The sequence below is a fragment of the Candidatus Tisiphia endosymbiont of Parasteatoda lunata genome, from assembly GCF_964030955.1.
Taxonomy (GTDB): Bacteria; Pseudomonadota; Alphaproteobacteria; order Rickettsiales; family Rickettsiaceae; genus Tisiphia.
Genome location: NZ_OZ035003.1, coordinates 2,057,142 through 2,172,043 on the forward strand (window position 1 = coordinate 2,057,142; position 114,902 = coordinate 2,172,043).

Consider the following 114,902-nt stretch of genomic DNA (forward strand, 5'->3'; position numbering starts at 1 on the left):
GCACTGCAAGTGCAGAGCTTAATATTACGGCATGAATGCCTCATGTATGTACTAACTTAAAAGTTAGAAACTATTTGTGTATGGCTCATTTAGAAAGTGTCACAACACAAAAAGAATATATCTCAGGAGTTTCGCACTTAGCAAAAAATATGTTAATCTAGCAAGAAAGAGTTTTAGTTAAGCATGGCAAGATCAAAATGTAGCAAAGACTTATATAAATCATTTTTACAAGCAAGTAGCGTAAGATATAGTGGTAAAGCATTATCTGAAGTAAGTCCAATAAACCTATCTCATGATAGTGCAAGTCGATGGTTAAATAGTAAGGATTTCCGCCCTAGCGGGATCTACAGAGAAGTGTCAAAATATATTGATAGGGAAGCTTCTTGTTTATTAGTGGGAGATGACACGTTATTGTCAAAGCAATACAGTAAGAAAATTGAGCTTGTACATTATCAATATTCTGGAGCTGTACATGATGTTATACCTGGTATAGGGATGGTCAACTTACTGCATTACAATGCTAAAACTGATCAATCTACCCCTGTAGATTATAGAATATATGATAAAGAAACTGATGGAAAAACAAAGAATGAGCATTTTTGTGATATGCTTACTTTAGCTAAGGAAAGAGGGATCAATCCTGATGCAGTAGTAATGGATGCGTGGTATAGCGGTTTGGAGAATTTGAAACATATACGTAATTTAGGTTGGACATGGGTTAGTAACCTAAGAAAAAATAGAAAAGTTAATCATAATGTTAGCTTAGAAAGTTTAGAGATTCCTGATGAGGGACTAAAAATTCACCTACGTGGATACGGTTGGGTTACGGTATTTAAGTTTGTGGCAAAAAATGGTCGCATTGATTACATAACAACTAACTTAGAAAATCCAACACGTGAACAAATAGAGAAAATTGTTAAGGCACGGTGGTCTATAGAAGTTTATCATCGAGAATTAAAACAAACTTGTGGTATTGAACGCTGTCAGGCACGCACGGGTCGAGCTCAGAGAAATCATATTTGCCTTGCCGTATTTGCTTGGCTCGATATGAACAAAAGGAGGATAAATGAAAAAATTACTTTATATCAACAAACTTGGGAAGTTATAAAAACATCAATTCAGAACAACATTAGATGCCTTTTAGCTGATTCGCAATTTTGCTAACTGCGAAACTCCTGTATCTGTGAAGTGTAAGATTTTGTTAAAAAATATCTGTATGATTCATTCTTATCTTTTCTTGATAAGATATTTAAAATTTATGTTGAAACGACGCACTGCAAGTGCGGGGTTTTTCTCCCAAAGTGGGACAATAAAGAAATCCATAAGAAAATGTTAAAATATGCTAATAAACCTTATGGATTTCAGTCAATATGCCAATAGAAAATATTATCAAATCACAAAAACAAGGAAAACTTTTTGGTTATAAATTAAAAGAAGAATTAAACTCAAATAATAAGCTATATAAATTAAGAGAATTAATAAATTGGTCTGGTCTAGAAGAATGGTTATCAAAAAATGTTTCTATTAAGAGATTTGGTAGAAATAGAAAATGTCATAGAGTGATGCTTGGTGTAATGATGCTACAAGCAATGTATAATTTTTTAGATTCATTAGCAGAGGAAGAACTAAAAGAAAACATGTATTGGCAATATTTCTGTGGGTGGGAATATATAGAAACAGATATAGCGATGTCGGAAACTAGCATAAGAAGATTTCGTAATTTATTAGGTGAATCTGGATATAACGAGATATTAGCAGAGTTGATAAGAGTTGGAATAAGAACTAACACAATTAAAAAAAAGATTTGGAATTGATAATTGCTGATACAACGGTACAAATTAAGAATATCAAGCACCCACATGATGTTTATTTAATGGATAAAGCTAGGCTTAGTATTGTGAAGCTTTGCCAAAGTTTGGGTATAAGTTTAAACGAAACCTACGCTAGAACCTATAAGCGAGATATAATAAAGCTCTGGAAGTATAAAGAGCATAGCAAAGCCAAGAAGCGTTGGAAAATAATGAAGCATTTAAAAACGTTACTTGGTCGTTTGGTTAGAATATGTGAGCGTGAGATAAAAAATCAGAAATTAAACTTATCTATCAGAGATCAAGAAGTATTGAAAAAAGTAAAACAAATACATAGCCAATCTGTTTTAAAAAGAGAAGAGAAAAAGCAATACAAAGAACAGAATAAAATATTGTATAGTTTTCATGCCCCTGAGGTAGAGTGTATAGGGAAGGGAAAACGAAACAAGCCATATGAGTTTGGCAATAAAGTTGCGGTAGTAGTCAGTGGTCGTAGAAATTTTGTACTGTCAGCAAAATCGTTTCATAATAATCCTTATGATGGTCATACATTGCAGCAGAGTTTTGAAGCGGTAGAAAATGTAACTGGAATAAAGATAAAAAAATCGTTTGTTGATCTTGGTTATACTGGCAGCAATGTTAAAGAGAAGAGTAAGGTATATACCCCAAAAACTCGGAAAAAGTTATTGAAAGAAGACAAGTGTATGATCAGGAGACGCAGTGCTATAGAACCAATAATAGGGCATTTGAAACAATATGGCAGGATGGGCAGAAACTTCTTGAAGGGTGTGATAGGAGATGTGATCAATCCAATAATCTCTGCTATAGGTTTGAATTTACGATGTATTGCCAATCATTTACACATCATGCCTAACTCTACATAAAAAAATTATCATTAAAAAACTTGCTAAACGATTAAAAAAAATCGTTAACAATAAGCTCATGTAAAAATTTTACTAAAACAGAAATTTTTCAATAAAATTGAAAACAATTTTTAATTTTAGTGCAAATATTAGAATTTTTTTTGTAAAAATTTTATTCAATCATAGATTATGGGGGGCTTTAAATATTTTTGGCGGACAGACTATCTACTCTTGTTGCTTACTCATTAAAGAAAAATAAACCTTCAACAAAATTTGATTTTAATCTACATGTTCACAATATCCTTATCCCGAATTGACGTAATGCCCAAGTGGTTCTATCTATTGATAAAACCACTTTCCCTTGAGGAATATAATTTTTCATAAACTTATAATAATCATCAATATTGATATTGTCTTCTTGAAGAAATCTATATACCGCTTTTATTTTTGAATCTAATAATTTATCTCCTTCTATTTCTTGCCATATTTTTATATTTGCTTCCTCGACACAACATTAATGATTTTATTATGCCCTTGAACGTATTTAGTCTTATACCAATTGCAATAATTAACACGGTGTATTTATCCAGTCTCTATACATAATTGATTTTACTAAATCTACATTATGAGCAAGTTGATTCCAAGCGTAACAAGCCATAGTGACGATATCTTCATATACACCATAACATTGGTTAGACAAGTAATGATTCTTGATCCATTCCCAAACTTGTTCCATTGCATTAAGTTCCGGTGCATAGGGCGGAAGCGGTATCAAAGTGATATTGCTTGGCACAGTTAGTTTTTTGGCTGTGTGCCAACCTGCATTATCCGTTAGTAAAGCTATATGTCGGTTGCCTTGAATACTGCGAGAAAGGTCTTCTAAGAATTTATTCATTGCCTGTGTGTTTGCATATGGTAAAATTAATGCAAAAGCTTCTCCTGTATCATGGCAAGCAGCTCCATAAATATATGTTGAAATGAATTGCTGTTGCCGAACTTTACGGGGTCTAGTGCCACGCTTAGCCCATATACGAGTTAAGCTACCTTGTTGCCCAACTCGAGTTTCATCCTGAGACCATATATCAACTTTACATCTATCGATATTTTTTGGTAATAATTCTGTTAACATATCTGGAAAGTTTTTTTATATGTATTTTGAGTCTCTTGATTTGACTTTGGATGCATTGAACGAGAAGTAATCCAGCTAAAACCAAGGCGGTGCATAGTATTGTAGACTGTTTTTAACGCACATTTAGCACCATATTCCTCAAGTAACATGATATGTAACTCCTTTCCAGTTATATACCCACCAGTTTTACTTTCACTGAGCGTATTGATTTTATCAAAAAGAGCAGACTCTTGTATAGTGTTAATCTTCCTAGGGGCACCGCTTCTTTGTGATTCAAATAATCCTTCAAAACCATGATTCCTAAATCTTCTGAGCCATGATTGCACAGTTTTCCAGTGTGACTTCACTATTGCAGATATGGCTTTAAAAGATTTGCCTAATTGAAGGTGATACATCGCCAATAAACGTATACGATTTCGACCATGCGGCTCATGTTTCATCATTTTTATAAAATCATGACCTTCAAAACCTTGCGGTAATATTAACCTAGCTATTTGATTACCTTTTATCAGTTAAAAACCCATTTTATAACACTGCGTTAATTATTGCAATTGGTATTATATCTTTCATCTCAAAATGATTATATAGTAATTCGGCTAGTAACATAGAGTACTACAGATTTTTTTGTGTTCAATCTAAAATACTCTATTTACTAGCTCTTGCAACCATACCATCTCTTTTGTCCAGTAGTGTGACTAAATGTACGCCTAGCACCTCGACCCTACAACTCCTTTTACTATCATGATTTTGATTCTATCGTCTATCAACTCTTCATTTACAAGCAGTATACCATTACTTACGTTGGCGTTTTTGGTCTACTTTTTCTGTACTCGTCTGTGCTATAACTTTATTTACAAACAGATAGCAAGGTAAAAATAAGAGTGCTAACCCTAAGTTAAACGTTGCTATCTTTAAGAATCCTTTTTTATATATCTCTAAGGACTCTAGACAATCTACTTCCCCATTTATGGAAGGGATTGACATGAACTTCGATATTAAAATTCCTGCTAAATTAGCAAATGCTGCAAATAACATTATTATACCCATTACCAAGCCTTTTAAGTGTTTAGGTGCAAGTAACGTTGCTTGTTCTTGTCAGGAGTTTCGCAGTTAGCAAAATTGCGAATCAGCTAAAAGGCATCTAATGTTGTTCTGAATTGATGTTTTTATAACTTCCCAAGTTTGTTGATATAAAGTAATTTTTTCATTTATCCTCCTTTTGTTCATATCGAGCCAAGCAAATACAGCAAGGCAAATATGATTTCTCTGAGCTCGACCCGTGCGTGCCTGACAGCGTTCAATACCACAAGTTTGTTTTAATTCTCGATGATAAACTTCTATAGACCACCGTGCCTTAACAATTTTCTCTATTTGTTCACGTGTTGGATTTTCTAAGTTAGTTGTTATGTAATCAATGCGACCATTTTTTGCCACAAACTTAAATACCGTAACCCAACCGTATCCACGTAGGTGAATTTTTAGTCCCTCATCAGGAATCTCTAAACTTTCTAAGCTAACATTATGATTAACTTTTCTATTTTTTCTTAGGTTACTAACCCATGTCCAACCTAAATTACGTATATGTTTCAAATTCTCCAAACCGCTATACCACGCATCCATTACTACTGCATCAGGATTGATCCCTCTTTCCTTAGCTAAAGTAAGCATATCACAAAAATGCTCATTCTTTGTTTTTCCATCAGTTTCTTTATCATATATTCTATAATCTACAGGGGTAGATTGATCAGTTTTAGCATTGTAATGCAGTAAGTTGACCATCCCTATACCAGGTATAACATCATGTACAGCTCCAGAATATTGATAATGTACAAGCTCAATTTTCTTACTGTATTGCTTTGACAATAACGTGTCATCTCCCACTAATAAACAAGAAGCTTCCCTATCAATATATTTTGACACTTCTCTGTAGATCCCGCTAGGGCGGAAATCCTTACTATTTAACCATCGACTTGCACTATCATGAGATAGGTTTATTGGACTTACTTCAGATAATGCTTTACCACTATATCTTACGCTACTTGCTTGTAAAAATGATTTATATAAGTCTTTGCTACATTTTGATCTTGCCATGCTTAACTAAAACTCTTTCTTGCTAGATTAACATATTTTTTGCTAAGTGCGAAACTCCTGCTTGTATTAATGGTCCTATACATAGTTCTCCAAGCTCTATAAATGCTATACCACTTACTAAGTATAATAATCCTATCTTTCCTTCTATATTTGCATTTAAACATCCTATATATAATATAAAAAAGCATATAGCCATGGTAGAAATACCAAAAGCAAATATAGGAGTGGCATATTTTTTATCAAATTTCATATATGCCCCTAATAGAAAACCAAATATTATAATTGAAAAAGGGTTTATTGCTTGAAAAGCAGCAGGTGGAATTGTTAAACCCAATATTTCATTTACAACATTTCTTTGAGTAAATAAGTTGACTAGTGAGCCAAGTTGCATTTCTAATGCAAAAAAACACATAAACAATGTAATTAGTATTAATAATACTGTTACAGGAGTTTCGCACTTAGCAAAAAATATGTTAATCTAGCAAGAAAGAGTTTTAGTTAAGCATGGCAAGATCAAAATGTAGCAAAGACTTATATAAATCATTTTTACAAGCAAGTAGCGTAAGATATAGTGGTAAAGCATTATCTGAAGTAAGTCCAATAAACCTATCTCATGATAGTGCAAGTCGATGGTTAAATAGTAAGGATTTCCGCCCTAGCGGGATCTACAGAGAAGTGTCAAAATATATTGATAGGGAAGCTTCTTGTTTATTAGTGGGAGATGACACGTTATTGTCAAAGCAATACAGTAAGAAAATTGAGCTTGTACATTATCAATATTCTGGAGCTGTACATGATGTTATACCTGGTATAGGGATGGTCAACTTACTGCATTACAATGCTAAAACTGATCAATCTACCCCTGTAGATTATAGAATATATGATAAAGAAACTGATGGAAAAACAAAGAATGAGCATTTTTGTGATATGCTTACTTTAGCTAAGGAAAGAGGGATCAATCCTGATGCAGTAGTAATGGATGCGTGGTATAGCGGTTTGGAGAATTTGAAACATATACGTAATTTAGGTTGGACATGGGTTAGTAACCTAAGAAAAAATAGAAAAGTTAATCATAATGTTAGCTTAGAAAGTTTAGAGATTCCTGATGAGGGACTAAAAATTCACCTACGTGGATACGGTTGGGTTACGGTATTTAAGTTTGTGGCAAAAAATGGTCGCATTGATTACATAACAACTAACTTAGAAAATCCAACACGTGAACAAATAGAAAAAATTGTTAAGGCACGGTGGTCTATAGAAGTTTATCATCGAGAATTAAAACAAACTTGTGGTATTGAACGCTGTCAGGCACGCACGGGTCGAGCTCAGAGAAATCATATTTGCCTTGCTGTATTTGCTTGGCTCGATATGAACAAAAGGAGGATAAATGAAAAAATTACTTTATATCAACAAACTTGGGAAGTTATAAAAACATCAATTCAGAACAACATTAGATGCCTTTTAGCTGATTCGCAATTTTGCTAACTGCGAAACTCCTGTGTTAATCTTTTTCTTTGTAGTGGCGATGATTTTACTATTATGTAAATAAATATACCTAAAATTAGAATACCACACAAAGCAAGTATATTAGCAAAGAACTCACTTGATATAAGCATTCTAGCAACTACAAGAGCAAAAAGAAGGCTAGCTATCATTAATATAGTAAAAATATTTAACCCTAGTATTTTCTTATTCATCAGTTTTGGTCGTGGGGAAATACCATTATCTCCTAACAAATGTTGAAATTTGATAAAAATAGTAAGTCCTAAGATCATACCACCCCCAGCTATACCAAAACCATAGTGCCAACCATATATATAACTACATGATATGGATGCCATGAATGATCCTAGATTTACACCTACATAAAATAAAGTAAATCCTCTACTTCGTTCTGGGTCGTCTTCCTTGTAACATGAACCTAACAAATTAGTTATATTCCCTTTAAACATACCAGTACCTACAGCAATTAACGCCAGGCCTATATATATTAGCTCAGACTCCAATTCAACTAAAGTTAAGGACAGGTGACCAATAGTGATCATGATACCGCCAAGTAGTACCATACTACGAAATCCTGTTAATTTGTCAGCGAGGAAGCCGCCAAGCACAGGACCTGCATAACCAACCGCTGCAAATAATGAATAGATGGCATAAGCTTTTGCATCTTCATACCCTAGACGGGAAGTCAAGAAAAGCACTAAAAGAGACCTCATCCCATAATAACTAAACCGCTCCTACATTTCAACAAAGAATAGTATTATTAAAAATTTGGGAACCCTCGTTGAATTTGGTACATTTAAAATTGTACTCATAAAACACCTACAATATAATGTTAGAATTTGAATGTTATATGAAAGTAGGTCATTCTAAGGTCAAGCCAAAGAACTTACTAAAACTTAATAAGATTCTTTAGCACACACGTCAAACGACAGCACTTTTCAATAACATTTTTTAAAAATTCACATAAATTAAGCGAGAAAACAAAAAATCGCGGTTAAATTATGTGTTATTAAATTAAGAATTAAAGCTTTTTGGAAAAATAGAAATAAGGTGATTAGCACCAATACATGTGAAAATGATGAGGATATGCGGCAAAAGGAAAGAAGATAGAATTTTCGTTAGTATTTTTAACGATTATTGATAATCGAGGGTTTTTTAAATCATCTGATTCTTTTAACATAAAAATAACCTATAATAGATAGAAAATGTTATGCCATATATTTAATATGACATATTTAGTATAATATAGTAGGAAAAAGAGTCAAGTAATTTAAAATACGGTAGCATTTCACCAGCTTCTATAGTAGAATGAGCAAGTTTACTCTGTATAAAAAGGTTATTAGTATGTTAAAAAATTATTCGTGTTTAAAGGGAATCGTATCACAGGATTTAGAAGATCATATAATACCAATTGCAATAATTAACGCAGTGTTATAAAATGGTTTTTTAACTGATAAAAGGTAATCAAATAGCTAGGTTAATATTACCGCAAGGTTTTGAAGGTCATGATTTTATAAAAATGATGAAACATGAGCCGCATGGTCGAAATCGTATACGTTTATTGGCGATGTATCACCTTCAATTAGGCAAATCTTTTAAAGCCATATCTGCAATAGTGAAGTCACACTGGAAAACTGTGCAATCATGGCTCAGAAGATTTAGGAATCATGGTTTTGAAGGATTATTTGAATCACAAAGAAGCGGTGCCCCTAGGAAGATTAACACTATACAAGAGTCTGCTCTTTTTGATAAAATCAATACGCTCAGTGAAAGTAAAACTGGTGGGTATATAACTGGAAAGGAGTTACATATCATGTTACTTGAGGAATATGGTGCTAAATGTGCTTTAAAAACAGTCTACAATACTATGCACCGCCTTGGTTTTAGCTGGATTACTTCTCGTTCAATGCATCCAAAGTCAAATCAAGAGACTCAAAATACATATAAAAAAACTTTCCAGATATGTTAACAGAATTATTACCAAAAAATATCGATAGATGTAAAGTTGATATATGGTCTCAGGATGAAACTCGAGTTGGGCAACAAGGTAGCTTAACTCGTATATGGGCTAAGCGTGGCACTAGACCCCGTAAAGTTCGGCAACAGCAATTCATTTCAACATATATTTATGGAGCTGCTTGCCATGATACAGGAGAAGCTTTTGCATTAATTTTACCATATGCAAACACACAGGCAATGAATAAATTCTTAGAAGACCTTTCTCGCAGTATTCAAGGCAACCGACATATAGCTTTACTAACGGATAATGCAGGTTGGCACACAGCCAAAAAACTAACTGTGCCAAGCAATATCACTTTGATACCGCTTCCGCCCTATGCACCGGAACTTAATGCAATGGAACAAGTTTGGGAATGGATCAAGAATCATTACTTGTCTAACCAATGTTATGGTGTATATGAAGATATCGTCACTATGGCTTGTTACGCTTGGAATCAACTTGCTCATAATGTAGATTTAGTAAAATCAATTATGTATAGAGACTGGATAAATACACCGTGTTAATTATTGCAATTGGTATAAAACATACAATGACTCATCATAATCTTATAGTACAAGCTAATGGATTAGACTATCAAGTAAATATAGACACTCAGTCCGATTCGATACCTAATGTTAAGGTGTACTATACCGATCAGTTTAGTAATGAGCTATTAACTAATTTAGATAAACTAGGAAATGAAGGATTATTTAGTTTGGATAAGTTACCTTACAGTTCTAGGCTTGATTATCTTCGTAGTGAAATTTTAAAAGTAGCTGATTTAAAGAATATGCTACCAAAATCATGGCAAGAAATATCAGCTTTGTTAGACCAATATCTTATATGTGGTACAAAAGTGTGTATTTTAGGTGCATCGTATTATGATAGTGAAACAAGGCAAAAGATGCCTTATGGCTTACATCTAAGACAAACATATAATCATCTACCTCCTAGAGGTATACATGATATACATATGAACCAAGGTGCTTCTTTAATGATGCCGCAAAGTGCAAGTAATGGTATTTATCAAGATGGAGCTATATTTGTAGAAACGCCTAATAATGCAAATAAAGCTTTCTTCTTTAAATTCATGGAGCAATCTTTGGTTACTGATGATGACGGTAACCCTCTTGATGAACAAGGTAAGTCAAAAGCTTGGGCAGATGAATAGGCTCTTAATACAGATAGGTAGGAAAAGGAAAAGATTGTTATGAAAAATTATAGAATTGAAACTGATTCATTTGGAGAAATTAAAGTAGATGATCAATTTTACTGGGGTGCGGGAACTCAAAGGTCTCTTGAAAATTTTAAGATAGGTAATCAAAAAATGCCTATCCAATTGATTAAGGCATTGGCAATTTTAAAAAAATGTGCAGCAAAGGTCAATAGGGAATTAGGTGATCTTAAGCCTGAAATAGCAGAATCAATAGATCAAGCTACCACTAGAATATTAGATGGGGAATTTGATGATCAATTTCCTTTAGTAGTATGGCAGACTGGTTCTGGTACTCAAACTAATATGAATATGAATGAAGTAATCGCCTCTATTGGTAATGAACAGCTAGTAGGTAAAAAGGGTGGTAAATCACCAATTCACCCTAATGATCATGTGAATATGGCACAATCATCCAACGACTCCTTCCCAACTGCTATGCATATAGCAACTGTACTGGCTAGTAAACAACAATTAATCCCAGCATTAACCAGTCTGCATTCAGCGTTAAATACTAAAGCTACAGTTTGGAATAACATAGTTAAGATAGGACGCACTCATTTGCAGGATGCCACGCCAATAACGCTTGGGCAAGAATTCTTTGGTTATGTAACACAAGTGGCATATGCTATAGAACGAGTTGAAGAATCACTCAAAAGAGTATATTTTTTGGCACAAGGTGGCACTGCAGTAGGTACTGGTATTAATTGCCGTAAGGAATTTGCGGTAAAATTCTCTGATCAAGTTGCTGCATATACTAATCATCCTTTCAAAAGTGCTACTAATAAATTTGAGGCATTAGCTACTCATGATGCATTAGTAGAATTTTCTGGTACCCTAAATACTATAGCAGGGAGTTTAATGAAAATTGCCAATGACATTAGACTGTTAGGATCAGGACCAAGATGTGGTTTTGGTGAATTACATCTACCGGAAAACGAACCCGGTTCTTCAATTATGCCAGGTAAGGTCAACCCAACACAAATTGAAGCATTAACTATGGTTTGTGTTCAGGTCATGGGAAATAATCTTACAGTAACTATAGCCGGATCAAATGGTCATCTTGAACTCAATACCTTTAAGCCAGTGATAATCTATAATATTTTGCAGTCAATAGAGTTAATTTCTTCTAGCATCAATAGTTTTGTTACGCATTGTATAGAAGGGTTAGAACCAAATATAGAACGTATTAATAAGCTGAGAGAGCAATCGTTGATGTTAGTAACAGCATTAAATCCACATATAGGTTATGATAATGCGGCAAAAGTTGCAAAAAAAGCCTATCAAGAGGGAATAACTTTAAGAGAAGCGGCTATAAAATTAAATTTTTTATCAGGTGAAGAGTTTGATAGCTTAGTGCTAGCAGAAAATATGGTATGATATAATGGGCAGATGAAGTCTTGCAAGAAGTCTATTGACATATATCACGATATATGTCAATGTTACGTACATTATATGTATAATAAGGGGGATTTATGGATAATGTTGACATTAGGCTACGTATTTCTTCAGAAATTAAGGATGAAGCAGAATTAGTATTTCATGAGATGGGTATGACATTGTCTGAAGCTATCAGGATATTTATAAAGCAATCCATCAATTCTAGAGGACTACCCTTTAGACCGCATGTAAAAAAGCCAAACCTTGAAACTTTACAAGCATTTAAAGAAAGTGAAGAAGGTGATTACACTAAGTCTTCCTTGGCTGAATTTAAACAATCTTTAAATATTGACTAAAGTTGAAACAAATTATACAGGTTACAGTTTTTAAGCGTGACTTAAAGCGTATTGTTAAAAGAAATAAAGATTTAAAAAAACTATATAAGGTGGTAGAAATATTGGTACAAGGTATTCCTTTACCAAGTAAATATCGTTCACACAAATTAATTGGAAATTATGGTTCGAAATATGAATGTCATATTGAACCTGACTGGCTTCTTATTTATGAAATAACTGATGACTTAGTTATATTACACCGCAGTGGTACTCATGTTGATTTATTCGAGTAATTTAAAACAACTCTTAACTATAAGGAAGGTTATTTTATGGTAGAAATTTTTGGATTCTTTACTATACTAACAACAATTTAACTTAACAGGTAGAGTATTATTATGGCTTTACATTTCAAAGCACCAGAGAATATAGTTCTTAAACCAGTTATTACAGTATTTGGTGTTGGGGGAGCTGGTGGTAATGCGGTAAATAATATGGTACTTGCAAAATTACAAGGAGCAAATTTTGTTGTTGCTAATACTGATGCACAATCACTGGAACATTCTTTATGTGATAATAAAATACAGTTAGGAGTTGCTATTACTAAGGGTCTTGGAGCTGGTGCATCTCCAGAGATTGGTGCTTTAGCCGCTGAAGAATCAGCTAACGAGATTAAGGGATACTTAGAGGGTAGCAATATGGTGTTTATCACTGCCGGGATGGGTGGAGGCACTGGTACAGGTGCTTCTCCGGTTGTTGCAAAGATAGCCAAGGAACTAGGAATTCTTACTGTCGGAGTGGTAACTAAGCCTTTTCATTTTGAAGGAAAACATAGAATTAGAACTGCCGAGCAAGGTTTACTAGATTTACAGAAATTTGTTGATACTTTGATAGTAATACCGAATCAAAATTTATTTCGTATAGCAAATGAGAGTACTACATTTGCAGATGCCTTTAAAATGGCAGATGATGTATTACATGCTGGAGTTAGAGGGGTTACTGATTTGATGATCATGCCAGGGCTTATCAATCTAGATTTTGCCGACATTAGAACGGTGATGAGCGAAATGGGTAAAGCTATGATGGGTACAGGGGAATCCTCTGGCGAGGATAGGGCAGTTAAAGCTGCTGAAGCAGCTATCTCTAACCCATTATTAGATCATAACTCAATGCGTGGTGCTAGGGGGGTTTTAATTAACATTACTGGTGGTACGGATATGACATTATTTGAAGTTGATAGTGCTGCTAATAGAATTAGAGAAGAAGTAGGTGATAGCGATGCTAATATTATTTTCGGCTCTACGTTTAATCCAGAATTAAATGGTCTTATTAGAGTATCGGTAGTTGCTACTGGTATTGATGCTGATCACTCAATAAGTAGCAAATCCCAACCTATTGAATTAATAGCAAGTACTACTACGAGTTATGAACAGATGGATAGTCAGTCCAATTCGATAGAAACAACAATATTAGAAGAAATTCCAGATTTTGCTCAATATACTGGTGAAAAGCCTAGTTTAGTGGATTCTGAAACACAACATTTAAATTTAAGTGTTCAAGCAACATCAATTGATATGCTAAATCAGCAAACTATAAGCAGTAATGATGCAAAATCATCTTTACTAAGTAGAATGTGGAATTCACTCATATCTAATACTACTCAAACTCAGGAGCAAATAAAAAAGCCTACACCACCTATTCTTCAGAAGGATAATGTAGAAGTTGATATCCATGATATTCCAACCTTTCTAAGGAAACCAAAATAATTTGTTAACATAATTTATTTTTTTATGAGAGATTTTTTAGGGTAGGCTTTTAAATTACCCTACAATTTTCAACAAATATATTTTACTAAAAATATTTATTGTCTATTATCATCAGATTATCCTATAAGTATAGTGTGCAAAATGACAAAACTAGATTTTAGACATATTTCATCTGTAATAGATGATTATGATGTTTTTTTATTTGATCTTTGGGGAGTGGTAGTAGAAGGTAACCAAATTTATCCCGGAGTAGTTGACAATATTAACAAGATACTTAAACAACAAAAGAAAGTTTTTTTTGTTACTAATGCCCCATGCAACACATTTTCCTTATTTACTAAAATTAACAGCTGGGGCATTAACGCAACGAAAGAAATGATTATTAGTTCTGGTGAAGTAGCAATTGATATGATACTAGAAAGTGATAAAAGATTTGGTATAAAAAATCCTATAGTTTATCATCTTGGTCAAGAAAGTAACGATCTTATGGACGGATTACAGACACCTACTACCACAAACATAAATGAAGCTAATATTTTGCTGTTAACGCTTTATCGTGATGAAGAAAAAAATTTAAATTTGGATGAGTTTGATGATTTATTAAAAACTGCAGTTAAAAGAAACATGGTTAGCATATGTGCGAACCCAGACCTTGGAATTAGACAACAAGGAATACAGAGATATTGTGCTGGATACTTTGCTGGAAAAATAAAACAATTTGGTGGTGAAGTAATTTTTACCGGCAAACCCTATATAGAAATATATCATAAAGTATTAACCCAATTACCAAATATTGCATTGGAACGTATTCTTATGATAGGCGATACTTTCTATACTGATATTTTAGGAGCGAATAAAGTAGGAATTAATTCAGCTTTAGTATTAACAGGTAATGCTACAAAGTTTGATAACCAGTATCATACTATTGAAGAAAAAATGTACCATTTGGAGATTGCAGCAACTGAGCAGGGAGTAATGCCAAATTTTGTTATTCAATTGACTGCAGATTGACTCAGATACTTGAATACTTTGAAGAATTGGCTCTTGCAAATACTTGCGGGGTATTCGCCACAACTGTTGAAAGTTAAAAAAACATCTATTAGCGAGAAGACCGTAGGTCGGACATGTGAGTAGACCTAACCAATTGCTTGGTTAAGCTCCTACTCAGAACCGGACATGCAGAGCTACCGCATCCGGCTTCCGAAAGGTAAGATAGGCTACAAGCCTATCTTGTTGGTTTTAGAACATTGAAATGGTCTTCCACTTGATTTGGAAAGTCAACCCTTTTGAGTATTTCACCTAATCTTTGCCAAATGACCCAACAGGACAATATACCGCCGCTGCGAAAGTACGCGAATCTTTACAACAAGGTAAATGGCAACTAACATCTGACAAAGAGTGTCTATTATACTTTCCCTACCAAAGATGGTCGGTATTTGCCGGTTGTGGCAAAGGATGGTAAAATATTAAAATTTGATTTGCTAGGTTCTGTTGACAAAAATTTTAACGTAACCATATTAAAGTTCCAACGAAATTTAGAAAAGCTAAGAAAGTGGCTGGAGTCTTATCAAATCTAGAAAATATACGCCTAAAATGTTTGATTTTGCCAAATAAGCACTCAATTAAATATCGTTCCTTATAAGTATGTTTATCATATTCACGTTGTACTTTACGGTTAGATTTTGGTGGTATAACAATCTCACACCCCTTATTTTCTAAACTTTCTACAAATGCACTACTATCGTATCCTTTATCGGCTATCACAGTCGTATTCTGAACATCTTGAGTAAGATTTTCCGCTTGAGTTATATCATTTCTTTGCCCAGCAGTTAGTATAAACTTTAATGGATTACCAAGGGCATGAATTTTAGTACTAAAACCACCTCTACTTCTACCTAAAGCCGCTTCTTCTTGATTACCTTTGGGGATATATCCAGATGAGCAAGCATGTGCTCTCACAATAGTTGCATCAATCATAATTGATTCCATATCTGCATCTACTTTAACATAATCACGTCAATTCGGGATAAGGATATTGTGAACATGTAGATTAAAATCAAATTTTGTTGAAGGTTTATTTTTCTTTAATGAGTAAGCAACAAGAGTAGATAATATATGGACAAAGGAATTTATTGGTGATCTATGTCTAGTATGTTCAAGGTTCATTTTATTTTTTAGATAATCAAAAACTGTTTCAATTAAGTTACGCTTTCGAAGTAAAATTTTTTCTTTCAAATCCATTAATTTATTTTCCATATTCTTCTTAATTCCATGAATCATTTTTAAGCCTCTTTCATATAAATTTAAGAACAAATTTTGCTTAATATAACCTTTATCAGCTGCTATAATTCCAGTTAATCTTTTTGTTAACTCCGGTACTGGAACCCTATCATCTACATTGCCTTTGGTCACTTTTAATGCCATAAACTCCCCTTTATTATTGATTATTACATGTAATTTAAAACCATAAAAATACCCCATAGAGGATTTACTATGTTTGGCTAATCCTTTAAAAACTTTATTGCTATAACGCCTTTTATTGTGACAAGCTTTAATCGTTGTAGAGTCAATAAAATAAATACCTGTTTCCTCACCAAACAACAAATGAATCAACATATTTAGCGGTATGAATAATCGTGCCATTAATTCAACAAATCTATTATAACTCAAGGCTTTGGGAAAATCATCCTTATGCATGCACTCTATATAACTTTTATAGAAAAATTTAAAATTCTTAGCATAGGATGTATGAAACATAATTATTATTGTTAACATTTCACTTAGACTCATACTACAACAGCGATTTCTTTGCTTATTTGATGGTAATAACTTTCTCTGTTCATACTCCAAATAAATTTTACAAAAATCATCTATAAAACTATATAATTCTGTGATATCTTTTTTCATGCCTGTAGTTTGTTTTTTTGTTTAAAAATATAAATACTGCAGGCACTCCTTTTTGACAATCCTTTTATCTATTACTATTTCATCTATATCTTATCCCGAATTGACGTAATTCAAAACTTTTGCCTATACTTACATTACTAGACCCTTAAAATCAGTAACCATAGATCAGATACCACTTCATCAACAAATAGGTAGTGGCAATTTGTTAGATTTAGCAACATGGAAGGATATTGCTAAAGCAATGAGAAACCCAACTACTATTTGTAAAGTTGATGGAAGGAAAAACGCAGAAGAAATTTTGATTAGGAATTATATTTAGCTAGTTACTAATTTGTACTAATTGAGCTTTATAGTTTCAATTTAACAGATATTGATTAAAAACTCCAACGAACTTGACAAGACAAGACAAGACAAGACAAGACAAGTAGGATAACCAAACTGAAATATACGCCGAAATAGTCATCAAATTTTTATATTTATTCAATAATTCTAATAAATTTAATTTAGCTTGACAATGAGTTTTAAATGTATACGGCGGAGTGTTAGGGAACGTGCGATGAAGTGCCACTTTGGCAAAATATGCTAAAAAATGTTGCAATTTACAAAGTGCCGAATATAATTCGGTGATAGAATAGCACTAAAAAGCAAATAAATTATTTTTATAATAGAACGCATTTATAAGCTTGCAAAATTATTGCTATAGTCTATTTTGATTATTAAGTACCGACATTGACCATTCTAAGAACTTTCTAAAAATTTATGGAACAACTAAATATGATAGCAAAAATCTCAAATATTTATCAGTTTAAAATTACCTTAAAATATAGTAAACCCAAAATTTGGCGTCGCATCCAAGTACCGGAAAAATACAGTTTTAAAGATTTGCATTTAGCCATTCAAGATGTTATGGGATGGGAAAATTTCATATGCATCAATTTGAAATGATCAATCCTAAGACTGGGCAAAAAGATATTATTAGTATGCCAGATGATGAAGGTTTTTGTGATCTGATTTCTGAGGATAAAGCAAAAATAGCTAAGTATTTTCTGACCCCTAAAGATAAAGCCATTTATGAATATGATTTTGGTGATGGATGGCAACATGAAGTTATGTTGGAAAAGATTTTACCGTCAGTTGTAGGTACTGATTATCCTCAATGTATAGCTGGTGAACGGGCTTGCCCACCGGAGGATTGTGGTGGGGTTGGGGGTTATGAGCATCTTCTGGGAATTATTTCCAACCCCAATCATGAAGAATACGAAGAACGTATGAAATGGCTAAGGGATGATTTTAATTCAGAAGAGTTTGATCCCATATTAGTTGAATTTGGTGATCATAAATAAATTTACGTATGGATTGAAAATATATAAATGCAAAATAATTTATCCGAAAATAATATTCTTGGTAGCGATGTTTTTTTTACGTTAGATAGTGAGGAAATTATTTTAGCTAGTAGTAAGAATACTAAAGAAAATAGATTAGCATTTGCTGTAATGCTCAAGTTTTTTCAAGTAGAAGGACGATATCTAACTCCTAGCGATGTTATCCAGCAAACGATGATTAATAGCCTGGCTATGCAACTAGATTGCTGTGATATGAATCTTGATAATTATGATTGGCATAACAGAAGTTCAAAACGATTTCGTCAAGAAATTCGGTTATTATTAGACTATCGAAAAGCTAATATAGAGGATAGTAAAAAGTTAATTGATTGGCTAATAGAACACAGCTTACCACAAGTTCCAACATTACCGCAAATATTAGAGCAAGCCTATCAATTTTGTGGCAATCAGAGATTAGAACCATTTAAACCAAGGCAGTTAGATCGTTATATTGCTACGGCATGTTCTAGATTTGAGCGAAAGTTTTTCTTGGACATTTCTAAGCAGTTATCTATTGCCACAATAAAGTTAATAAATGAGTTAACCACTCTGCACTGCAAGTGCAGAGCTTAATATTACGGCATGAATGCCTAATGTATGTACTAACTTAAAAGTTAGAAACTATTTGTGTATGGCTCATTTAGAAAGTGTCACAACACAAAAAGAATATATCTGTGAAGTGTAAGATTTTGTTAAAAAATATCTTATCTTATCTTTTCTTTTCTTGATAAGATATTTAAAATTTATGTTGAAACGACGCACTGCAAGTGCGGGGTTTTTCTCCCAAAGTGGGACAATAAAGATATATTATACCAATTGCAATAATTAACGCAGTGTTATAAAATGGTTTTTTAACTGATAAAAGGTAATCAAATAGCTAGGTTAATATTACCGCAAGGTTTTGAAGGTCATGATTTTATAAAAATGATGAAACATGAGCCGCATGGTCGAAATCGTATACGTTTATTGGCGATGTATCACCTTCAATTAGGCAAATCTTTTAAAGCCATATCTGAAATAGTGAAGTCACACTGGAAAACTGTGCAATCATGGCTCAGAAGATTTAGGAATCATGGTTTTGAAGGATTATTTGAATCACAAAGAAGCGGTGCCCCTAGGAAGATTAACACTATACAAGAGTCTGCTCTTTTTGATAAAATCAATACGCTCAGTGAAAGTAAAACTGGTGGGTATATAACTGGAAAGGAGTTACATATCATGTTACTTGAGGAATATGGTGCTAAATGTGCTTTAAAAACAGTCTACAATACTATGCACCGCCTTGGTTTTAGCTGGATTACTTCTCGTTCAATGCATCCAAAGTCAAATCAAGAGACTCAAAATACATATAAAAAAACTTTCCAGATATGTTAACAGAATTATTACCAAAAAATATCGATAGATGTAAAGTTGATATATGGTCTCAGGATGAAACTCGAGTTGGGCAACAAGGTAGCTTAACTCGTATATGGGCTAAGCGTGGCACTAGACCCCGTAAAGTTCGGCAACAGCAATTCATTTCAACATATATTTATGGAGCTGCTTGCCATGATACAGGAGAAGCTTTTGCATTAATTTTACCATATGCAAACACACAGGCAATGAATAAATTCTTAGAAGACCTTTCTCGCAGTATTCAAGGCAACCGACATATAGCTTTACTAACGGATAATGCAGGTTGGCACACAGCCAAAAAACTAACTGTGCCAAGCAATATCACTTTGATACCGCTTCCGCCCTATGCACCGGAACTTAATGCAATGGAACAAGTTTGGGAATGGATCAAGAATCATTACTTGTCTAACCAATGTTATGGTGTATATGAAGATATCGTCACTATGGCTTGTTACGCTTGGAATCAACTTGCTCATAATGTAGATTTAGTAAAATCAATTATGTATAGAGACTGGATAAATACACCGTGTTAATTATTGCAATTGGTATTATCTGAAGTTAGATGTGTTAATGGAAAATTTGACATTTTATATACCCTTGCAGACACAGCTCTAGAGAATCCAAATGGTGTAATTCAGGAGACCATTTATCCAAAAGTTAGCCAAGAAACGCTTGGTGATTTAACCAAAGAGCTTATATCTAACAAAAATACATGGTATCAGCATCAAGTGCAGAAGAAGATGCGATCTTGTTACTCGCATGCTCATCGTCGTATATTATTAATGCTATTAGAAATATTTACTTTTCAGACGAATAATCAAGATGGTAAAGAGATATTACAGGCTATTGAATTTATTGTCCCACTTTGGGAGAAAAACCCCGCACTTGCAGTGCGTCGTTTCAACATAAATTTTAAATATCTTATCAAGAAAAGATAAGATAAGATAAGATATTTTTTAACAAAATCTTACACTTCACAGATATATTCTTTTTGTGTTGTGACACTTTCTAAATGAGCCATACACAAATAGTTTCTAACTTTTAAGTTAGTACATACATGAGGCATTCATGCCGTAATATTAAGCTCTGCACTTGCAGTGCAGAGTGGTTAACTTATATAGAGCACTAGATAGTCTTGGTAATACTGTAGACTTTCTGCTACGTAAGCATAGAGACAAGCCTGCAGCACTTGCATTTTTTCGTAAAGCCTTTAGAGAGAATAATTTTCCTGAGAAAGTAGTAATTGATAAAAGCGGTAGTAATACGGCTGCTCTTAATGATTTGAATACAGAAGTTCCTAAAGATTATAAAATTAAGGTTATTCAGACCAAATACCTGAATAATCTTGTAGAACAATATCATAGGTTTATCAAAAAACGTACAAAGCCAATGCTTGGTTTTAAGAGTTTTCATTCTGCAGAAATGACTATTACCGGTATAGAAAATATTCGTATGATGCAAAAAAGACAAATAATTGGAGCTAATGATAATCTTTCTACTTTTGAAAATTTTGCTATGTTAATGGCATCATAATGTCCAAAACCTTAGTTTTAACAATCTTGATGTAGTATGATTTATAGATGCGACAAAACCTCTTTAAAAGGCTATAGCGTAGTATTTAAATCTAGAAAAGCTGTCTATCATATAGTAACCATGCTTTTTATTATACAGGGTTATTGGGTTTTTATTGCTATCGCTCCCATCTTGTACATGAGAGATTTAGGAGTGTCTATTCAGCAGTTTGGTTTTTATCAGGGAGCAATGGCTGCAGTATTCTCGGCTGTAAGTTTTAGCAGTGGTTATTTATTGAAGAATTTTGGACAAAAAAATGTTTTTTCTTTAGTATTTTAGCACTTGTAGCTTTTATAATTGCCGCTATAGTTTTGGTGATATGCAAGACTAATGACCCATTAACCATAACAATAGTAACACAATTAGTGGCTATTGGCATGATATTCCCTTGTAATATTTTATGGCCTTTGGCGTTAGAGAGTATACCAAATGCTAAAGGCAGAATTACTGCTATATTGGTATCAGGAAGATTGATTGTTACCGCATTATGTTTGCAGTTGGTTAGTTATTTTTATCAGGGTACTTTTAAGCCATTAGCAATTGTTATGTGCATCACTATAGTTATAGCATTGATTGGTTGTTATAAATTATTGCAAGTAGATAGAATATTTGATGAACCTAAATAAATGATAAATGATAAAAGATAATTTTATTCTAAAAGTAGCAGTTCGATATTTTAGAGCTAAGAAGAATGAGCGATTTGTTTCTATTATTGCTGGTGTTTCTTTGATGGGTGTAACTATCGGTGTTGCTGCATTAATAGTGGTTATGTCCGTTATGAACGGTTTTCATTATGAGCTGACTAAAAACATTATTGGTCTTAATGGTGACATTAGCATAACACCAGTATCACGTTCTATCGCAAATTATGATGAAATTAACAAAAAATTAATTAGTCAGAATTATATAAAACATATTTCTCCAAGCATTGTCGGTCAAGCTCTTGCACTAGGTAAAAGAATGAATAGTGGTGCTATAATTAAAGGTATAGATTTAACTGAACTCAAATATAAAAATCAAATTTTACAGAATGTTAATACTGGAGATTTTACCGATTTTTTTGGCACAGATGTGGTAGCAGTTGGTAATGAACTTGCTAGTAACCTAGGAGTTCAAGCGGGTATAAAAATAAAATTAATTTCTCCCAATTCAATTTCTACTGCTTTTGGTAGTATGCCTAGATCTAAAGAATTCAGGGTTGTGGCTACTTTCACTAGCGGTATGTATGATTATGATTCAGCAACTATTTTAATGCCACTTATTGCTGCCCAAAATTTTCTGTCTTTCAAGGAAGTTATTAATCTAATCGAAGTAATAACGATAGAACCGAGTAACGCGGGAATTTATGCTTGGGAGATACAAAATCTTTTAGGATCAAAATTACGAGTGACAAGTTGGCAGAAATCACATTTACAGTTTCTAAATGCTTTAGCTGTTGAAAGGATAGCAATGTTTACTATTCTCTCTTTGATTATTATGGTAGCAGCCTTTAACATCGTGTCTAGCTTATTTATGTTAGTTAAAGACAAGACTTCGGATATTGCAGTGCTTCGTACTATTGGTGCAAGTACTAGGCAGATTATGCTTATTTTTATTTGTAATGGTATGTTTATAGGTTTGCTCGGTACGATTTTAGGTATCATATTGGGTACAAGCTTTGCTTATAATATCCAGTCTATTAGAAATATCTTGGAGAAAGTAACCGGTACTAAAATTTTTGAAGCAGCGATTTATTTTTTATACACTCTACCGTCAGAGGTAAGATTAGAAGATGTTATATTAGTATCAACTATCTCTATAGTTTTATGTTTTTGTGCAACAATTTATCCTTCATATAAAGCTGCTAAGTTAAATCCTGTGGATGCCTTGCGTTATGAATAAAGCTGTATTAATGTTAAAAAATATTTCTAAAAAATATAAGCAGGGAAAATCTATTATTGAAGTATTAAGTAATGTTAACTTAATTGTAATGCAAGGGGAACTAGTTGCCATAATAGGCTCTTCTGGTAGCGGTAAATCAACTTTACTGCATATAGCTGGTCTACTTGATACCCCAAATAATGGAGAGGTGCAGATAGAGTCAACAAACTATTGCCAAAATCATGCTCATATAATAAGACTGCGTAATATAGGTTTTGTCTATCAACAACATCATTTACTCAAAGATTTTACTGCCTTAGAAAATGTAGCAATGCCAAAATTAATTGCTGGCGATAGTTATAAATTAACTCTTAAGAAGGCAGAAGAGCTATTATCAGAGTTAGGACTAGCCAATAAAATACATAATATGCCGGGTGAGCTATCTGGTGGAGAGCAACAAAGAGTAGCTATCGCTCGTAGCTTAATTAATAATCCTAAAATTATTTTAGCTGATGAACCTACTGGTAATCTAGATCCTAATACTGCTAATGAGGTTTTTAACTTATTACTTAAAACCGCCAAACAACAACATACCTCTATTATTGTGGTAACTCATAATCATGAAATGGCACATAAGATGCATAGAGTGTATGAATTGCAGTATGGAGAGCTGAAATAGGCGGTAAATAAATTCATGAATCAACTAGTAGATTTTTATAGGTATAAAATTACCATTGAATATTTAGGAACTGCTTTTGTTGGTTGGCAAAGGCAGTGTAATGCTATATCTATTCAACAAATACTGGAAGATGGTATATACAAATTTACTGGTGAAAAAGTAGTGGTTCATGGAGCTGGCAGGACTGATGCAGAGGTTCATGCTTTAGGGCAAGTAGCACATTTCGATTTAGTGAAATATATGCAGCCCTATAAAGTTATACAGGCTATTAACTATTTTGTAAGATCTTATCATATAGGGGTAGTTGATTGTATTCTAGTCGACGGAGATTTTCATGCAAGATTTTCTGCTGTAGAACGTCATTATGTATATAGAATTATTAATAGACCTAGTCAAGTGATAATAGATTTAAATCGTGCTTGGTGGATAAAACAACCTCTTGATGTTGAAGCAATGAAATATGGAGCTTTCTATCTCATAGGAAATCATGATTTTAGCTCATTTAGAGGTAAATATTGCCAAGCAAAGTCACCTATAAAAACCTTATCTAAGTTAGTTATTACACAAGAAAACAACGATATAAAAATATATGTTTCTGCTCGATCTTTTTTACATCATATGGTTCGAAATATTGTTGGTAGTTTAGTATTAGTTGGACGCAATATATGGCAGGAAGGTGATATACAAAAAGCTTTGGATGCTAAAAAAAGAGAGGCAGCAGGTATAAAAGCTCCAGCATGTGGGTTGTATTTTCTTAGAGTTGACTATTAACTCATGTATGGAGCTTCTGCGTACTAAACTCGCAATCAGGCTCTTTCGGCACTATTGCCTCGACGGTCTCTAGGTTGCTAACACTTTTTACACCATTTGTCATTTTTTTTGTACCTAAAAATTTATAGTCACCTTTTTGGTTAAAACCCCCAGCTTCAGCTGGGAAAGACTTCAGTCCTTGTTCTAATATTTCAATTCACTATAACTTGAATATATGATATTTTAATATACATGAAGAGCTTGCTCTTATGTATATTAAAATATCATATATGACAGATTATAACAAGACGGTTTTGTCGCATCTATAAATCATACTACATCAAGATTGTTAAAACTAAGGTTTTGGACATTATGATGCCATTAACATAGCAAAATTCTCAAAAGTAGAAAGATTATCATTAGCTCCAATTATTTGTCTTTTTTGCATCATACGAATATTTTCTATACCGGTAATAGTCATTTCTGCAGAATGAAAACTCTTAAAACCAAGCATTGGCTTTGTACGTTTTTTGATAAACCTATGATCTTGTTCTACAAGATTATTCAGGTATTTGGTCTGAATAACCTTAATTTTATAATCTTTAGGAACTTCTGTATTCAAATCATTAAGAGCAGCCGTATTACTACCGCTTTTATCAATTACTACTTTCTCAGGAAAATTATTCTCTCTAAAGGCTTTACGAAAAAATGCAAGTGCTGCAGGCTTGTCTCTATGCTTACGTAGCAGAAAGTCTACAGTATTACCAAGACTATCTAGTGCTCTATATAAATAAACCCATTTACCGTTTAATTTAATATAAGTCTCATCCATTCTCCAACTACTACCAACTGGCTTCTTTCTTTTTCTAACCACCTGATCTATCAATGGTACAAATTTTATAACCCATCTTTGTAATGTAGAGTGATCAATTTTTGCTCCCCTTATACTCATCATTTCTTCCAAATCTCGATAACTTAAAGAAAATCGGCATTTCATATAGACAAATAACATTATTATTTCTGGTGAAGAACAAAATCCTTTGAAATATGATAATAATCTTGCAGTAATACGAAACATCTTAACATCTTTTTTAGATCATTATATCAATCTTTTTTCTATTGTCCAACATATGCGACAGAACCCCATCAAATAAGCAAAGAAATCGCTGTTGTAGCATGAGTCTAAGTGAAATGTTAACAATAATAATTATGTTTCATACATCCTATGCTAAGAATTTTAAATTTTTCTATAAAAGTTATATAGAGTGCATGCATAAGGATGATTTTCCCAAAGCCTTGAGTTATAATAGATTTGTTGAATTAATGGCACGATTATTCATACCGCTAAATATGTTGATTCATTTGTTGTTTGGTGAGGAAACAGGTATTTATTTTATTGACTCTACAACGATTAAAGCTTGTCACAATAAAAGGCGTTATAGCAATAAAGTTTTTAAAGGATTAGCCAAACATAGTAAATCCTCTAGGTTCTGTCGCATATGTTGGACAATAGAAAAAAGATTGATATAATGATCTAAAAAAGATGTTAAGATGTTTCGTATTACTGCAAGATTATTATCATATTTCAAAGGATTTTGTTCTTCACCAGAAATAATAATGTTATTTGTCTATATGAAATGCCGATTTTCTTTAAGTTATCGAGATTTGGAAGAAATGATGAGTATAAGGGGAGCAAAAATTGATCACTCTACATTACAAAGATGGGTTATAAAATTTGTACCATTGATAGATCAGGTGGTTAGAAAAAGAAAGAAGCCAGTTGGTAGTAGTTGGAGAATGGATGAGACTTATATTAAATTAAACGGTAAATGGGTTTATTTATATAGAGCACTAGATAGTCTTGGTAATACTGTAGACTTTCTGCTACGTAAGCATAGAGACAAGCCTGCAGCACTTGCATTTTTTCGTAAAGCCTTTAGAGAGAATAATTTTCCTGAGAAAGTAGTAATTGATAAAAGCGGTAGTAATACGGCTGCTCTTAATGATTTGAATACAGAAGTTCCTAAAGATTATAAAATTAAGGTTATTCAGACCAAATACCTGAATAATCTTGTAGAACAAGATCATAGGTTTATCAAAAAACGTACAAAGCCAATGCTTGGTTTTAAGAGTTTTCATTCTGCAGAAATGACTATTACCGGTATAGAAAATATTCGTATGATGCAAAAAAGACAAATAATTGGAGCTAATGATAATCTTTCTACTTTTGAGAATTTTGCTATGTTAATGGCATCATAATGTCCAAAACCTTAGTTTTAACAATCTTGATGTAGTATGATTTATAGATGCGACAAAACCTAATAAGCTATATAAATTAAGAGAATTAATAAATTGGTCTGGTCTAGAAGAATGGTTATCAAAAAATGTTTCTATTAAGAGATTTGGTAGAAATAGAAAATGTCATAGAGTGATGCTTGGTGTAACGATGCTACAAGCAATGTATAATTTTTCAGATTCATTAGCAGAGGAAGAACTAAAAGAAAACATGTATTGGCAATATTTCTGTGGGTGGGAATATATAGAAACAGATATAGCGATGTCGGAAACTAGCATAAGAAGATTTCGTAATTTATTAGGTGAATCTGGATATAACGAGATATTAGCAGAGTTGATAAGAGTTGGAATAAGAACTAACACAATTAAAAAAAAAGATTTGGAATTGATAATTGCTGATACAACGGTACAAATTAAGAATATCAAGCACCCACATGATGTTTATTGTCCCACTTTGGGAGAAAAACCCCGCACTTGCAGTGCGTCGTTTCAACATAAATTTTAAATATCTTATCAAGAAAAGATAGGATATTTTTTAACAAAATCTTACACTTCACAGATATATTTTTTTGTGTTGTGACACTTTCTAAATGAGCCATACACAAATAGTTTCTAACTTTTAAGTTAGTACATACATGAGGCATTCATGCCGTAATATTAAGCTCTGCACTTGCAGTGCAGAGTGGTTAACTTAATGGATAAAGCTAGGCTTAGTATTGTGAAGCTTTGCCAAAGTTTGGGTATAAGTTTAAACGAAACCTACGCTAGAACCTATAAGCGAGATATAATAAAGCTCTGGAAGTATAAAGAGCATAGCAAAGCCAAGAAGCGTTGGAAAATAATGAAGCATTTAAAAACGTTACTTGGTCGTTTGGTTAGAATATGTGAGCGTGAGATAAAAAATCAGAAATTAAACTTATCTATCAGAGATCAAGAAGTATTGAAAAAAGTAAAACAAATACATAGCCAATCTGTTTTAAAAAGAGAAGAGAAAAAGCAATACAAAGAACAGAATAAAATATTGTATAGTTTTCATGCCCCTGAGGTAGAGTGTATAGGGAAGGGAAAACGAAACAAGCCATATGAGTTTGGCAATAAAGTTGCGGTAGTAGTCAGTGGTCGTAGAAATTTTGTACTGTCAGCAAAATCGTTTCATAATAATCCTTATGATGGTCATACATTGCAGCAGAGTTTTGAAGCGGTAGAAAATGTAACTGGAATAAAGATAAAAAAATCGTTTGTTGATCTTGGTTATACTGGCAGCAATGTTAAAGAGAAGAGTAAGGTATATACCCCAAAAACTCGGAAAAAGTTATTGAAAGAAGACAAGTGTATGATCAGGAGACGCAGTGCTATAGAACCAATAATAGGGCATTTGAAACAATATGGCAGGATGGGCAGAAACTGCTTGAAGGGTGTGATAGGAGATGTGATCAATCCAATAATCTCTGCTATAGGTTTGAATTTACGATGTATTGCCAATCATTTACACATCATGCCTAACTCTACATAAAAAAATTATCATTAAAAAACTTGCTAAACGATTAAAAAAAATCGTTAACAATAAGCTCATGTAAAAATTTGAGTCAATCATTTAATTTGTGTAAGTTCATTTTTTATTTTCCAATAAATCATATTTAAAATCTCCACAAAGTATTTCAAATTGATTTAAAGCTAAAGACCAATCTTTAATAGGCATGGTCCATTTTTTGGCTGCATTTTGTAGGGATAAAAATATTATTTTTTGAATTGACTTATCATCTGGAAACACCCCCTTATTTTTGATAATTTTTCTAATTTGACGATTTACAGATTCTATAGTGTTAGTAGTATAAATTACCTTTCTGATCTCTTCAGGAAAGGCAAAAAACGGTATTATCCCAGACCAATTACGTTGCCAAATATCAGAAATTACCGGATATTTTTTATCCCATTTTACACCAAATTGCTGAAGTTTTAAACGTGCCATTTCGTCATTATTAGCTGTATAAATTTGTTTTAGATCTGATGTGACCTCTTTTAAATCTTTATATGACACATACTTTACTGAATTGCGAACCATATGTACAATACATAATTGTACTATAGTACTCGGGAATACACTGCTTATAGCTTCTGGAAAGCCCTTTAAACCATCCACACAAGCAACATAAATTTGTTCAATTCCTCGATTCTTTAACTCAGTAACTACTTGCATCCAAAATTTAGCACCTTCATTTTTGCCTATCCAAATGCCAAGTAACTCCTTTTTCCCTTCTATATTTACAGCAAGTGCTAAATATACTGCTTTATTTATTTGATCTGTCAACAGTTTTCCGGACAGTTTGTTTAGGCACATTTTTGCATTTTCTCGTATTGTACAGGTGATAGATAGTCATTAGTTGAATGCATCCTTATACGATTATAAAATACTTCTATATATTCAAATATGGCATATTTTGCTTCCTCCCTAGTTTTAAATTTATATTGATAAATTAGTTCTGTTTTTATAGTGTGAAAAAAGCTTTCAGCAACAGCATTATCCCAACAATTTCCTTTACCGCTCATACTCTGTATAATACCATGTTGTTTTGTAAGTTTTGAATGGCTATCAGAACAATATTGACTACCTCTATCAGTATGCCAAATAAGTCCTTTAGGTGGTTTACGTTGCCATATTGCCATTAGCAGAGCATTATTAACTAAATCAGCTTTCATGTTACTATTCATTGACCACCCTATAATTTTCCTAGAAAATAGATCAATAACGGTTGCTAAGTACAGCCAACCTTCTTCAGTTGGAACATATGTGATGTCCCCAACCCAATAACAATTAGCAGCATAGACCTTGAACTTTCTATCCAATAAATTAGGAGCAACTTGCTTATTATGACTAGAATCAGTAGTTGCTTTAAATTTATGTTTGCTTTTACATACTAAACCAGCTTCATTCATTAGCCTTGCAATCCGCTTCCGACTAACAATTATACCGTGTCTAGATAGTTCCTTTTTAATGGGTCTAGATCCATAATTCCTTCTACCTTCTTGAAAAATTGTTTTAATCTTACAGGTTAAAGCATTATCTTCTTTGTCCCTATTGCATTCAGGGGTAGTTAACCATTCATAATAGCCACTACGTGATACTTTCATAAATTTGCACATAATCGCAGTTGAAAAATCACCTTTATGCTTCTTTATCCATGCGTACTTTATTGGGACTCTTTCGCAAAGTACGCGGCAGCCTTTTTTAATAGATCACGCTCCTGCGTTACCCTAGCTAAATCTTTCTTTAATCTTTTTAATTCATCATAGAGATGTTCATCTGTTCGCATTATTGATTCTTTAGGTTTGGAATATTTATCTACCCAAGTATATAGAGTATTTCTAGTAATACCTAACTCTTTAGCTGTTTGTGACACAGGTCGCTTGGACTCAATTGCTAATTTAACTGCTGACTCTTTAAATTCAGCCGGATAAACCTTTGGTTTGCTATTAGTCATTTTTGTACTTCCTTTCTGTTAATATTGTCTCCTATTAACTGTCCGGAAAACTATAACCACATCAATTACTATGTGATTGTCTCTAGATTTTACATAGATACAGTCCAAGTATAATATTGGATACACCCTATCTAAACAACGATTTTGCCACCTAGTTACTTCTTCTATCACCCCATCTGTTATGGTGGATATCAAGTCACCAGATACATCAGTTTGATATATTTCTTCTAAATGCCCTCGGATCTCGCTGACTGTCATACCGCGACCATAAAGGGATATCACTTTCTCATCAAATCCATTAAATCTCCTCAGCCCTTTTGGTATTAATTGAGGATTATACTCTCCTTCCCGATCTCTTGGTACTTCTACTGTCAGCTTACGACCATCCCCATCAATTACTGTCTTCTCATAGCTACCATTACGACGATTATTATCTACTTTTGGCATCTTGCTATGTTTTGAATATCCTAATTCATGATCCAACTCACTTGCTAATATTTTCTCAACTATTTGCTTCTTTAGCTGTTGAAATAAACCATCTCGACCAAATAACTCCGATGGATCTGCTTTTGATAATAATTCTTCTACTAGCTGATTACTGATGTCTAATGTATCTTTATCTGTATCTAATTTTTTAGCCATAATTCCTCCTTGCTTGCTTAAGTTACTTTTTTTACAGTAATCTCTTACTGCTTTCTTTGCAACTTACACAAACTATAGGACAGACTCAAACCTATAGCAGAGATTATTGGATTGATCACATCTCCTATCACACCCTTCAAGAAGTTTCTGCCCATCCTGCCATATTGTTTCAAATGCCCTATTATTGGTTCTATAGCACTGCGTCTCCTGATCATACACTTGTCTTCTTTCAATAACTTTTTCTGAGTTTTTGGGGTATATACCTTACTCTTCTCTTTAACATTGCTGCCAGTATAACCAAGATCAACAAACGATTTTTTTATCTTTATTCCAGTTACATTTTCTACCGCTTCAAAACTCTGCTGCAATGTATGACCATCATAAGGATTATTATGAAACGATTTTGCTGACAGTACAAAATTTCTACGACCACTGACTACTACCGTAACTTTATTGCCAAACTCATATGGCTTGTTTCGTTTTCCCTTCCCTATACACTCTACCTCAGGGGCATGAAAACTATACAATATTTTATTCTGTTCTTTGTATTGCTTTTTCTCTTCTCTTTTTAAAACAGATTGGCTATGTATTTGTTTTACTTTTTTCAATACTTCTTGATCTCTGATAGATAAGTTTAATTTCTGATTTTTTATCTCACGCTCACATATTCTAACCAAACGACCAAGTAACGTTTTTAAATGCTTCATTATTTTCCAACGCTTCTTGGCTTTGCTATGCTCTTTATACTTCCAGAGCTTTATTATATCTCGCTTATAGGTTCTAGCGTAGGTTTCGTTTAAACTTATACCCAAACTTTGGCAAAGCTTCACAATACTAAGCCTAGCTTTATCCATTAAGTTAACCACTCTGCACTGCAAGTGCAGAGCTTAATATTACGGCATGAATGCCTAATGTATGTACTAACTTAAAAGTTAGAAACTATTTGTGTATGGCTCATTTAGAAAGTGTCACAACACAAAAAGAATATATCTGTGAAGTGTATACTTGCAGCAAAACTGCGTAACACTATCTAATTTTTTTGCTAGTATGAATTTATTGTATAAATTTGGGTTTCTACTATGCAAATATCACCGATTAATCAAAACTTACGCTATGTTTTATGATAAGTGGCTTTGTACTGAGATATTATTAAAATTCTTTACTATGAAAAAATGGCTTTCAGCCAAGGTTTTTAGTCATACTTGAGATAACATAGCGTAAGTTTTGTAATAAAAACTAGTTGAAAAAGTACCAATTATATTATAACATTTGAAATATTAATAATAATGATAATTAATCAAATGAAAAAACCAAAAGTAGCGACCTTAAGTGCTGAAGAACGAGAAGAACTAATACAACATGTCAAGGAAAGTTCATTAACGGGAGATGAACAGCAAACGATAGTAGAACTTGTGAAATTTTGTAATGAGCTAATAGACAAGCTAGCATCATCAAATATCAGTATAAATAAGCTTAAGGAAATGCTGATTGGTTTTAAGGCAGATAACAAAAAAAAGATAGTTCAGATTCATTAAAAGAACCGCCAAGTGAATCTGATAACGGGAATGGTGGTAATGAAGAAGAGTGCGATAAGCCCAAAAAGATAGATCGTAGTAATTGGCAAGGTAAATATGGGTTTGATGATTATAAGGATGCGAATACCAGCTATTTAACTCCTGAGAATTTTTGTAGTGGTGATAGCTGTCCTCACTGTTGTAATGGCAAACTATATAATAGTGAAGCTAGAAAATTGCTACAATTTACAGGTAATGCTCCAATTACAGTCAACAGATATGTAAAGAAAACGCTACGTTGTAATGCTTGTGATTATATAGTTATGAACAATAAAAATATCAACAAATGGACAAATAGTAGCAGAAGTGCAATAGTGTTACAAAAGACCTATGGTACTCCTTTCTACCGTTTATCTAGGCTGCAAAGTTTAAGTGGTGTTCCTGTGGCATATAGCTCGCTCTGGCAACAATATTTAGATGTTTGGCAAGAAGGTGGTGGAGCTGAAATTTACGGGGTATTATTGGAAATGGCTGCCGAATGTAGTTCACTGAACCTTGATGATACTAGAGCTAGGATTTTAGAAATTACTATAGCCAATAAGAAATTACGTACTCAAAATAAGAAAGGACGCAGCTGTTATACTACTACAATATGTGCTAAGACTGCAAATAATGAGGTGATAGTTTTATATTTTACCGGTAATAGGCATGGTGGAGAAAATATAGGTAACGTACTAAAGAATCGTAAGAATAGAACAGATTCTATCCAATTAATGACTGACGCAAGTAACAATAATAACCCGGTATTATCAGAAGCAGATCAAGAATTACTGGCAATAATAGTGATGATCAATTGTTTGTCACATGGTCAGAGAAAATTTACAGAGAATGAACTATATTACCCTGAAGAATGCGGATATTTTCTCAAACAAACACGAGGGATTTACCACAATGAACATCAATGTAAAGAGATGAGTCCTGAAGAAAAACTTGGGTATCATCAGGAACATAGCAGTAAATATATAGAAAACATATATAACAAAATAGACGAATTATTTAACGACAAGAAAGTTGAGCCTAATAGTAGGCTTGGACAAGCTATGAAATATTGGATAAATAGTTAACCACTCTGCACTGCAAGTGCAGAGCTTAATATTACGGCATGAATGCCTCATGTATGTACTAACTTAAAAGTTAGAAACTATTTGTGTATGGCTCATTTAGAAAGTGTCACAACACAAAAAGAATATATCTGTGAAGTGTAAGATTTTGTTAAAAAATATCTGTATGATTCATTCTTATCTTTTCTTGATAAGATATTTAAAATTTATGTTGAAACGACGCACTGCAAGTGCGGGGTTTTTCTCCCAAAGTGGGACAATAAAGAAGGTTTGACCCAATTTTTAAAAATCCCAGTTAGCAATCTTGATAATAATTGGGCTGAGAGATCACTGCGTACCATTATTTTACAAAGGAAGAATTCATTATTCTTTAAAACAATCAATAGTGCTGAGATACATAGTGGTCTGTATAGTATAGTAAAGACTTGTAGTGAGAACGAGATCAATGCCTTTAAATATTTAAATTGGCTACAAGAGCAGAGTAGCAAAGCAAAGAAGCGTCCTGCGAATTATACGCCTTTTGCCTATGCAAGATATATGAATAATACGGAATTAATCGAGACAGCAGCTTAAACGACAGGAAGCCAATCATTAGAGAATTTGGCAGAACTAGGATCACCATTATGAATAAGAATGTGTAAGGTTCTATAACAAATTTGATAAGATGAATTATCAGATGGGAAAAGTTTTGATCTGTCAACAGTTTTCCGGACAGTTTGTTTAGGCACATTTTTGCATTTTCTCGTATTGTACAGGTGATAGATAGTCATTAGTTGAATGCATCCTTATACGATTATAAAATACTTCTATATATTCAAATATGGCATATTTTGCTTCCTCCCTAGTTTTAAATTTATATTGATAAATTAGTTCTGTTTTTATAGTGTGAAAAAAGCTTTCAGCAACAGCATTATCCCAACAATTTCCTTTACCGCTCATACTCTGTATAATACCATGTTGTTTTGTAAGTTTTGAATGGCTATCAGAACAATATTGACTACCTCTATCAGTATGCCAAATAAGTCCTTTAGGTGGTTTACGTTGCCATATTGCCATTAGCAGAGCATTATTAACTAAATCAGCTTTCATGTTACTATTCATTGACCACCCTATAATTTTCCTAGAAAATAGATCAATAACGGTTGCTAAGTACAGCCAACCTTCTTCAGTTGGAACATATGTGATGTCCCCAACCCAATAACAATTAGCAGCATAGACCTTGAACTTTCTATCCAATAAATTAGGAGCAACTTGCTTATTATGACTAGAATCAGTAGTTGCTTTAAATTTATGTTTGCTTTTACATACTAAACCAGCTTCATTCATTAGCCTTGCAATCCGCTTCCGACTAACAATTATACCGTGTCTAGATAGTTCCTTTTTAATGGGTCTAGATCCATAATTCCTTCTACCTTCTTGAAAAATTGTTTTAATCTTACAGGTTAAAGCATTATCTTCTTTGTCCCTATTGCATTCAGGGGTAGTTAACCATTCATAATAGCCACTACGTGATACTTTCATAAATTTGCACATAATCGCAGTTGAAAAATCACCTTTATGCTTCTTTATCCATGCGTACTTTATTGGGACTCTTTCGCAAAGTACGCGGCAGCCTTTTTTAATAGATCACGCTCCTGCGTTACCCTAGCTAAATCTTTCTTTAATCTTTTTAATTCATCATAGAGATGTTCATCTGTTCGCATTATTGATTCTTTAGGTTTGGAATATTTATCTACCCAAGTATATAGAGTATTTCTAGTAATACCTAACTCTTTAGCTGTTTGTGACACAGGTCGCTTGGACTCAATTGCTAATTTAACTGCTGACTCTTTAAATTCAGCCGGATAAACCTTTGGTTTGCTATTAGTCATTTTTGTACTTCCTTTCTGTTAATATTGTCTCCTATTAACTGTCCGGAAAACTATAACCACATCATTTTGCGGTAAATTTACCTTTGGATAGGCGTTTAGAGCATAGCCAAAAGCCTTGACCGTCAAAGGACAAAATTTTAATGGCAGTTCTGTTTTTATTATAGAGTTAACCACTCTGCACTGCAAGTGCAGAGCTTAATATTACGGCATGAATGCCTCATGTATGTACTAACTTAAAAGTTAGAAACTATTTGTGTATGGCTCATTTAGAAAGTGTCACAACACAAAAAAATATATCTGTATACTTGCAGCAAAACTGCGTAACACTATCTAATTTTTTTGCTAGTATGAATTTATTGTATAAATTTGGGTTTCTACTATGCAAATATCACCGATTAATCAAAACTTACGCTATGTTTTATGATAAGTGGCTTTGTACTGAGATATTATTAAAATTCTTTACTATGAAAAAATGGCTTTCAGCCAAGGTTTTTAGTCATACTTGAGATAACATAGCGTAAGTTTTGTAATAAAAACTAGTTGAAAAAGTACCAGTTATATTATAACATTTGAAATATTAATAATAATGATAATTAATCAAATGAAAAAACCAAAAGTAGCGACCTTAAGTGCTGAAGAACGAGAAGAACTAATACAACATGTCAAGGAAAGTTCATTAACGGGAGATGAACAGCAAACGATAGTAGAACTTGTGAAATTTTGTAATGAGCTAATAGACAAGCTAGCATCATCAAATATCAGTATAAATAAGCTTAAGGAAATGCTGATTGGTTTTAAGGCAGATAACAAAAAAAAGATAGTTCAGATTCATTAAAAGAACCGCCAAGTGAATCTGATAACGGGAATGGTGGTAATGAAGAAGAGTGCGATAAGCCCAAAAAGATAGATCGTAGTAATTGGCAAGGTAAATATGGGTTTGATGATTATAAGGATGCGAATACCAGCTATTTAACTCCTGAGAATTTTTGTAGTGGTGATAGCTGTCCTCACTGTTGTAATGGCAAACTATATAATAGTGAAGCTAGAAAATTGCTACAATTTACAGGTAATGCTCCAATTACAGTCAACAGATATGTAAAGAAAACGCTACGTTGTAATGCTTGTGATTATATAGTTATGAACAATAAAAATATCAACAAATGGACAAATAGTAGCAGAAGTGCAATAGTGTTACAAAAGACCTATGGTACTCCTTTCTACCGTTTATCTAGGCTGCAAAGTTTAAGTGGTGTTCCTGTGGCATATAGCTCGCTCTGGCAACAATATTTAGATGTTTGGCAAGAAGGTGGTGGAGCTGAAATTTACGGGGTATTATTGGAAATGGCTGCCGAATGTAGTTCACTGAACCTTGATGATACTAGAGCTAGGATTTTAGAAATTACTATAGCCAATAAGAAATTACGTACTCAAAATAAGAAAGGACGCAGCTGTTATACTACTACAATATGTGCTAAGACTGCAAATAATGAGGTGATAGTTTTATATTTTACCGGTAATAGGCATGGTGGAGAAAATATAGGTAACGTACTAAAGAATCGTAAGAATAGAACAGATTCTATCCAATTAATGACTGACGCAAGTAACAATAATAACCCGGTATTATCAGAAGCAGATCAAGAATTACTGGCAATAATAGTGATGATCAATTGTTTGTCACATGGTCAGAGAAAATTTACAGAGAATGAACTATATTACCCTGAAGAATGCGGATATTTTCTCAAACAAACACGAGGGATTTACCACAATGAACATCAATGTAAAGAGATGAGTCCTGAAGAAAAACTTGGGTATCATCAGGAACATAGCAGTAAATATATAGAAAACATATATAACAAAATAGACGAATTATTTAACGACAAGAAAGTTGAGCCTAATAGTAGGCTTGGACAAGCTATGAAATATTGGATAAATAATAAAGAAGGTTTGACCCAATTTTTAAAAATCCCAGTTAGCAATCTTGATAATAATTGGGCTGAGAGATCACTGCGTACCATTATTTTACAAAGGAAGAATTCATTATTCTTTAAAACAATCAATAGTGCTGAGATACATAGTGGTCTGTATAGTATAGTAAAGACTTGTAGTGAGAACGAGATCAATGCCTTTAAATATTTAAATTGGCTACAAGAGCAGAGTAGCAAAGCAAAGAAGCGTCCTGCGAATTATACGCCTTTTGCCTATGCAAGATATATGAATAATACGGAATTAATCGAGACAGCAGCTTAAACGACAGGAAGCCAATCATTAGAGAATTTGGCAGAACTAGGATCACCATTATGAATAAGAATGTGTAAGGTTCTATAACAAATTTGATAAGATGAATTATCAGATGGGAAAAGTTTTGCGGTAAATTTACCTTTGGATAGGCGTTTAGAGCATAGCCAAAAGCCTTGACCGTCAAAGGACAAAATTTTAATGGCAGTTCTGTTTTTATTATAGAATAAAAACAAGGAACCATTAAGAGGGTCAGAAGAAAGTTTTTGTCTACAAACAGCGATTAAGCCATCGATACCCTTGCGAAAATCGATGGCAATAGTGGCAACAAAAATAACTGACGCCGGGGTTAGTTGCAGCATAAAAATGTCTGAATTATGGTTTTTGGTTCTAGTGTTTGGATAATAAGTTTGGTACCATTTGGTTTAATAATGTGACAAGTATAGTGATTTTGTTTGGGGGCAGCTACAGGATCGGTATCTATAGAATTTAATAGTTGAAATGGGAGAAAATTAATATTTTGTTGTAGAGCTTGATTTGAAGTTGAGACAGGAGAAGTTTTGAGGGTAGGCTCATGGGCTTTTTTAATTGAACTGATTGTTGCTTTATTAATATTAAGATGTTTAGCTATCTCTTGGTAAGAATAATGATGGAGTAATTGGTAAACTAATTCCTTTAGATGGTTTGGTATAGGATCAAACTTATTAGTTTTAGTTTGACGCCAGGCTTTAAATTGCTGAGCTACTTGCTCAATAGTAATTGATGGTATTTGCATAGTATGAAACCCAAATGTATAAAAAATTCATACTAGCAAAAACATTAGATAAAGTTATGCAGTTTTGCTGCAGGTATACAGTGCAGAGCTTAATATTACGGCATGAATGCCTCATGTATGTACTAACTTAAAAGTTAGAAACTATTTGTGTATGGCTCATTTAGAAAGTGTCACAACACAAAAAAATATATCTGTGAAGTGTAAGATTTTGTTAAAAAATATCGAGTCTGTCCTATAGTTTGTGTAAGTTGCAAAGAAAGCAGTAAGAGATTACTGTAAAAAAAGTAACTTAAGCAAGCAAGGAGGAATTATGGCTAAAAAATTAGATACAGATAAAGATACATTAGACATCAGTAATCAGCTAGTAGAAGAATTATTATCAAAAGCAGATCCATCGGAGTTATTTGGTCGAGATGGTTTATTTCAACAGCTAAAGAAGCAAATAGTTGAGAAAATATTAGCAAGTGAGTTGGATCATGAATTAGGATATTCAAAACATAGCAAGATGCCAAAAGTAGATAATAATCGTCGTAATGGTAGCTATGAGAAGACAGTAATTGATGGGGATGGTCGTAAGCTGACAGTAGAAGTACCAAGAGATCGGGAAGGAGAGTATAATCCTCAATTAATACCAAAAGGGCTGAGGAGATTTAATGGATTTGATGAGAAAGTGATATCCCTTTATGGTCGCGGTATGACAGTCAGCGAGATCCGAGGGCATTTAGAAGAAATATATCAAACTGATGTATCTGGTGACTTGATATCCACCATAACAGATGGGGTGATAGAAGAAGTAACTAGGTGGCAAAATCGTTGTTTAGATAGGGTGTATCCAATATTATACTTGGACTGTATCTATGTAAAATCTAGAGACAATCACATAGTAATAAATAAAGCAGTATATTTAGCACTTGCTGTAAATATAGAAGGGAAAAAGGAGTTACTTGGCATTTGGATAGGCAAAAATGAAGGTGCTAAATTTTGGATGCAAGTAGTTACTGAGTTAAAGAATCGAGGAATTGAACAAATTTATGTTGCTTGTGTGGATGGTTTAAAGGGCTTTCCAGAAGCTATAAGCAGTGTATTCCCGAGTACTATAGTACAATTATGTATTGTACATATGGTTCGCAATTCAGTAAAGTATGTGTCATATAAAGATTTAAAAGAGGTCACATCAGATCTAAAACAAATTTATACAGCTAATAATGACGAAATGGCACGTTTAAAACTTCAGCAATTTGGTGTAAAATGGGATAAAAAATATCCGGTAATTTCTGATATTTGGCAACGTAATTGGTCTGGGATAATACCGTTTTTTGCCTTTCCTGAAGAGATCAGAAAGGTAATTTATACTACTAACACTATAGAATCTGTAAATCGTCAAATTAGAAAAATTATCAAAAATAAGGGGGTGTTTCCAGATGATAAGTCAATTCAAAAAATAATATTTTTATCCCTACAAAATGCAGCCAAAAAATGGACCATGCCTATTAAAGATTGGTCTTTAGCTTTAAATCAATTTGAAATACTTTGTGGAGATTTTAAATATGATTTATTGGAAAATAAAAAATGAACTTACACAAATTAAATGATTGACTCAAAATATCCTATCTTTTCTTGATAAGATATTTAAAATTTATGTTGAAACGACGCACTGCAAGTGCGGGGTTTTTCTCCCAAAGTGGGACAATAAACATCATGTGAGTGCTTGATATTCTTAATTTGTACCGTTGTATCAGCAATTATCAATTCCAAATCTTTTTTTTTAATTGTGTTAGTTCTTATTCCAACTCTTATCAACTCTGCTAATATCTCGTTATATCCAGATTCACCTAATAAATTACAAAATCTTCTTATGCTAGTTTCCGACATCGCTATATCTGTTTCTATATATTCCCACCCACAGAAATATTGCCAATACATGTTTTCTTTTAGTTCTTCCTCTGCTAATGAATCTGAAAAATTATACATTGCTTGTAGCATCGTTACACCAAGCATCACTCTATGACATTTTCTATTTCTACCAAATCTCTTAATAGAAACATTTTTTGATAACCATTCTTCTAGACCAGACCAATTTATTAATTCTCTTAATTTATATAGCTTATTATTTGAGTTTAATTCTTCTTTTAATTTATAACCAAAAAGTTTTCCTTGTTTTTGTGATTTGATAATATTTTCTATTGGCATATTGACTGAAATCCATAAGGTTTATTAGCATATTTTAACATTTTCTTATGGATTTCTTTATTATTTTCTGCCATTAAACCCTATTATCTATAAGACTTATAGAGTTTTGCCGGACAGACTAGCTAATCTAACTCGCGAAAATTCTGATGGGTCTAAATTGATTCTACCAGTTATACATCCCTTCAAAATCTCTGTACAAAAATCCTTAGTTACTGCACCAGATGTTTTACTCTCCGCATAGAAATTCATTACAACTAACGTGAATTCGGGATAAGGATATTGTGAACATGTAGATTAAAATCAAATTTTGTTGCAGGTTTATTTTTCTTTAATGAGTAAGCAACAAGAGTAGATAATATATGGACAAAGGAATTTATTGGTGATCTATGTCTAGTATGTTCAAGGTTCATTTTATTTTTTAGATAATCAAAAACTGTTTCAATTAAGTTACGCTTTCGAAGTAAGATTTTTTCTTTCAAATCCATTAATTTATTTTCCATATTCTTCTTAATTCCATGAATCATTTTTAAGCCTCTTTCATATAAATTTAAGAACAAATTTTGCTTAATATAACCTTTATCAGCTGCTATAATTCCAGTTAATCTTTTTGTTAACTCCGGTACTGGAACCCTATCATCTACATTGCCTTTGGTCACTTTTAATGCCATAAACTCCCCTTTATAGTCACCTTTTTGGTTAAAACCCCCAGCTTCAGCTGGGAAAGACTTCAGTCCTTGTTCTAATATTTCAATTCACTATAACTTGAATATATGATATTTTAATATACATGAAGAGCTTGCTCTTATGTATATTAAAATATCATATATGACAGATTATAACAAGACTAGCCACACTGTATTTTACCATCGCTTTCATGTTGTTTGGATCACTAAATATCGCTACAAAGTATTGCAGGGTAACTTATAAGAATTAGGATCAGAGAGATAGCACAGGCATTAGTAATATCTCTTTAGAGTAATAGCGACTTCCAGTCTAGATATCAACCCACCAGCTTCAGCTGGTTGTTATTGAGTATTGATTATTACATGTAATTTAAAACCATAAAAATACCCCATAGAGGATTTACTATGTTTGGCTAATCCTTTAAAAACTTTATTGCTATAACGCCTTTTATTGTGACAAGCTTTAATCGTTGTAGAGTCAATAAAATAAATACCTGTTTCCTCACCAAACAACAAATGAATCAACATATTTAGCGGTATGAATAATCGTGCCATTAATTCAACAAATCTATTATAACTCAAGGCTTTGGGAAAATCATCCTTATGCATGCACTCTATATAACTTTTATAGAAAAATTTAAAATTCTTAGCATAGGATGTATGAAACATAATTATTATTGTTAACATTTCACTTAGACTCATGCTACAACAGCGATTTCTTTGCTTATTTGATGGTAATAACTTTCTCTGTTCATACTCCAAATAAATTTTACAAAAATCATCTATAAAACTATATAATTCTGTGATATCTTTTCTCATGCCTGTAGTTTGTTTTTTTGTTTAAAAATATAAATACTGCAGGCACTCCTTTTTGACAATCCTTTTATCTATTACTATTTCATCTATATCTTATCCCGAACTGACGTAACGCATAAGAAAGCAAAGCCAAAAACTGGTTTAAATAATATTCAAAAAATTGCTGAAGAATGACGGATAGATAAATTTATCAACCTAAAATTAGACGGCAACCAAATAGTGGTTGAAATTGATCAAGATAAGAAAAAAGAGTTATTTTCTCTTGATGGTTGTTATGCGTAAATTACTCGCTTTTATGCACTCTATTGTCAAAAATAATTCTTCTTGCAATGAAAATTTATGTTAAGTTACTATTTCTTATTGACTTCCATTACGGATGCTGGGGTAAGTTATATTGAACTCATGTTAACTTTCAGTGTTGTTCTCTTCTATAGCCTCATCTACTTTACTATCCTCTAGTTTAAACTCAAGCAAATTAATTGAACCTATATGTATACCATTATCAGAAAACTCAATATCAAATTTCACCTTTTCATAAGTTGCTAATTCATTATCATCTGTCTTAACTACTCCAGATAAAGAAGAATCAACAGCTTTCTCAATGAGAGTTTTGACCATTTTTTTAGGTAATAACAAATTGTTAGGAATCAATTTATCGATGATATCATGGTAATTAGTCAATTCAAAAGATAATTTACCTTTTGGTAACCTACTATCAAAAAATTGTAAAAACCCTACCAAATCTACTTGGGCATTATCATCACAAGAAAAAACTAAACGATCGATATTTAGATTTCTAATAGAATTTGTATCTTTACCCTGGCTAGTAGCAATATTGATCAGTGTGGCTAAATCAAGCTGTGCTGTTTTGAAATTAAAAAAATCTTCCCCCGCAGAGTACAACAAACGTAATTGTAGAGCTATATTTTCACCGTCCTGAGATTTTGCCTTATTGATTAAGAAAACTAAATCAGCAATATTAAAAATTTCCTTATCTTCCTGAATGAAGGATAATAATTTATTGTTAACTTGCAGAAACTTTACGATAGATTTTAAACTATCTCCATGGGATAATTTATATATAGGTTTATTAAATTTAACTAGTGCTGTAATATATTCCTTGGACTGAACACTATACTCTACTAATTTACCATCAAAATTCTCTTGTTGTTTTATTCCTTGTTTTCCTAAAATCAATCTAGCTTTTTTAAAACTAAAATCAAACAAAAATGTCATTTCCTCAGTAGATATTTCTTTGGAATTAACATGATCGATAAATTTCATTTTTGGCTCGACTAAATGAATTTGAAAGCGAATAGGAAAGCCAGAAACTTTGATTTGGTTATAAGATATTTTAGTATTATCTGTCTCTGAATTCTTTATAGTATTTACTATATTGCTTTTGATAGTATAAGCAATGCCAAACCATATTATGGTGTAAATTAAACAAATAAAAAACAAAATTTTACGTATCACTCTATATACTCAATTATAAGTTAATATTACGGGTAGCAGATGGCAAGCGAACCCTTATACCGTCAAGTTCTTCACTAACAATAATCTGACAACCAAGTCTTGAAGTATGGGTAAGACCAAACGCTAAGTCAAGCATATCTTCTTCTGCTTCAGAAGGATTTTTTAATTTGTGGTAAAATTCCTCATCTACAATAACATGGCAAGTGGCACATGCTAGTGATCCTTCGCATGCACCTTCAAGATCAATGTCGTTTTGATGAGCAATTTCCAAAATAGACAATCCGAGAGGGGCATCCACTATTTTTTCCGTACCATCTTTATCTATAATAAAAATTACTTTAGGCATTAATTATCATTACCTCTTATCTTATTTTATCAATATGCTTACCTTTCAGTAAGTCTAAAGTAGCATTATTTAATCTCTCAAAAAAGAAATGCTTTGTTATAGTCTCAAAAGTTTTGCTACATTCTATAATGTAATCACGATCATTTGAATCTATTGCTTCTTTCAGAGTGTTAATTACAGTATCAATTTTTTCCATTTCATTCTTTGCAAGAATATTCGGCGTTTCTCTAATAGCATTTTCTATATTATAAATCAAAGATTTTGTATCAATAATTGTTTCCTGCAACAATTTCTTATTATGATCACTGGCAGCATTTTGATAAGCATTTTCTAGAATTTCGGTAATTTCACTTTCATTTAAGCCATAACTTGGTTTTATTTCAATGTTATGTGATATATTACTATTTTTTTCTAGAGCTGATACTGACAAAATACCATCTGCATCAATAGAAAATGTTACTTCTATCCTCACTCCACCTGCTTTCATTAGTGGTAATTTTAGTTCAAATCTTGCAAGTGACCGACAATCTTCTACCATTTCTCTTTCTCCCTGTACCACATGCAACTTCATAGAAGTTTGGTTATCTACATAATTGGTAAACTCCTTAGTAACCGATATCGGTATGGGGCTATTACGAAGAATGATTTTCTCAGTAATACCACCATTTAATTCGATACCAAGTGACAAAGGAACTACATCAATTAATAAGGAATTAACATTTGCTGAAGTTAGATTCTCTGCCTGCAGGGCTGCTCCCCATACTACCGCCTTATCTGGGTTAATATCCGAGAAAATAACAGTATTAAACGTTTTTGCTAAACTTCTACTAATTAAGGGTATGCGAGTTGAACCACCAACAAGGATGATACCTGAAATATTAGGATTCCCTGCATACTCTAGCGTATCTTTGGTAATAGCTATTGTACGTTCTACCAATGGTGATATTAATCGTTCAAAATCCTCTATATTTAATTCTAATATCTTCTCTTCATATATAATACTACATTTATTTTGACCACTAAGTGTTTCTTTAGCTTTTTTTGCTAATTTTATTAATTTGCTAGATTCTAGTAATTTATATTTATCACAAAAATGCCTCATCACTAAGTGGTCAATATCATCACCACCTAAAATATTATCTCCACCAGTGGCAATAACCTGAAGCACACCGGTTTGCATATTGAGAATTGATACATCAAAAGTCCCGCCTCCTAGGTCATACACTAAATAACATCCACTACTTTCTTTATTTAAACCATATGCATAAGCTGCTGCTGTTGGCTCTGCAATTAACCTTAGTACTTCAAAGCCAGCAATTTTTGCTGCCAGCATTACTTCTCCTCTAGCAGCATCGTTAAAATGTGCTGGCACGGTTATTACAGCTTTTTTGACTTCCGAATTCAATTTTTGAGTAGCCTGTTTCTTTAAGTACAAAAAGATTTGTCCGGCAATTTCTGGAATCGTCAGTAATTTTCCAGCAAACCTTATTCGTAAAATTTCGCTATCTAAATCAATATAATCTTTCACTAAGGCAAAAAGTGCCGGATTATTTTGTATATCAGATAATTTTTTACCGAAAAGTCTTTTAATAGAACGAAAATTATCAATTATATTATCATTGCCAACAATAAAGTCTTTACCATGAAATGCTATAACTGATGGTATAAGTTCTTGACCATGATCATCTATGATAATTTGTATTATTTGTTTATTTGATAAAGCAATCAATGAGTTAGTTGTACCAAAATCAATACCAACTGCTATATCCTTATCATGTTCATGCTGGTTAGAAGAGCCAGCTTCGCTAATTTCTATTATTTGCATGACTTGATTTTTAGTTGAATATTATTAATTAAATTTTTAAGGTATTTAAATTTTATGGTAATATCAAGAGCGTTTTGCATATTTTGATCTTGAAATGCAGTAGTTAGAGATTCAATAAGTTTTTCTTTTTCAAGGATTTTGTTATTTAGCATATGCTCTAACTTAGTTAATTGTTGAGTAGTTTCAACAAGCTCTAATTCACTCCACACAATATTTAATTGTTCCTTTGAGATACCTTGCCTAACCGTTATTTCATCCAAGACTATATTGTTTAAAAGTAGAAGATACTCAGCTCGTGCTAAATCATCTTTAAGAATTGAATAAGCTTTATTTATATCAATAGAGAGAGCCAAATTTTCTTGCCTCGCATTGTTAGTTTTAACTCTATCTGGATGATATTTTGATTGCATAGCAAAATATTGACGATCCAATATATTTAAGTCAATATTATATTTTCTTTCTACACCTAATAACTCAAAATAACTGCTCATAATCACTTCTAGTAGATCAATTATCAAACCATGCCCCTGTGATTATATACTAGAAACCTCAGTTTTGGATTAAAATTTTTAATTTTAATCTAGAACTGGCTAGAATATCAGAAAAATGCATTCTTGAAGCGGCTGGCACGAATGCATTTTAAACCTTTCTAAAGCTAAAAACATGATTTTAAAAGATTAAAATCATGTTTTTAGCAAAATATTAATTTAACAATCAGATGCAGAGCCGTCTCAAATCTGATTGTTTCGATAATTTCACCGAATTTGGGATAAGAATTGACAAATTCTTATCCCAAATTCGCGTATATAGATAGCATAGTAAAGTATCAAATCTATTAAATCTTACGTATCACGTCAGTTCGGGATAAGATATAGATGAAATAGTAATAGATAAAAGGATTGTCAAAAAGGAGTGCCTGCAGTATTTATATTTTTAAACAAAAAAACAAACTACAGGCATGAAAAAAGCAGGAGTTTCGCAGTTAGCAAAATTGCGAATCAGCTAAAAGGCATCTAATGTTGTTCTGAATTGATGTTTTTATAACTTCCCAAGTTTGTTGATATAAAGTAATTTTTTCATTTATCCTCCTTTTGTTCATATCGAGCCAAGCAAATACGGCAAGGCAAATATGATTTCTCTGAGCTCGACCCGTGCGTGCCTGACAGCGTTCAATACCACAAGTTTGTTTTAATTCTCGATGATAAACTTCTATAGACCACCGTGCCTTAACAATTTTCTCTATTTGTTCACGTGTTGGATTTTCTAAGTTAGTTGTTATGTAATCAATGCGACCATTTTTTGCCACAAACTTAAATACCGTAACCCAACCGTATCCACGTAGGTGAATTTTTAGTCCCTCATCAGGAATCTCTAAACTTTCTAAGCTAACATTATGATTAACTTTTCTATTTTTTCTTAGGTTACTAACCCATGTCCAACCTAAATTACGTATATGTTTCAAATTCTCCAAACCGCTATACCACGCATCCATTACTACTGCATCAGGATTGATCCCTCTTTCCTTAGCTAAAGTAAGCATATCACAAAAATGCTCATTCTTTGTTTTTCCATCAGTTTCTTTATCATATATTCTATAATCTACAGGGGTAGATTGATCAGTTTTAGCATTGTAATGCAGTAAGTTGACCATCCCTATACCAGGTATAACATCATGTACAGCTCCAGAATATTGATAATGTACAAGCTCAATTTTCTTACTGTATTGCTTTGACAATAACGTGTCATCTCCCACTAATAAACAAGAAGCTTCCCTATCAATATATTTTGACACTTCTCTGTAGATCCCGCTAGGGCGGAAATCCTTACTATTTAACCATCGACTTGCACTATCATGAGATAGGTTTATTGGACTTACTTCAGATAATGCTTTACCACTATATCTTACGCTACTTGCTTGTAAAAATGATTTATATAAGTCTTTGCTACATTTTGATCTTGCCATGCTTAACTAAAACTCTTTCTTGCTAGATTAACATATTTTTTGCTAAGTGCGAAACTCCTGTTATTGTTAACATTTCACTTAGACTCATGCTACAACAGCGATTTCTTTGCTTATTTGATGGTAATAACTTTCTCTGTTCATACTCCAAATAAATTTTACAAAAATCATCTATAAAACTATATAATTCTGTGATATCTTTTCAGGAGTTTCGCAGTTAGCAAAATTGCGAATCAGCTAAAAGGCATCTAATGGAGTCAATCATTTAATTTGTGTAAGTTCATTTTTTATTTTCCAATAAATCATATTTAAAATCTCCACAAAGTATTTCAAATTGATTTAAAGCTAAAGACCAATCTTTAATAGGCATGGTCCATTTTTTGGCTGCATTTTGTAGGGATAAAAATATTATTTTTTGAATTGACTTATCATCTGGAAACACCCCCTTATTTTTGATAATTTTTCTAATTTGACGATTTACAGATTCTATAGTGTTAGTAGTATAAATTACCTTTCTGATCTCTTCAGGAAAGGCAAAAAACGGTATTATCCCAGACCAATTACGTTGCCAAATATCAGAAATTACCGGATATTTTTTATCCCATTTTACACCAAATTGCTGAAGTTTTAAACGTGCCATTTCGTCATTATTAGCTGTATAAATTTGTTTTAGATCTGATGTGACCTCTTTTAAATCTTTATATGACACATACTTTACTGAATTGCGAACCATATGTACAATACATAATTGTACTATAGTACTCGGGAATACACTGCTTATAGCTTCTGGAAAGCCCTTTAAACCATCCACACAAGCAACATAAATTTGTTCAATTCCTCGATTCTTTAACTCAGTAACTACTTGCATCCAAAATTTAGCACCTTCATTTTTGCCTATCCAAATGCCAAGTAACTCCTTTTTCCCTTCTATATTTACAGCAAGTGCTAAATATACTGCTTTATTTATTACTATGTGATTGTCTCTAGATTTTACATAGATACAGTCCAAGTATAATATTGGATACACCCTATCTAAACAACGATTTTGCCACCTAGTTACTTCTTCTATCACCCCATCTGTTATGGTGGATATCAAGTCACCAGATACATCAGTTTGATATATTTCTTCTAAATGCCCTCGGATCTCGCTGACTGTCATACCGCGACCATAAAGGGATATCACTTTCTCATCAAATCCATTAAATCTCCTCAGCCCTTTTGGTATTAATTGAGGATTATACTCTCCTTCCCGATCTCTTGGTACTTCTACTGTCAGCTTACGACCATCCCCATCAATTACTGTCTTCTCATAGCTACCATTACGACGATTATTATCTACTTTTGGCATCTTGCTATGTTTTGAATATCCTAATTCATGATCCAACTCACTTGCTAATATTTTCTCAACTATTTGCTTCTTTAGCTGTTGAAATAAACCATCTCGACCAAATAACTCCGATGGATCTGCTTTTGATAATAATTCTTCTACTAGCTGATTACTGATGTCTAATGTATCTTTATCTGTATCTAATTTTTTAGCCATAATTCCTCCTTGCTTGCTTAAGTTACTTTTTTTACAGTAATCTCTTACTGCTTTCTTTGCAACTTACACAAACTATAGGACAGACTCATCTAATGTTGTTCTGAATTGATGTTTTTATAACTTCCCAAGTTTGTTGATATAAAGTAATTTTTTCATTTATCCTCCTTTTGTTCATATCGAGCCAAGCAAATACAGCAAGGCAAATATGATTTCTCTGAGCTCGACCCGTGCGTGCCTGACAGCGTTCAATACCACAAGTTTGTTTTAATTCTCGATGATAAACTTCTATAGACCACCGTGCCTTAACAATTTTCTCTATTTGTTCACGTGTTGGATTTTCTAAGTTAGTTGTTATGTAATCAATGCGACCATTTTTTGCCACAAACTTAAATACCGTAACCCAACCGTATCCACGTAGGTGAATTTTTAGTCCCTCATCAGGAATCTCTAAACTTTCTAAGCTAACATTATGATTAACTTTTCTATTTTTTCTTAGGTTACTAACCCATGTCCAACCTAAATTACGTATATGTTTCAAATTCTCCAAACCGCTATACCACGCATCCATTACTACTGCATCAGGATTGATCCCTCTTTCCTTAGCTAAAGTAAGCATATCACAAAAATGCTCATTCTTTGTTTTTCCATCAGTTTCTTTATCATATATTCTATAATCTACAGGGGTAGATTGATCAGTTTTAGCATTGTAATGCAGTAAGTTGACCATCCCTATACCAGGTATAACATCATGTACAGCTCCAGAATATTGATAATGTACAAGCTCAATTTTCTTACTGTATTGCTTTGACAATAACGTGTCATCTCCCACTAGTTAACCACTCTGCACTGCAAGTGCAGAGCTTAATATTACGGCATGAATGCCTAATGTATGTACTAACTTAAAAGTTAGAAACTATTTGTATATGGCTCATTTAGAAAGTGTCACAACACAAAAAGAATATATCTGTGAAGTGTAAGATTTTGTTAAAAAATATCTGTATGATTCATTCTTATCTTTTCTTGATAAGATATTTAAAATTTATGTTGAAACGACGCACTGCAAGTGCGGGGTTTTTCTCCCAAAGTGGGACAACAAAAAGAATATATCTGTGAAGTGTAAGATTTTGTTAAAAAATATCTTATCTTATCCAGGAGTTTCGCAGTTAGCAAAATTGCGAATCAGCTAAAAGGCATCTAATGTTGTTCTGAATTGATGTTTTTATAACTTCCCAAGTTTGTTGATATAAAGTAATTTTTTCATTTATCCTCCTTTTGTTCATATCGAGCCAAGCAAATACAGCAAGGCAAATATGATTTCTCTGAGCTCGACCCGTGCGTGCCTGACAGCGTTCAATACCACAAGTTTGTTTTAATTCTCGATGATAAACTTCTATAGACCACCGTGCCTTAACAATTTTCTCTATTTGTTCACGTGTTGGATTTTCTAAGTTAGTTGTTATGTAATCAATGCGACCATTTTTTGCCACAAACTTAAATACCGTAACCCAACCGTATCCACGTAGGTGAATTTTTAGTCCCTCATCAGGAATCTCTAAACTTTCTAAGCTAACATTATGATTAACTTTTCTATTTTTTCTTAGGTTACTAACCCATGTCCAACCTAAATTACGTATATGTTTCAAATTCTCCAAACCGCTATACCACGCATCCATTACTACTGCATCAGGATTGATCCCTCTTTCCTTAGCTAAAGTAAGCATATCACAAAAATGCTCATTCTTTGTTTTTCCATCAGTTTCTTTATCATATATTCTATAATCTACAGGGGTAGATTGATCAGTTTTAGCATTGTAATGCAGTAAGTTGACCATCCCTATACCAGGTATAACATCATGTACAGCTCCAGAATATTGATAATGTACAAGCTCAATTTTCTTACTGTATTGCTTTGACAATAACGTGTCATCTCCCACTAGTTAACCACTCTGCACTGCAAGTGCAGAGCTTAATATTACGGCATGAATGCCTAATGTATGTACTAACTTAAAAGTTAGAAACTATTTGTATATGGCTCATTTAGAAAGTGTCACAACACAAAAAGAATATATCTGTGAAGTGTAAGATTTTGTTAAAAAATATCTTATCTTATCCAGGAGTTTCGCAGGGTTTTGTCGCATCTATAAATCATACTACATCAAGATTGTTAAAACTAAGGTTTTGGACATTATGATGCCATTAACATAGCAAAATTCTCAAAAGTAGAAAGATTATCATTAGCTCCAATTATTTGTCTTTTTTGCATCATACGAATATTTTCTATACCGGTAATAGTCATTTCTGCAGAATGAAAACTCTTAAAACCAAGCATTGGCTTTGTACGTTTTTTGATAAACCTATGATCTTGTTCTACAAGATTATTCAGGTATTTGGTCTGAATAACCTTAATTTTATAATCTTTAGGAACTTCTGTATTCAAATCATTAAGAGCAGCCGTATTACTACCGCTTTTATCAATTACTACTTTCTCAGGAAAATTATTCTCTCTAAAGGCTTTACGAAAAAATGCAAGTGCTGCAGGCTTGTCTCTATGCTTACGTAGCAGAAAGTCTACAGTATTACCAAGACTATCTAGTGCTCTATATAAATAAACCCATTTACCGTTTAATTTAATATAAGTCTCATCCATTCTCCAACTACTACCAACTGGCTTCTTTCTTTTTCTAACCACCTGATCTATCAATGGTACAAATTTTATAACCCATCTTTGTAATGTAGAGTGATCAATTTTTGCTCCCCTTATACTCATCATTTCTTCCAAATCTCGATAACTTAAAGAAAATCGGCATTTCATATAGACAAATAACATTATTATTTCTGGTGAAGAACAAAATCCTTTGAAATATGATAATAATCTTGCAGTAATACGAAACATCTTAACATCTTTTTTAGATCATTATATCAATCTTTTTTCTATTGTCCAACATATGCGACAGAACCAAAATAAGTTGCTTGGTATTAGTAAAAGAGGTGATATCTATTTACGTACTTTGTTAATTCAAGGGGCAAGATCCATTCTGAATAGCAAGATAAGATTTACCACGGAAGAACAAAAATCTAAAAAAGATTATAGCAAGTTTACTGAGTGGATGTTTAATTTATCTGAGAGAAACGGTCATAATAAAACAGTTGTCGCGGTAGCTAATAAGCTAGCAAGGGTGGTATTTGCATTACTTAGTTCAGGTGATGATTATACCGAGAGTAAAGTTTGTAGTTAAAAAACTACTCCAAATAATTGATGAAATGACATTATAGGTAATAGAAGTTTAACAAATTCCAATCCGGAATATGCGAAGAATGATAATATTGATGGTAAATAAGACGAACCTTAGCTTACAAAAAAACTGATTTAGCTAAGGGCTATTTATAAGTCGATAAAATAATAAGTATAAGTTTGTAAGCCAGCGAATTCCATCAGGGCTATAGGATAAATTGCTTGATTTATTGTCTATAAGCCGGATACATGACTGCATTCGATTTTTTTGCTGTTATATATTATTTTTTTCTTGCATTGTTGGGTAGGTCCATACATATGCTAATAAACCTTATGGATTTCAGTCAATATGCCAATAGAAAATATTATCAAATCACAAAAACAAGGAAAACTTTTTGGTTATAAATTAAAAGAAGAATTAAACTCAAATAATAAGCGGTTCTGTCGCATATGTTGGACAATAGAAAAAAGATTGATATAATGATCTAAAAAAGATGTTAAGATGTTTCGTATTACTGCAAGATTATTATCATATTTCAAAGGATTTTGTTCTTCACCAGAAATAATAATGTTATTTGTCTATATGAAATGCCGATTTTCTTTAAGTTATCGAGATTTGGAAGAAATGATGAGTATAAGGGGAGCAAAAATTGATCACTCTACATTACAAAGATGGGTTATAAAATTTGTACCATTGATAGATCAGGTGGTTAGAAAAAGAAAGAAGCCAGTTGGTAGTAGTTGGAGAATGGATGAGACTTATATTAAATTAAACGGTAAATGGGTTTATTTATATAGAGCACTAGATAGTCTTGGTAATACTGTAGACTTTCTGCTACGTAAGCATAGAGACAAGCCTGCAGCACTTGCATTTTTTCGTAAAGCCTTTAGAGAGAATAATTTTCCTGAGAAAGTAGTAATTGATAAAAGCGGTAGTAATACGGCTGCTCTTAATGATTTGAATACAGAAGTTCCTAAAGATTATAAAATTAAGGTTATTCAGACCAAATACCTGAATAATCTTGTAGAACAAGATCATAGGTTTATCAAAAAACGTACAAAGCCAATGCTTGGTTTTAAGAGTTTTCATTCTGCAGAAATGACTATTACCGGTATAGAAAATATTCGTATGATGCAAAAAAGACAAATAATTGGAGCTAATGATAATCTTTCTACTTTTGAGAATTTTGCTATGTTAATGGCATCATAATGTCCAAAACCTTAGTTTTAACAATCTTGATGTAGTATGATTTATAGATGCGACAAAACCCTTATTTTTGCCACCACTAGAGTGTTGCCTTGGCACTAATCCCAGCCATGCTGATAATTGCCTACCATTTTCAAAACAACTAGCATTACCTATTGAGGCTATTAAGGCTGTGGCAGTTATTAAACCTATACCTGGTATCATCATTAGTTGTTGGTGATTACTATACTGGCTAGCTATGATTTTTAATCGTTGTTCTAGCTCTTTTATTGTCCCACTTTGGGAGAAAAACCCCGCACTTGCAGTGCGTCGTTTCAACATAAATTTTAAATATCTTATCAAGAAAAGATAAGATAAGATATTTTTTAACAAAATCTTACACTTCACAGATATATTCTTTTTGTGTTGTGACACTTTCTAAATGAGCCATACACAAATAGTTTCTAACTTTTAAGTTAGTACATACATGAGGCATTCATGCCGTAATATTAAGCTCTGCACTTGCAGTGCAGAGTGGTTAACTAATTCTCTTGCCCAATAGCTAGCTCCACCGCAAGCTTCCATGCCTACTAGACATTTTGGTACGTTAGCCATAAAAGTTAAAACCTGTTCTCTCATTAATTTCTTCTTTAATATTGTCTTGCCATTTTTATCTACACCGTGAATTTGAAAAATTCTTTTTGCAATATCTATACCAATTGTGGTAACTTCCATATGGACCTCCTTATTGTTGTTTAGGATTCATTTCCTATCCTAGAAGATTAGCATACGCTTCTCATTCTGTATATAGGGTAGGTCCATACCATTATTTTAACATTTTCTTATGGATTTCTTTATTATTTTCTGCCATTAAACCCTATTATCTATAAGACTTATAGAGTTTTGCCGGACAGACTATAAAACTTGCCTAAATCAAGTCTTATTCTTTTCGATCGCTCAGCAGTGATTATAGAATATATTGTTTCAAGAGTGGTATCAAAATCATCGTTAATAACCACGTAATCATATTGTTTGGCATAATACACTTCTTTAGTAGCCAATTTCACACGCAACTTTATTGATTCTTTACTATCTTGCCCTCTATTTTTAATTCGTTGTTGCAAAATACTAAGACTCGGTGGCAAAATAAAAATTGTAATTACATTTGGCAAGGTTTTTTTTATTAGCTTTGTACCTTGCCAATCTATATCAAACAAAACATCTAACCCTTGACTTAGTAAGTCTTCTACAACTTTTTTAGGTGTTCCATAATAATTATTGTAAATATTTGCATATTCAAGAAATGCATCTTGCTCAATTAATTTATTAAATTCCTCTTTGGTCTTGAAATAGTAACTTACTCCATCCACTTCATCTGTTCTTGGTCTTCTAGTAGTTGCAGAAATGGATAATCTAAGATTACTGTCGATTTTTAAAACTGCTTTAGCTAAGCTAGATTTACCAGTAGCCGAGGGCGAAGACAAAATAATAGCTAATCCTTTACTTCTGAGAGATAGTAGCATTCTTGGTGAAACCTTTATATAGCAATAGAATTTTATCTTTTAATATTAATTTTTGTTTCTTTAACTGCCTGACTTTAGTATTATCTTGCAAATGCAAAAATCCGGTATTTATTAGTCTTTCTAAATCATTATGTTTTTTTTGTAAACTTTGTATGTGGCTCATGAGACTCATCTGCAAACTCCATAATCAGTTAAAAGCTTGGTTTTTTGTAAACCAAGCATCATTTTAATATAAGCAAATACACTTTGAAAGGAAAAAATATAGCTATGACTAGCGATAATAAAAAAAAATTGCTTGTGGCAATCTCTGGAGCTTCTGGAGCAATATATGGTATAAGGTTACTTGAGATTCTGAGGCAGATAAATATTGAGAGTCATCTAATTATTTCAAAATCTGCTCATCTTACCATATTACATGAGACGAATTATTCCATAGAACAAGTAAAAGATCTAGCAGATTACTGTTACAATCTTTCTGATATTGGTGCTAGGGTTTCTTGTGGTGCTTTTAGGACATTTGGCATGATAATAGCTCCATGTAGCATGAGAACTCTTGCATCAATTGCTGGCAGTATTGAGAATAATTTAATCAGTAGAGCAGCAGGGGTTACACTAAAAGAACGAAGAAAACTGGTGTTGATGATAAGAGAGACTCCTTTACATCTAGGTCATTTAGAAAATATGTTAAAAATAACGAATTATGGTGGGATAATTGCACCTCCAGTACCTGCTTTTTATAGTTTACCTAAAACCTTGGATGACATGATAAATTATTCAATTTCGCGGGTTCTTGATATTTTTGATATTAATACTGATTTAATAAAACGTTGGGATGGTATGCCTACAAAAATTTAAAATCTATTAGTGCTTGAAAAATATCTGCTATAATTGTAGTGACGTCTTGAGGGTCATATATGCAACAAAGTTTTGAAAAAATACTAAAAGGCTATCAGCTATTTAGAAAAAAATATGCTTATGGTAATAAATCTATTATGCAGAGTCTATCCCGTGATGGTCAACAACCAAAGATTATGGTGGTTGCTTGTTGTGATGCACGAGTAGATCCGGCATTAATACTACAATGTGATCCAGGGGATTTATTTGTTGTACGTAATGTAGCAAATATTGTTCCTCCTTACGAAAAAGATGGATCTCATCATGGCACAAGTGCTGCCTTAGAGTTTGGAATATGCTTTTTGAAAGTTGAACACTTAATTATATTAGGACATAGCCAATGTGGAGGAATTCAAGAATTATTAAATAGTGACAATAGAGTGCAGAATGATTTTATAACCAACTGGGTTGCTCTGATAAAAACACCTAATTTTAGACATCATAATGCTGATGATTATACAAAATTAGCACTTAAACAATCACATCAAAATTGTATGACGTTTCCATGGATTAATAAACTAGTGACCAAGAAAGAGCTAACTATTCATTTATGGTTTTTTGATATAAAAACTGGGCAAATTTTTACTTATTCTGATAAGCAACAAACACATCTACCCCTTGCTTAGGTTCTTTAGCATATTCAGGTAGAACTTCAAGAATTAAGATTCCCGCGACCTAAAAATCGAATGCAGTCATGTATCCGGCTTATAGCAAAGTAAATTTTATTAATAGATATCTTTGGCAAACTCGCTTATTAGAAATCTAAAATTAAAAAATTAGACTAAAAAGCAGGATTATTAGAATTAGTATTTATCTAGTATTTATTAAATTGACCATATTTTATAATTTTAGTTACTATGTATATAGTTGTATTTTTATATTAATCTTAACATTATCGGTATATATTATGACAGCATTAAAAAGTTATATAGATAGTAATGGGAGACTTGCTATCCCCGCTAAAATTAGAAAAAAACTGCATCTTAAAGCTGGTGATGAAGTGTCCATTAAATATAAAGATTCTGAATTAATAGTTTCGACTTATCATGCTAATATAGAAAAAGCTAGAAATATTTTAAGTAAATACAAGAATATTGATTTACAAAAAGAGCTAAAACTGATGAGGAACGAAGATGCAAACAAGTTCTAAATCTCTAATCAAGACTAAGAAATTTTTATTAGATACATCTGCAATCATTGCCTTATTAAAACAAGAATCAGGTTATAAAATAGATATCTTTCGAAACTCGCTTATGCTAGGGAATTTGTAGGAGACAGGGAACGCAGAACCGCAGCGTACTAAATGTACGTGAGGATTCGAGTACCGGATCGACGCACAAATTACCAGCAGAAGTAGAGTTTCGAAAGATATCTAATATTAGAGGATGTTATTGCAAGTAGTGCCTTATCATCAGTTAATTTAAGTGAATTAGTTTCTGTCTTAACTAGATCTAATATAAAGTCTCCCCGTCAAAAGTCTAGAAGGATAATATATAATATGCTTAGCAGATAAAAATATATAGAGAATCCATAAGAAAAAGCTATAATATTGGCAAAAAACTTAAGGATTATCTGATTAATGCCGATAGAAAATATAACAAAGTTGCAAAGACAAGGACAACTTTTTGGTTATAAACTGACCGAAGAATTAAACCACAATAATAAATTATATAAATTAAGATCATTAATAAATTGGTCTAGTTTAGAGGAATGGTTGTCAGCAAATGTTGATATTAAGAAATTTGGTAGGAATCGCAGATGTCACCGCCTGTTACTTGGGGTGACTATGCTGCAAGCGATGTATAACCTGTCAGATGCAGCGACTGAGGAAGAGTTAAGAGAGAACGTATATTGGCAGTATTTTTGTGGTTGGGAATATTTGCAGAAAGATGCTGAAATATCAGAAGCTAGTATCCGTCGGTTTCGTACTATATTAGGAGAAAATGGCTACAATGAGATATTAAAGGAGCTGATAAGAATCGGATGCAAAGCAGGTGTAGTAAAAAAAAAGACTTAGCATCGATAATAGTTGATACTACTGTACAAATTAAGAATATTAAGTATCCCCATGATGTGTACTTGATGGATAAGGCAAGAATAGAGCTAGTAAAGCTATGTCATGCCTTAGGCATCAAGTTAAATGAAACATATGCCAAGCAATATAAAAGAGATATATTAAAATTATGGAAATATAAGGATAATAGTAAAGCCAAGAAGCGTAAGAAAATAATGAGGCATTTAAAAGTATTACTGGGTCGTTTAGTTAGGATATGTCAGCGAGAAATAGCTAAAGCAAAGTTAAGTTTATCGGCAAGACAACAAGAAATACTGAATAAGATAAAAAAGATACAAGTACAATCTATATTGAGTAAAGCAGAAAAAGAACAATATAAAGAAGAGAATAAAATATTATATAGTTTTCATGCACCGGAGGTAGAGTGCATTGGTAAAGGGAAATTAAACAAGCCATACGAGTTTGGTAATAAGGTTTCGATAGCAGTAAGTGGTCGGGGTAACTTTGTATTAGGGACAAAATCTTTTCATGGCAATCCATATGATGGGCATACATTATCGGAGACTGTAGAGATTGTAAAAGAATTAACAGGAGTTGAAGTAGCAAGAACCTTTGTTGACTCAGGTTACAAGGGGAATAATTTTAAGGAGAAGGGCAAAGTGTATAGCCCATATTGCAAGAAGAAACTATCGTCAGATGATAAGGCAATGCTCAAGAGACGGAGTGCCATAGAACCGATAATAGGGCATCTTAAAAGTTATGGTAGAGTTGGCAGAAACTACCTGAAAGGGGTAATAGGAGATGTCATTAATCCGTTAATTTCCGCTGTAGGATTGAACTTACGGTGTATTGCGAATCATTTACTCAAAACAAATTTTTCTACATAGAAATTAGTCAGTAAAAAAATAATCAAATAATTACAAAATCGTTAGTTAACCACTCTGCACTGCAAGTGCAGAGCTTAATATTACGGCATGAATGCCTAATTTATGTACTAACTTAAAAGTTAGAAACTATTTGTGTATGGCTCATTTAGAAAGTGTCACAACACAAAAAGAATATATCTGTGAAGTGTAAGATTTTGTTAAAAAATATCTTATCTTTTCTTGATAAGATATTTAAAATTTATGTTAAAACGACGCACTGCAAGTGCGGGGTTTTTCTCCCAAAGTGGGACAGTTAACCACTCTGCACTGCAAGTGCAGAGCTTAATATTACGGCATGAATGCCTAATGTATGTACTAACTTAAAAGTTAGAAACTATTTGTATATGGCTCATTTAGAAAGTGTCACAACACAAAAAGAATATATCTGTGAAGTGTAAGAGAGCCTTTCTAATTAAGTGTGTAAATTTTTCATAGGGCTTAAATTCTACCTTCAAATTTTATCAAAAAGTGAGCCATAGCTGCGTTCCAGTTTGGAATCGGCATAACCCATTTCTTGGTCATATAATCAATTGCCAAATATAAGGTCTTAAAAACAGCATTATCATTTGGAAAAACCCGTTTATTCTTAGTAACCTTACGTAATTGGCTATTGACAGATTCTACACTATTAGTTGTGTATATTACTTTCCTTATCGCCTCAGGGTATCCTAGAAAAACCATTAAATTTTCCCAATGAACATACCAAGATTTAGCAATTTGTGGATACTGTTTACTCCATTTAGCTTCAAAAGATTCTAAAGCAAGATGTGCTTCTTCCTCCGTGCTAGCAGTATATATGGGCTTTAAATCAGACGCTAATTCTTTTCGGTCTTTATATGATACATATTTTAAACTATTTCTAATCTGATGTACAATACATAATTGATGTTCGGTTTTCGGAAAAACTGCTTCTATTGCCTCAGACATACCGGTTAAATTATCACTGCAAGCAATAAGCATGTCTTGCATACCTCTGTTCTTCATCTCAGTAAAATTACCAAGCCAAAATTTCGCTCCTTCATTTTCACTGATCCACAATCCTAAAATATCCTTCCTTCCAGATAAATCAATACCTAATGCTACATATACAGACTTATTGATAATTCGTTTATCTTGACGTACTTTTACTACTAAACAGTCAAAAAATACTATAGCATATACTCGATCCAATGGTCGGCTTTGCCATATCTTGACATCCTCAATTACATCATCAGTAATTTGACTTATCAAACTTTCGCTAACGTCAGCTCCATACAATTCTTGCATTTGAATCTTAATATCAGATAAGCTCATTCCTTTAGCGTATAATGATATTATTTTATCATCAAATCCTTCAATACGTCTTTGACGCTTCGGAATTAATGCAGGTTCAAATGTACTACTTCTATCCCTTGGAACCTCAATCTCTACAACTCCATTATTTGTTACTAGATTCTTTACATTCCTACCATTACGAACATTATCACTATCAGTATGACAATATTTATCATATCCTAAATGATTATTCATCTCTGACTGCAATGCCTTCTCTACAAGCCGTTTGGTTAATTGTTTTAATAAACCATCCTCTTTAAGTAATGTTGATATATCTGTATCATTATTTATTAATAAATCTATCGCTTGATTCATTGCTTCATTTTGTTTTTGGTGCATTATAATTTCTCCTTTTGTTATATTATATTTTTATATAACCTTTGAAAAATTTACACACTTATTTGTACAGAGCCGTGTAAGATTTTGTTAAAAAATATCTGTATGATTCATTCTTATCTTTTCTTGATAAGATATTTAAAATTTATGTTGAAACGACGCACTGCAAGTGCGGGGTTTTTCTCCCAAAGTGGGACAATAAAAAGATGTCATCCCTACAAAAAAGCAGAGGGATGACATCAAAGTATGCGAACTTTGGATAAGAATTAACTAATTTTTATCTAGAGTTGGGGTAAAGTGTTATTCGTATGAAGAAATGAGCGTTAGAAGTCCATACCGCCCATGCCACCCATACCGCCGCCCATACCACCACGTGGCATAGCAGGCTCATCTTTATCAGCTGGTTCATCGATAATAAATGCTTCAGTAGTAATAATCAAAGAAGCAACCGATGCTGCATCTTGTAAAGCAGTACGCACGACCTTAGTTGGATCGATAATACCAGCCTTAATCATATCAACATAAGTCATATCTTGAGCATTGAAGCCAAAGTTTTTCTCTTTACTATCAATAAGTTTTCCAACTACAATAGCTCCGTCCATACCAGCGTTCTCTGCAATTTGCCTTACTGGAGCTTGTAGAGCTTTCTTAACGATGTTAATACCAGCTTGCTGATCTTCATTAGTACTTTTTAACGACTCTAAGGATCTTGCTGCATAGAAAAGAGTAACACCACCACCAGCAACAACGCCTTCTTCCACTGCCGCTCTAGTAGCATGCAATGCATCCTCAACACGATCTTTTCTTTCTTTTACTTCAACCTCAGTAGCACCACCAACTTTTAAGACAGCCACACCACCAGCAAGCTTAGCTAAACGCTCTTGTAATTTTTCTTTATCGTAATCTGAACTAGATTCATCGATTTGTTTACGAATTTGTGAGCAACGAGCTGCAATGTCTGCCTTACTACCAGCACCATCAATTATGACAGTATTTTCTTTGGAAATAGTAACTTTTTTAGCAGTACCTAGCATTTTGATATTAACATTTTCAAGTTTCATACCAAGATCTTCACTGATGAGCTGACCGCCTGTTAAAATAGAGATATCTTCCATCATGAATTTTTTTCTATCGCCAAAGCCAGGAGCTTTAACTGCAGCAACTTTTAACCCACCACGTAATTTATTTACTACCAAAGTAGCAAGTGCTTCTCCTTCTACATCTTCAGCGATTACTAGTAAAGGACGTCCTGATTGCACTACTGCTTCAAGTACTGGTAACATTTGTTGTAAATTTGATAATTTCTTTTCAAATAGTAAGATAAACGGATTTTCCAATTCTGCTACCATCTTTTCGGAATTAGTAACAAAATATGGTGATAGATAGCCTCTATCAAACATCATGCCTTCAACTACATCTACTTCAAAACTAAAATTCTTAGCTTCTTCAACGGTAATTACGCCTTCTTTACCAACTTTTTCCATCGCCACGGCAATTTTCTCGCCAATTTCTTTGTCACCATTTGATGAAATAGTACCAACTTGAGCAATCTCCTCTTGGCTGCTGATTTTTTTACTAGCTTTCTTAATTTCTTCAACTATTAGGTTAACAGCTGAATCTATACCACGTTTTATATCCATAGGGTTAAAACCAGCTGCTACTGCTTTGTTACCTTCTCTTGCTATTGCTTGAGTTAGAACAGTTGCGGTAGTTGTTCCATCACCAGCAACATCAGATGTTTTACTTGCCACAGATTTTACCAATTGAGCTCCCAAATTCTGAGCTTTGTCTTTTAGTTCAATGGCTTTTGCCACTGTTACACCATCTTTGGTTAGTCTTGGTGAACCGAATGACTGTTCAATTGCAACATTTCTACCTTTTGGACCTAATGTTACTTTTACGGTATCAGCTAAAATATCAATACCTCTTAGCATTTGTTCACGTGCATTTGAGCCGTGTCTTATTAATTTTGTTGCCATATTTATGTTCTCCTTACAATAAATAAATTATTAACCAATTATGTCCACAACTGTTAAAAGTTTACAAATACCTATACCACAACGTCATTGCGAGCGTAAGCGAAGCAATCCAGGAAACAATCTATAAATAAATGTGTTGCTGGATTGCTTCGTCGACCTTACGACCTTCTCGCTAATAGACGTATAAAGAAGCTGTATTTACTAACTTTCAATAGTTATGCAATTATGCCCATGACATCACTTTCTTTCATAATGACCAAATCTAAACCATCAACTTTTACTTCAGTGCCAGCCCATTTGCCATAAAGTACTTTATCTCCTACTTTAATTTCTAATGGATGGACAGTACCATTCTCACTTTTTGTTCCCTTACCTACAGCTACTACTTCACCTTGTATTGGTTTTTCCTTTGCTGTATCAGGAATAATAATTCCTCCACTTGTTTTTTCTTCTTGTTGAATTGGTTTTACCGCAATTCTATCATGCAACGGTCTAAAAGACATTCTTACCTCCATAGATTTAATACTTAATAATGTGTATTCTATATATGCTTGATTTTGTAACAGTTCAAGGGGTAAAAAGAAAAATTTTTAAGAATAATTGCTGTGAGCAAATTGTGTATAATACCTTTTTTATCCTCGCATAAGTTTTTCTATTATTGACTTTATAGGAGTATAGTTTAAAATTAAAAATGAAGTAACTGCAAAGTTACTTTGGGGTGTAGAAACCTGTAATCCACTAATGGTAAGCATCAACCATTAAATGATGTATCCTCGACTTTATGGTCGGGGAGATGATAGCTATGTTCAGGACTTAAGGTGCAAACCTTAAGTCTAAAGGCTATCGTAGCTGTTTAGTGGCAGTTTTTCTAACTCCCCGATCGCCAAAGTAATCTATTAAGATTCTTTGGTGGTTAAAACTTGATAACTTTAAGTTTAATCATAAAGGGGATACTGCTATGACATACACAACAACTTTACCTTCTGAAGCAATCATCTTTTTTGATCCAGCTTATGACCATTCTAAGGATATAAAACTTAGAGATGATGTCACTACTACCAGCCAACAAGAAGGACTAACAGTAGTAGAAATTATCGAATCTAAAGGACCTTATGACCACAGTACTTTTGGTAAGTTAATCCGCCGAGTAATGAGCTGCAATAATAAGCCTGTCACCATCCTCATTAACGAAGATATACGGCATACAACAATTAACACTCTACTTTGGTCTGTACTTGGTACTTTGTCATCTGCCGACCTAATTACCGTTACTACTTACGAAAGATTCTATAAAAAAGTACTCTTGAAAAAAGTAAATATAGAGGATGATTATTTTTTATACGTCGCTGCTATTTATTGTAAAAACCATTATAAATTTGGTAATGAACAATTAAATATTTAATACAGATGAGTAATATGCTAACTAACACGAGTTGCCAATTAACCACAAAGCTGAGCTTAATCATGATGATATACAATCTCACCTAAAAGCTGGTTCTTCTCATCAGATTCTATTGACACATTATGCACTACTTCATTATATGAAGGTGGTATTGGAGGAGGTGGTATTGGAGGAGGTGGTGGTGGTGCAGGTTTACGAACTTTCTGGTAAGAGTACATTGGGGATGTAGTTGTAATATCTAGAGGTACTTGCGGGTATAAAGATGGTAGTACACTAGGTTGTGCAGAATCTGCTGCTGGATGGTTGTTATTAGTAACATACGTATTATTACAGTTACTTGATCCTTCAAGAAGAGTTGATAGGGGTAGTGCGGGAGCACTTGCCCCACATTCAGCTTGATATGCCTCTAGTATTATCTTATATTCTTCCAGTTTAGATTCTAAATATTCATTCAATTTTTTAAAAAAAGTATCTTCTGTTATCCATATTCTACTTACCCATGGTGCACCCTTCTTAATTATATAGCTCAACCCAGCAATCTTCAGTGCTTCCTTAAAATCATGTTGGTCAATACATTTAAGTAACTTTCTAGCTTGAATTATTGTGTGTATTTGGTCACTACGTTCTTCAAACTTTTTGCAATTAACTGTATTATACTTTGATAAGACAGATTGTTGACTATGCAGACCTTTTAAACTAGCTTTTAATTCCTGACTAGCTGATGATCTATCTTCCGTAGTTTTTATAAAATTACAACATTCCCCCAAATTAGCAGCCTTCAATATCTCATAAACACTACTATCAGTAGCAAACAACTTGATAGCTCGTTCTGTCTTATCAATTTTATTTTCAAGTAATTGTTTTGCGGTAGAAAGCCTACTAATAGCGTATGATCTTTTGACATAATAAACACATAATTAAGATTATATTAATATGACATAATATAATCTTAATATATATTAATATGCAAGGTTTAGTAACAATATAGTTAAAATTAGTTATCTAAATTGTCATATTTATATCATAATCACATACTATTTTGTTTCATTTTATTTTTCTTGATGGCATAGCTAATCAGCTCATCCATAACATTGTTTCTTATGGCTACTGCAATATCTACTTCATTTTTTTTCTGAATTTCTTGCCTTTTCGTCTTATCAATTCTTTTTGATTTTACATAAGCAAAATACGCCCTATCTTTTGACTGAAAAACTGGAGTATTGGAATCAATGTTAGCATAAAAAATTGCTGATAGTAATTCTGTTGGTAATTGCTGATTATTATGAACTTCATACCTAGAAAAAGTTGCAGCTTGGTTGGTAGTAATATCTAGAGGTTTTTTACTTTTACCAGGTTTATATTCTTTAGCAAGACTCTCTATGTTTCCTAAATTTATCTTTCTAATATATTGCTTATACCATAGTTCGTATACTTGATCCTTGACTGCCGAGAATTCTTGTAGTTTACTTGGCTGAATAGATTTAATCTCAACCAATATAAAAGCTCCTGTATCAGTTAGTTCCATTGGATATGATAATTCTCCTTCTGCAAGATCAAAAATACTATCAGCATTTTGGCCAAGCTCAACATACCATTTGCCTTTTAAGTGTTGGCGTTGTGGCACGATGGGACTTCGCGTAGGAACAACGGTTTGACTACGCCTAGTCTGCTCGCCACTCGCAGGCTTAGCCAACTCTTGAAATTCATCTTGTATATTATTAGTTAAATCCTTATAACTTACAGAATCTAAATTCTGTATTGGTAATTCATATTTTTTGGCAATTTCTGTTAAACTTGAACCAGCTGCCACATCATCCTCTAGATTTTTTGCTAACAGTAGCTTCAGCTCTTCTATTTTTTGTTGTTGCAATAATTCATTAACCTGTTTTCGTACCTCGCTAAATTTTTTATTAGCAAATTCTTCTTGGTTATCCTGATAAAACTTCAATAATTCTTCATCGCTATTATGAATTTGCTTACCTAACACTTCACTTGATATTTTTACATAAGACAAGCTACGTTTTTCCGGTATTTCAAATAACTCTTGGTTTTGCTTGTATAATTCTTCTAACTCGACCGGAGTTGTATAAGTCATAAACGTACCTTTAGGTTGGGCTTTTAGGTCAATTTGTACAAGGTCGACCTCTCTTGTTTCAGCCATATAGTCTACAATATTTTTGACCATTATTTTTGGTGTTTGAAATGATTCTATAAAAATACTAATTAGAGTATTCTTTAAGGTATGTTCTTTAACATCAAATACATAGTCCTCCTCATTAATATAAGAATTTTTTAAAAAACCTTTAAAGAGTGCTATGTCAAATAGACCTTGCTCATTCTTAAAATTAGCGGATTCTTTAATAAACTGAATCACAGTATCATCAGTTATATCTAGATTATAATAGTGTACTAAATAATTCATAATGCGATTATTGATAAGTTTTTTAATAATAAAATTATCAATATTCAACTGCTTTATATCTTCTTCACTAAGATGTGTTCCAGTTTGTTTTTGAATAACACGAATTTGTTCGGCTTTTGCTTTTAGAAAATCTTCTTCACTAATAGTTTTTGCATCAGAAAATGTAATCAAATCAAAATTATTGGTAGTCTGTAATACATCTTTAATTCCCCATCCAACAAATGCAAAGGCAATCATTCGAAGTAAAACACGCATTACAAAACTATCAGCAGCGTTTCTAATATTATTTAACATAAATTATAAATTTCTTCTTCAAGTTTTTGTAGTATACTACAATAGTTCTGTACACTAATATCTGCAAGCGATTTTTATAAAAAAACTTATTATTGCTAACTGGAAAATGCATATAAGTTTAGATGATGCATTTAAATTTTGTGCTAGACTGATAGAGCAGCAACATAACAACAAATTTATTATAGCTCCTCCTACTCCCTATCTTGCTTATTTATCTGATAAATTCAAATCTATAGAGTTTTGTGGACAAAATGTCAGTCAATTCGAAGAACAAGGAAGTTATACAGGAGAATATTCAAGCCTATTACTGAAACTAAGTGGTATTAATTACGCTATTGTTGGTCATAGTGAACGTAGAAGCTTTTTTCAAGAATCCAATGAATTAATCAGACAGAAAGCAGAGAATTGCTTAAATGCCAAGATTAGCCCTATTATTTGTATCGGAGAAGACCTAGCTACACGAAAAAATAATAATTATAAAAAATTTTTATTAAAACAATTAGTGGAATCCCTGCCAAATGATAAAATAGGGGAGGGGATAGATGTAATAATAACCTATGAGCCGATTTGGACTATAGGAACAGGGATTATTCCTAACCAAGAAGAATTAATAGAGATATTTGATGTCCTCAATTGTTTTCTTCAGCAAAGCCAAGTTGCAAATAATGTTAGCTTAGTGTATGGTGGATCTGTAAATTTAGGTAATATAGAAAAAATATTAAGTGTACAGAATATTGATGGGGTTATGATTGGCAAATCTTCACTTGATTATCAAATTTTAGTTCAAATATTAAATTATAGGTTTTTTGAAAAATGATGAATATATTACTTTTTGTTCATATTGTAATAGCAATACTGCTAATTATCGTAATTCTGATGCAAAAGACTGGCAATGATGGGTTAAGTGGTATGAGCGGTGGTAGTGGTAATATGGGTGTTGTAACAGGCAGAACTGTAGCTAATTTCTTGACTAAAACCACGGTAGTGCTTGCCACCTTGTTTATAATTAATGCTATTATTCTTGCCAATCTGTCTTCTAAGAAAAACCTTGGGATAATTAAGAAAATTGAGCAAGTTGACGATAAACAAGAAGAGTCTAGCTTGCCAATTGCCAAGTAAAATTTAAGGACCAAGTTATGCAAAAGATAATTGATTTACATAATATCAAAATTGGTAATACCTTACCATTTGTGTTTATTGCTGGACCTTGCCAAATAGAAAGTCTAGATCATGCATTATTTATGGCTGACAAGCTTGTGACCCTTACTGCTAAACTTAACATACCCTTTATCTATAAATCTTCATTCGATAAAGCTAATAGAACTTCAATAAATGGTATCCGGGGTAGCGGTCTTGAGAAAGGGCTGGAAATTTTGTCTAAAGTAAAAACAGCCTTTAACTGCCCTATTCTTACTGACGTTCATACAGAGAATCAGTGTGCTAAAGTTGCTGAAATTGTTGATATAATCCAAATCCCTGCCTTCTTATGTAGACAAACAGATTTGCTGCATGCTGCAGCTATGACTAATAAGGTTGTTAATGTTAAAAAAGGTCAGTTTCTTGCCCCTTGGGATATGAAGAATGTGTATGCTAAACTTGAAGCGTTTGGTGCAAAGAATATCATGCTTACCGAACGGGGTGCATGTTTTGGTTACAACACACTAGTATCAGATATGCGTAGTTTGCCAATTATGGCAGAAACTAAGACCCCTGTAATTTTTGACGCAACCCATTCAGTTCAGCAACCAAGTGGCATAGGCAACAGTAGTGGTGGCGAAAGAAAATATGTTGAAATATTAGCAAGGGCAGCTGTTAGCGTCGGAGTAGCAGGTGTTTTTATGGAAATTCACCAAGACCCAGATAATGCCCCAAGTGACGGACCTTGTATGATCAAGCTGGATGATTTAGAACCTATATTGGTTAGGTTAAAGAGCTATGATGAGCTAACTAAAGCAATATTGATATAACCTAGATAACAACAAATAAGATTAGATATACTCTTCTGCCTAGAAGATAAGTAGCTACAACAACTACTTATCTTCTAGGCAAAAATAACCTGAGATTATGCCGCAAAAGGACCTTTAGTTAAGGAATTTTCACCCTGACACAAAATGGTCAAAATTACACGGGAAAATCATTAATAACGTCGTTATATTTTTTTTTGGCATCCGATAAACTAAGGCGTGAATATATCTCCAACGAATCTCCTGACTTAAGCAAATACCTAAAATTAAAGAATTATGCTTTAATATATTTAAAATAACAAAATAATGTTGTGCCTAAATTTTAAAAACCCCAACACTATGAGCCTTCCAAGCTTATACCTTATTAAAAAATGCGGAAGTCGGGAGCGGAGATCTTTAGACACGACAACGCCAATTCTTGAAGTTCTACCTGAGTATATATATTTATGAGGGAGTAAATTATACTACTCATTGGAGTTTTCTCCCCCAAGATTGAAACACCCCACCTGCACTTTGTATAACCGTCTTATCTTGAATAATCTGATCCATTTCTTTTAGCATCTTTTCTATTTCTAAATTATCGATCAACTTATGCTTAATAAAATGTTCTTTTTCTTCTAAAAGAGATAATTTTAATAATAATTTTTCTTCAGCCCCATTAAAAACTGGTTGATGAAAATCAAATTTTACATCTGTTAATTGAAGAGTACACAAAGTATTAAATAGCTTTATACCATAAGAATAATCTACACTAAGTCTTTTTTCAATTTTATGTAATAATTCTTTATATTGTTCTATTGAATGAGCATATGGATAATTAAATATAGCCAGGAGTTTCGCACTTAGCAAAAAATATGTTAATCTAGCAAGAAAGAGTTTTAGTTAAGCATGGCAAGATCAAAATGTAGCAAAGACTTATATAAATCATTTTTACAAGCAAGTAGCGTAAGATATAGTGGTAAAGCATTATCTGAAGTAAGTCCAATAAACCTATCTCATGATAGTGCAAGTCGATGGTTAAATAGTAAGGATTTCCGCCCTAGCGGGATCTACAGAGAAGTGTCAAAATATATTGATAGGGAAGCTTCTTGTTTATTAGTGGGAGATGACACGTTATTGTCAAAGCAATACAGTAAGAAAATTGAGCTTGTACATTATCAATATTCTGGAGCTGTACATGATGTTATACCTGGTATAGGGATGGTCAACTTACTGCATTACAATGCTAAAACTGATCAATCTACCCCTGTAGATTATAGAATATATGATAAAGAAACTGATGGAAAAACAAAGAATGAGCATTTTTGTGATATGCTTACTTTAGCTAAGGAAAGAGGGATCAATCCTGATGCAGTAGTAATGGATGCGTGGTATAGCGGTTTGGAGAATTTGAAACATATACGTAATTTAGGTTGGACATGGGTTAGTAACCTAAGAAAAAATAGAAAAGTTAATCATAATGTTAGCTTAGAAAGTTTAGAGATTCCTGATGAGGGACTAAAAATTCACCTACGTGGATACGGTTGGGTTACGGTATTTAAGTTTGTGGCAAAAAATGGTCGCATTGATTACATAACAACTAACTTAGAAAATCCAACACGTGAACAAATAGAGAAAATTGTTAAGGCACGGTGGTCTATAGAAGTTTATCATCGAGAATTAAAACAAACTTGTGGTATTGAACGCTGTCAGGCACGCACGGGTCGAGCTCAGAGAAATCATATTTGCCTTGCTGTATTTGCTTGGCTCGATATGAACAAAAGGAGGATAAATGAAAAAATTACTTTATATCAACAAACTTGGGAAGTTATAAAAACATCAATTCAGAACAACATTAGATGCCTTTTAGCTGATTCGCAATTTTGCTAACTGCGAAACTCCTGATAGCTTTATAATCATGCTCTTCACATGCAATAGTTCCACCCGGCTTTAATAAACTTAACATATTATTTAAGGCTTTTTGAGGATGTGTTATACTAATTATCTTTCAAAACAGAATTAATAGGATTAATAATCCAATTCCAACTAGTGATAGATTTAACAATTTGAGGACTTGCTTCATATTTTAATATAGCATCTGACATTCTATTTAACACATCCTCCATTGAATGAAATAATTTATTGTAAAAGAATTTTTCTTTTATTTCCTCCCACATATTTTCAGCAGGATTTAGTTGAGGAGACAAAGGTGGAAGATGATGAATCATTATATTTTGTGGTATTGTTATAGAAGTTTGACGATGATTTGCTGCACCATCACATATCAGCAAAATAAACTTATCCGGATGCCTTGAGGATAATTCTTGTAAGAAAATATTCATACATTCTGATGTCATATAAGGTAAGATTAACATATCCGATACTCCAGTCATTGGACTAAATGCTCCATAAATATAACTATATTCCCGGATAACTTGTTTAGCGACAGCAGGTCTGTTACCTTTGTAACTCCAACATCTTTTTATATCATTTATTCGTCCAAAACGAGACTCATCTTGAAACATCACTTGTAACTCAAGTCCCTCCGACTTAGACCGGACATTGGCGGCGGTAACCACTGAGCCGAAGTTTTTTTAAAAGATTCCATCTCATCTTTATTTTGGTTTGGATGATGAGGACGGGGAAAAACTTTACGCCAATGATGACGATGTAAAAGTTTGTAGATTGCTGATTTAGTTACTTTCTTCTGCAAAACCTCTTCATATTTTTTCTGTATTTCTCTGACTACTACAACTTCTCCTTGAGATGCCCTATGATTAAAAGATTTCAGTATTTTACTTTCATTAGACTCATCCATATAACAATGATTCCTACCTCCTCTTTTAGTTTCTTTTAATACTGATTCTCCTTGCTGATAATAAGCAGTATGAATTTGCCTAACTCGACTAATACTTAAACCGGTAATTTCAGAAATCTGCTTAGGTAAATATGAAAACTTGGCACGCAAATAAATACATTGTATCTTGCGAAACGCTATTAGTTCTGGTGCCAATTTTAACAAAAATTCCATCCGACAAATTGTTTCAGGTGGATAAACATATTGATAACCTGACATTACTTTTTTTATTTTTATTTTATAACCTCATTATACCATATTAATTCTATTTTGAAAGATAATTAGTATTAGATGTATGAGTACAAACCTACAATATACGAGGTCATATTGCTCATTACCCTGATAATCTTGTATATCTGCAACTTGGTATTCAGCAATATCGATGTTTTTACTACTTAACTTACTTTTAGTAAGCTCTATCTGTTTTTGGCTTATATCTAGGCATAATAGTTTGCCATCTTGTCCAATTTTCTGATATATTACATCAATAGACTCCCCCGATCCACAACCAATAATTGCCACTTTCATATTTGGACGAAGTGCTAGCCTATCCAATAGAATATTAGTATATTTGCCATATATTTTATTGTCCCACTTTGGGAGAAAAACCCCGCACTTGCAGTGCGTCGTTTCAACATAAATTTTAAATATCTTATCAAGAAAAGATAAGATAAGATATTTTTTTAACAAAATCTTACACTTCACAGATATATTTTTTTTGTGTTGTGACACTTTTTAAATGAACCATACACAAATAGTTTCTAACTTTTAAGTTAGTACATACATGAGGCATTCATGCCGTAATATTAAGCTCTGCACTTGCAGTGCAGAGTGGTTAACTCAAAATACTGAGCCTATAATCCGTTTCATCGCCAGTTGCCAAAATATAGCTATTCTTTTTTACCATTTGATTTAATTTTATATATCTATTTTTTAGTAAATATATTGCTGATTTGGTTTATTGATAGCAAGAGAAAATAATATAGAAAATTGAAATAATAAATTCTTGATTGTAACAATATCACTAGTTCTCAATAGAATCCGAAAATTTTATTTCACAAATTAATTACTATTTTTTTTGCTAATATGCTTAGTGATTATTAGTAAATATGCTACAATGCAGTGAATTCAAGTAATTTATTACATTTTATGTTTCAAACATTAACTCAAAATCTAACGAAAATTTTTGATCGTATCAAAAGAAGTGGTACTTTATCGGAGTCCCAAATAAACGATACTATGCGTGATATTAGGATTGCCCTTCTTGAAGCAGATGTTGCACTACCGGTAGTTAAGGATTTTATTGCTGAAGTAACATTAAAAGCTACGGGACAGGAAGTCATAAAATCAGTAGCTCCAGGGCAGATGATAGTAAAGATTGTCCATAATGAGTTAATTAATATATTATCCTCGTCTCTAGATGAAAGTAGTTTACAGCTTAAATCTGAACCGCCGGTAAATATTTTAATGGTTGGTCTGCAAGGTAGTGGAAAAACTACAGCAAGTGCCAAATTAGCACTTAGGCTAAAAAATCAAAATAAAAAGGTACTTTTAGTCTCTCTTGATATTTATCGACCAGCTGCACAGGAACAATTAACTATCCTTGGTAAATCTATAGGGGTAGATTGTTTAACTATTGTCCCCAACCATACTCCTATAGATATTGCGAAAAGAGCTTTACACGAGTCGAAATTATCTGCCTATGACGTCGTTATTTATGATACAGCAGGTAGGTTGCAAATCGATGATGAGATGATGAAAGAAGCATCAAATATAAAAAATTTAATAGACCCAAAAGAGATAATTTTGGTAGTTGACGCAATGACGGGGCAAGATTCGGTACTTATAGCTAGCAATTTTGATCAAAAATTAGGGATTACCGGCGTAATTTTATCCCGTATTGATGGCGATGCCAAAGGTGGGGCGGCTCTAAGCATTAAACACGTTACCAAGAAACCTATTAAGTTCTTAAGCACTGGCGAGAAATTGACAAATCTAGAATTGTTTGACTCAGAACGCATAGCTTCAAGAATATTAGATATGGGAGATATCATCTCCTTCGTTGAAAAAGCAGCAAGCATAATAGACCATCAAGAGGCAGAAAGAGCGGCTGCTAGACTTAAAAAAGGTAAATTTGATTTGGAAGATTATCTAATGCAAATGAGGAGTATAAAGAAACTAGGTGGATTCAGTAGTATGATGAGTATGTTGCCTGGTATTAATAAAATTATCGATAAAGTCGATCAATCGAAATTAAGTGGCAAATTAATAGAGCACCAAGAAGCAATAATTTTATCTATGACCAAAAAAGAACAAAAAAACCCAGATTTGCTAAATGCCTCACGTCGAAAACGTATCGCTGAAGGCTCTGGAACATCAGTCCAAAAAGTGAATAGTCTATTGAAACAATTTAAACAAATAAGTGCTTTCATGAAAAAGGCAAGCAATATGAATCCCAAAAGCCTAATGCGTAGTGGTATAGGCAACTTATTTAAATTATGATAACCTGAATTACCTTAATTCTTATCCCAAATTCGCGTAACTGGAGATTAAATGCTTAGCAAGGTATATAACGATCTTATTTTACAGATTAAAGCCAATAAATATGATTTTTTAAGGTTTGATCTGATTAAGCAAGATGCAATAAAGTATCTCGCAGCTCAGCTTGCTTTAAAATATGATATTGTGGTAGTTATAGGTTTTGGTGCGTCTTCTCTAAATGTTAGAGCATTATTAAGTATAAAGGCAGTAGCTACTAAAAGGCTAATATATCTTGATAGTTTAGATCAGTTGGAAATTGATGAAAAACTGGCATTAGTTGATTTAAGTAAAGCAGTCTTTTTCTCATTGAGTAAGTCTGGGAACACAAATGAAACCTATTTATTAACTAAGTATGTTTTAGAAGTTTTACACGTTTCCCCTCAAAATATTTATGTAATAGTACCATTTAGTAATAATTTATTACGTAATTTAGCAGAGTCTTTTGGTACAAATTGTCTAGAACATGATAACATTCGTAGTGGAAGATTTGGCGTAATTTCTAATGCATCTTTGCTCCCAACCGCAGTTGCAGGAGTTGATGTACATAAAGTCGTACTAGCTGCTTCAAAAAAAATATCAGATATTATTTTTGATGGATTTAATATTTGTGAGATAGCGGAGTATTACCTTAATCAATATTCTTTAAATAGACATATGTTAGTTATGTTTAATTATTGTTATCAATTAGATGGTCTATGTAGATGGCAACAACAGATTATAGCTGAGTCGCTTGGTAAGAATGGTTTTGGTATAACTCCTATAATAGCAAAAGGAACATTTGATCAACACAGTCAATTGCAGCTTTATTTAGAAGGTCCGGATGATAAATTTTATCAAGTTATTACTAACAAAGCAAGCTCAGATATTGAAATAGCTCTAACTGCTCATGCTAATAATATATATAATGCATTAGATCAAGTTAAACGACCAGTGAAGCTAGAGAATTTTGTATATATCGATGAACAGGTAATTGTAGATCAAATTATTCACGTAATGTTGAGTACTATACTAATTGCAAATCACCTAAAAATCGACCCATTCAACCAGCCATCTGTGGATGAATATAAGAAGGTATAATAGACCTATTTCGCGTCAGGGAGATCTGCAAGTGCTGAATTAAACAATACAGAAAGATTTTTCTTATCCACTTTGTCATTATCAGAAAAACTAGCAATAGTGGTGTCAATCATATCACTAGACAGTCTCCCCGTCAAAAGTCTAGAAGGATAATATATAATATGCTTAGCAGATAAAAATATATAGAGAATCCATAAGAAAAAGCTATAATATTGGCAAAAAACTTAAGGATTATCTGATTAATGCCGATAGAAAATATAACAAAGTTGCAAAGACAAGGATAACTTTTTGGTTACAAACTGACCGAAGAATTAAACCACAATAATAAATTATATAAATTAAGATCATTAATAAATTGGTCTAGTTTAGAGGAATGGTTGTCAGCAAATGTTGATATTAAGAAATTTGGTAGGAATCGCAGATGTCACCGCCTGTTACTTGGGGTGACTATGCTGCAAGCGATGTATAACCTGTCAGATGCAGCGACTGAGGAAGAGTTAAGAGAGAACGTATATTGGCAGTATTTTTGTGGTTGGGAATATTTGCAGAAAGATGCTGAAATATCAGAAGCTAGTATCCGTCGGTTTCGTACTATATTAGGAGAAGATGGCTACAATGAGATATTAAAGGAGCTGATAAGAATCGGATGCAAAGCAGGTGTAGTAAAAAAAAAAGACTTAGCATCGATAATAGTTGATACTACTGTACAAATTAAGAATATTAAGTATCCCCATGATGTGTACTTGATGGATAAGGCAAGAATAGAGCTAGTAAAGCTATGTCATGCCTTAGGCATCAAGTTAAATGAAACATATGCCAAGCAATATAAAAGAGATATATTAAAATTATGGAAATATAAGGATAATAGTAAAGCCAAGAAGCGTAAGAAAATAATGAGGCATTTAAAAGTATTACTGGGTCGTTTAGTTAGGATATGTCAGCGAGAAATAGCTAAAGCAAAGTTAAGTTTATCGGCAAGACAACAAGAAATACTGAATAAGATAAAAAAGATACAAGTACAATCTATATTGAGTAAAGCAGAAAAAGAACAATATAAAGAAGAGAAGAGAATAAAATATTATATAGTTTTCATGCACCGGAGGTAGAGTGCATTGGTAAAGGGAAATTAAACAAGCCATACGAGTTTGGTAATAAGGTTTCGATAGCAGTAAGTGGTCGGGGTAACTTTGTATTAGGGACAAAATCTTTTCATGGCAATCCATATGATGGGCATACATTATCGGAGACTGTAGAGATTGTAAAAGAATTAACAGGAGTTGAAGTAGCAAGAACCTTTGTTGACTCAGGTTACAAGGGGAATAATTTTAAGGAGAAGGGCAAAGTGTATAGCCCATATTGCAAGAAGAAACTATCGTCAGATGATAAGGCAATGCTCAAGAGACGGAGTGCCATAGAACCGATAATAGGGCATCTTAAAAGTTATGGTAGAGTTGGCAGAAACTACCTGAAAGGGGTAATAGGAGATGTCATTAATCCGTTAATTTCCGCTGTAGGATTGAACTTACGGTGTATTGCGAATCATTTACTCAAAACAAATTTTTCTACATAGAAATTAGTCAGTAAAAAAATAATCAAATAATTACAAAATCGTTAATAAATCATCATGCAAAAATTCTCTAAAAATCATCTTTTTGTACCAAAAATTTAAATCAAAAAAATTAAACTCTCAAATTTTATACAAGAATTTTTGGCTAAGGTATTAAATTTTGAATTTTTCTTAATTTTTAGCACTTTTGACGGGGAGACTAGACAGTCCTACCGAGTGTGTCCATAGTACCCTACCAGTTGGTACATCAAGAATAGCTAGTCCGTCCGCCAAAAATATTTAAAGCCCCCCATAATCTATGATTGAATAAAATTTTTACAAAAAAAATTCTAATATTTGCACTAAAATTAAAAATTGTTTTCAATTTTATTGAAAAATTTCTGTTTTAGTAAAATTTTTACATGAGCTTATTGTTAACGATTTTTTTGAGTCAATCATTTAATTTGTGTAAGTTCATTTTTTATTTTCCAATAAATCATATTTAAAATCTCCACAAAGTATTTCAAATTGATTTAAAGCTAAAGAGCAATCTTTAATAGGCATGGTCCATTTTTTGGCTGCATTTTGTAGGGATAAAAATATTATTTTTTGAATTGACTTATCATCTGGAAACACCCCCTTATTTTTGATAATTTTTCTAATTTGACGATTTACAGATTCTATAGTGTTAGTAGTATAAATTACCTTTCTGATCTCTTCAGGAAAGGCAAAAAACGGTATTATCCCAGACCAATTACGTTGCCAAATATCAGAAATTACCGGATATTTTTTATCCCATTTTACACCAAATTGCTGAAGTTTTAAACGTGCCATTTCGTCATTATTAGCTGTATAAATTTGTTTTAGATCTGATGTGACCTCTTTTAAATCTTTATATGACACATACTTTACTGAATTGCGAACCATATGTACAATACATAATTGTACTATAGTACTCGGGAATACACTGCTTATAGCTTCTGGAAAGCCCTTTAAACCATCCACACAAGCAACATAAATTTGTTCAATTCCTCGATTCTTTAACTCAGTAACTACTTGCATCCAAAATTTAGCACCTTCATTTTTGCCTATCCAAATGCCAAGTAACTCCTTTTTCCCTTCTATATTTACAGCAAGTGCTAAATATACTGCTTTATTTATTATTATGTGATTGTCTCTAGATTTTACATAGATACAGTCCAAGTATAATATTGGATACACCCTATCTAAACAACGATTTTGCCACCTAGTTACTTCTTCTATCACCCCATCTGTTATGGTGGATATCAAGTCACCAGATACATCAGTTTGATATATTTCTTCTAAATGCCCTCGGATCTCGCTGACTGTCATACCGCGACCATAAAGGGATATCACTTTCTCATCAAATCCATTAAATCTCCTCAGCCCTTTTGGTATTAATTGAGGATTATACTCTCCTTCCCGATCTCTTGGTACTTCTACTGTCAGCTTACGACCATCCCCATCAATTACTGTCTTCTCATAGCTACCATTACGACGATTATTATCTACTTTTGGCATCTTGCTATGTTTTGAATATCCTAATTCATGATCCAACTCACTTGCTAATATTTTCTCAACTATTTGCTTCTTTAGCTGTTGAAATAAACCATCTCGACCAAATAACTCCGATGGATCTGCTTTTGATAATAATTCTTCTACTAGCTGATTACTGATGTCTAATGTATCTTTATCTGTATCTAATTTTTTAGCCATAATTCCTCCTTGCTTGCTTAAGTTACTTTTTTTACAGTAATCTCTTACTGCTTTCTTTGCAACTTACACAAACTATAGGACAGACTCAAATCAAATTTTGTTGAAGGTTTATTTTTCTTTAATGAGTAAGCAACAAGAGTAGATAATATATGGACAAAGGCATTTATTGGTGATCTATGTCTAGTATGTTCAAGGTTCATTTTATTTTTTAGATAATCAAAAACTGTTTCAATTAAGTTACGCTTTCGAAGTAAGATTTTTTCTTTCAAATCCATTAATTTATTTTCCATATTCTTCTTAATTCCATGAATCATTTTTAAGCCTCTTTCATATAAATTTAAGAACAAATTTTGCTTAATATAATCTTTATCAGCTGCTATAATTCCAGTTAATCTTTTTGTTAACTCCGGTACTGGAACCCTATCATCTACATTGCCTTTGGTCACTTTTAATGCCATAAACTCCCCTTTATTATTGATTATTACATGTAATTTAAAACCATAAAAATACCCCATAGAGGATTTACTATGTTTGGCTAATCCTTTAAAAACTTTATTGCTATAACGCCTTTTATTGTGACAAGCTTTAATCGTTGTAGAGTCAATAAAGTTAACCACTCTGCACTGCAAGTGCAGAGCTTAATATTACGGCATGAATGCCTCATGTATGTACTAACTTAAAAGTTAGAAACTATTTGTGTATGGCTCATTTAGAAAGTGTCACAACACAAAAAGAATATATCTGTGAAGTGTAAGATTTTGTTAAAAAATATCTTATCTTTTCTTGATAAGATATTTAAAATTTATGTTGAAACGACGCACTGCAAGTGCGGGGTTTTTCTCCCAAAGTGGGACAATAAATACCTGTTTCCTCACCAAACAACAAATGAATCAACATATTTAGCGGTATGAATAATCGTGCCATTAATTCAACAAATCTATTATAACTCAAGGCATTGGGAAAATCATCCTTATGCATGCACTCTATATAACTTTTATAGAAAAATTTAAAATTCTTAGCATAGGATGTATGAAACATAATTATTATTGTTAACATTTCACTTAGACTCATGCTACAACAGCGATTTCTTTCTTATTTGATGGTAATAACTTTCTCTGTTCATACTCCAAATAAATTTTACAAAAATCATCTATAAAACTATATAATTCTGTGATATCTTTTCTCATGCCTGTAGTTTGTTTTTTTGTTTAAAAATATAAATACTGCAGGCACTCCTTTTTGACAATCCTTTTATCTATTACTATTTCATCTATATCTTATCCCGAACTGACGTGTATTGTTCAAGGCATGACATCTATGGGGGAGATAGTAGGGGCAGGACTTTATTTAACCGAAACAACTAAGCCACCAATCCAGTATGTAAGTGTGACATTGGTAGGGCTATCTGCTACCTTAGGAAGTATGGGTGCTTTAGGAATTGCCTCACTTGTTACTTCCTATGGTTTTAACTGGCGTCTAGCATTTTGGATAGGTGCAATACTGGCATTGATTGGTTTTGCTGCTAAAACAACATTGCGGGAAACACCTGAATTTGCTAATGCAAAACTTATACTAAAAAAGAAATATGAGAAAGCTAATATTGATATAAAAGCATTATATAATGATCCAGTCGTTAATAAAAAAACAATAATAGCGTTCCTTTTATTAGAGTGTTCTACACCGGTATGTTTTTATTTTATCTATCTGCATTGTGGTACTATTCTCAAGACTGATTTTGGTTATACATCAACTGAGGTTATTCATCATAATTTTATTGTCTCTGTATTAGAGTTCTTAATCTTATCAATATTATCTTATGTAAGTTACAGAGTATATCCATTATTAACCGCAAAAATTATACTTATTATATATTCTATTGTTATTTTATTTAAGTACTGTCATACCTCTGCTGCTCCAATTTTTTATAAAAGCTTTCCTGTATTTAAACGTTTTACCTGTGTTAGCGTGATATTTTCTGTATCTCGTGCTTTGATGTACGTTATTACTTCTTTTGGTTTCATTTATATTATTGACTATTTTGGCAATTGGGGGATATTGATTATTATGATTCCTACAATTATAGCTTTTGCCTACGGGCTATTGCATTTTGAGAAGTTAGAAAAAGACTCTAGAAGTTACCCACAAAAGAGAACTAATAGTGTAACCTCAATTTAATGTAAGACATCGGTTTAAAATCATAGTTGATGACATCCGAAAGTGCAGGGATAACATCGGGAGTATTAATTAAACTTGTAAAAATTGTGACTAAAACACCACGTAAACCTTGCTTATCCAGCAATTATCTAATTAGATTACGATCGCCCTATATTAATCCTTGAACTGTAAAAATGTACAGTATAGAATCATTCACATGTCTAAAACAATTCGTTAACGAGGTAAAATATGAATATTTGTAGGTCCTATTCTGAACAGTTTGATAGTAGTTTTGTGTGGCGTTTGCTGTTTATTCTTTGTAGCATTGCTCTAATTACTACAGCATCGGATGCTTTTGCTACTACTGCTGATCCAGTAGGTGATGTATTGTGTAAGATGATCAAAATATTTCGTGGTAATACAGCTCGTGGTATAGCAATTATTGGTATAGTTGTTCTAGGGATTCAAACTCTCAGAGGACAATTAAAATGGGAAGTTGCATTGGTTATTGTGACTGGTGTTATAATATTGTTTAAGGCTCCCGAAATTATAAACATGGTAGCTGGTAGTGCTGCTAGTCAAGCATGTACGGGAACTTAAGTCGTCTCTTAATTTCATCTATCTAATTAGATTACGATTATCCTATATTAATTCTTGAACTGTAAGAATGTACAGTATAGAATCATCCACATGTCTAAAACAATTCGTTAACGAGGTAAAATATGAATATTTGTAGGTCCTATTCTGAACAGTTTGATAGTAGTTTTGTGTGGCGTTTGCTGTTTATTCTTTGTAGCATTGCTCTAATTACTACAGCATCGGATGCTTTTGCTACTACTGCTGATGATCCAGTAGGTGATGTATTGTGTAATATGATCAAAATATTTCGTGGTAATACAGCTCGTGGTATAGCAATTATTGGTATAGTTGTTCTAGGGATTCAAACTCTCAGAGGACAATTAAAATGGGAAGTTGCATTGGTTATTGTGACTGGTGTTATAATATTGTTTAAGGCTCCCGAAATTATAGACATGATAGCTGGTAGTGCTAACGGTACTGGTGCATGTCAAGGAACTACTTAAGTAGTCTTTCATCTTAAATGCGGAGATCTAAAAAATAGCCTAAAAAGTTATGATATACAGATCTCTGCTTTCTTTTTGTTAGTTAATTTTGCAAAATTGGAAAATTTAGATTAGTGAGTAACATATAATGTGGTATAATTTCGACGTAATATAAAACTACAATATATCATGATAAAACTTACTATAGATGGTACTGAAGTCGAAGTAGAGGAAGGCACAACCGTATTTCGTGCCTGCAGCAAGCTTGGTATAGAAATCCCACATTTTTGTTTTCATGAACGTTTGAAGATTGCCGGTAACTGCCGTATGTGCTTGGTGGAGATGGAAAAATCTCCCAAGCCCATTGCTTCTTGTGCTATGCCTGCCACTTCAGGTATGGTTATCCACACTAATACCATAGGTGTTAAAAAGGCTCGTGAAGGAGTGATGGAATTTCTATTGATTAATCACCCCCTAGATTGTCCTATTTGTGATCAAGGAGGCGAATGCGATCTACAAGATCAAGCCTTTAAATATGGTGGAGCACGTTCTAGATTTTCGGAAAATAAAAGGACAGTCACAGATAAATATATGGGGCCTCTGATTAAGACCCAGATGACTAGATGTATACAATGTACAAGATGTATAAGGTTTGCCACTGATATTGCTGGAATTGAAGAAATAGGAGCTCTCTACAGAGGAGAACATATGGAAGTTACCTCGTATCTTGAACGTAGTCTTGCATCAGAGTTATCAGGTAATATTATAGATGTTTGTCCAGTTGGTGCATTAAATTCAAAGCCTTACTCTTTTAAAGCTCGTAGTTGGGAACTAAAGAAAACTGAGTCAATAGATTTATTGGATGCCCAAGGTTGTAATATACGGGTTGATAGTAGGGGGGATGAAGTAATGAGGATATTACCAAGGGTTAATGATCATATTAATGATGAATGGATATCAGATAAAGCAAGATTTGCTTATGATGGTTTGAAATATCAAAGGTTAGATTCTCCGTATATAAGACAAAATGGTAAATTAGTTGAAGCTTCTTGGAGTGATGCTATTGCACTAGTAGCACAAAAATTAAAGTCTCTTGCCGGTAATCAAATGGCGGCAATAGCTGGAACACTGACCTGTACCGAATCAATGTTTTTGTTAAAAACATTGTTACAGAAGCTAGGATGTAATAATTTTGATAGCAACCAGTTTAATTATAAAATAGACCAATCTAGTAGGGGGAACTATCTATTTAACACAACAATTTCTAGACTTAAAGAAGCTGATCTAGCTTTGTTAATTGGTACAAATATTAGACAAATAGCACCAGTCCTTAATGCACGTATTGGCGTGTTGCAAAGAGAAGGGAAGCTAACAGTAGCCCGAATTGGCAATATTACTAACCAAACTTATTATATAAATGAATTAGGGGCTAGCCCTGACATAATTAAGGCAATAATATCAGAAGAACATCAGTTTGCTAAGGAATTAGAACATGCAAAAAATCCAGTTATAATTATTGGTGATGGTGTATATTCTCGGGATGATGGTTATGCTATTTTAGCACTCATTCATCAGATGGTAGATAAATATAAGATAGTTAGAGATGATTGGAATGGTTTTAATATACTGCATAATCATGCGTCAATGGTCGGTAGTTTAGACATAGGCTTTAGTCCTAAAAATGGCGGTAATGGTGTTTCTGAAATTTTACAGAAGGCAGAAAAGGGTGAAATTAAGTTTGTATATTTACTAGGTAGCGATGAAATTGATATGAGCAAAATCAGATCGTCTTTTGTAGTGTATCAAGGACATCACGGTGATAATGGAGCAAATGCAGCAGATGTAATCTTTCCTGCTAGTAGCTATACAGAAAAAGATGCTATTTACGTAAATTTTGAAGGAAGACCACAATATGCCAGGGCAGCAACTAGTCCAGTAGGACAAGCGAAAGAAGATTGGGTTATTATAAATAATCTTGCCAATAATTTAGGGCTAAATCTTGGCATGAATAATTTAGATGAAATAAGAACTAGGTTGGCTGCAGAATTCCCGGTATTTGCCAATATTTCTGAGATAATGAGCTGTGATTTTATACAATTTACCTCCCTCGATAATTTACTTAAATCCGATATAGTGACTAAACCTATAAATTACTATATGACAGACTCGATTAGTAGAGCATCTGTTACTATGGCAAAATGTGTGGAGTCAAAGCAAGAAAGGGAAAAAGTTGCATGATATCGTTCTTTCAACAATATCTATTGCCATTAATTATTGTAGCTTTGAAAATTTTATCTATCACTATTCCTCTTTTGCTGTGCGTAGCTTACCTTACATATGCTGAGCGAAGAGTAATAGGTCTAATGCAACTAAGAAAGGGGCCAAACGTGGTTGGACCTTTTGGCTTGTTGCAACCAATTGCTGATGCGGTTAAACTATTATTTAAAGAAACAATTATACCAAATCAGGCTGATAAAATATTATTCACCTTAGCACCTATGGTTACTTTTGTGCTTAGTTTAATTGGTTGGGCAGTGATACCTTTTGATAAAAAACTGGTATTAGCTGACATCAATGTGGGTGTTTTATATATTATGGCAATCTCATCATTAGGGGTTTATGGTATAATCATAGCTGGTTGGGCAAGTAATTCGAAATATGCTTTCCTTGGAGCTATTCGTTCGTCAGCTCAGATGATTTCATACGAAGTATCTATAGGGTTGGTGATTGTTACTGTACTTTTAACAACAGGTACTCTTAATCTTTCAGAAATCATAGAAAGACAAAGATTATTTCCTTGGTGGGTTGATTTGATGTTGTTACCTATGGCAGTAATATTCTTCATATCAGTACTTGTAGAAACGAACAGATTGCCTTTTGATTTATCAGAAGCTGAGTCTGAGCTAGTTGCTGGTTATAATGTTGAATATTCTTCTATGGGTTTTGCCTTATTTTTTCTTGGCGAATATGCTAATATGATTTTAGCCAGTGGTATGACCACAACATTTTTCTTAGGTGGCTATTTGCCGCCTTTTGGTATTAAGTTCCTAAATTTTGTGCCGGGTTTTATTTGGTTTGTAGTAAAAGTTGGGTTTTTATTATTTTGTTTCTTGTGGATAAGAGCAACATTGCCTAGATATCGTTACGACCAATTAATGCGTTTAGGTTGGAAAGTATTTTTACCTTTTACCTTATTTTGGGTGGTGTTAGTATCAAGCGTTCTAATGTTTACCGATAATTTACCAAACCATACTATTCTGCCATAGTACCCTACATTTTTTATATAACCACTATTAAAATGGCTGCTGATCGTTTATTAGCGAGGAGTTGCGAAAAAGCGGCGACGCGGCAATCTAGAATACGCGAAGTGTTACTCTAAAAAAACAGCTTCGCTGTTTACCTGGATCGCCACGGCATCTAAAGAGCCTTGCTATGACGATTATAGAAAAATGTAAGATACTATGGATATTTAGACACGACGACCTTAATTCTTGAAGTTGACCGAGTATACCCTGATTTATTCAAGGTCTAGAGTACTAATCCCATGCTGAGTTTTATCCCATTTGAAGGGTATGAAAATAATCTCCCAAATCGCCTTATAACTTGCTATCGTATGTAGTAGAAAATACAGAGGCCACACAAACAAGGCAGCAATATCTAATACTCGAAAATTAGTTATTTTACCTTTTTTAGTCAGTAAAATAAAAAAAGCACTTCCGTAAAGGTATGAAAAAGCAAAAAAACTGTTAATTATCCATAAATAATTAATTATGGTGAATGTATTAATTTTAATAGTTAGTATTAGAAATGGTAAACAACAAAAACCATAAGAAGAAAAACCAATAAAAATGAAAATAGTAGTTATTTGATAAAATTTAAACCTTTTATATTTGTCTTTTTGGGCAAGAAATACCAAAAATGTTTGGATAAATCCTTTGATCCAGCGAGATCTTTGATTTATCCAACTTATAAGATTTATAAGTGATTCCTCTAAAGTATAAGAATCTATCATATGAACTTTATAACCAAAAGAATATAATCTAATTCCTAAATCAGCATCCTCAGTAACATTATAAGCATCCCAAAAACCTATTTTTTGTAAGGCGTCAACCTTAAAATGATTGCTAGTTCCTCCAAGAGTTACTGGTAAGTCCATCAAGCTTAAACCTTTCAGAAGATATTTAAACCATAAACAATATTCTATGCTAAAAAGTTTAGTGAGTAAATTTTCATTCTCATTATAGAAGTTAAGTTTAGCCTGCAAACAAACATATTTTTTTGGTAATTCATCAAAGGCTATTACTGCTTTAAGGAGTTGATCAGCATCAGGTCTATCTTCTGCATCATATATTACTACATACTTTCCTCTGCAATATTGCATGGCATAATTAAGGGCTTTAGGTTTAGTCCTAGGTAAACTAAAAGGTACTTTAAGCAAATATATATAAGAAGGTAATTCATATAGGATACTTTTCTTGATCATCAAATAATCATCTGCTTCAATAATAATTTTGATATCTAATGTATGTTTAGGATAATTAATATTAGAGATATAACTAATAATTGACTTTAGCTTGCTTGATTCTTTATATAATGGAAGTAAAATAGTGTAAATAGGTAGAGGATCATTTTTTAAAATGGAGATATCACTACTTTTAAACACTGTATTTTGTACAATTACAGCTTGGTTAAATAGCATAATTTTTAAAATATTTTACGTCAGTTCGGGATAAGATATAGATGAAATAGTAATAGATAAAAGGATTGTCAAAAAGGAGTGCCTGCAGTATTTATATTTTTAAACAAAAAAACAAACTACAGGCATGAAAAAAGATATCACAGAATTATATAGTTTTATAGATGATTTTTGTAAAATTTATTTGGAGTATGAACAGAGAAAGTTATTACCATCAAATAAGCAAAGAAATCGCTGTTGTAGCATGAGTCTAAGTGAAATGTTAACAATAATAATTATGTTTCATACATCCTATGCTAAGAATTTTAAATTTTTCTATAAAAGTTATATAGAGTGCATGCATAAGGATGATTTTCCCAAAGCCTTGAGTTATAATAGATTTGTTGAATTAATGGCACGATTATTCATACCGCTAAATATGTTGATTCATTTGTTGTTTGGTGAGGAAACAGGTATTTATTTTATTGACTCTACAACGATTAAAGCTTGTCACAATAAAAGGCGTTATAGCAATAAAGTTTTTAAAGGATTAGCCAAACATAGTAAATCCTCTATGGGGTATTTTTATGGTTTTAAATTACATGTAATAATCAATAATAAAGGGGAGTTTATGGCATTAAAAGTGACCAAAGGCAATGTAGATGATAGGGTTCCAGTACCGGAGTTAACAAAAAGATTAACTGGAATTATAGCAGCTGATAAAGGTTATATTAAGCAAAATTTGTTCTTAAATTTATATGAAAGAGGCTTAAAAATGATTCATGGAATTAAGAAGAATATGGAAAATAAATTAATGGATTTGAAAGAAAAAATCTTACTTCGAAAGCGTAACTTAATTGAAACAGTTTTTGATTATCTAAAAACTCAATAACAACCAGCTGAAGCTGGTGGGTTGATATCTAGACTGGAAGTCGCTATTACTCTAAAGAGATATTACTAATGCCTGTGCTATCTCTCTGATCCTAATTCTTATAAGTTACCCTGCAATACTTTTGTAGCGATATTTAGTGATCCAAACAACATGAAAGCGATGGTAAAATACAGTGTGGCTAGTCTTGTTATAATCTATCATATATGATATTTTAATATACATGAAGAGCTTGCTCTTATGTATATTAAAATATCATATATTCAAGTTATAGTGAATTGAAATATTAGAACAAGGACTGAAGTCTTTCCCAGCCGAAGCTGGGGGTTTTAACCAAAAAGGTGACTATAAAGTCTGTCCGGCAAAACTCTATAAGTCTTATAGATAATAGGGTTTAATGGCAGAAAATAATAAAGAAATCCATAAGAAAATGTTAAAATATGCTAATAAACCTTATGGATTTCAGTCAATATGCCAATAGAAAATATTATCAAATCACAAAAACAAGGAAAACTTTTTGGTTATAAATTAAAAGAAGAATTAAACTCAAATAATAAGCTATATAAATTAAGAGAATTAATAAATTGGTCTGGTCTAGAAGAATGGTTATCAAAAAATGTTTCTATTAAGAGATTTGGTAGAAATAGAAAATGTCATAGAGTGATGCTTGGTGTAACGATGCTACAAGCAATGTATAATTTTTCAGATTCATTAGCAGAGGAAGAACTAAAAGAAAACATGTATTGGCAATATTTCTGTGGGTGGGAATATATAGAAACAGATATAGCGATGTCGGAAACTAGCATAAGAAGATTTCGTAATTTATTAGGTGAATCTGGATATAACGAGATATTAGCAGAGTTGATAAGAGTTGGAATAAGAACTAACACAATTAAAAAAAAAGATTTGGAATTGATAATTGCTGATACAACGGTACAAATTAAGAATATCAAGCACCCACATGATGTTTATTTAATGGATAAAGCTAGGCTTAGTATTGTGAAGCTTTGCCAAAGTTTGGGTATAAGTTTAAACGAAACCTACGCTAGAACCTATAAGCGAGATATAATAAAGCTCTGGAAGTATAAAGAGCATAGCAAAGCCAAGAAGCGTTGGAAAATAATGAAGCATTTAAAAACGTTACTTGGTCGTTTGGTTAGAATATGTGAGCGTGAGATAAAAAATCAGAAATTAAACTTATCTATCAGAGATCAAGAAGTATTGAAAAAAGTAAAACAAATACATAGCCAATCTGTTTTAAAAAGAGAAGAGAAAAAGCAATACAAAGAACAGAATAAAATATTGTATAGTTTTCATGCCCCTGAGGTAGAGTGTATAGGGAAGGGAAAACGAAACAAGCCATATGAGTTTGGCAATAAAGTTGCGGTAGTAGTCAGTGGTCGTAGAAATTTTGTACTGTCAGCAAAATCGTTTCATAATAATCCTTATGATGGTCATACATTGCAGCAGAGTTTTGAAGCGGTAGAAAATGTAACTGGAATAAAGATAAAAAAATCGTTTGTTGATCTTGGTTATACTGGCAGCAATGTTAAAGAGAAGAGTAAGGTATATACCCCAAAAACTCGGAAAAAGTTATTGAAAGAAGACAAGTGTATGATCAGGAGACGCAGTGCTATAGAACCAATAATAGGGCATTTGAAACAATATGGCAGGATGGGCAGAAACTTCTTGAAGGGTGTGATAGGAGATGTGATCAATCCAATAATCTCTGCTATAGGTTTGAATTTACGATGTATTGCCAATCATTTACACATCATGCCTAACTCTACATAAAAAAATTATCATTAAAAAACTTGCTAAACGATTAAAAAAAATGGAGCTGTACATGATGTTATACCTGGTATAGGGATGGTCAACTTACTGCATTACAATGCTAAAACTGATCAATCTACCCCTGTAGATTATAGAATATATGATAAAGAAACTGATGGAAAAACAAAGAATGAGCATTTTTGTGATATGCTTACTTTAGCTAAGGAAAGAGGGATCAATCCTGATGCAGTAGTAATGGATGCGTGGTATAGCGGTTTGGAGAATTTGAAACATATACGTAATTTAGGTTGGACATGGGTTAGTAACCTAAGAAAAAATAGAAAAGTTAATCATAATGTTAGCTTAGAAAGTTTAGAGATTCCTGATGAGGGACTAAAAATTCACCTACGTGGATACGGTTGGGTTACGGTATTTAAGTTTGTGGCAAAAAATGGTCGCATTGATTACATAACAACTAACTTAGAAAATCCAACACGTGAACAAATAGAGAAAATTGTTAAGGCACGGTGGTCTATAGAAGTTTATCATCGAGAATTAAAACAAACTTGTGGTATTGAACGCTGTCAGGCACGCACGGGTCGAGCTCAGAGAAATCATATTTGCCTTGCCGTATTTGCTTGGCTCGATATGAACAAAAGGAGGATAAATGAAAAAATTACTTTATATCAACAAACTTGGGAAGTTATAAAAACATCAATTCAGAACAACATTAGATGCCTTTTAGCTGATTCGCAATTTTGCTAACTGCGAAACTCCTGGTGGTGATAGCTGTCCTCACTGTTGTAATGGCAAACTATATAATAGTGAAGCTAGAAAATTGCTACAATTTACAGGTAATGCTCCAATTACAGTCAACAGATATGTAAAGAAAACGCTACGTTGTAATGCTTGTGATTATATAGTTATGAACAATAAAAATATCAACAAATGGACAAATAGTAGCAGAAGTGCAATAGTGTTACAAAAGACCTATGGTACTCCTTTCTACCGTTTATCTAGGCTGCAAAGTTTCAGTGGTGTTCCTGTGGCATATAGCTCGCTCTGGCAACAATATTTAGATGTTTGGCAAGAAGGTGGTGGAGCTGAAATTTACGGGGTATTATTGGAAATGGCTGCCGAATGTAGTTCACTGAACCTTGATGATACTAGAGCTAGGATTTTAGAAATTACGTACTCAAAATAAGAAAGGACGCAGCTGTTATACTACTACAATATGTGCTAAGACTGCAAATAATGAGGTGATAGTTTTATATTTTACCGGTAATAGGCATGGTGGAGAAAATATAGGTAACGTACTAAAGAATCGTAAGAATAGAACAGATTCTATCCAATTAATGACTGACGCAAGTAACAATAATAACCCGGTATTATCAGAAGCAGATCAAGAATTACTGGCAATAATAGTGATGATCAATTGTTTGTCACATGGTCAGAGAAAATTTACAGAGAATGAACTATATTACCCTGAAGAATGCGGATATTTTCTCAAACAAACACGAGGGATTTACCACAATGAACATCAATGTAAAGAGATGAGTCCTGAAGAAAAACTTGGGTATCATCAGGAACATAGCAGTAAATATATAGAAAACATATATAACAAAATAGACGAATTATTTAACGACAAGAAAGTTGAGCCTAATAGTAGGCTTGGACAAGCTATGAAATATTGGATAAATAATAAAGAAGGTTTGACCCAATTTTTAAAAATCCCAGTTAGCAATCTTGATAATAATTGGGCTGAGAGATCACTGCGTACCATTATTTTACAAAGGAAGAATTCATTATTCTTTAAAACAATCAATAGTGCTGAGATACATAGTGGTCTGTATAGTATAGTAAAGACTTGTAGTGAGAACGAGATCAATGCCTTTAAATATTTAAATTGGCTACAAGAGCAGAGTAGCAAAGCAAAGAAGCGTCCTGCGAATTATACGCCTTTTGCCTATGCAAGATATATGAATAATACGGAATTAATCGAGACAGCAGCTTAAACGACAGGAAGCCAATCATTAGAGAATTTGGCAGAACTAGGATCACCATTATGAATAAGAATGTGTAAGGTTCTATAACAAATTTGATAAGATGAATTATCAGATGGGAAAAGTTTTGCGGTAAATTTACCTTTGGATAGGCGTTTAGAGCATAGCCAAAAGCCTTGACCGTCAAAGGACAAAATTTTAATGGCAGTTCTGTTTTTATTATAGAGTTAACCACTCTGCACTGCAAGTGCAGAGCTTAATATTACGGCATGAATGCCTCATGTATGTACTAACTTAAAAGTTAGAAACTATTTGTGTATGGCTCATTTAGAAAGTGTCACAACACAAAAAGAATATATCTGTGAAGTGTAAGATTTTGTTAAAAAATATCTGTATGATTCATTCTTATCTTTTCTTGATAAGATATTTAAAATTTATGTTGAAACGACGCACTGCAAGTGCGGGGTTTTTCTCCCAAAGTGGGACAATAAAAACAAGGAACCATTAAGAGGGTCAGAAGAAAGTTTTTGTCTACAAACAGCGATTAAGCCATCGATACCCTTGCGAAAATCGATGGCAATAGTGGCAACAAAAATAACTGACGCCGGGGTTAGTTGCAGCATAAAAATGTCTGAATTATGGTTTTTGGTTCTAGTGTTTGGATAATAAGTTTGGTACCATTTGGTTTAATAATGTGACAAGTATAGTGATTTTGTTTGGGGGCAGCTACAGGATCGGTATCTATAGAATTTAATAGTTGAAATGGGAGAAAATTAATATTTTGTTGTAGAGCTTGATTTGAAGTTGAGACAGGAGAAGTTTTGAGGGTAGGCTCATGGACTTTTTTAATTGAACTGATTGTTGCTTTATTAATATTAAGATGTTTAGCTATCTCTTGGTAAGAATAATGATGGAGTAATTGGTAAACTAATTCCTTTAGATGGTTTGGTATAGGATCAAACTTATTAGTTTTAGTTTGACGCCAGGCTTTAAATTGCTGAGCTACTTGCTCAATAGTAATTGATGGTATTTGCATAGTATGAAACCCAAATGTATAAAAAATTCATACTAGCAAAAACATTAGATAAAGTTATGCAGTTTTGCTGCAGGTATACGAATAAACGGGTTTTTCCAAATGATAATGCCGTTTTTAAGACCTTGTATTTGGCAATTGATTATATGACCAAGAAATGGGTTATGCCGATTCCAAACTGGAACGCAGCTATGGCTCACTTTTTGATAAAATTTGAAGGTAGAATTTAAGCCCTATGAAAAATTTACACACTTAATTAGAAAGGCTCGTTCTCCATTAAATATAGTCAAATAATCATACACCTGCATTCGCAACATTGGGGTAGTTATTGTTCTATACTACTATCATAAGCAAAAGTTAGTGTTACAGTTGTACCTATACCTATTTTACTTTGTAGATCAAATTTACCTCTCATTAGTTCAACCAACTTTCGAGTGAGTGGTAAACCAAGACCAGTCCCTTGATATTTTCTGCCAACGGCACTATCAATTTGACCAAATGTTGAGAGTACTTTTGGAATATCTTTCTCATCAATTCCTATACCAGTATCTATAACTTGTACATAAACTAGTCCTTGAGATTCATTTTTTTCAGCATGAATTGTTATAGAACCTAATGCGTTGGTGAATTTTATAGAATTAGATAAAAGGTTAAAAAATACTTGTTTAAGCCTTTTGGGATCTGCTTTTATAATAATATGATCTTTTGGTAGTTTTTCAATTAATGCTACATTCGCTTGGTCAGCTCTTGGTTTCATTATCCTTATAGTAGAAGTAATTAATTTATTTAGGTCTAACTCTACAAAATCAACTAATAGCTTGTCAGCAGATGCTTTTGACAAGTCTAATATATCGGTTATTATACCTAGTAAATGCTTGCCTGCGTTATGAATATCTTTTACATAAACATCATGTTCCTTATTGTAAGGTGTAGACATCATAATTTCTGAAAAACCTATAATAGCATTTAGAGGGGTACGCAGCTCATGACTAACATTGGCAAAAAATTTAGTATGAGCAGAACTTTCATTTCTAACCTTAGTTACTGCTTCCTCTAATGCTTTATTAGCCTCAAATTGTCGGTCTATAATTTTTTGTGCATAATTTGTGTTGCTCATAACTATAACTAAAAATATTACCAAAATGATAATAAAAGTTAATAATACTTTTCTTTCAAGCTCTATAATACTTGCCCATAAACTAGTAATATTGGTATGTATCTCTAATACACCATCAACAGGATAGTTCAATGGATCACGGTTTATTATTGGGATATAACTTGTTATACAAGATGCTTTCTTTACCTCCCCTGATATATGTAACATGGCTCTAGGAATTAATAGATGAGTTGTTATCCCTTTAAAAGCTTTGTTAAAGGCTTGTTCTATACTCAATTCTTTTAAAAAATATCTATCAATTTTGGTAAGAATTTTTTGATACAGAGTATCTTCAGGAAAATTTATGTGACTTGTTACTTGAATTGCCGAACTAGTTATAATTTTATTACCTTGTAGATCATATAAAGAAATATAGGCATTAAGATTAACAAAAATATCAACTGAAGTAGTTGCAAACCTAATAAAATCTGTATCTTGTAATAAATTTATATAACCAAATTCATGTATCTTATCTACAGCAGTTCTATTCCTATCCCAAACATTTTTTGTATAAACATCAGCTATTTTAATATTTGTTTCTCCGACTTGCTTTAAAATCATTTCTTCAATAATGAAGTAACGATAGTAAATCATATTTACAATAATGTTTATAAATAAGCCAATGGATGACAGTCTAACAATATATTTATTTTGAATCATTAGGTTTGCACATATATTACTTACACATATAGACACAGGACAATATTAAAGTCATAACTAATAGCTGATATTTCCTTTGTAACCTTATCATTCCTAATCACACGAATTCGCATAGGCGTCAACTTAAGAGTCTAGCATGTCATTGCGAGGAGACCATAAGGTCGACGAAGCAATCTATATGACAAGTTTCATGGATTGCCCCACGCTCACGTACGTTCGCTCGCTAATAGACGGTTTAAGCCTTACAACAACGCTTCGCTAATAGACGATTTTTTAACTTTCAACAGTTATGCCCAATTACCCTACCCATTGTATACTATTCGTAAATGAAGAGTTGGTAGACGATAGTATAACTTCAAGAAGAGCTAGCAGTAGTAAAGTCGAGCAGCGTAGCGTACATGAGTAACGGAGCAGCTTCGATCTTTAGACACGACAACGCCAATTCTTGAAGTTCTACCTGAGTATACCCTTTATTTTTTCAATTCATTGCTACTTTTATTAGTCAAGATTAATCCCATAATTAAATCATAAGCTCTAGCAAATTGATAATCTTTTTTATAAAGATCAGATAATTGTTCTAGAGTATTTTTTGGTTTGGTATTTTTTGTAGTATCATCTGTTTTCTTAATAAGTTCTTTATTTTTATCTGTAGTATCTACTTTTTTATCATCATTTTTATTATTATCGTTTTTTAGATAATTCTTTAGAGAAGATTCAGAAAATCTCTTATCTATTGATTTTGTTTCGGGATACTTAACTTCTGCCATCTCAACCACTATGTCAGGTTCAATACCCTCTGCTTGAATTGAACGACCACTAGGAGTGTAATATTTAGCTGTTGTAAGCTTTATAGCAGCTCTAGGACTAATTGTAGCAAAGCTTTGCACGGACCCTTTACCAAAAGATTTTGTTCCAAGTATTACTGCTTTTTTATGATCTTGCAATGCACCAGCTACGATTTCTGCAGCTGAAGCAGATCCAACATTAATAAGAGCAACAATCGGGACAGATGGTGCTTTTTCTGCAAATTTATTGCTAGTCAATACCGAGTTACTATTTTTGCTTCTGCCTTTGGTAGTAACGATTACCCCAGAATCAATAAAATATTCGCTAACCGCAACAGCCTGATCTAACAAACCACCACCATTATTACGTAGGTCTAAGATAATACCTTTTAGACCATTTTTACTTTCATTTTTTAAAGTTTTTATAGATTTTTTTAATTCTGCAATAGTATGTTCATTAAAACTCCCTATCCTTACGTAAGCGATATTATTTCTTTCTAAATGGGCTTTTACTGGTGTAATTGTAACTATTTCTCTAGTAAGTTCAAGTTCCTTTGGCTTGCTTTCACCTTCCGTGATTACCAATAATTTTACCTTTGCCCCTGGTTCTCCACGCATCTCTCTGACCGCTTTATTAAATCCCAAATTTGATACCAACTCATCATTAACCCCCACAATATAGTCTCCAGCTTTTATACCTGCCTTATAAGCTGGTAAATCATCAATAGGGGAAATGACTTTGATAGCACCATTGTCATACTGCACTTCAACACCAATACCTCCAAATTCTCCTTTAGTGTGGTCAAGAAAATATTCTAGATCCTCATCAGTAATGTAGTTAGAATGAGGATCTAGCGAAGTTAACATGCCTTCTATAGCTGCATCAGTCATTTTTTGTTTTTCAGGATCTTGGACATAGTCTCTATTAACACGTTCAAAGATATCTTGGAATTGTTTTAAATAAGCTGAATTTGGTAATTCTTTCTTCTTTACTTCTTCAGCAAATGTTATATTAGAAAAAATGATAGAACTTGATAATAATATTGTAATTAAACGTAAGAACATAGTACTCCTGTAATTTATAAGTAGTTGGTAGATGACACAATTTTAAATATCTAGATTGTTTATAATAGTATCCATTTTAATTAAAGCCTGATCATAAATAAACTGGAAACGTTTTTCTGGTTTCTTGCCCATAAGATTGTCTACCATCTTAGCAATATTATCAAAATCATCTATAGTAACTTTTAAAAGTGACCTATTTTTTGGATTCATTGTTGTTTCTTTTAACTGAGCTGGCATCATTTCCCCCAGTCCCTTAAATCTACCAATGTCTATTTTAGCTTTACTATTTTTTAATAATCTAGCAGTTAAATCAGTCTTTTGTTGATCATTTATTGCATAGTAAGTTTTATTAGACTGTGTTAGTCGATAAAGTGGTGGTTTTGCAATATATAAATGACCCGATGATACTAGCTTTGGCATACGAAGGTAAAAAAACGTCATTAACAGTGAGGCGATGTGAGCTCCGTCAACATCAGCATCTGTCATAATTATTATTTTCTCATAACGTAAATTTTCTTCTCGGTAATTTTTAAGGCTACCGCATGCTAGTGCCACTTCTAGATCTTGAATTTCTTGATTATTAGTAATCTTTTCTAGAGTCGCATTGGCAACATTTAGGATTTTGCCCCGAAGAGGCAAAATAGCTTGTGTTTCTCGATCTCTTGCCTGCTTAGCTGATCCTCCAGCTGAATCTCCCTCAACCAAAAATAGCTCCGTCCCATTAGAAGACGTTCTTGTACAATCGGCTAATTTACCTGGTAGTCGCAATTTCTGTGTAGCAGTTTTACGTAAGGTATTTTTTTCATTACGCTTATTTATTCGGAATTCAGCAATATTGACTATATGCTTAACTAATTGGTTTGCGGCTACTTTATTACTACTCAACCAATGATCGAAATGGTCCTTAATAATGTTTTCTACTATTTTATTAACCCCTAGTGAAACCAATTTTTCTTTTGTTTGTCCTTGAAATATTGGATCTTGGATAAAGATAGAGAGAACAATAGAAGAAGTTTCAAGAATATCTTCAATAGTAAGTAGAGTTGTTTTTTTATTACCTATCATCTCGCCGTATATTTTTAAGCCGCGAAGTAATGCATTACGCAAACCTTGTTCATGAGTTCCACCAAGGGGGGTGGGAATAGTGTTACAATATGATTGTATGAAGGGTTGGTATTCATTTTTATTCCAAGCAATTGCCCATTCCACTTTTACCTGATCTTGGTCCCAGTCAATATTACCACAAAAAATCTCTCCACTAACTAAATCGTCATGATTTATTTTTGATATTAAATAATCCTTCAAACCATCTGGAAAATGGATCAGGGCTGTTGTCGGTACATCACTTTTAGTCTCAATCTCACATTGCCACTCTATCATTACTCCCCTGTACAAATAGGCTTTTGATTTAGCTAATTCGTATATTTTTTTAGGAGAAAAACACGATTTTTCACCAAAAATTTCTAGGTCAGGATGAAAGTGTATAGATGTTCCCTTTAATTTTTTTGCAACATCTTCGCTTTCTAAATCATTCAATTTATGCCCTTTAGAATAAGATTGCTTAAATAATTTACCCTGCTTGTACACTTTAACTTCTAAATAGTCAGATAAAGCATTAACAACAGAAATACCAACTCCGTGTAATCCACCTGCTGTTTGGTATACATTATTCGCAAATTTACCTCCCGAGTGGAGCTGAGTTAGAATCACCTCCAAAGCAGATTTTTCAGGAAATTTGGGGTGATTATCGACAGGAATTCCTCTACCATTATCAGAAATAGTGATACTGTTATTCACATGCATTTTTATGGTTATAATGTTAGCAAAACCAGCAACAGCTTCATCCATAGCATTATCCAGTACTTCCGAAACAAGATGATGCATAGCATTTTCGTCTGTTCCGCCAATATACATACCAGGACGCTTGCGTACAGGTTCAAGCCCTTCTAATACTTCAATATCTTTTGCAGTATATGAATTATTAATTTTAGGCTTTTTATCATTAAAACTAAATAGATCAGACATATTATGGCATTAACTTACAAGTTTTTGGGTAAAATTTGTGCAAAAGGTGAAAGCCACTACTATAGAGCCTTTTGCACTATTTTGAAAGATAGAGAAAAGCAAGCAAACATACAGCAACTGCCTGAAATATAACCCGTAGTGACATTAATTTTGAGCTAAATTTTTTATCAAATTTCCCACCAATAGCCATAGAAACAATCCCTATCACTAAGACTAATGTAGTCAAGCTTAAAGCAATTAACGTATATATCATTAAAATTCCTCGAAAGAGTTATTATAACCTATTCATAAATAATATAAAATCCGAAAATTAATTATCTTTCGTTCAAGAGATTTATTGCATCTATACAGGCAAATGTGGCAATTTTTGTTATCTCACTTGCTGACGCTCCCATTTGTACTATTTGTACCGGATATTCAAAACCATTAATTATTGGTCCTATAAAAACACCTCCAGCTAATTCTTGCAACAATTGTGTTGATATTGCAGCCGAATGTAGACCGGGCATAATTAATACATTAGCAGGACCTGATAGCCTACAAAACTTATATGAATTACGATTAAGGTTCAGAGCAACATTAGCTGACATTTCGCCATCATATTCAAAATCTAGACTCATACTATCTAAAATTCTAACAGCTTCCCGTACTCTATTTGCCTTTTCTCTCATTGGATTACCAAAAGTTGAGAAGGAAAGTAGTGCAACCTTTGGTGTCATTCCCATATTTTTTGCTATATTAGCAGTCTGCAAGGTTATTTCTACAAGATCTTGCTCATTTGGCAGTTCAGCCACACTATTATCAGCAATAATTATATTATGCTCCTTGGCAATCAGAATGGAATAACCTAAAATTCTGTTATTTTCTTTGGCTTCCATTACCTTCATAATATCCTCTAAGCTACTATAATAGCTCTTTGTTACACCAGTAACCATACAATCAGCATCGCCACAAGCTACCATGATAGCTGAAAATATATTTCTATCACTTTTAACTAGTCTAGCACAGTCACGGTATAAGTAACCTTTACGCTGTAACCGGCTAGAAAGAGTATCTATATATTTATCAAGATTTTGGTTAATAGCAGCATTCATTATGGTAATACCATCTAAATCATAATTCATACCTATTCTATTTAAAACAGCAGATATTTTATCAGATCTACCAACTAGGATAGGATGAGCATACGAAGCATCCCGCATACTCATAGCAGCTATAATTACCTCTTCCTCCTCACCTTCAGCAAAAACTATTCTTTGAGGTGTTGATTGTTGAATTCTCTCAAATAATAGATTCATGTAATGAGAGGTAGGATTTAACCTATTTTCCAGCTCCTTTGCATAATTCTTAACATCAAATTCGGTAATTTTAGCAACCCCACTATCTATGGCAGCTTTAGCTACCGCTACCGGAACAGTGGTAATTAATCTTGGATCAAATGGTACAGGAATTATGTAATTTGGACCAAAAACCATTTTCTTACCAGGATATGCTTTATAAACTTCATTCGGAACAGCTTGTCTTGCTAATTCAGCTAAAGAAGTTGCTGCCGCTATTTTCATTTCCTGATTAATAGTAGTAGCTCTAACATCTAAAGCTCCACGGAAAATATATGGAAATCCCATAACATTATTAATCTGATTATTATAATCAGAGCGTCCAGTAGCAATGATTGCATCGCTTCTAACTAGCTGTATATCCTCCGGAGTAATCTCTGGGTCTGGATTAGCCATGGCAAAAATGATAGGATTTGCAGCCATGCTAGCTACCATTTCTTTAGATACTGTTCCTTTAACAGATAAACCAAGGAATACATCGGCTGACTTCATAGCATCACTCAGAGTTCTAAGATCGGTCTCGACTGCATATAATTCTTTCCATTTGTTCATGCCTTCTTGCCGACCTTGGTAAACTACCCCCATTTTATCACATAGTATAACATTTTTTTTGTCTACACTAAGAGCAATTAGTAATTCAATGCAAGCAATTGCCGCTGCCCCTGCACCACTTACGACAATTTTTAGACTATCAAATGAACGATTGGTAAGATAAGCTGCATTAATTAAACCTGCAGCAACAATAATAGCTGTGCCATGCTGATCATCATGAAAAACAGGTATCTGCATACAGCTTTTTAATTTTTCTTCAATTATAAAACATTCAGGAGATTTAATATCTTCTAAATTAATGCCTCCAAAACTGTAATTAAGATATTTTACTGCATTAACAAACTCATCAGGGTTAGTCGTATCTATTTCAAGATCAATAGAATCAATATCCGCAAAGTTCTTGAATAAAACGGCTTTTCCTTCCATTACAGGTTTCGACGCAGCTGCCCCTATACTACCAAGACCAAGAACTGCCGTACCGTTAGTTATTACAGCAACTAAGTTGCCTCTAGCAGTATATTTATAAATATCATCTATATTTTTCGCAATTTCAAGACACGGAGCTGCTACCCCTGGCGAATAAGCCAAAGCCAAGTCATGTGCAGTATCCAAAGGCTTAGTTGTCACAATAGCAATTTTGCCTGGCTTACCTTTTTGATGATATTCTAAGGCTTTGAGATAATTTATTTTATTCATTTCACCCATGATGTTATTCCTTCTTAATTACTTCAAGTGTTTATTGTCCCACTTTGGGAGAAAAACCCCGCACTTGCAGTGCGTCGTTTCAACATAAATTTTAAATATCTTATCAAGAAAAGATAAGATATTTTTTAACAAAATCTTACACTTCACAGATATATTCTTTTTGTGTTGTGACACTTTCTAAATGAGCCATACACAAATAGTTTCTAACTTTTAAGTTAGTACATACATGAGGCATTCATGCCGTAATATTAAGCTCTGCACTTGCAGTGCAGAGTGGTTAACTAGTTATATCATCCACATAAGAACTGACAATGATACTATTGAAAAAAGTGTTGTGAACGTAATGATTGATGCCATAGATTCTGGATCACCACCAAGTTGGCGTGATAGAACGTAAGCAGTGCTAGCACACGGCAGACAGCTATACAGGACACCAAATGATTTAACAGTACCAGTTATTGACATTAGTGACAACACAATTATTGTGACAACAGGAAAAGCCACTAACTTAACAAAACTAGTAAGCAATACATTTTGTAAAATAGCACCACGCATAAAAAATTTGAGACTTGCCCCAACATTTAGCATACCTATAGCTAAAGCAGAGTTGGACAGGCTAGATAAGGTTTTTTTTATACCAAGATGTAATTCTAAACCAGAATAATTAAAAAGAAATCCAATTATACTAGCTATAATCAAGGGATTTTGTACTATCAATTTAAGTATCAATATAAAGCTAGCTTTAGGCGACTTAGCTACTGAACTATCAGGGATATAACGTGCAAAAATCATTACTGATATTATATTAGTAAAAATGATCATATAGGATGAAATCACAGATACTATAGCAAGTCCCTCCTGACCCAAGAGAGGACTACTAACACCAAAAAATATATAACTATTAAAACGTATTGCACCTTGAAAAGTTGAAGTAAACTGAACCTTGTCAAAATTGGTTTTCTTCTGATAGATAATTAAAGCCAAAGAAATAATAGAGGTGGAGATGATTAATGCAAATACCAGTTTTATTATAGACGATGCATTTAAATCGGCTGCAGATATATTATTAAAAAGCATAATAGGGAAAAGAAAAAAATATGATAATTTCTCTAATCCTCGCCAAAATTCTTCAGAAGTCAACCATTTCCTTTTGATAATACTACCAAACAAGGGAATCAACAAAACAGGTAATGTACTAGAGAAGATTTCGTTCATCAGTTTACAATTATCCCAATTAGCAATTGCTAGACAATTAGCAATTGGCTGTAAATATTATGTTATACCCCAATTCGGCATAAGAATTGACAAATTCTTATGCCGAATTCGCGTGTTATGATTAAAATTTTACCTCGCATAATATCAGAGTTTGATTGCAAATCAAGACGTATACAGGAGTTTCGCACTTAGCAAAAAATATGTTAATCTAGCAAGAAAGAGTTTTAGTTAAGCATGGCAAGATCAAAATGTAGCAAAGACTTATATAAATCATTTTTACAAGCAAGTAGCGTAAGATATAGTGGTAAAGCATTATCTGAAGTAAGTCCAATAAACCTATCTCATGATAGTGCAAGTCGATGGTTAAATAGTAAGGATTTCCGCCCTAGCGGGATCTACAGAGAAGTGTCAAAATATATTGATAGGGAAGCTTCTTGTTTATTAGTGGGAGATGACACGTTATTGTCAAAGCAATACAGTAAGAAAATTGAGCTTGTACATTATCAATATTCTGGAGCTGTACATGATGTTATACCTGGTATAGGGATGGTCAACTTACTGCATTACAATGCTAAAACTGATCAATCTACCCCTGTAGATTATAGAATATATGATAAAGAAACTGATGGAAAAACAAAGAATGAGCATTTTTGTGATATGCTTACTTTAGCTAAGGAAAGAGGGATCAATCCTGATGCAGTAGTAATGGATGCGTGGTATAGCGGTTTGGAGAATTTGAAACATATACGTAATTTAGGTTGGACATGGGTTAGTAACCTAAGCGAGTCTGTCCTATAGTTTGTGTAAGTTGCAAAGAAAGCAGTAAGAGATTACTGTAAAAAAAGTAACTTAAGCAAGCAAGGAGGAATTATGGCTAAAAAATTAGATACAGATAAAGATACATTAGACATCAGTAATCAGCTAGTAGAAGAATTATTATCAAAAGCAGATCCATCGGAGTTATTTGGTCGAGATGGTTTATTTCAACAGCTAAAGAAGCAAATAGTTGAGAAAATATTAGCAAGTGAGTTGGATCATGAATTAGGATATTCAAAACATAGCAAGATGCCAAAAGTAGATAATAATCGTCGTAATGGTAGCTATGAGAAGACAGTAATTGATGGGGATGGTCGTAAGCTGACAGTAGAAGTACCAAGAGATCGGGAAGGAGAGTATAATCCTCAATTAATACCAAAAGGGCTGAGGAGATTTAATGGATTTGATGAGAAAGTGATATCCCTTTATGGTCGCGGTATGACAGTCAGCGAGATCCGAGGGCATTTAGAAGAAATATATCAAACTGATGTATCTGGTGACTTGATATCCACCATAACAGATGGGGTGATAGAAGAAGTAACTAGGTGGCAAAATCGTTGTTTAGATAGGGTGTATCCAATATTATACTTGGACTGTATCTATGTAAAATCTAGAGACAATCACATAGTAATAAATAAAGCAGTATATTTAGCACTTGCTGTAAATATAGAAGGGAAAAAGGAGTTACTTGGCATTTGGATAGGCAAAAATGAAGGTGCTAAATTTTGGATGCAAGTAGTTACTGAGCTAAAGAATCGAGGAATTGAACAAATTTATGTTGCTTGTGTGGATGGTTTAAAGGGCTTTCCAGAAGCTATAAGCAGTGTATTCCCGAGTACTATAGTACAATTATGTATTGTACATATGGTTCGCAATTCAGTAAAGTATGTGTCATATAAAGATTTAAAAGAGGTCACATCAGATCTAAAACAAATTTATACAGCTAATAATGACGAAATGGCACGTTTAAAACTTCAGCAATTTGGTGTAAAATGGGATAAAAAATATCCGGTAATTTCTGATATTTGGCAACGTAATTGGTCTGGGATAATACCGTTTTTTGCCTTTCCTGAAGAGATCAGAAAGGTAATTTATACTACTAACACTATAGAATCTGTAAATCGTCAAATTAGAAAAATTATCAAAAATAAGGGGGTGTTTCCAGATGATAAGTCAATTCAAAAAATAATATTTTTATCCCTACAAAATGCAGCCAAAAAATGGACCATGCCTATTAAAGATTGGTCTTTAGCTTTAAATCAATTTGAAATACTTTGTGGAGATTTTAAATATGATTTATTGGAAAATAAAAAATGAACTTACACAAATTAAATGATTGACTCACCTAAGCAGGAGTTTCGGAGTTAGCAAAATTGCGAATCAGCTAAAAGGCATCTAATGTTGTTCTGAATTGATGTTTTTATAACTTCCCAAGTTTGTTGATATAAAGTAATTTTTTCATTTATCCTCCTTTTGTTCATATCGAGCCAAGCAAATACAGCAAGGCAAATATGATTTCTCTGAGCTCGACCCGTGCGTGCCTGACAGCGTTCAATACCACAAGTTTGTTTTAATTCTCGATGATAAACTTCTATAGACCACCGTGCCTTAACAATTTTCTCTATTTGTTCACGTGTTGGATTTTCTAAGTTAGTTGTTATGTAATCAATGCGACCATTTTTTGCCACAAACTTAAATACCGTAACCCAACCGTATCCACGTAGGTGAATTTTTAGTCCCTCATCAGGAATCTCTAAACTTTCTAAGCTAACATTATGATTAACTTTTCTATTTTTTCTTAGGTTACTAACCCATGTCCAACCTAAATTACGTATATGTTTCAAATTCTCCAAACCGCTATACCACGCATCCATTACTACTGCATCAGGATTGATCCCTCTTTCCTTAGCTAAAGTAAGCATATCACAAAAATGCTCATTCTTTGTTTTTCCATCAGTTTCTTTATCATATATTCTATAATCTACAGGGGTAGATTGATCAGTTTTAGCATTGTAATGCAGTAAGTTGACCATCCCTATACCAGGTATAACATCATGTACAGCTCCAGAATATTGATAATGTACAAGCTCAATTTTCTTACTGTATTGCTTTGACAATAACGTGTCATCTCCCACTAATAAACAAGAAGCTTCCCTATCAATATATTTTGACACTTCTCTGTAGATCCCGCTAGGGCGGAAATCCTTACTATTTAACCATCGACTTGCACTATCATGAGATAGGTTTATTGGACTTACTTCAGATAATGCTTTACCACTATATCTTACGCTACTTGCTTGTAAAAATGATTTATATAAGTCTTTGCTACATTTTGATCTTGCCATGCTTAACTAAAACTCTTTCTTGCTAGATTAACATATTTTTTGCTAAGTGCGAAACTCCTGCTAAGAAAAAATAGAAAAGTTAATCATAATGTTAGCTTAGAAAGTTTAGAGATTCCTGATGAGGGACTAAAAATTCACCTACGTGGATACGGTTGGGTTACGGTATTTAAGTTTGTGGCAAAAAATGGTCGCATTGATTACATAACAACTAACTTAGAAAATCCAACACGTGAACAAATAGAGAAAATTGTTAAGGCACGGTGGTCTATAGAAGTTTATCATCGAGAATTAAAACAAACTTGTGGTATTGAACGCTGTCAGGCACGCACGGGTCGAGCTCAGAGAAATCATATTTGCCTTGCCGTATTTGCTTGGCTCGATATGAACAAAAGGAGGATAAATGAAAAAATTACTTTATATCAACAAACTTGGGAAGTTATAAAAACATCAATTCAGAACAACATTAGATGCCTTTTAGCTGATTCGCAATTTTGCTAACTGCGAAACTCCTGGTATACTCAAATGACCCTTTGAGTATCAATCAAATTTCTTGATTATTTTGCTTAAATCTTATAGAACTCATAGGGAAGTCTAATGAATATCCTAAGATGAGGGAGCTATTTTTATTGTATGTACCTAAATTAATTAGGTATAAAATACTTAGTGGAATCAAATATTCTGATATACTCGATGAAAATCAAGAATTGCGTTGTCGTCTTCAGGGTTCGTAGGTAGGCACGTACTAAATGTACGCTCCACTCCTCGACCCTTCGACTCCTGCTACTATCATGATTTTGATCTTCGTCTATCAACTCTTCATTTACGAGTAGTATATATTCTAGTAAACTTAAATTATTTTTAGACCGTGATGAATCATAACATAGTTAACTTGGCAGCTGCCATTGTCTTGTCCCTTGGTATTATTTTTGGATGGCAATATTTTTACGATAAACCAAGATTACAAAAATTAGAACAGCAAAATAAAATATATAATAAGCAAGTTCAAGAGTTAAAGAAAAAGAATGTTCAAGTAGAAGCCTCTAAAGAAGCTGAATCCTTTGTTGCTACCAAGATAATTCAGATAAACTCAGAATTACTTTCCGGATCAATTTCTTTAAAAGGTCTTCGATTTGATGATTTAATCTTGTTGAAATATAAGCAGGATTTATCACCAGATAGTAAACCTGTGGTGTTATTTGCTCATTCTCAGTCAGAAGAAGCTTATTTTGCTGAAATAGGTTGGTTTAATAAAGATAACAGTACTATCCTTCCTGATAGCGAAACTCTTTGGCAGGCTGATAATGATGAGTTAACTCCTGAAAAAGCTGTAAATTTATCATGGACTAACAAAGATGGGGTTAAATTCTTGGTTACTATCAGCATGGATAGTAATTACTTGTTCACCATAGATCAAACTACGGTAAATGATAGTAAGCAGCCAATATCAGTTCAGTATTATGGACTAATTAACCGTAAATATACTGGCAAAGAGAAAGTGGCTAATATCCTGCATCAAGGACCAATTGGTGCTATTGATGGTAGGCTTAAAGAACATTCCTTTGATGACTTAAAAGATAAAAAGACTGAAAAATTTCCGCAAGGTGTTGTTGATTGGATTGGTATAACAGATAAATATTGGCTAGCTTCCTTAATTCCGGATAAAATTAGTAAGTATAGTTCTAATTTCAATTGTGTAATAAAAAACGGTATTGAAAAATATCAGGTTGACTTCATTTCACCAACTCAAACTATAGAAGTAGGAAACAAATTTACTATATCACAAAGATTATTTGCCGGAGCAAAGAAAGTTGATTTATTAGATAAATACGAAAAGCAATATAATATTATGCTATTTGACAGGGCAATTGACTTTGGTTGGTTTTATATAATTACTAAGCCAGTTTTTAATGCTATGAACTTTTTCTATCACTATGTTGGTAACTTCGGTATTAGTATCTTGATTGTAACTGTTATCATAAAACTGCTAATGTTTACTCTAGCTAATAAATCATATCGTTCGATGAAAAAGACAACAAATCTTCAGCCTGAAGTCGAGAGAATTAGGGCTTTATATGCTGATGATAAAATGAGGCTTAACCAAGAAGTTATGGCATTGTACAAAAGAGAAAAAGTTAATCCCATAGCTGGTTGTCTCCCCCTTATTGTACAAATCCCAGTATTTTTCTCAATTTATAAAGTGTTAAATGTAACTATTGAGATGCGTCAATCACCATTTTTTGGTTGGATAAAAGATTTATCTGCTCCAGATCCCACAACAATTTTCAACTTGTTTGGATTACTGCCATTTACGTGTCCAAGCTTCCTGATGATTGGTGTATGGCCCATTTTTATGGCTCTGACTATGTTTCTACAGCAAAGGATGAGTCCAGAGCCAGCTGATCCAGTTCAAGCTCAAGTAATGAAATTTATGCCGCTGGTTTTCTTAGTAATGTTTAGTAGTTTTCCAGCAGGATTGCTGATTTACTGGTCTTGGAATAACATTTTATCGATAATTCAACAATATTACATCAATAAGTTAGACAATAATGTCGGTTGATAAGGTTACAAAACTTTTCCGTCAAGAAGTAAAATTCATCGCTGGTGTGGCAAAAATAAATCAGTTTCCTAGCATATTTTTGCCAGAAATTGCATTTGTCGGCAAATCAAATGTTGGCAAGTCAAGTTTGATTAATAGTATATGTAATAATTCAAGTCTTGCTAGGGTGTCTAATACCCCTGGTCGTACTAGGCAAATAAATTTTTTCTCCCTTGCCGATAAACTTATTTTAGTTGATCTTCCTGGATATGGCTTTGCAGAAGTACCAATATACATAAGGCAGCAGTGGGAAACCTTAATAACCTGTTATCTCAGAACGAGTTTAAACCTCAAATTGGTAAATTTATTGATTGATGCTAGAAGAGGAATAAAGCAAAATGACATAGAGATTGCTAAATTATTACTTTCTTGTAATAAAAATTTTCAAATTGTTTTTACAAAGTCGGATAAGGTAACACATAGAGAAAACCTAACGACGTTAACACAGAATTTTCTTGCAACTTTAGGCTACTCCTGTAATGTAATTTATACAAGTAGCAGGAGTAAAGAAGGTGCAAAAGAATTGCAGTTTAATTTGGCAAAATGCATTAAATTATAAAGAAAAGGAGGGGAAAGGTTTTGCCCGTGTCAAAGATACTAGCCTAATTAAAGACATAATAAGACGTAGTAGTGAAGTTAGAGACCAAGTCATGGTATTTAAGCTACCGTCATTAATTATTGATGATGACAAATTGTTAACGAATTTTGCAGAGGTAATACAGTTACTTGACAGTTGTGGCATTAAAATCTTTATAGTTCATGATCATACTAATTTGGTAAATGATACGCTAAAATTGTTTGGCTGTGATGAAAAATTTATCAATAATATTAAGGTAGCCGATTATAAAAGCTCGCAGATTATGGAAATGGTTCTGTCTGGCTATATTAATAAGCGTATAGTTTCAAAGCTCTGTAGTTTAGGTTGTTATGCTATTGGTATTTCCTGCAAAGATGCTAATCTTATTCAAGCTAAAAAATCAAAATTATCACATAGGAGAGACAGTAATCAAGCTATAATAGATATTGGGTTTGTCAGTGAACCAGTTATAATAAACCCTGAGATTTTAATAAATTTTGAAGATAGCAACATTATTCCTGTTATAACACCAGTAGCTAGTGATGAAAAAGGCAATACTCATCTACTGGATGTAAATCTGACGACCTCGATAATTGCTTCCTCATTAGATGCAGATCATTTAGTATTATTATGTGATGGGATAGAGTTTGCCGGAGAGAAGTACATACGAGTAAGGGATATTAATGTATTGAAAGAGATGTTGAATAATACTGTTGATCCTGAAAAAGTTAGCTTGCTTGAAGCAGCTTTAAGTGCTATTCAAAACAGTAGCAATTATGTACATTTCCTCAACTCGGCTTTCCCTGATTCGATATTGTTAAGTATGTTTATAAATAAAGAATATGAGTGAACCCCAATTTGGGATAAGAATTAGTTAATTCTTATCCCGAATTCGCGTAGTGAGTTATAGATTTAATTTTTGGTAAAAAAGCAAAAGAGAGGTAATTTATGTCAGGCACTTTAGTATCAGACCCGTTATTTGTCGGTTTAACAAGACCTGCAATGATATTTGGTGTGAGTATAAAATTTGCAGCACTTAATATGATTATATCTATGTCATTATTTATTCAAAGTAATAGTGTTATGAATTTGCTTGTTGCTTTTGTGATTCATATGATAGGGTATGTAATATGTTTTAAAGAACCAAGATTTATAGAATTGCTTTTAAATAAATCTTCTAAATGTAGTCAGTGTCCTAATAAATCATTCTATGGAGCGAATTCATACGGTATCTAGGTTTTATGAGCAAAGTATAAAATGACAAAATTATCTGTAACAAAAACAGCCAAAGAGTCGAGATCTAGGAAAGAAAAACCTACTTCTCATTTTATTCCTTATAAATGCCATTGGGATAGTAATACTATTTTAACTAAAAATAATGAATTATTACAAGTAGTAAAAGTAGGTGGTTTCTCCTTTGAAACAGCCGATGATGAAGATTTAGATATTAAAAAAAATATCAGGAATTCGTTACTTAAAAATATGTCATCAGGCAATATTGTGATGTATTTCCACACGATCAGGAGACGCAAACCAGTGATTTTTGATGGGCTTGAATATACCTCTGACCCTACCATAAAAGTACCTAATGATTTCACAACTTATTTATCAAATGAATGGCGTAAGAAACATGCAGGTTCTAGGTCGTTTTTTAATGAATTATATGTTAGTATTCTTTATAGACCAGATAAAGCTGGGGTTGCTATAATCGAATATTTCATTAAAAAGCTGATGCAAAAGTCTGATAAATCAGCTTGGGAAAATGACATGCGAGATATGCAGGATAGTTTGCGAGAAATGTCCTCAAGAGTAGTTAATACATTCCATAGTTATTCGGCGAGGTTACTTGGCGTACGCAAGTCAAATAGTGGTTATTGTTGTGATATTATGGAATTCTTGGGTACTTTGGTGAATTGTGGATCTTCAATGCAAATGACCGTTCCAAGAAATTCAATAGACCAATATCTCCCCACTCATAGATTGTTTTTTGGTTCTAGATCTATAGAAGCACGTGGTCCAAAGGGTAGAAGATACGCCGGTATATTAAGTATTTTAGAGTATGGACCATCTACGTCAGCTGGAATTTTTGACGGATTTTTACAAATGCCTTTTGAGTTTGTAATGACCCAAAGTTTTGTTTTTGCTAATAGGACAGTGGCGATTAGCAAAATGCAACTACAACAAAATAGAATGATTCAAGCAGGGGATAAAGCTGTATCACAAATTGCTGAAATCTCTCGAGCACTTGATATGGCTACCAGTGGTGATATTGGTTTTGGAGAGCATCATTTTTCGCTTCTATGCTCTGATAGTAATTTAAAATCCCTTGAGGATACCCTATCTATGGCTTCTGTTGAACTCTCCAATTCTGGAATTCAACCTGTTAGAGAAAGAATTAATATGGAACCAAGTTATTGGGGGCAACTTCCTGGAAATATGGATTATATAGTAAGGGGTTCGACTATAAATACTTTAAACATGGCTAGTTTTGCATCTATGCACAATTATCCATTAGGTAAGGTTTTTAATAATCACTGGGGAGAATATGTAACTGTACTCGATACTACCTCGGGAACACCTTTTTATTTCAGTTTTCATGTTAGAGATGTTGGGCATACCTTGATCATTGGTCCAACTGGTGCTGGTAAAACAGTATTAATGAATTTTTTATGTGCACAAGCACAAAAATTTAAACCTAGAATGTTTTTCTTTGATAAAGACCACGGTGCTGAAATATTTATTAGATCACTTAATGGGATTTATACCACAATTGATCCAGGAGGAGAATGTAACTTTAATCCTTTGCAACTTGATGATACTGGGGAGAATAGAACATTTATATTAGAATGGCTTAAAGTATTGGTGACTTCTAATGGAGAGTCGTTCTCATCAGAAGATAATAAGATTTTATCACAAGCAGTAAGTGGTAATTTTAAGTTAGAGAAAAAAGATAGAAGATTAAAAAATGTTGTAGCATTTTTAGGCATAGATGGTCCTAATAGCTTAGCAGGCAGGATTGCTATGTGGGTTGGTAAAGGCTCTCATGCTAGAATATTTGATAATGAGGCAGATAATATTAATTTGCAGCAAGCTCGAGTATTTGGCTTTGATATGACCGAACTGTTAAAAGATCCAGTTAGTCTTGCTCCTGTGCTACTATATATTTTCCATAGGATTAGTATTTCTTTAGATGGTCAAAGAACTATGATAGTTCTTGATGAGGCGTGGGCTTTGATTGATAATCCAGTATTTGCTCCCAAAATTAAGGACTGGCTAAAGGTTTTGCGTAAGTTAAATACTTTTGTAATTTTTGCTACCCAAAGTGTTGAAGATGCAGCTAAAAGCAGGATTAGTGATACCTTGATCCAACAAACTGCAACACAAATATTCTTACCAAACCTTAAGGCAACTGATATTTATCGTAGTGCTTTTATGCTTAGTCAACGTGAATATATTTTGATAAAAACTACAGATCCAACATCGCGTTATTTCTTAATAAAACAAGGGGTAGATGCAGTTGTTGCAAAAATAAGTTTAGATGGTATGACTGATATTATCAATGTTCTTTCTGGTCGGGTTGAAACAGTGTTATTGTTAGATCGGATTAGAGAGAAATATGGTAATGATCCTGAGAAATGGTTACCGGTATTTTATGAGGAAGTAAAATCACTTTAGTTAATTTATGCATTATAATTTTATAAAAAATTTACTTAGTGGGACAAAAATATTTGCTAAAATAGTAGTGCTATGCAGTCTACTAAATTTTACTATTATCCATAATAGTTATGCAGAAGAACCAAAACAAAAAGATACTTTAGATACTATAATTGATATTCTCTCAGGTTTGACCTGTGAAACTCAAGGTATCGGTGATTTATTACGTACGGAATTTTCTCACACTTGTATACCAGCATCATTTTTTACCTTTGCTGTTGCTAATATAATTTCGCCAGGATTATATGCAAATACCATGCTACGTCTTAAAATAAATGACCATGAATTATTTGATGGAGATTACCCTGGAGGACAATGTGCAAGAAATAATAAAATTGATCCAAATGACCCTAAATTAACCTTTGCATTTTGTAATAATGTTAAGCTAGCAGCTGTTAGAGTACAGGCAATAGCCATTTCTGCTCTTGTTATTGCTAAAGCCGTATTAACCGGTTCTGATCCGTGGGAAGAGATTATGGAAGCATGGAAGAGCAATAAAGCATCATTTCATACTATTTATAAGGATCAAAAAGATGGTGACACCGATGTAATGTTGGACGTACCTATACCAGTTATTTTTAAAGTAGTAAAAATAAAAGATACCATGTGTGTGGCTGCTCCTACTATATTAGCAGATTGGGTACCAGTTGGCTGTAAGTATATTAGAGAACCTTACCCTGAATCGATCTATGCGACTTTTATGAGTCTTGATGGTGGAACTAAGAAAGGTCCTAATACCGCTACTGACCCAATGGCAATAGTTGATTGTGGTTTATCATCTTCTAGTTGTTACCAAAGAGCTTATAATAATTCTAAGGCAGCCATCGTTATCTCTTCACCATTAATAGAATGTATTAAAGAAATGACAGCAAGATTACTGGTTAGTAAAGATGTTTGTATATTTGATGATATTAATAAAGTAATTAATTCAAGCAAAAGAGAAAGTAGCATATTATTTCAATTTCAACGTAATATGCACCGCACTGTTACTGCTTTATTGACTATATATGTAATTTTCTTTGGTTTTAAAATTATACTTTCTGGTGATGTTCCTCCTAAAAATGAAATAATTAATTTTGTATTAAAGATGTTGTTCGTAACCTATTTTTCTGTAGGTATAAACATTACTCCTGGTAGTAATTCTGACTATAATCGACTAGATGGTATGGTACAATGGGCTTTTCCTTTATTATTAGGAGGAATAGATACACTTGCTGGTTGGGTTATGAATGCTTCTCCATCAGAGCTGTGTAAATTTGATGCTAAAGATTACGATAAAAATCTTTCTTATATGGCATTATGGGATTCATTAGACTGTCATGTAAGCCATTATTTAGGATTAGATATCCTATCAACCTTACTGGTAGAAAATCAATATAAAAATCATGATTTCAAGAGTTTTGACTTTTTTAGTTTCTCAGCCCCACCTTATGTATATTTACTGATTCCTGCTATTATTTCAGGTAACATGACTCTAGTATCCTTGGCACTGTCTTATCCTTTATTAGTGATTTCTGTTGGAGCTTTTATGGTGAATGCTACAGTGATGTGCATGATATCTATAGTAATATTAGGTGTTTTAGCTCCTCTTTTTGTGCCAATGTTTTTATTTGAATATACTCGTGGTTACTTTGAATCATGGGTAAAGTTATTAATATCATTTTTGCTACAACCTATGGTAGTGGTAACCTTTCTGATTATGATGTTTTCAGTTTATGATTTCGGTTTTTATGGTCACTGTAAATATACAAGTAAAACTATACAAAATAGTATAGAAAGTGGGGGAGATGGAAAAAGGCATGTAAAAATATTTTTTGTTAATAATAATTGGAATGAATATGCGAAAGATGAAAGTAATGGTATAGATGATGCCAAAAGCTGTAAAAATAGCCTAGGTTATATGCTTAATAATCCACTAGCAATAGTTTTTGATTTTGCCAAAGATAACCTAAATGAAATAGTGAAAGAAAAACCAGGTAGTGGTAGTACAAGCGATCATTTATCTAAATACCAATTTTTGCAGGGCATTATTATGGGACCCGGTATGTTCTTTGTATCACCCAAATTAGTTTTTGAGAAAATTAAGGATATTGCTCTAGCTTTAATTACTGCCTGCTTTACTTTGTATTTAATGTATCACTTTAGTAGCCAATTAGCAGATTTTGCGGCTGATATGACTGAAGGTGTACCTCTTAGTGGTGTTGCCATACATCCACAAGCAATATACAAAGCTGGTATGGCTGCTCTTGGAGCTGCTGGTAAAATGCAGGCGGCTGATAAAGTAGCTAGAGGTGCTGGAGGTGCTACTAAGGATATGGGTGGTGGAGGTGGATCAGCTGAAGATACTAAAGCTACTGGTGGTGAATCAGCAGAAGATAGCTTAGACACCAGCGGTTCATCTAGAGATACTGTATCAACAACAGGAGGAGGTGGTGGTAAGTCTCTAGGTGGTGGTGGACTTCCTATCTCTCCAACCCGTCATATAGCAGAATCTACTGCAGCTAGTGTATCTGAATCGAGTTCTTCAAATGCAGGAGGTTCTTCAAGGGAATCAAGGGCTAATTTGCAGACTATTGACGAACCTATTCTACCTCCAACTAGTTAACCACTCTGCACTGCAAGTGCAGAGCTTAATATTACGGCATGAATGCCTCATGTATGTACTAACTTAAAAGTTAGAAACTATTTGTGTATGGTTCATTTAAAAAGTGTCACAACACAAAAAGAATATATCTGTGAAGTGTAAGATTTTGTTAAAAAAATATCTTATCTTATCTTTTCTTGATAAGATATTTAAAATTTATGTTGAAACGACGCACTGCAAGTGCGGGGTTTTTCTCCCAAAGTGGGACAATAAAATAGTAGAAACAGAGGATTTTGTTAATAGATCACCACAGATAGTTACAACAAATACACAAGAATTAGGAAGGACAGTAGAGAAATCAAGTCCTGCTAAGGAATTACCAAAAGAGCAAAAGACCCATGAATTACTCTCTAAAACTTTGGGAGGACTTGAGGATTCTACGGTGCAAGCTGGAAAGCCTGGTGACATTAAACAAGAAATCGTGAGGAAAAAGTTAGGAAGGAAAGCTATCTTAAAACTAGACCAGCTAAGAAAACTACAACTGCTAGAACTAATGTAA

At 33.1% G+C, this 114,902-nt stretch carries 130 protein-coding genes and 11 pseudogenes; 81 read left to right on the top strand and 60 right to left on the bottom strand.

The window, feature by feature from the left end:
- Window positions 1-183 precede the first annotated feature (183 nt).
- The 4 genes from AAHN00_RS12790 to AAHN00_RS12805 are packed head-to-tail and all read left to right on the top strand — an operon-like array spanning window position 184 to window position 2,692.
- Window positions 184-1,164, top strand: a complete 981-nt coding sequence (locus AAHN00_RS12790; RefSeq protein WP_342271025.1) for a transposase — start codon at window positions 184-186, stop codon at window positions 1,162-1,164.
- A 34-nt stretch (window positions 1,165-1,198) separates the two neighbouring features.
- Complete coding sequence (locus AAHN00_RS12795) at window positions 1,199-1,336, top strand: hypothetical protein (RefSeq protein WP_342271493.1); 138 nt, start codon at window positions 1,199-1,201, stop codon at window positions 1,334-1,336.
- Window positions 1,337-1,370: 34 nt separating this feature from the next.
- On the top strand, window positions 1,371-1,814 hold the full coding sequence (locus AAHN00_RS12800; protein WP_342271494.1) for a transposase: 444 nt from the start codon (window positions 1,371-1,373) through the stop codon (window positions 1,812-1,814).
- Window positions 1,811-2,692 carry a transposase gene (locus AAHN00_RS12805; protein WP_342270907.1) on the top strand — a complete coding sequence of 294 codons (882 nt, stop codon included), beginning with the start codon at window positions 1,811-1,813 and terminating at the stop codon, window positions 2,690-2,692. Before AAHN00_RS12800 ends, AAHN00_RS12805 begins: the two co-directional genes overlap by 4 nt.
- Before the next feature lie 547 nt (window positions 2,693-3,239).
- Here AAHN00_RS12805 and AAHN00_RS12810 read toward each other — a convergent pair.
- Both AAHN00_RS12810 and AAHN00_RS12815 read right to left on the bottom strand, forming a co-directional pair.
- Complete coding sequence (locus tag AAHN00_RS12810; protein WP_342270961.1) at window positions 3,240-3,800, bottom strand: IS630 family transposase; 561 nt, start codon at window positions 3,798-3,800, stop codon at window positions 3,240-3,242.
- Window positions 3,794-4,243, bottom strand: a complete 450-nt coding sequence (locus AAHN00_RS12815) for a helix-turn-helix domain-containing protein (RefSeq protein ID WP_342270962.1) — start codon at window positions 4,241-4,243, stop codon at window positions 3,794-3,796. Before AAHN00_RS12815 ends, AAHN00_RS12810 begins: the two co-directional genes overlap by 7 nt.
- 539 nt (window positions 4,244-4,782) lie before the next feature.
- Here AAHN00_RS12815 and AAHN00_RS12820 point away from each other — a divergent pair.
- A complete protein-coding gene (locus AAHN00_RS12820) occupies window positions 4,783-4,914 on the top strand; it encodes a hypothetical protein (protein WP_342271495.1) in 132 nt (43 codons plus the stop codon).
- Here the strand turns inward: AAHN00_RS12820 and AAHN00_RS12825 are convergent.
- Together AAHN00_RS12825 and AAHN00_RS12830 are read right to left on the bottom strand one after the other, a co-directional pair.
- The gene (locus AAHN00_RS12825; RefSeq protein ID WP_342271025.1) at window positions 4,911-5,891 is read right to left on the bottom strand and encodes a transposase; all 981 of its coding nucleotides are present in this window, start codon (window positions 5,889-5,891) and stop codon (window positions 4,911-4,913) included. The genes AAHN00_RS12820 and AAHN00_RS12825 overlap by 4 nt on opposite strands.
- A gap of 22 nt (window positions 5,892-5,913) precedes the next feature.
- Window positions 5,914-6,369, bottom strand: a complete 456-nt coding sequence (locus AAHN00_RS12830) for a hypothetical protein (protein WP_342272682.1) — start codon at window positions 6,367-6,369, stop codon at window positions 5,914-5,916.
- A gap of 26 nt (window positions 6,370-6,395) precedes the next feature.
- Between AAHN00_RS12830 and AAHN00_RS12835 the strand changes: the two genes are divergently transcribed.
- The gene (locus tag AAHN00_RS12835; RefSeq protein ID WP_342271025.1) at window positions 6,396-7,376 is read left to right on the top strand and encodes a transposase; all 981 of its coding nucleotides are present in this window, start codon (window positions 6,396-6,398) and stop codon (window positions 7,374-7,376) included.
- On the opposite strand, the pseudogene AAHN00_RS12840 reads toward AAHN00_RS12835, so the two are convergent.
- Window positions 7,373-8,116, bottom strand: a pseudogene (locus AAHN00_RS12840) (oligopeptide:H+ symporter); the annotation flags it as partial. The gene AAHN00_RS12835 and the pseudogene AAHN00_RS12840 overlap by 4 nt on opposite strands.
- A 797-nt stretch (window positions 8,117-8,913) precedes the next feature.
- On the opposite strand from AAHN00_RS12840, the gene AAHN00_RS12845 reads away from it, so the two are divergent.
- The 8 genes and pseudogenes from AAHN00_RS12845 (at window position 8,914) to AAHN00_RS12880 (ending at window position 15,095) form a co-directional block, all read left to right on the top strand.
- The gene (locus AAHN00_RS12845) at window positions 8,914-9,363 is read left to right on the top strand and encodes a helix-turn-helix domain-containing protein (RefSeq protein WP_342270962.1); all 450 of its coding nucleotides are present in this window, start codon (window positions 8,914-8,916) and stop codon (window positions 9,361-9,363) included.
- A complete protein-coding gene (locus AAHN00_RS12850) occupies window positions 9,357-9,917 on the top strand; it encodes an IS630 family transposase (RefSeq protein WP_342270961.1) in 561 nt (186 codons plus the stop codon). The genes AAHN00_RS12845 and AAHN00_RS12850 overlap by 7 nt, the downstream gene beginning before the upstream one ends.
- Complete coding sequence (locus AAHN00_RS12855) at window positions 9,911-10,564, top strand: DUF2278 family protein (RefSeq protein ID WP_342271496.1); 654 nt, start codon at window positions 9,911-9,913, stop codon at window positions 10,562-10,564. Before AAHN00_RS12850 ends, AAHN00_RS12855 begins: the two co-directional genes overlap by 7 nt.
- 39 nt (window positions 10,565-10,603) lie before the next feature.
- Complete coding sequence (gene fumC / locus AAHN00_RS12860; RefSeq protein ID WP_342271497.1) at window positions 10,604-11,986, top strand: class II fumarate hydratase; 1,383 nt, start codon at window positions 10,604-10,606, stop codon at window positions 11,984-11,986.
- 95 nt (window positions 11,987-12,081) lie between these two features.
- Window positions 12,082-12,342, top strand: a complete 261-nt coding sequence (locus tag AAHN00_RS12865; RefSeq protein WP_341747302.1) for a type II toxin-antitoxin system RelB/DinJ family antitoxin — start codon at window positions 12,082-12,084, stop codon at window positions 12,340-12,342.
- A 2-nt stretch (window positions 12,343-12,344) separates the two neighbouring features.
- Entirely contained in the window at window positions 12,345-12,614 is a 270-nt protein-coding gene (locus AAHN00_RS12870) for a type II toxin-antitoxin system YafQ family toxin (RefSeq protein ID WP_341747301.1), read from the top strand.
- A gap of 102 nt (window positions 12,615-12,716) precedes the next feature.
- Window positions 12,717-13,689 (top strand): annotated as a pseudogene (gene ftsZ / locus AAHN00_RS12875) (cell division protein FtsZ); the annotation flags it as partial.
- 536 nt (window positions 13,690-14,225) lie between these two features.
- Window positions 14,226-15,095 carry a TIGR01459 family HAD-type hydrolase gene (locus tag AAHN00_RS12880; RefSeq protein WP_342271499.1) on the top strand — a complete coding sequence of 290 codons (870 nt, stop codon included), beginning with the start codon at window positions 14,226-14,228 and terminating at the stop codon, window positions 15,093-15,095.
- 492 nt (window positions 15,096-15,587) lie between these two features.
- On the opposite strand, the pseudogene AAHN00_RS12885 reads toward AAHN00_RS12880, so the two are convergent.
- Together AAHN00_RS12885 and AAHN00_RS12890 are read right to left on the bottom strand one after the other, a co-directional pair.
- A pseudogene (locus AAHN00_RS12885) lies at window positions 15,588-16,082 on the bottom strand (IS5 family transposase); the annotation flags it as partial.
- Window positions 16,083-16,100: 18 nt separating this feature from the next.
- Window positions 16,101-16,991, bottom strand: a complete 891-nt coding sequence (locus AAHN00_RS12890) for an IS982 family transposase (protein ID WP_342271500.1) — start codon at window positions 16,989-16,991, stop codon at window positions 16,101-16,103.
- A 774-nt stretch (window positions 16,992-17,765) separates the two neighbouring features.
- Between AAHN00_RS12890 and AAHN00_RS12895 the strand changes: the two are divergent.
- The 10 genes and pseudogenes from AAHN00_RS12895 (at window position 17,766) to truA (ending at window position 24,650) form a co-directional block, all read left to right on the top strand.
- Window positions 17,766-18,334, top strand: a pseudogene (locus tag AAHN00_RS12895) (plasmid pRiA4b ORF-3 family protein).
- Between the two features lie 27 nt (window positions 18,335-18,361).
- A complete protein-coding gene (locus AAHN00_RS12900; RefSeq protein ID WP_342271501.1) occupies window positions 18,362-18,946 on the top strand; it encodes a DUF4158 domain-containing protein in 585 nt (194 codons plus the stop codon).
- Window positions 18,947-19,297: 351 nt separating this feature from the next.
- Window positions 19,298-19,747: a helix-turn-helix domain-containing protein gene (locus AAHN00_RS12905; RefSeq protein WP_342271056.1), complete on the top strand. Its 450-nt coding sequence runs from the start codon at window positions 19,298-19,300 to the stop codon at window positions 19,745-19,747.
- On the top strand, window positions 19,741-20,301 hold the full coding sequence (locus AAHN00_RS12910) for an IS630 family transposase (RefSeq protein WP_342270961.1): 561 nt from the start codon (window positions 19,741-19,743) through the stop codon (window positions 20,299-20,301). The genes AAHN00_RS12905 and AAHN00_RS12910 overlap by 7 nt, the downstream gene beginning before the upstream one ends.
- A 574-nt stretch (window positions 20,302-20,875) precedes the next feature.
- Window positions 20,876-21,301, top strand: a pseudogene (locus AAHN00_RS12915) (IS6 family transposase); the annotation flags it as partial.
- A gap of 36 nt (window positions 21,302-21,337) precedes the next feature.
- Window positions 21,338-21,619, top strand: a complete 282-nt coding sequence (locus AAHN00_RS12920; RefSeq protein ID WP_342271502.1) for a hypothetical protein — start codon at window positions 21,338-21,340, stop codon at window positions 21,617-21,619.
- 98 nt (window positions 21,620-21,717) lie between these two features.
- Window positions 21,718-21,966 carry a hypothetical protein gene (locus AAHN00_RS12925; protein WP_342271503.1) on the top strand — a complete coding sequence of 83 codons (249 nt, stop codon included), beginning with the start codon at window positions 21,718-21,720 and terminating at the stop codon, window positions 21,964-21,966.
- Window positions 21,967-21,973: 7 nt separating this feature from the next.
- The gene (locus tag AAHN00_RS12930; RefSeq protein ID WP_342271504.1) at window positions 21,974-23,221 is read left to right on the top strand and encodes a lipoprotein-releasing ABC transporter permease subunit; all 1,248 of its coding nucleotides are present in this window, start codon (window positions 21,974-21,976) and stop codon (window positions 23,219-23,221) included.
- Entirely contained in the window at window positions 23,214-23,879 is a 666-nt protein-coding gene (locus AAHN00_RS12935) for an ABC transporter ATP-binding protein (RefSeq protein WP_342271505.1), read from the top strand. The genes AAHN00_RS12930 and AAHN00_RS12935 overlap by 8 nt, the downstream gene beginning before the upstream one ends.
- 15 nt (window positions 23,880-23,894) lie before the next feature.
- Complete coding sequence (gene truA / locus AAHN00_RS12940) at window positions 23,895-24,650, top strand: tRNA pseudouridine(38-40) synthase TruA (RefSeq protein WP_342271506.1); 756 nt, start codon at window positions 23,895-23,897, stop codon at window positions 24,648-24,650.
- A 349-nt stretch (window positions 24,651-24,999) separates the two neighbouring features.
- Here the strand turns inward: truA and AAHN00_RS12945 are convergent, their stop codons facing one another.
- Entirely contained in the window at window positions 25,000-25,707 is a 708-nt protein-coding gene (locus AAHN00_RS12945) for an IS6 family transposase (RefSeq protein WP_342270905.1), read from the bottom strand.
- 41 nt (window positions 25,708-25,748) lie between these two features.
- On the opposite strand from AAHN00_RS12945, the gene AAHN00_RS12950 reads away from it, so the two are divergent.
- The 3 genes from AAHN00_RS12950 (at window position 25,749) to AAHN00_RS12960 (ending at window position 27,429) form a co-directional block, all read left to right on the top strand.
- A complete protein-coding gene (locus AAHN00_RS12950; protein WP_342271507.1) occupies window positions 25,749-26,159 on the top strand; it encodes a transposase in 411 nt (136 codons plus the stop codon).
- Between the two features lie 21 nt (window positions 26,160-26,180).
- A complete protein-coding gene (locus AAHN00_RS12955) occupies window positions 26,181-26,888 on the top strand; it encodes an IS6 family transposase (RefSeq protein ID WP_342270905.1) in 708 nt (235 codons plus the stop codon).
- 133 nt (window positions 26,889-27,021) lie between these two features.
- Complete coding sequence (locus AAHN00_RS12960) at window positions 27,022-27,429, top strand: transposase (RefSeq protein ID WP_342272683.1); 408 nt, start codon at window positions 27,022-27,024, stop codon at window positions 27,427-27,429.
- Here AAHN00_RS12960 and AAHN00_RS12965 read toward each other — a convergent pair.
- Window positions 27,347-27,523 carry a hypothetical protein gene (locus tag AAHN00_RS12965; RefSeq protein WP_342271508.1) on the bottom strand — a complete coding sequence of 59 codons (177 nt, stop codon included), beginning with the start codon at window positions 27,521-27,523 and terminating at the stop codon, window positions 27,347-27,349. The genes AAHN00_RS12960 and AAHN00_RS12965 overlap by 83 nt on opposite strands.
- A gap of 83 nt (window positions 27,524-27,606) precedes the next feature.
- On the opposite strand from AAHN00_RS12965, the gene AAHN00_RS12970 reads away from it, so the two are divergent.
- Complete coding sequence (locus AAHN00_RS12970; protein ID WP_342271509.1) at window positions 27,607-28,437, top strand: transposase; 831 nt, start codon at window positions 27,607-27,609, stop codon at window positions 28,435-28,437.
- Window positions 28,438-28,533: 96 nt separating this feature from the next.
- Here AAHN00_RS12970 and AAHN00_RS12975 read toward each other — a convergent pair whose 3' ends face one another.
- Genes AAHN00_RS12975 through AAHN00_RS12995 form a run of 5 tightly spaced genes read right to left on the bottom strand, consistent with a single transcriptional unit; the run spans window position 28,534 to window position 31,911 of the window.
- Complete coding sequence (locus AAHN00_RS12975) at window positions 28,534-29,262, bottom strand: IS256 family transposase (protein ID WP_342271510.1); 729 nt, start codon at window positions 29,260-29,262, stop codon at window positions 28,534-28,536.
- Complete coding sequence (locus AAHN00_RS12980) at window positions 29,253-30,155, bottom strand: IS3 family transposase (protein ID WP_342272567.1); 903 nt, start codon at window positions 30,153-30,155, stop codon at window positions 29,253-29,255. Before AAHN00_RS12980 ends, AAHN00_RS12975 begins: the two co-directional genes overlap by 10 nt.
- Window positions 30,113-30,403 carry a transposase gene (locus tag AAHN00_RS12985; protein ID WP_342270937.1) on the bottom strand — a complete coding sequence of 97 codons (291 nt, stop codon included), beginning with the start codon at window positions 30,401-30,403 and terminating at the stop codon, window positions 30,113-30,115. The genes AAHN00_RS12980 and AAHN00_RS12985 overlap by 43 nt, the downstream gene beginning before the upstream one ends.
- An 18-nt stretch (window positions 30,404-30,421) precedes the next feature.
- On the bottom strand, window positions 30,422-31,045 hold the full coding sequence (locus AAHN00_RS12990) for a transposase (RefSeq protein ID WP_342271511.1): 624 nt from the start codon (window positions 31,043-31,045) through the stop codon (window positions 30,422-30,424).
- A 44-nt stretch (window positions 31,046-31,089) separates the two neighbouring features.
- On the bottom strand, window positions 31,090-31,911 hold the full coding sequence (locus AAHN00_RS12995; protein ID WP_342271512.1) for a hypothetical protein: 822 nt from the start codon (window positions 31,909-31,911) through the stop codon (window positions 31,090-31,092).
- 435 nt (window positions 31,912-32,346) lie between these two features.
- On the opposite strand from AAHN00_RS12995, the gene AAHN00_RS13000 reads away from it, so the two are divergent.
- The 4 genes from AAHN00_RS13000 (at window position 32,347) to AAHN00_RS13015 (ending at window position 34,253) form a co-directional block, all read left to right on the top strand.
- Complete coding sequence (locus AAHN00_RS13000) at window positions 32,347-32,580, top strand: hypothetical protein (protein WP_250310741.1); 234 nt, start codon at window positions 32,347-32,349, stop codon at window positions 32,578-32,580.
- A gap of 215 nt (window positions 32,581-32,795) precedes the next feature.
- Window positions 32,796-33,683 carry an IS66 family transposase gene (locus AAHN00_RS13005; RefSeq protein ID WP_342271513.1) on the top strand — a complete coding sequence of 296 codons (888 nt, stop codon included), beginning with the start codon at window positions 32,796-32,798 and terminating at the stop codon, window positions 33,681-33,683.
- 103 nt (window positions 33,684-33,786) lie between these two features.
- A complete protein-coding gene (locus AAHN00_RS13010) occupies window positions 33,787-33,954 on the top strand; it encodes a hypothetical protein (protein ID WP_342271514.1) in 168 nt (55 codons plus the stop codon).
- The gene (locus AAHN00_RS13015; protein ID WP_342271515.1) at window positions 33,951-34,253 is read left to right on the top strand and encodes an IS66 family transposase; all 303 of its coding nucleotides are present in this window, start codon (window positions 33,951-33,953) and stop codon (window positions 34,251-34,253) included. The genes AAHN00_RS13010 and AAHN00_RS13015 overlap by 4 nt, the downstream gene beginning before the upstream one ends.
- Here the strand turns inward: AAHN00_RS13015 and AAHN00_RS13020 are convergent.
- The 4 genes and pseudogenes from AAHN00_RS13020 to tnpB (AAHN00_RS15180) form a co-directional block, all read right to left on the bottom strand.
- Window positions 34,250-34,408, bottom strand: coding sequence for a hypothetical protein (locus tag AAHN00_RS13020; protein ID WP_342271516.1), 159 nt, complete (start codon window positions 34,406-34,408; stop codon window positions 34,250-34,252). The genes AAHN00_RS13015 and AAHN00_RS13020 overlap by 4 nt on opposite strands.
- The gene (locus tag AAHN00_RS13025; protein ID WP_342272567.1) at window positions 34,401-35,303 is read right to left on the bottom strand and encodes an IS3 family transposase; all 903 of its coding nucleotides are present in this window, start codon (window positions 35,301-35,303) and stop codon (window positions 34,401-34,403) included. The genes AAHN00_RS13020 and AAHN00_RS13025 overlap by 8 nt, the downstream gene beginning before the upstream one ends.
- Window positions 35,261-35,551, bottom strand: a complete 291-nt coding sequence (locus AAHN00_RS13030; protein WP_342270937.1) for a transposase — start codon at window positions 35,549-35,551, stop codon at window positions 35,261-35,263. The genes AAHN00_RS13025 and AAHN00_RS13030 overlap by 43 nt, the downstream gene beginning before the upstream one ends.
- A 61-nt stretch (window positions 35,552-35,612) precedes the next feature.
- Window positions 35,613-35,702 (bottom strand): annotated as a pseudogene (gene tnpB / locus AAHN00_RS15180) (IS66 family insertion sequence element accessory protein TnpB); the annotation flags it as partial.
- Between the two features lie 450 nt (window positions 35,703-36,152).
- Between tnpB (AAHN00_RS15180) and AAHN00_RS13035 the strand changes: the two are divergent.
- A complete protein-coding gene (locus tag AAHN00_RS13035; protein ID WP_250310741.1) occupies window positions 36,153-36,386 on the top strand; it encodes a hypothetical protein in 234 nt (77 codons plus the stop codon).
- A gap of 215 nt (window positions 36,387-36,601) precedes the next feature.
- Window positions 36,602-37,798, top strand: coding sequence for an IS66 family transposase (locus AAHN00_RS13040; protein WP_342270935.1), 1,197 nt, complete (start codon window positions 36,602-36,604; stop codon window positions 37,796-37,798).
- Here the strand turns inward: AAHN00_RS13040 and tnpB (AAHN00_RS13045) are convergent.
- On the bottom strand, window positions 37,795-38,148 hold the full coding sequence (tnpB, locus tag AAHN00_RS13045) for an IS66 family insertion sequence element accessory protein TnpB (protein ID WP_341752109.1): 354 nt from the start codon (window positions 38,146-38,148) through the stop codon (window positions 37,795-37,797). The two genes, AAHN00_RS13040 and tnpB (AAHN00_RS13045), sit on opposite strands and share 4 nt — an antisense overlap.
- Entirely contained in the window at window positions 38,136-38,561 is a 426-nt protein-coding gene (locus AAHN00_RS13050) for a hypothetical protein (RefSeq protein WP_342271013.1), read from the bottom strand. Before AAHN00_RS13050 ends, tnpB (AAHN00_RS13045) begins: the two co-directional genes overlap by 13 nt.
- 106 nt (window positions 38,562-38,667) lie before the next feature.
- On the opposite strand from AAHN00_RS13050, the gene AAHN00_RS13055 reads away from it, so the two are divergent.
- Window positions 38,668-38,799, top strand: a complete 132-nt coding sequence (locus tag AAHN00_RS13055) for a hypothetical protein (protein WP_342271517.1) — start codon at window positions 38,668-38,670, stop codon at window positions 38,797-38,799.
- A gap of 72 nt (window positions 38,800-38,871) precedes the next feature.
- Window positions 38,872-40,134, top strand: coding sequence for an IS256 family transposase (locus AAHN00_RS13060; protein ID WP_342270914.1), 1,263 nt, complete (start codon window positions 38,872-38,874; stop codon window positions 40,132-40,134).
- A gap of 56 nt (window positions 40,135-40,190) precedes the next feature.
- On the opposite strand, the gene AAHN00_RS13065 is transcribed toward AAHN00_RS13060, so the two are convergent.
- The 11 genes from AAHN00_RS13065 to AAHN00_RS13115 form a co-directional block, all read right to left on the bottom strand.
- Window positions 40,191-40,751 carry a transposase gene (locus tag AAHN00_RS13065; protein WP_342271518.1) on the bottom strand — a complete coding sequence of 187 codons (561 nt, stop codon included), beginning with the start codon at window positions 40,749-40,751 and terminating at the stop codon, window positions 40,191-40,193.
- A 254-nt stretch (window positions 40,752-41,005) separates the two neighbouring features.
- On the bottom strand, window positions 41,006-41,419 hold the full coding sequence (locus AAHN00_RS13070) for a transposase (protein WP_410521394.1): 414 nt from the start codon (window positions 41,417-41,419) through the stop codon (window positions 41,006-41,008).
- Between the two features lie 357 nt (window positions 41,420-41,776).
- Window positions 41,777-42,253 carry a transposase gene (locus tag AAHN00_RS13075; protein ID WP_342271519.1) on the bottom strand — a complete coding sequence of 159 codons (477 nt, stop codon included), beginning with the start codon at window positions 42,251-42,253 and terminating at the stop codon, window positions 41,777-41,779.
- Between the two features lie 402 nt (window positions 42,254-42,655).
- Window positions 42,656-43,726: a hypothetical protein gene (locus AAHN00_RS13080; RefSeq protein WP_342271520.1), complete on the bottom strand. Its 1,071-nt coding sequence runs from the start codon at window positions 43,724-43,726 to the stop codon at window positions 42,656-42,658.
- 13 nt (window positions 43,727-43,739) lie between these two features.
- Complete coding sequence (locus tag AAHN00_RS13085) at window positions 43,740-44,072, bottom strand: ferredoxin family 2Fe-2S iron-sulfur cluster binding protein (RefSeq protein ID WP_341751628.1); 333 nt, start codon at window positions 44,070-44,072, stop codon at window positions 43,740-43,742.
- Between the two features lie 16 nt (window positions 44,073-44,088).
- Window positions 44,089-45,897, bottom strand: a complete 1,809-nt coding sequence (gene hscA / locus AAHN00_RS13090; protein ID WP_342271521.1) for a Fe-S protein assembly chaperone HscA — start codon at window positions 45,895-45,897, stop codon at window positions 44,089-44,091.
- Entirely contained in the window at window positions 45,888-46,415 is a 528-nt protein-coding gene (gene hscB, locus AAHN00_RS13095) for a Fe-S protein assembly co-chaperone HscB (protein ID WP_342271522.1), read from the bottom strand. Before hscB ends, hscA begins: the two co-directional genes overlap by 10 nt.
- Window positions 46,416-46,879: 464 nt before the next feature.
- Window positions 46,880-47,860, bottom strand: coding sequence for a transposase (locus AAHN00_RS13100; RefSeq protein ID WP_342271025.1), 981 nt, complete (start codon window positions 47,858-47,860; stop codon window positions 46,880-46,882).
- A 22-nt stretch (window positions 47,861-47,882) separates the two neighbouring features.
- Window positions 47,883-48,008 (bottom strand): hypothetical protein, encoded by a 126-nt coding sequence (locus tag AAHN00_RS13105; protein ID WP_342271523.1) that lies wholly within the window; start codon window positions 48,006-48,008, stop codon window positions 47,883-47,885.
- Window positions 48,009-48,137: 129 nt separating this feature from the next.
- The gene (locus AAHN00_RS13110) at window positions 48,138-49,400 is read right to left on the bottom strand and encodes an IS256 family transposase (protein WP_342270914.1); all 1,263 of its coding nucleotides are present in this window, start codon (window positions 49,398-49,400) and stop codon (window positions 48,138-48,140) included.
- 85 nt (window positions 49,401-49,485) lie between these two features.
- Window positions 49,486-50,229, bottom strand: coding sequence for a transposase (locus tag AAHN00_RS13115; RefSeq protein ID WP_342271524.1), 744 nt, complete (start codon window positions 50,227-50,229; stop codon window positions 49,486-49,488).
- Between the two features lie 110 nt (window positions 50,230-50,339).
- Here AAHN00_RS13115 and AAHN00_RS13120 point away from each other — a divergent pair, with 110 nt between their 5' ends.
- Complete coding sequence (locus tag AAHN00_RS13120; protein WP_342271525.1) at window positions 50,340-50,513, top strand: hypothetical protein; 174 nt, start codon at window positions 50,340-50,342, stop codon at window positions 50,511-50,513.
- A gap of 50 nt (window positions 50,514-50,563) precedes the next feature.
- Here AAHN00_RS13120 and AAHN00_RS13125 read toward each other — a convergent pair whose 3' ends face one another.
- Window positions 50,564-51,334 carry a transposase gene (locus tag AAHN00_RS13125; RefSeq protein ID WP_342270990.1) on the bottom strand — a complete coding sequence of 257 codons (771 nt, stop codon included), beginning with the start codon at window positions 51,332-51,334 and terminating at the stop codon, window positions 50,564-50,566.
- Between the two features lie 110 nt (window positions 51,335-51,444).
- On the opposite strand from AAHN00_RS13125, the gene AAHN00_RS13130 reads away from it, so the two are divergent.
- Window positions 51,445-51,591, top strand: a complete 147-nt coding sequence (locus AAHN00_RS13130; RefSeq protein WP_342271526.1) for a hypothetical protein — start codon at window positions 51,445-51,447, stop codon at window positions 51,589-51,591.
- Here the strand turns inward: AAHN00_RS13130 and AAHN00_RS13135 are convergent.
- On the bottom strand, window positions 51,586-52,293 hold the full coding sequence (locus AAHN00_RS13135) for an IS6 family transposase (RefSeq protein WP_342270905.1): 708 nt from the start codon (window positions 52,291-52,293) through the stop codon (window positions 51,586-51,588). The two genes, AAHN00_RS13130 and AAHN00_RS13135, sit on opposite strands and share 6 nt — an antisense overlap.
- Before the next feature lie 52 nt (window positions 52,294-52,345).
- Here AAHN00_RS13135 and AAHN00_RS13140 point away from each other — a divergent pair, with 52 nt between their 5' ends.
- From AAHN00_RS13140 to AAHN00_RS13150, 3 genes are all read left to right on the top strand, one after another.
- A complete protein-coding gene (locus AAHN00_RS13140; protein ID WP_342271527.1) occupies window positions 52,346-52,636 on the top strand; it encodes a hypothetical protein in 291 nt (96 codons plus the stop codon).
- 345 nt (window positions 52,637-52,981) lie between these two features.
- Window positions 52,982-53,113, top strand: a complete 132-nt coding sequence (locus tag AAHN00_RS13145) for a hypothetical protein (protein WP_342271528.1) — start codon at window positions 52,982-52,984, stop codon at window positions 53,111-53,113.
- Between the two features lie 21 nt (window positions 53,114-53,134).
- Window positions 53,135-53,842, top strand: a complete 708-nt coding sequence (locus AAHN00_RS13150) for an IS6 family transposase (protein ID WP_342270905.1) — start codon at window positions 53,135-53,137, stop codon at window positions 53,840-53,842.
- Between the two features lie 66 nt (window positions 53,843-53,908).
- On the opposite strand, the pseudogene AAHN00_RS13155 reads toward AAHN00_RS13150, so the two are convergent.
- The 4 genes and pseudogenes from AAHN00_RS13155 to AAHN00_RS15185 form a co-directional block, all read right to left on the bottom strand.
- A pseudogene (locus AAHN00_RS13155) lies at window positions 53,909-54,049 on the bottom strand (transposase); the annotation flags it as partial.
- 312 nt (window positions 54,050-54,361) lie between these two features.
- Window positions 54,362-54,553: pseudogene (locus AAHN00_RS13160) on the bottom strand (IS110 family transposase); the annotation flags it as partial.
- Window positions 54,554-54,711: 158 nt separating this feature from the next.
- Window positions 54,712-55,341, bottom strand: a complete 630-nt coding sequence (gene gmk / locus AAHN00_RS13165; protein WP_342271529.1) for a guanylate kinase — start codon at window positions 55,339-55,341, stop codon at window positions 54,712-54,714.
- The gene (locus AAHN00_RS15185) at window positions 55,319-55,513 is read right to left on the bottom strand and encodes a DUF465 domain-containing protein (RefSeq protein ID WP_341762615.1); all 195 of its coding nucleotides are present in this window, start codon (window positions 55,511-55,513) and stop codon (window positions 55,319-55,321) included. The genes gmk and AAHN00_RS15185 overlap by 23 nt, the downstream gene beginning before the upstream one ends.
- A gap of 95 nt (window positions 55,514-55,608) precedes the next feature.
- Here AAHN00_RS15185 and AAHN00_RS13170 point away from each other — a divergent pair, with 95 nt between their 5' ends.
- The 7 genes and pseudogenes from AAHN00_RS13170 to AAHN00_RS13200 all read left to right on the top strand — a co-directional run bounded on the left by AAHN00_RS13170 (window position 55,609) and on the right by AAHN00_RS13200 (window position 59,432).
- Window positions 55,609-56,196, top strand: coding sequence for a UbiX family flavin prenyltransferase (locus AAHN00_RS13170; RefSeq protein WP_342272684.1), 588 nt, complete (start codon window positions 55,609-55,611; stop codon window positions 56,194-56,196).
- 59 nt (window positions 56,197-56,255) lie between these two features.
- Window positions 56,256-56,861, top strand: a complete 606-nt coding sequence (locus tag AAHN00_RS13175) for a carbonic anhydrase (RefSeq protein WP_342271530.1) — start codon at window positions 56,256-56,258, stop codon at window positions 56,859-56,861.
- 281 nt (window positions 56,862-57,142) lie between these two features.
- Window positions 57,143-57,385 (top strand): AbrB/MazE/SpoVT family DNA-binding domain-containing protein, encoded by a 243-nt coding sequence (locus tag AAHN00_RS13180; protein WP_341747931.1) that lies wholly within the window; start codon window positions 57,143-57,145, stop codon window positions 57,383-57,385.
- A 78-nt stretch (window positions 57,386-57,463) separates the two neighbouring features.
- Window positions 57,464-57,612, top strand: a pseudogene (locus tag AAHN00_RS13185) (palindromic element RPE1 domain-containing protein); the annotation flags it as partial.
- Window positions 57,613-57,814: 202 nt separating this feature from the next.
- The gene (locus AAHN00_RS13190) at window positions 57,815-58,252 is read left to right on the top strand and encodes a transposase (RefSeq protein ID WP_342271531.1); all 438 of its coding nucleotides are present in this window, start codon (window positions 57,815-57,817) and stop codon (window positions 58,250-58,252) included.
- Window positions 58,219-59,136, top strand: a complete 918-nt coding sequence (locus AAHN00_RS13195; protein ID WP_342271532.1) for a transposase — start codon at window positions 58,219-58,221, stop codon at window positions 59,134-59,136. The genes AAHN00_RS13190 and AAHN00_RS13195 overlap by 34 nt, the downstream gene beginning before the upstream one ends.
- Window positions 59,137-59,288: 152 nt before the next feature.
- Window positions 59,289-59,432, top strand: a complete 144-nt coding sequence (locus AAHN00_RS13200) for a hypothetical protein (protein ID WP_342271533.1) — start codon at window positions 59,289-59,291, stop codon at window positions 59,430-59,432.
- A gap of 181 nt (window positions 59,433-59,613) precedes the next feature.
- On the opposite strand, the gene AAHN00_RS13205 is transcribed toward AAHN00_RS13200, so the two are convergent.
- Window positions 59,614-60,828: an IS256 family transposase gene (locus AAHN00_RS13205; protein ID WP_342270940.1), complete on the bottom strand. Its 1,215-nt coding sequence runs from the start codon at window positions 60,826-60,828 to the stop codon at window positions 59,614-59,616.
- An 84-nt stretch (window positions 60,829-60,912) separates the two neighbouring features.
- On the opposite strand from AAHN00_RS13205, the gene AAHN00_RS13210 reads away from it, so the two are divergent.
- Entirely contained in the window at window positions 60,913-61,062 is a 150-nt protein-coding gene (locus AAHN00_RS13210; protein WP_342271534.1) for a hypothetical protein, read from the top strand.
- Between the two features lie 86 nt (window positions 61,063-61,148).
- On the opposite strand, the gene groL is transcribed toward AAHN00_RS13210, so the two are convergent.
- Window positions 61,149-62,804, bottom strand: a complete 1,656-nt coding sequence (gene groL / locus AAHN00_RS13215; RefSeq protein ID WP_342271535.1) for a chaperonin GroEL — start codon at window positions 62,802-62,804, stop codon at window positions 61,149-61,151.
- A gap of 215 nt (window positions 62,805-63,019) precedes the next feature.
- Window positions 63,020-63,307 carry a co-chaperone GroES gene (locus tag AAHN00_RS13220; RefSeq protein ID WP_341751614.1) on the bottom strand — a complete coding sequence of 96 codons (288 nt, stop codon included), beginning with the start codon at window positions 63,305-63,307 and terminating at the stop codon, window positions 63,020-63,022.
- Window positions 63,308-63,762: 455 nt separating this feature from the next.
- On the opposite strand from AAHN00_RS13220, the gene AAHN00_RS13225 reads away from it, so the two are divergent.
- A complete protein-coding gene (locus AAHN00_RS13225) occupies window positions 63,763-64,206 on the top strand; it encodes a hypothetical protein (RefSeq protein WP_342271536.1) in 444 nt (147 codons plus the stop codon).
- Window positions 64,207-64,262: 56 nt separating this feature from the next.
- Here AAHN00_RS13225 and AAHN00_RS13230 read toward each other — a convergent pair whose 3' ends face one another.
- Together AAHN00_RS13230 and AAHN00_RS13235 are read right to left on the bottom strand one after the other, a co-directional pair.
- On the bottom strand, window positions 64,263-65,021 hold the full coding sequence (locus AAHN00_RS13230; RefSeq protein ID WP_342271537.1) for a hypothetical protein: 759 nt from the start codon (window positions 65,019-65,021) through the stop codon (window positions 64,263-64,265).
- A gap of 212 nt (window positions 65,022-65,233) precedes the next feature.
- Window positions 65,234-66,922, bottom strand: coding sequence for a peptidylprolyl isomerase (locus tag AAHN00_RS13235; protein ID WP_342271538.1), 1,689 nt, complete (start codon window positions 66,920-66,922; stop codon window positions 65,234-65,236).
- A 91-nt stretch (window positions 66,923-67,013) separates the two neighbouring features.
- Between AAHN00_RS13235 and AAHN00_RS13240 the strand changes: the two genes are divergently transcribed.
- From AAHN00_RS13240 to kdsA, 3 genes are read left to right on the top strand one after another with little or no spacing between them, the layout of a single operon-like run.
- A complete protein-coding gene (locus tag AAHN00_RS13240) occupies window positions 67,014-67,739 on the top strand; it encodes a triose-phosphate isomerase family protein (protein ID WP_342272685.1) in 726 nt (241 codons plus the stop codon).
- Entirely contained in the window at window positions 67,736-68,041 is a 306-nt protein-coding gene (secG, locus tag AAHN00_RS13245; protein ID WP_341755495.1) for a preprotein translocase subunit SecG, read from the top strand. The genes AAHN00_RS13240 and secG overlap by 4 nt, the downstream gene beginning before the upstream one ends.
- Before the next feature lie 17 nt (window positions 68,042-68,058).
- Window positions 68,059-68,889 carry a 3-deoxy-8-phosphooctulonate synthase gene (gene kdsA, locus AAHN00_RS13250; RefSeq protein ID WP_342271539.1) on the top strand — a complete coding sequence of 277 codons (831 nt, stop codon included), beginning with the start codon at window positions 68,059-68,061 and terminating at the stop codon, window positions 68,887-68,889.
- A gap of 465 nt (window positions 68,890-69,354) precedes the next feature.
- On the opposite strand, the gene AAHN00_RS13255 is transcribed toward kdsA, so the two are convergent.
- Window positions 69,355-69,735 carry a hypothetical protein gene (locus tag AAHN00_RS13255; RefSeq protein ID WP_342271540.1) on the bottom strand — a complete coding sequence of 127 codons (381 nt, stop codon included), beginning with the start codon at window positions 69,733-69,735 and terminating at the stop codon, window positions 69,355-69,357.
- Between the two features lie 39 nt (window positions 69,736-69,774).
- Between AAHN00_RS13255 and AAHN00_RS13260 the strand changes: the two genes are divergently transcribed.
- A complete protein-coding gene (locus AAHN00_RS13260) occupies window positions 69,775-70,755 on the top strand; it encodes a transposase (RefSeq protein WP_342271025.1) in 981 nt (326 codons plus the stop codon).
- A 107-nt stretch (window positions 70,756-70,862) separates the two neighbouring features.
- Here the strand turns inward: AAHN00_RS13260 and AAHN00_RS13265 are convergent, their stop codons facing one another.
- Genes AAHN00_RS13265 through AAHN00_RS13275 form a run of 3 tightly spaced genes read right to left on the bottom strand, consistent with a single transcriptional unit; the run spans window position 70,863 to window position 72,454 of the window.
- Window positions 70,863-71,390 carry an IS630 family transposase gene (locus tag AAHN00_RS13265; RefSeq protein ID WP_342271274.1) on the bottom strand — a complete coding sequence of 176 codons (528 nt, stop codon included), beginning with the start codon at window positions 71,388-71,390 and terminating at the stop codon, window positions 70,863-70,865.
- Window positions 71,390-71,941 (bottom strand): winged helix-turn-helix domain-containing protein, encoded by a 552-nt coding sequence (locus AAHN00_RS13270; protein WP_342271541.1) that lies wholly within the window; start codon window positions 71,939-71,941, stop codon window positions 71,390-71,392. The genes AAHN00_RS13265 and AAHN00_RS13270 overlap by 1 nt, the downstream gene beginning before the upstream one ends.
- 30 nt (window positions 71,942-71,971) lie before the next feature.
- Window positions 71,972-72,454 carry a class I SAM-dependent methyltransferase gene (locus AAHN00_RS13275; RefSeq protein WP_342271542.1) on the bottom strand — a complete coding sequence of 161 codons (483 nt, stop codon included), beginning with the start codon at window positions 72,452-72,454 and terminating at the stop codon, window positions 71,972-71,974.
- A gap of 417 nt (window positions 72,455-72,871) precedes the next feature.
- Here AAHN00_RS13275 and ffh point away from each other — a divergent pair, with 417 nt between their 5' ends.
- The 4 genes from ffh to AAHN00_RS13295 all read left to right on the top strand — a co-directional run bounded on the left by ffh (window position 72,872) and on the right by AAHN00_RS13295 (window position 76,910).
- The gene (gene ffh / locus AAHN00_RS13280; protein ID WP_342271543.1) at window positions 72,872-74,224 is read left to right on the top strand and encodes a signal recognition particle protein; all 1,353 of its coding nucleotides are present in this window, start codon (window positions 72,872-72,874) and stop codon (window positions 74,222-74,224) included.
- Between the two features lie 51 nt (window positions 74,225-74,275).
- Window positions 74,276-75,340, top strand: a complete 1,065-nt coding sequence (locus AAHN00_RS13285; protein WP_342271544.1) for a hypothetical protein — start codon at window positions 74,276-74,278, stop codon at window positions 75,338-75,340.
- A gap of 377 nt (window positions 75,341-75,717) precedes the next feature.
- The gene (locus AAHN00_RS13290; protein ID WP_342271545.1) at window positions 75,718-76,446 is read left to right on the top strand and encodes a transposase; all 729 of its coding nucleotides are present in this window, start codon (window positions 75,718-75,720) and stop codon (window positions 76,444-76,446) included.
- Between the two features lie 5 nt (window positions 76,447-76,451).
- A complete protein-coding gene (locus tag AAHN00_RS13295) occupies window positions 76,452-76,910 on the top strand; it encodes a transposase (RefSeq protein ID WP_342272659.1) in 459 nt (152 codons plus the stop codon).
- A gap of 450 nt (window positions 76,911-77,360) precedes the next feature.
- Here AAHN00_RS13295 and AAHN00_RS13300 read toward each other — a convergent pair whose 3' ends face one another.
- Both AAHN00_RS13300 and AAHN00_RS13305 read right to left on the bottom strand, forming a co-directional pair.
- Window positions 77,361-78,623, bottom strand: a complete 1,263-nt coding sequence (locus tag AAHN00_RS13300) for an IS256 family transposase (protein ID WP_342271546.1) — start codon at window positions 78,621-78,623, stop codon at window positions 77,361-77,363.
- A 44-nt stretch (window positions 78,624-78,667) separates the two neighbouring features.
- Window positions 78,668-79,240 (bottom strand): IS982 family transposase, encoded by a 573-nt coding sequence (locus tag AAHN00_RS13305; protein WP_342271547.1) that lies wholly within the window; start codon window positions 79,238-79,240, stop codon window positions 78,668-78,670.
- A gap of 99 nt (window positions 79,241-79,339) precedes the next feature.
- On the opposite strand from AAHN00_RS13305, the gene AAHN00_RS13310 reads away from it, so the two are divergent.
- From AAHN00_RS13310 to nuoH, 6 genes are all read left to right on the top strand, one after another.
- Window positions 79,340-79,534 carry a hypothetical protein gene (locus AAHN00_RS13310; RefSeq protein ID WP_342271548.1) on the top strand — a complete coding sequence of 65 codons (195 nt, stop codon included), beginning with the start codon at window positions 79,340-79,342 and terminating at the stop codon, window positions 79,532-79,534.
- Window positions 79,535-79,862: 328 nt separating this feature from the next.
- The gene (locus tag AAHN00_RS13315) at window positions 79,863-80,798 is read left to right on the top strand and encodes a hypothetical protein (protein WP_342271549.1); all 936 of its coding nucleotides are present in this window, start codon (window positions 79,863-79,865) and stop codon (window positions 80,796-80,798) included.
- Window positions 80,799-81,026: 228 nt separating this feature from the next.
- Window positions 81,027-81,377 (top strand): TrbC/VirB2 family protein, encoded by a 351-nt coding sequence (locus AAHN00_RS13320; protein WP_342271550.1) that lies wholly within the window; start codon window positions 81,027-81,029, stop codon window positions 81,375-81,377.
- 122 nt (window positions 81,378-81,499) lie between these two features.
- Window positions 81,500-81,859, top strand: a complete 360-nt coding sequence (locus tag AAHN00_RS13325; protein ID WP_342271551.1) for a TrbC/VirB2 family protein — start codon at window positions 81,500-81,502, stop codon at window positions 81,857-81,859.
- 168 nt (window positions 81,860-82,027) lie between these two features.
- Window positions 82,028-84,076: an NADH-quinone oxidoreductase subunit NuoG gene (nuoG, locus tag AAHN00_RS13330; RefSeq protein WP_342271552.1), complete on the top strand. Its 2,049-nt coding sequence runs from the start codon at window positions 82,028-82,030 to the stop codon at window positions 84,074-84,076.
- Entirely contained in the window at window positions 84,073-85,104 is a 1,032-nt protein-coding gene (gene nuoH / locus AAHN00_RS13335; RefSeq protein WP_342271553.1) for an NADH-quinone oxidoreductase subunit NuoH, read from the top strand. The genes nuoG and nuoH overlap by 4 nt, the downstream gene beginning before the upstream one ends.
- Before the next feature lie 251 nt (window positions 85,105-85,355).
- Here the strand turns inward: nuoH and AAHN00_RS13340 are convergent, their stop codons facing one another.
- Window positions 85,356-86,537, bottom strand: coding sequence for a glycosyltransferase family 2 protein (locus tag AAHN00_RS13340; RefSeq protein WP_342271554.1), 1,182 nt, complete (start codon window positions 86,535-86,537; stop codon window positions 85,356-85,358).
- Between the two features lie 124 nt (window positions 86,538-86,661).
- Here AAHN00_RS13340 and AAHN00_RS13345 point away from each other — a divergent pair, with 124 nt between their 5' ends.
- The 5 genes from AAHN00_RS13345 to AAHN00_RS13365 all read left to right on the top strand — a co-directional run bounded on the left by AAHN00_RS13345 (window position 86,662) and on the right by AAHN00_RS13365 (window position 91,190).
- Entirely contained in the window at window positions 86,662-87,405 is a 744-nt protein-coding gene (locus AAHN00_RS13345; protein WP_342271555.1) for an IS982 family transposase, read from the top strand.
- A gap of 468 nt (window positions 87,406-87,873) precedes the next feature.
- Window positions 87,874-89,196, top strand: a complete 1,323-nt coding sequence (locus AAHN00_RS13350; RefSeq protein WP_342271031.1) for an IS5 family transposase — start codon at window positions 87,874-87,876, stop codon at window positions 89,194-89,196.
- 75 nt (window positions 89,197-89,271) lie between these two features.
- Window positions 89,272-89,940 (top strand): transposase, encoded by a 669-nt coding sequence (locus AAHN00_RS13355; protein ID WP_342271556.1) that lies wholly within the window; start codon window positions 89,272-89,274, stop codon window positions 89,938-89,940.
- A gap of 73 nt (window positions 89,941-90,013) precedes the next feature.
- Entirely contained in the window at window positions 90,014-90,379 is a 366-nt protein-coding gene (locus tag AAHN00_RS13360; RefSeq protein WP_342271557.1) for a hypothetical protein, read from the top strand.
- 28 nt (window positions 90,380-90,407) lie between these two features.
- On the top strand, window positions 90,408-91,190 hold the full coding sequence (locus AAHN00_RS13365) for an IS66 family transposase (protein ID WP_342272557.1): 783 nt from the start codon (window positions 90,408-90,410) through the stop codon (window positions 91,188-91,190).
- Here AAHN00_RS13365 and tnpB (AAHN00_RS13370) read toward each other — a convergent pair.
- Window positions 91,187-91,390 (bottom strand): annotated as a pseudogene (gene tnpB, locus AAHN00_RS13370) (IS66 family insertion sequence element accessory protein TnpB); the annotation flags it as partial. The gene AAHN00_RS13365 and the pseudogene tnpB (AAHN00_RS13370) overlap by 4 nt on opposite strands.
- Before the next feature lie 122 nt (window positions 91,391-91,512).
- Between tnpB (AAHN00_RS13370) and AAHN00_RS13375 the strand changes: the two are divergent.
- A complete protein-coding gene (locus AAHN00_RS13375; RefSeq protein ID WP_342271558.1) occupies window positions 91,513-91,686 on the top strand; it encodes a hypothetical protein in 174 nt (57 codons plus the stop codon).
- Here AAHN00_RS13375 and tnpB (AAHN00_RS13380) read toward each other — a convergent pair.
- Together tnpB (AAHN00_RS13380) and AAHN00_RS13385 are read right to left on the bottom strand one after the other, a co-directional pair.
- Entirely contained in the window at window positions 91,613-91,801 is a 189-nt protein-coding gene (gene tnpB, locus AAHN00_RS13380; RefSeq protein WP_342271559.1) for an IS66 family insertion sequence element accessory protein TnpB, read from the bottom strand. The two genes, AAHN00_RS13375 and tnpB (AAHN00_RS13380), sit on opposite strands and share 74 nt — an antisense overlap.
- Complete coding sequence (locus AAHN00_RS13385; protein WP_342271560.1) at window positions 91,789-92,214, bottom strand: hypothetical protein; 426 nt, start codon at window positions 92,212-92,214, stop codon at window positions 91,789-91,791. The genes tnpB (AAHN00_RS13380) and AAHN00_RS13385 overlap by 13 nt, the downstream gene beginning before the upstream one ends.
- Before the next feature lie 14 nt (window positions 92,215-92,228).
- Here AAHN00_RS13385 and AAHN00_RS13390 point away from each other — a divergent pair, with 14 nt between their 5' ends.
- On the top strand, window positions 92,229-92,441 hold the full coding sequence (locus AAHN00_RS13390; protein WP_342271561.1) for a hypothetical protein: 213 nt from the start codon (window positions 92,229-92,231) through the stop codon (window positions 92,439-92,441).
- A 95-nt stretch (window positions 92,442-92,536) separates the two neighbouring features.
- On the opposite strand, the gene AAHN00_RS13395 is transcribed toward AAHN00_RS13390, so the two are convergent.
- The 7 genes from AAHN00_RS13395 to AAHN00_RS13425 all read right to left on the bottom strand — a co-directional run bounded on the left by AAHN00_RS13395 (window position 92,537) and on the right by AAHN00_RS13425 (window position 101,711).
- Window positions 92,537-94,027 carry a HAMP domain-containing sensor histidine kinase gene (locus AAHN00_RS13395; RefSeq protein WP_342271562.1) on the bottom strand — a complete coding sequence of 497 codons (1,491 nt, stop codon included), beginning with the start codon at window positions 94,025-94,027 and terminating at the stop codon, window positions 92,537-92,539.
- A 470-nt stretch (window positions 94,028-94,497) separates the two neighbouring features.
- A complete protein-coding gene (locus AAHN00_RS13400; protein ID WP_342259368.1) occupies window positions 94,498-95,877 on the bottom strand; it encodes a S41 family peptidase in 1,380 nt (459 codons plus the stop codon).
- A gap of 42 nt (window positions 95,878-95,919) precedes the next feature.
- Complete coding sequence (parE, locus tag AAHN00_RS13405) at window positions 95,920-97,902, bottom strand: DNA topoisomerase IV subunit B (RefSeq protein WP_342271563.1); 1,983 nt, start codon at window positions 97,900-97,902, stop codon at window positions 95,920-95,922.
- A 76-nt stretch (window positions 97,903-97,978) separates the two neighbouring features.
- Entirely contained in the window at window positions 97,979-98,155 is a 177-nt protein-coding gene (locus tag AAHN00_RS13410; RefSeq protein ID WP_341747906.1) for a twin transmembrane helix small protein, read from the bottom strand.
- Window positions 98,156-98,216: 61 nt separating this feature from the next.
- Window positions 98,217-100,496: an NADP-dependent malic enzyme gene (locus AAHN00_RS13415; RefSeq protein ID WP_342271564.1), complete on the bottom strand. Its 2,280-nt coding sequence runs from the start codon at window positions 100,494-100,496 to the stop codon at window positions 98,217-98,219.
- Window positions 100,497-100,514: 18 nt separating this feature from the next.
- On the bottom strand, window positions 100,515-100,670 hold the full coding sequence (locus AAHN00_RS13420) for a hypothetical protein (RefSeq protein ID WP_342271565.1): 156 nt from the start codon (window positions 100,668-100,670) through the stop codon (window positions 100,515-100,517).
- Window positions 100,671-100,781: 111 nt separating this feature from the next.
- Window positions 100,782-101,711 (bottom strand): AEC family transporter, encoded by a 930-nt coding sequence (locus AAHN00_RS13425; protein WP_342271566.1) that lies wholly within the window; start codon window positions 101,709-101,711, stop codon window positions 100,782-100,784.
- 234 nt (window positions 101,712-101,945) lie between these two features.
- Here AAHN00_RS13425 and AAHN00_RS13430 point away from each other — a divergent pair, with 234 nt between their 5' ends.
- Together AAHN00_RS13430 and AAHN00_RS13435 are read left to right on the top strand one after the other, a co-directional pair.
- On the top strand, window positions 101,946-102,509 hold the full coding sequence (locus AAHN00_RS13430; protein WP_342271567.1) for a transposase: 564 nt from the start codon (window positions 101,946-101,948) through the stop codon (window positions 102,507-102,509).
- A gap of 72 nt (window positions 102,510-102,581) precedes the next feature.
- Window positions 102,582-103,844 (top strand): IS256 family transposase, encoded by a 1,263-nt coding sequence (locus AAHN00_RS13435; protein WP_342270914.1) that lies wholly within the window; start codon window positions 102,582-102,584, stop codon window positions 103,842-103,844.
- Between the two features lie 47 nt (window positions 103,845-103,891).
- Here the strand turns inward: AAHN00_RS13435 and AAHN00_RS13440 are convergent, their stop codons facing one another.
- On the bottom strand, window positions 103,892-104,872 hold the full coding sequence (locus AAHN00_RS13440; protein ID WP_342271025.1) for a transposase: 981 nt from the start codon (window positions 104,870-104,872) through the stop codon (window positions 103,892-103,894).
- Window positions 104,873-104,911: 39 nt separating this feature from the next.
- Here AAHN00_RS13440 and AAHN00_RS13445 point away from each other — a divergent pair, with 39 nt between their 5' ends.
- The 8 genes and pseudogenes from AAHN00_RS13445 (at window position 104,912) to AAHN00_RS13480 (ending at window position 114,902) form a co-directional block, all read left to right on the top strand.
- Window positions 104,912-105,370 carry a transposase gene (locus tag AAHN00_RS13445; protein WP_342271568.1) on the top strand — a complete coding sequence of 153 codons (459 nt, stop codon included), beginning with the start codon at window positions 104,912-104,914 and terminating at the stop codon, window positions 105,368-105,370.
- A 370-nt stretch (window positions 105,371-105,740) separates the two neighbouring features.
- On the top strand, window positions 105,741-107,429 hold the full coding sequence (yidC, locus tag AAHN00_RS13450; RefSeq protein ID WP_342271569.1) for a membrane protein insertase YidC: 1,689 nt from the start codon (window positions 105,741-105,743) through the stop codon (window positions 107,427-107,429).
- The gene (yihA, locus tag AAHN00_RS13455; RefSeq protein ID WP_342271570.1) at window positions 107,419-108,027 is read left to right on the top strand and encodes a ribosome biogenesis GTP-binding protein YihA/YsxC; all 609 of its coding nucleotides are present in this window, start codon (window positions 107,419-107,421) and stop codon (window positions 108,025-108,027) included. The genes yidC and yihA overlap by 11 nt, the downstream gene beginning before the upstream one ends.
- Window positions 107,981-108,895 carry an acetylglutamate kinase gene (locus tag AAHN00_RS13460; RefSeq protein WP_342271571.1) on the top strand — a complete coding sequence of 305 codons (915 nt, stop codon included), beginning with the start codon at window positions 107,981-107,983 and terminating at the stop codon, window positions 108,893-108,895. The genes yihA and AAHN00_RS13460 overlap by 47 nt, the downstream gene beginning before the upstream one ends.
- A 98-nt stretch (window positions 108,896-108,993) precedes the next feature.
- Window positions 108,994-109,281 (top strand): VirB3 family type IV secretion system protein, encoded by a 288-nt coding sequence (locus tag AAHN00_RS13465; protein ID WP_341755416.1) that lies wholly within the window; start codon window positions 108,994-108,996, stop codon window positions 109,279-109,281.
- A 21-nt stretch (window positions 109,282-109,302) separates the two neighbouring features.
- Window positions 109,303-111,720 (top strand): VirB4 family type IV secretion/conjugal transfer ATPase, encoded by a 2,418-nt coding sequence (locus AAHN00_RS13470; protein WP_342271572.1) that lies wholly within the window; start codon window positions 109,303-109,305, stop codon window positions 111,718-111,720.
- A gap of 7 nt (window positions 111,721-111,727) precedes the next feature.
- A pseudogene (locus AAHN00_RS13475) lies at window positions 111,728-114,235 on the top strand (type IV secretion system protein); the annotation flags it as partial.
- Between the two features lie 232 nt (window positions 114,236-114,467).
- Window positions 114,468-114,902, top strand: a complete 435-nt coding sequence (locus AAHN00_RS13480; protein ID WP_342271573.1) for a hypothetical protein — start codon at window positions 114,468-114,470, stop codon at window positions 114,900-114,902.

Excerpts from the sequence above, each read along its gene's own strand:
- AAHN00_RS13340 (WP_342271554.1), bottom strand. The coding sequence starts at position 86,537 with ATGCTATTTAACCAAGCTGTAATTGTACAAAATACAGTGTTTAAAAGT.
- AAHN00_RS13465 (WP_341755416.1), top strand. The coding sequence starts at position 108,994 with ATGTCAGGCACTTTAGTATCAGACCCGTTATTTGTCGGTTTAACAAGA.
- AAHN00_RS13035 (WP_250310741.1), top strand. The coding sequence starts at position 36,153 with ATGAAAAAACCAAAAGTAGCGACCTTAAGTGCTGAAGAACGAGAAGAA.
- yihA (WP_342271570.1), top strand. The coding sequence starts at position 107,419 with ATGTCGGTTGATAAGGTTACAAAACTTTTCCGTCAAGAAGTAAAATTC.
- AAHN00_RS12845 (WP_342270962.1), top strand. The coding sequence starts at position 8,914 with ATGATGAAACATGAGCCGCATGGTCGAAATCGTATACGTTTATTGGCG.
- AAHN00_RS13060 (WP_342270914.1), top strand. The coding sequence starts at position 38,872 with ATGGCTAAAAAATTAGATACAGATAAAGATACATTAGACATCAGTAAT.
- AAHN00_RS12815 (WP_342270962.1), bottom strand. The coding sequence starts at position 4,243 with ATGATGAAACATGAGCCGCATGGTCGAAATCGTATACGTTTATTGGCG.
- AAHN00_RS12920 (WP_342271502.1), top strand. The coding sequence starts at position 21,338 with ATGATTTATAGATGCGACAAAACCTCTTTAAAAGGCTATAGCGTAGTA.
- AAHN00_RS13325 (WP_342271551.1), top strand. The coding sequence starts at position 81,500 with ATGAATATTTGTAGGTCCTATTCTGAACAGTTTGATAGTAGTTTTGTG.
- AAHN00_RS12810 (WP_342270961.1), bottom strand. The coding sequence starts at position 3,800 with ATGTTAACAGAATTATTACCAAAAAATATCGATAGATGTAAAGTTGAT.
- AAHN00_RS13320 (WP_342271550.1), top strand. The coding sequence starts at position 81,027 with ATGAATATTTGTAGGTCCTATTCTGAACAGTTTGATAGTAGTTTTGTG.
- AAHN00_RS13000 (WP_250310741.1), top strand. The coding sequence starts at position 32,347 with ATGAAAAAACCAAAAGTAGCGACCTTAAGTGCTGAAGAACGAGAAGAA.
- AAHN00_RS12955 (WP_342270905.1), top strand. The coding sequence starts at position 26,181 with ATGTTTCGTATTACTGCAAGATTATTATCATATTTCAAAGGATTTTGT.
- AAHN00_RS12990 (WP_342271511.1), bottom strand. The coding sequence starts at position 31,045 with ATGGCTAAAAAATTAGATACAGATAAAGATACATTAGACATCAGTAAT.
- AAHN00_RS13400 (WP_342259368.1), bottom strand. The coding sequence starts at position 95,877 with ATGTTCTTACGTTTAATTACAATATTATTATCAAGTTCTATCATTTTT.
- AAHN00_RS13065 (WP_342271518.1), bottom strand. The coding sequence starts at position 40,751 with ATGCCAATAGAAAATATTATCAAATCACAAAAACAAGGAAAACTTTTT.
- AAHN00_RS13385 (WP_342271560.1), bottom strand. The coding sequence starts at position 92,214 with ATGCAAATACCATCAATTACTATTGAGCAAGTAGCTCAGCAATTTAAA.
- AAHN00_RS13135 (WP_342270905.1), bottom strand. The coding sequence starts at position 52,293 with ATGTTTCGTATTACTGCAAGATTATTATCATATTTCAAAGGATTTTGT.
- AAHN00_RS13175 (WP_342271530.1), top strand. The coding sequence starts at position 56,256 with ATGCAACAAAGTTTTGAAAAAATACTAAAAGGCTATCAGCTATTTAGA.
- AAHN00_RS13100 (WP_342271025.1), bottom strand. The coding sequence starts at position 47,860 with ATGGCAAGATCAAAATGTAGCAAAGACTTATATAAATCATTTTTACAA.
- hscA (WP_342271521.1), bottom strand. The coding sequence starts at position 45,897 with ATGCAAATAATAGAAATTAGCGAAGCTGGCTCTTCTAACCAGCATGAA.
- AAHN00_RS13055 (WP_342271517.1), top strand. The coding sequence starts at position 38,668 with ATGCCTCATGTATGTACTAACTTAAAAGTTAGAAACTATTTGTGTATG.
- tnpB (WP_341752109.1), bottom strand. The coding sequence starts at position 38,148 with ATGCTGCAACTAACCCCGGCGTCAGTTATTTTTGTTGCCACTATTGCC.
- AAHN00_RS13470 (WP_342271572.1), top strand. The coding sequence starts at position 109,303 with ATGACAAAATTATCTGTAACAAAAACAGCCAAAGAGTCGAGATCTAGG.
- AAHN00_RS13395 (WP_342271562.1), bottom strand. The coding sequence starts at position 94,027 with ATGATTCAAAATAAATATATTGTTAGACTGTCATCCATTGGCTTATTT.
- AAHN00_RS13050 (WP_342271013.1), bottom strand. The coding sequence starts at position 38,561 with ATGCAAATACCATCAATTACTATTGAGCAAGTAGCTCAGCAATTTAAA.
- tnpB (WP_342271559.1), bottom strand. The coding sequence starts at position 91,801 with ATGCTGCAACTAACCCCGGCGTCAGTTATTTTTGTTGCCACTATTGCC.
- AAHN00_RS12925 (WP_342271503.1), top strand. The coding sequence starts at position 21,718 with ATGATATTCCCTTGTAATATTTTATGGCCTTTGGCGTTAGAGAGTATA.
- fumC (WP_342271497.1), top strand. The coding sequence starts at position 10,604 with ATGAAAAATTATAGAATTGAAACTGATTCATTTGGAGAAATTAAAGTA.
- AAHN00_RS13170 (WP_342272684.1), top strand. The coding sequence starts at position 55,609 with ATGACTAGCGATAATAAAAAAAAATTGCTTGTGGCAATCTCTGGAGCT.
- AAHN00_RS13150 (WP_342270905.1), top strand. The coding sequence starts at position 53,135 with ATGTTTCGTATTACTGCAAGATTATTATCATATTTCAAAGGATTTTGT.
- AAHN00_RS13430 (WP_342271567.1), top strand. The coding sequence starts at position 101,946 with ATGGCAAGATCAAAATGTAGCAAAGACTTATATAAATCATTTTTACAA.
- AAHN00_RS12900 (WP_342271501.1), top strand. The coding sequence starts at position 18,362 with ATGCAAAATAATTTATCCGAAAATAATATTCTTGGTAGCGATGTTTTT.
- AAHN00_RS13110 (WP_342270914.1), bottom strand. The coding sequence starts at position 49,400 with ATGGCTAAAAAATTAGATACAGATAAAGATACATTAGACATCAGTAAT.
- AAHN00_RS12935 (WP_342271505.1), top strand. The coding sequence starts at position 23,214 with ATGAATAAAGCTGTATTAATGTTAAAAAATATTTCTAAAAAATATAAG.
- AAHN00_RS13390 (WP_342271561.1), top strand. The coding sequence starts at position 92,229 with ATGTATAAAAAATTCATACTAGCAAAAACATTAGATAAAGTTATGCAG.
- AAHN00_RS13205 (WP_342270940.1), bottom strand. The coding sequence starts at position 60,828 with ATGCACCAAAAACAAAATGAAGCAATGAATCAAGCGATAGATTTATTA.
- AAHN00_RS13355 (WP_342271556.1), top strand. The coding sequence starts at position 89,272 with ATGGTCAACTTACTGCATTACAATGCTAAAACTGATCAATCTACCCCT.
- AAHN00_RS13195 (WP_342271532.1), top strand. The coding sequence starts at position 58,219 with ATGCAAAGCAGGTGTAGTAAAAAAAAAGACTTAGCATCGATAATAGTT.
- ffh (WP_342271543.1), top strand. The coding sequence starts at position 72,872 with ATGTTTCAAACATTAACTCAAAATCTAACGAAAATTTTTGATCGTATC.
- AAHN00_RS12835 (WP_342271025.1), top strand. The coding sequence starts at position 6,396 with ATGGCAAGATCAAAATGTAGCAAAGACTTATATAAATCATTTTTACAA.
- AAHN00_RS12790 (WP_342271025.1), top strand. The coding sequence starts at position 184 with ATGGCAAGATCAAAATGTAGCAAAGACTTATATAAATCATTTTTACAA.
- AAHN00_RS12825 (WP_342271025.1), bottom strand. The coding sequence starts at position 5,891 with ATGGCAAGATCAAAATGTAGCAAAGACTTATATAAATCATTTTTACAA.
- AAHN00_RS13285 (WP_342271544.1), top strand. The coding sequence starts at position 74,276 with ATGCTTAGCAAGGTATATAACGATCTTATTTTACAGATTAAAGCCAAT.
- AAHN00_RS13075 (WP_342271519.1), bottom strand. The coding sequence starts at position 42,253 with ATGAGAAAAGATATCACAGAATTATATAGTTTTATAGATGATTTTTGT.
- AAHN00_RS12880 (WP_342271499.1), top strand. The coding sequence starts at position 14,226 with ATGACAAAACTAGATTTTAGACATATTTCATCTGTAATAGATGATTAT.
- groL (WP_342271535.1), bottom strand. The coding sequence starts at position 62,804 with ATGGCAACAAAATTAATAAGACACGGCTCAAATGCACGTGAACAAATG.
- AAHN00_RS12930 (WP_342271504.1), top strand. The coding sequence starts at position 21,974 with ATGATAAAAGATAATTTTATTCTAAAAGTAGCAGTTCGATATTTTAGA.
- AAHN00_RS13260 (WP_342271025.1), top strand. The coding sequence starts at position 69,775 with ATGGCAAGATCAAAATGTAGCAAAGACTTATATAAATCATTTTTACAA.
- truA (WP_342271506.1), top strand. The coding sequence starts at position 23,895 with ATGAATCAACTAGTAGATTTTTATAGGTATAAAATTACCATTGAATAT.
- AAHN00_RS12850 (WP_342270961.1), top strand. The coding sequence starts at position 9,357 with ATGTTAACAGAATTATTACCAAAAAATATCGATAGATGTAAAGTTGAT.
- gmk (WP_342271529.1), bottom strand. The coding sequence starts at position 55,341 with ATGCTACTATCTCTCAGAAGTAAAGGATTAGCTATTATTTTGTCTTCG.
- AAHN00_RS13145 (WP_342271528.1), top strand. The coding sequence starts at position 52,982 with ATGCCAATAGAAAATATTATCAAATCACAAAAACAAGGAAAACTTTTT.
- AAHN00_RS13030 (WP_342270937.1), bottom strand. The coding sequence starts at position 35,551 with ATGACTAATAGCAAACCAAAGGTTTATCCGGCTGAATTTAAAGAGTCA.
- AAHN00_RS12865 (WP_341747302.1), top strand. The coding sequence starts at position 12,082 with ATGGATAATGTTGACATTAGGCTACGTATTTCTTCAGAAATTAAGGAT.
- AAHN00_RS13180 (WP_341747931.1), top strand. The coding sequence starts at position 57,143 with ATGACAGCATTAAAAAGTTATATAGATAGTAATGGGAGACTTGCTATC.
- AAHN00_RS12890 (WP_342271500.1), bottom strand. The coding sequence starts at position 16,991 with ATGAAAAAAGATATCACAGAATTATATAGTTTTATAGATGATTTTTGT.
- AAHN00_RS13440 (WP_342271025.1), bottom strand. The coding sequence starts at position 104,872 with ATGGCAAGATCAAAATGTAGCAAAGACTTATATAAATCATTTTTACAA.
- AAHN00_RS13085 (WP_341751628.1), bottom strand. The coding sequence starts at position 44,072 with ATGCCTAAAGTAATTTTTATTATAGATAAAGATGGTACGGAAAAAATA.
- parE (WP_342271563.1), bottom strand. The coding sequence starts at position 97,902 with ATGTCTGATCTATTTAGTTTTAATGATAAAAAGCCTAAAATTAATAAT.
- AAHN00_RS13300 (WP_342271546.1), bottom strand. The coding sequence starts at position 78,623 with ATGGCTAAAAAATTAGATACAGATAAAGATACATTAGACATCAGTAAT.
- AAHN00_RS13225 (WP_342271536.1), top strand. The coding sequence starts at position 63,763 with ATGACATACACAACAACTTTACCTTCTGAAGCAATCATCTTTTTTGAT.
- AAHN00_RS12905 (WP_342271056.1), top strand. The coding sequence starts at position 19,298 with ATGATGAAACATGAGCCGCATGGTCGAAATCGTATACGTTTATTGGCG.
- AAHN00_RS13140 (WP_342271527.1), top strand. The coding sequence starts at position 52,346 with ATGCGACAGAACCAAAATAAGTTGCTTGGTATTAGTAAAAGAGGTGAT.
- AAHN00_RS13235 (WP_342271538.1), bottom strand. The coding sequence starts at position 66,922 with ATGTTAAATAATATTAGAAACGCTGCTGATAGTTTTGTAATGCGTGTT.
- AAHN00_RS13410 (WP_341747906.1), bottom strand. The coding sequence starts at position 98,155 with ATGATATATACGTTAATTGCTTTAAGCTTGACTACATTAGTCTTAGTG.
- AAHN00_RS12820 (WP_342271495.1), top strand. The coding sequence starts at position 4,783 with ATGAACTTCGATATTAAAATTCCTGCTAAATTAGCAAATGCTGCAAAT.
- AAHN00_RS13345 (WP_342271555.1), top strand. The coding sequence starts at position 86,662 with ATGAAAAAAGATATCACAGAATTATATAGTTTTATAGATGATTTTTGT.
- AAHN00_RS12945 (WP_342270905.1), bottom strand. The coding sequence starts at position 25,707 with ATGTTTCGTATTACTGCAAGATTATTATCATATTTCAAAGGATTTTGT.
- AAHN00_RS13220 (WP_341751614.1), bottom strand. The coding sequence starts at position 63,307 with ATGTCTTTTAGACCGTTGCATGATAGAATTGCGGTAAAACCAATTCAA.
- AAHN00_RS13350 (WP_342271031.1), top strand. The coding sequence starts at position 87,874 with ATGCCAATAGAAAATATTATCAAATCACAAAAACAAGGAAAACTTTTT.
- kdsA (WP_342271539.1), top strand. The coding sequence starts at position 68,059 with ATGCAAAAGATAATTGATTTACATAATATCAAAATTGGTAATACCTTA.
- AAHN00_RS13415 (WP_342271564.1), bottom strand. The coding sequence starts at position 100,496 with ATGGGTGAAATGAATAAAATAAATTATCTCAAAGCCTTAGAATATCAT.
- AAHN00_RS12975 (WP_342271510.1), bottom strand. The coding sequence starts at position 29,262 with ATGTGCCTAAACAAACTGTCCGGAAAACTGTTGACAGATCAAATAAAT.
- nuoG (WP_342271552.1), top strand. The coding sequence starts at position 82,028 with ATGATAAAACTTACTATAGATGGTACTGAAGTCGAAGTAGAGGAAGGC.
- AAHN00_RS12985 (WP_342270937.1), bottom strand. The coding sequence starts at position 30,403 with ATGACTAATAGCAAACCAAAGGTTTATCCGGCTGAATTTAAAGAGTCA.
- AAHN00_RS12965 (WP_342271508.1), bottom strand. The coding sequence starts at position 27,523 with ATGGCTCATTTAGAAAGTGTCACAACACAAAAAAATATATCTGTGAAG.
- AAHN00_RS13425 (WP_342271566.1), bottom strand. The coding sequence starts at position 101,711 with ATGAACGAAATCTTCTCTAGTACATTACCTGTTTTGTTGATTCCCTTG.
- AAHN00_RS13265 (WP_342271274.1), bottom strand. The coding sequence starts at position 71,390 with ATGTTTCAAGATGAGTCTCGTTTTGGACGAATAAATGATATAAAAAGA.
- AAHN00_RS13070 (WP_410521394.1), bottom strand. The coding sequence starts at position 41,419 with ATGGCATTAAAAGTGACCAAAGGCAATGTAGATGATAGGGTTCCAGTA.
- AAHN00_RS15185 (WP_341762615.1), bottom strand. The coding sequence starts at position 55,513 with ATGAGTCTCATGAGCCACATACAAAGTTTACAAAAAAAACATAATGAT.
- AAHN00_RS12800 (WP_342271494.1), top strand. The coding sequence starts at position 1,371 with ATGCCAATAGAAAATATTATCAAATCACAAAAACAAGGAAAACTTTTT.
- AAHN00_RS13435 (WP_342270914.1), top strand. The coding sequence starts at position 102,582 with ATGGCTAAAAAATTAGATACAGATAAAGATACATTAGACATCAGTAAT.
- nuoH (WP_342271553.1), top strand. The coding sequence starts at position 84,073 with ATGATATCGTTCTTTCAACAATATCTATTGCCATTAATTATTGTAGCT.
- AAHN00_RS13190 (WP_342271531.1), top strand. The coding sequence starts at position 57,815 with ATGCCGATAGAAAATATAACAAAGTTGCAAAGACAAGGACAACTTTTT.
- yidC (WP_342271569.1), top strand. The coding sequence starts at position 105,741 with ATGAATCATAACATAGTTAACTTGGCAGCTGCCATTGTCTTGTCCCTT.
- AAHN00_RS13270 (WP_342271541.1), bottom strand. The coding sequence starts at position 71,941 with ATGTCAGGTTATCAATATGTTTATCCACCTGAAACAATTTGTCGGATG.
- AAHN00_RS12910 (WP_342270961.1), top strand. The coding sequence starts at position 19,741 with ATGTTAACAGAATTATTACCAAAAAATATCGATAGATGTAAAGTTGAT.
- secG (WP_341755495.1), top strand. The coding sequence starts at position 67,736 with ATGATGAATATATTACTTTTTGTTCATATTGTAATAGCAATACTGCTA.